Source organism: Deinococcus aerolatus, from assembly GCF_014647055.1.
In the GTDB taxonomy this organism is placed as follows: Bacteria; Deinococcota; Deinococci; order Deinococcales; family Deinococcaceae; genus Deinococcus; species Deinococcus aerolatus.
Genome location: NZ_BMOL01000004.1, coordinates 57,672 through 167,197, shown reverse-complemented (window position 1 = coordinate 167,197; position 109,526 = coordinate 57,672). Strand labels below are relative to the sequence as shown.

At 68.2% G+C, this 109,526-nt stretch carries 112 protein-coding genes, 4 tRNA genes, 1 other RNA gene, 1 pseudogene and 1 riboswitch (2 of these 119 cut by a window edge); of the genes and pseudogenes, 46 read left to right on the top strand and 72 right to left on the bottom strand.

Going from position 1 to position 109,526, the window contains the following annotated elements:
* Positions 1–705 carry the 5' portion of an MFS transporter gene (locus tag IEY31_RS06445; protein WP_188970146.1) on the bottom strand. The gene continues 468 nt to the left of window position 1, outside the view, so only the first 705 of its 1,173 coding nucleotides appear in the window; it begins with the start codon at positions 703–705; its stop codon lies off the left edge, out of view.
* Between the two features lie 164 nt (positions 706–869).
* Between IEY31_RS06445 and IEY31_RS06440 the strand changes: the two genes are divergently transcribed.
* On the top strand, positions 870–1,439 hold the full coding sequence (locus tag IEY31_RS06440) for a hypothetical protein (RefSeq protein WP_188970144.1): 570 nt from the start codon (positions 870–872) through the stop codon (positions 1,437–1,439).
* A gap of 48 nt (positions 1,440–1,487) precedes the next feature.
* On the opposite strand, the gene IEY31_RS06435 is transcribed toward IEY31_RS06440, so the two are convergent.
* The 5 genes from IEY31_RS06435 to IEY31_RS06415 are packed head-to-tail and all read right to left on the bottom strand — an operon-like array spanning position 1,488 to position 5,554.
* The gene (locus IEY31_RS06435; protein ID WP_188970142.1) at positions 1,488–2,018 is read right to left on the bottom strand and encodes an isoprenylcysteine carboxyl methyltransferase family protein; all 531 of its coding nucleotides are present in this window, start codon (positions 2,016–2,018) and stop codon (positions 1,488–1,490) included.
* A gap of 10 nt (positions 2,019–2,028) precedes the next feature.
* On the bottom strand, positions 2,029–2,955 hold the full coding sequence (gene meaB / locus IEY31_RS06430) for a methylmalonyl Co-A mutase-associated GTPase MeaB (protein ID WP_188970140.1): 927 nt from the start codon (positions 2,953–2,955) through the stop codon (positions 2,029–2,031).
* Positions 2,952–3,692: a histidine phosphatase family protein gene (locus IEY31_RS06425; protein ID WP_188970138.1), complete on the bottom strand. Its 741-nt coding sequence runs from the start codon at positions 3,690–3,692 to the stop codon at positions 2,952–2,954. The genes meaB and IEY31_RS06425 overlap by 4 nt, the downstream gene beginning before the upstream one ends.
* Complete coding sequence (gene purM / locus IEY31_RS06420) at positions 3,689–4,753, bottom strand: phosphoribosylformylglycinamidine cyclo-ligase (RefSeq protein WP_188970136.1); 1,065 nt, start codon at positions 4,751–4,753, stop codon at positions 3,689–3,691. Before purM ends, IEY31_RS06425 begins: the two co-directional genes overlap by 4 nt.
* A 60-nt stretch (positions 4,754–4,813) precedes the next feature.
* On the bottom strand, positions 4,814–5,554 hold the full coding sequence (locus IEY31_RS06415) for a TVP38/TMEM64 family protein (RefSeq protein ID WP_188970134.1): 741 nt from the start codon (positions 5,552–5,554) through the stop codon (positions 4,814–4,816).
* A gap of 129 nt (positions 5,555–5,683) precedes the next feature.
* A riboswitch (ZMP/ZTP riboswitch) is annotated at positions 5,684–5,769 on the top strand.
* A 59-nt stretch (positions 5,770–5,828) separates the two neighbouring features.
* Between IEY31_RS06415 and purH the strand changes: the two genes are divergently transcribed.
* Complete coding sequence (gene purH, locus IEY31_RS06410; protein WP_188970132.1) at positions 5,829–7,361, top strand: bifunctional phosphoribosylaminoimidazolecarboxamide formyltransferase/IMP cyclohydrolase; 1,533 nt, start codon at positions 5,829–5,831, stop codon at positions 7,359–7,361.
* Between the two features lie 4 nt (positions 7,362–7,365).
* Positions 7,366–8,235, top strand: coding sequence for a bifunctional 5,10-methylenetetrahydrofolate dehydrogenase/5,10-methenyltetrahydrofolate cyclohydrolase (locus IEY31_RS06405; RefSeq protein ID WP_188970129.1), 870 nt, complete (start codon positions 7,366–7,368; stop codon positions 8,233–8,235).
* Between the two features lie 114 nt (positions 8,236–8,349).
* Here the strand turns inward: IEY31_RS06405 and IEY31_RS06400 are convergent, their stop codons facing one another.
* On the bottom strand, positions 8,350–9,681 hold the full coding sequence (locus IEY31_RS06400; protein ID WP_229723365.1) for a glycosyltransferase: 1,332 nt from the start codon (positions 9,679–9,681) through the stop codon (positions 8,350–8,352).
* Between the two features lie 177 nt (positions 9,682–9,858).
* Here IEY31_RS06400 and IEY31_RS06395 point away from each other — a divergent pair.
* Positions 9,859–9,948 (top strand) — tRNA-Ser (locus IEY31_RS06395).
* Between the two features lie 134 nt (positions 9,949–10,082).
* On the opposite strand, the gene IEY31_RS06390 is transcribed toward IEY31_RS06395, so the two are convergent.
* Both IEY31_RS06390 and IEY31_RS06385 read right to left on the bottom strand, forming a co-directional pair.
* Positions 10,083–10,322, bottom strand: a complete 240-nt coding sequence (locus tag IEY31_RS06390) for a hypothetical protein (protein WP_188970127.1) — start codon at positions 10,320–10,322, stop codon at positions 10,083–10,085.
* A 174-nt stretch (positions 10,323–10,496) separates the two neighbouring features.
* A complete protein-coding gene (locus IEY31_RS06385) occupies positions 10,497–10,967 on the bottom strand; it encodes a hypothetical protein (protein WP_188970125.1) in 471 nt (156 codons plus the stop codon).
* A 63-nt stretch (positions 10,968–11,030) separates the two neighbouring features.
* Between IEY31_RS06385 and IEY31_RS06380 the strand changes: the two genes are divergently transcribed.
* The 3 genes from IEY31_RS06380 (at position 11,031) to IEY31_RS06370 (ending at position 14,973) form a co-directional block, all read left to right on the top strand.
* Positions 11,031–11,936 (top strand): aminoglycoside phosphotransferase family protein, encoded by a 906-nt coding sequence (locus IEY31_RS06380; protein ID WP_188970124.1) that lies wholly within the window; start codon positions 11,031–11,033, stop codon positions 11,934–11,936.
* A gap of 272 nt (positions 11,937–12,208) precedes the next feature.
* Positions 12,209–13,927: a GTPase HflX gene (gene hflX, locus IEY31_RS06375; RefSeq protein WP_188970301.1), complete on the top strand. Its 1,719-nt coding sequence runs from the start codon at positions 12,209–12,211 to the stop codon at positions 13,925–13,927.
* A 107-nt stretch (positions 13,928–14,034) separates the two neighbouring features.
* Positions 14,035–14,973, top strand: a complete 939-nt coding sequence (locus IEY31_RS06370; RefSeq protein WP_188970122.1) for an endonuclease/exonuclease/phosphatase family protein — start codon at positions 14,035–14,037, stop codon at positions 14,971–14,973.
* Positions 14,974–15,011: 38 nt separating this feature from the next.
* Here the strand turns inward: IEY31_RS06370 and IEY31_RS06365 are convergent, their stop codons facing one another.
* Complete coding sequence (locus IEY31_RS06365) at positions 15,012–16,136, bottom strand: PQQ-dependent sugar dehydrogenase (protein WP_188970120.1); 1,125 nt, start codon at positions 16,134–16,136, stop codon at positions 15,012–15,014.
* A gap of 137 nt (positions 16,137–16,273) precedes the next feature.
* Here IEY31_RS06365 and IEY31_RS06360 point away from each other — a divergent pair, with 137 nt between their 5' ends.
* On the top strand, positions 16,274–16,492 hold the full coding sequence (locus IEY31_RS06360; protein ID WP_188970118.1) for a hypothetical protein: 219 nt from the start codon (positions 16,274–16,276) through the stop codon (positions 16,490–16,492).
* A 64-nt stretch (positions 16,493–16,556) separates the two neighbouring features.
* On the opposite strand, the gene IEY31_RS06355 is transcribed toward IEY31_RS06360, so the two are convergent.
* From IEY31_RS06355 to IEY31_RS06310, 10 genes are all read right to left on the bottom strand, one after another.
* Positions 16,557–17,390 (bottom strand): alpha/beta fold hydrolase, encoded by an 834-nt coding sequence (locus tag IEY31_RS06355; protein ID WP_188970116.1) that lies wholly within the window; start codon positions 17,388–17,390, stop codon positions 16,557–16,559.
* A gap of 94 nt (positions 17,391–17,484) precedes the next feature.
* Complete coding sequence (locus IEY31_RS06350; protein WP_188970114.1) at positions 17,485–18,162, bottom strand: M48 family metallopeptidase; 678 nt, start codon at positions 18,160–18,162, stop codon at positions 17,485–17,487.
* A 123-nt stretch (positions 18,163–18,285) separates the two neighbouring features.
* Positions 18,286–19,167 carry a KPN_02809 family neutral zinc metallopeptidase gene (gene ypfJ, locus IEY31_RS06345; RefSeq protein ID WP_188970112.1) on the bottom strand — a complete coding sequence of 294 codons (882 nt, stop codon included), beginning with the start codon at positions 19,165–19,167 and terminating at the stop codon, positions 18,286–18,288.
* 148 nt (positions 19,168–19,315) lie between these two features.
* A complete protein-coding gene (locus IEY31_RS06340; RefSeq protein WP_188970299.1) occupies positions 19,316–20,410 on the bottom strand; it encodes an ABC transporter ATP-binding protein in 1,095 nt (364 codons plus the stop codon).
* 19 nt (positions 20,411–20,429) lie between these two features.
* On the bottom strand, positions 20,430–21,980 hold the full coding sequence (locus IEY31_RS06335) for an ABC transporter permease (protein WP_188970110.1): 1,551 nt from the start codon (positions 21,978–21,980) through the stop codon (positions 20,430–20,432).
* A 93-nt stretch (positions 21,981–22,073) separates the two neighbouring features.
* The gene (locus IEY31_RS06330) at positions 22,074–22,553 is read right to left on the bottom strand and encodes a hypothetical protein (protein ID WP_188970108.1); all 480 of its coding nucleotides are present in this window, start codon (positions 22,551–22,553) and stop codon (positions 22,074–22,076) included.
* A 70-nt stretch (positions 22,554–22,623) separates the two neighbouring features.
* Positions 22,624–23,622, bottom strand: a complete 999-nt coding sequence (locus IEY31_RS06325; RefSeq protein WP_188970106.1) for an iron ABC transporter substrate-binding protein — start codon at positions 23,620–23,622, stop codon at positions 22,624–22,626.
* A gap of 169 nt (positions 23,623–23,791) precedes the next feature.
* Complete coding sequence (locus IEY31_RS06320; protein WP_188970104.1) at positions 23,792–24,577, bottom strand: LysM peptidoglycan-binding domain-containing protein; 786 nt, start codon at positions 24,575–24,577, stop codon at positions 23,792–23,794.
* A gap of 127 nt (positions 24,578–24,704) precedes the next feature.
* Complete coding sequence (locus IEY31_RS06315) at positions 24,705–26,177, bottom strand: class-III pyridoxal-phosphate-dependent aminotransferase (RefSeq protein ID WP_188970102.1); 1,473 nt, start codon at positions 26,175–26,177, stop codon at positions 24,705–24,707.
* A 68-nt stretch (positions 26,178–26,245) separates the two neighbouring features.
* A complete protein-coding gene (locus tag IEY31_RS06310; protein ID WP_188970100.1) occupies positions 26,246–26,527 on the bottom strand; it encodes a rhodanese-like domain-containing protein in 282 nt (93 codons plus the stop codon).
* A 71-nt stretch (positions 26,528–26,598) separates the two neighbouring features.
* Here IEY31_RS06310 and IEY31_RS06305 point away from each other — a divergent pair, with 71 nt between their 5' ends.
* Both IEY31_RS06305 and IEY31_RS06300 read left to right on the top strand, forming a co-directional pair.
* Positions 26,599–26,928: a rhodanese-like domain-containing protein gene (locus tag IEY31_RS06305; protein ID WP_188970098.1), complete on the top strand. Its 330-nt coding sequence runs from the start codon at positions 26,599–26,601 to the stop codon at positions 26,926–26,928.
* Positions 26,928–27,290: a metal-sulfur cluster assembly factor gene (locus tag IEY31_RS06300; RefSeq protein ID WP_188970096.1), complete on the top strand. Its 363-nt coding sequence runs from the start codon at positions 26,928–26,930 to the stop codon at positions 27,288–27,290. The genes IEY31_RS06305 and IEY31_RS06300 overlap by 1 nt, the downstream gene beginning before the upstream one ends.
* Positions 27,291–27,371: 81 nt before the next feature.
* Here IEY31_RS06300 and IEY31_RS06295 read toward each other — a convergent pair whose 3' ends face one another.
* Together IEY31_RS06295 and IEY31_RS06290 are read right to left on the bottom strand one after the other, a co-directional pair.
* The gene (locus tag IEY31_RS06295) at positions 27,372–28,052 is read right to left on the bottom strand and encodes a zinc metallopeptidase (RefSeq protein WP_188970094.1); all 681 of its coding nucleotides are present in this window, start codon (positions 28,050–28,052) and stop codon (positions 27,372–27,374) included.
* A 194-nt stretch (positions 28,053–28,246) separates the two neighbouring features.
* Positions 28,247–28,522: a stage V sporulation protein S gene (locus tag IEY31_RS06290; RefSeq protein ID WP_188970092.1), complete on the bottom strand. Its 276-nt coding sequence runs from the start codon at positions 28,520–28,522 to the stop codon at positions 28,247–28,249.
* A gap of 176 nt (positions 28,523–28,698) precedes the next feature.
* Between IEY31_RS06290 and IEY31_RS06285 the strand changes: the two genes are divergently transcribed.
* On the top strand, positions 28,699–29,223 hold the full coding sequence (locus IEY31_RS06285) for a hypothetical protein (RefSeq protein ID WP_188970090.1): 525 nt from the start codon (positions 28,699–28,701) through the stop codon (positions 29,221–29,223).
* Positions 29,224–29,225: 2 nt separating this feature from the next.
* Here IEY31_RS06285 and IEY31_RS06280 read toward each other — a convergent pair whose 3' ends face one another.
* Together IEY31_RS06280 and map are read right to left on the bottom strand one after the other, a co-directional pair.
* Positions 29,226–29,894: a pentapeptide repeat-containing protein gene (locus IEY31_RS06280; RefSeq protein WP_188970088.1), complete on the bottom strand. Its 669-nt coding sequence runs from the start codon at positions 29,892–29,894 to the stop codon at positions 29,226–29,228.
* Complete coding sequence (gene map / locus IEY31_RS06275; protein WP_188970086.1) at positions 29,891–30,652, bottom strand: type I methionyl aminopeptidase; 762 nt, start codon at positions 30,650–30,652, stop codon at positions 29,891–29,893. Before map ends, IEY31_RS06280 begins: the two co-directional genes overlap by 4 nt.
* Positions 30,653–30,819: 167 nt before the next feature.
* Between map and IEY31_RS06270 the strand changes: the two genes are divergently transcribed.
* On the top strand, positions 30,820–31,671 hold the full coding sequence (locus tag IEY31_RS06270; protein ID WP_188970084.1) for a M55 family metallopeptidase: 852 nt from the start codon (positions 30,820–30,822) through the stop codon (positions 31,669–31,671).
* A 100-nt stretch (positions 31,672–31,771) separates the two neighbouring features.
* A complete protein-coding gene (locus IEY31_RS06265) occupies positions 31,772–32,191 on the top strand; it encodes a hypothetical protein (protein ID WP_229723363.1) in 420 nt (139 codons plus the stop codon).
* 14 nt (positions 32,192–32,205) lie between these two features.
* Here the strand turns inward: IEY31_RS06265 and IEY31_RS06260 are convergent, their stop codons facing one another.
* The gene (locus tag IEY31_RS06260; protein ID WP_229723362.1) at positions 32,206–33,162 is read right to left on the bottom strand and encodes a histone deacetylase family protein; all 957 of its coding nucleotides are present in this window, start codon (positions 33,160–33,162) and stop codon (positions 32,206–32,208) included.
* 25 nt (positions 33,163–33,187) lie between these two features.
* Between IEY31_RS06260 and IEY31_RS06255 the strand changes: the two genes are divergently transcribed.
* Positions 33,188–34,201, top strand: a complete 1,014-nt coding sequence (locus IEY31_RS06255; RefSeq protein WP_188970083.1) for an NAD(P)H-dependent flavin oxidoreductase — start codon at positions 33,188–33,190, stop codon at positions 34,199–34,201.
* Positions 34,202–34,382: 181 nt separating this feature from the next.
* Complete coding sequence (locus IEY31_RS18625) at positions 34,383–34,703, top strand: GNAT family N-acetyltransferase (RefSeq protein WP_229723361.1); 321 nt, start codon at positions 34,383–34,385, stop codon at positions 34,701–34,703.
* Here the strand turns inward: IEY31_RS18625 and IEY31_RS06245 are convergent.
* The 5 genes from IEY31_RS06245 to recX all read right to left on the bottom strand — a co-directional run bounded on the left by IEY31_RS06245 (position 34,693) and on the right by recX (position 37,987).
* Positions 34,693–35,073: an ACT domain-containing protein gene (locus IEY31_RS06245; RefSeq protein ID WP_188970081.1), complete on the bottom strand. Its 381-nt coding sequence runs from the start codon at positions 35,071–35,073 to the stop codon at positions 34,693–34,695. The two genes, IEY31_RS18625 and IEY31_RS06245, sit on opposite strands and share 11 nt — an antisense overlap.
* Before the next feature lie 129 nt (positions 35,074–35,202).
* On the bottom strand, positions 35,203–36,249 hold the full coding sequence (locus IEY31_RS06240) for an aldo/keto reductase (protein WP_188970079.1): 1,047 nt from the start codon (positions 36,247–36,249) through the stop codon (positions 35,203–35,205).
* Positions 36,250–36,454: 205 nt separating this feature from the next.
* Positions 36,455–37,174, bottom strand: coding sequence for a metallophosphoesterase (locus IEY31_RS06235; protein ID WP_188970077.1), 720 nt, complete (start codon positions 37,172–37,174; stop codon positions 36,455–36,457).
* A gap of 78 nt (positions 37,175–37,252) precedes the next feature.
* Positions 37,253–37,329, bottom strand: a tRNA-Pro gene (locus IEY31_RS06230).
* 100 nt (positions 37,330–37,429) lie between these two features.
* Positions 37,430–37,987 carry a regulatory protein RecX gene (gene recX, locus IEY31_RS06225; RefSeq protein ID WP_188970075.1) on the bottom strand — a complete coding sequence of 186 codons (558 nt, stop codon included), beginning with the start codon at positions 37,985–37,987 and terminating at the stop codon, positions 37,430–37,432.
* 197 nt (positions 37,988–38,184) lie between these two features.
* Here recX and rpsT point away from each other — a divergent pair, with 197 nt between their 5' ends.
* Positions 38,185–38,472: a 30S ribosomal protein S20 gene (gene rpsT, locus IEY31_RS06220; protein ID WP_188970073.1), complete on the top strand. Its 288-nt coding sequence runs from the start codon at positions 38,185–38,187 to the stop codon at positions 38,470–38,472.
* A gap of 93 nt (positions 38,473–38,565) precedes the next feature.
* Here the strand turns inward: rpsT and IEY31_RS06215 are convergent, their stop codons facing one another.
* The 3 genes from IEY31_RS06215 to IEY31_RS06205 form a co-directional block, all read right to left on the bottom strand.
* Positions 38,566–38,931 carry a hypothetical protein gene (locus tag IEY31_RS06215; protein WP_188970071.1) on the bottom strand — a complete coding sequence of 122 codons (366 nt, stop codon included), beginning with the start codon at positions 38,929–38,931 and terminating at the stop codon, positions 38,566–38,568.
* A gap of 62 nt (positions 38,932–38,993) precedes the next feature.
* Positions 38,994–40,478 carry a MocR-like pyridoxine biosynthesis transcription factor PdxR gene (pdxR, locus tag IEY31_RS06210; protein WP_188970293.1) on the bottom strand — a complete coding sequence of 495 codons (1,485 nt, stop codon included), beginning with the start codon at positions 40,476–40,478 and terminating at the stop codon, positions 38,994–38,996.
* Positions 40,451–40,762, bottom strand: coding sequence for a hypothetical protein (locus IEY31_RS06205; protein ID WP_188970069.1), 312 nt, complete (start codon positions 40,760–40,762; stop codon positions 40,451–40,453). The genes pdxR and IEY31_RS06205 overlap by 28 nt, the downstream gene beginning before the upstream one ends.
* Positions 40,763–40,912: 150 nt before the next feature.
* On the opposite strand from IEY31_RS06205, the gene IEY31_RS06200 reads away from it, so the two are divergent.
* The 5 genes from IEY31_RS06200 to IEY31_RS06180 all read left to right on the top strand — a co-directional run bounded on the left by IEY31_RS06200 (position 40,913) and on the right by IEY31_RS06180 (position 44,807).
* Positions 40,913–42,097 carry a class I SAM-dependent rRNA methyltransferase gene (locus tag IEY31_RS06200; RefSeq protein WP_188970067.1) on the top strand — a complete coding sequence of 395 codons (1,185 nt, stop codon included), beginning with the start codon at positions 40,913–40,915 and terminating at the stop codon, positions 42,095–42,097.
* Between the two features lie 30 nt (positions 42,098–42,127).
* Positions 42,128–42,832 carry a TrmB family transcriptional regulator gene (locus IEY31_RS06195; protein ID WP_188970065.1) on the top strand — a complete coding sequence of 235 codons (705 nt, stop codon included), beginning with the start codon at positions 42,128–42,130 and terminating at the stop codon, positions 42,830–42,832.
* A gap of 58 nt (positions 42,833–42,890) precedes the next feature.
* A tRNA-Ala gene (locus IEY31_RS06190) sits at positions 42,891–42,966 on the top strand.
* Positions 42,967–43,028: 62 nt separating this feature from the next.
* Positions 43,029–43,105: transfer RNA gene (locus IEY31_RS06185), tRNA-Met, on the top strand.
* A 169-nt stretch (positions 43,106–43,274) separates the two neighbouring features.
* Entirely contained in the window at positions 43,275–44,807 is a 1,533-nt protein-coding gene (locus IEY31_RS06180) for a sensor domain-containing diguanylate cyclase (RefSeq protein ID WP_188970063.1), read from the top strand.
* Positions 44,808–45,185: 378 nt separating this feature from the next.
* Here IEY31_RS06180 and IEY31_RS06175 read toward each other — a convergent pair whose 3' ends face one another.
* From IEY31_RS06175 to IEY31_RS06160, 4 genes are all read right to left on the bottom strand, one after another.
* Positions 45,186–48,071, bottom strand: a complete 2,886-nt coding sequence (locus tag IEY31_RS06175) for a transglutaminaseTgpA domain-containing protein (protein WP_229723360.1) — start codon at positions 48,069–48,071, stop codon at positions 45,186–45,188.
* A 117-nt stretch (positions 48,072–48,188) separates the two neighbouring features.
* Positions 48,189–49,136, bottom strand: coding sequence for an AAA family ATPase (locus tag IEY31_RS06170; protein ID WP_373289124.1), 948 nt, complete (start codon positions 49,134–49,136; stop codon positions 48,189–48,191).
* Positions 49,137–49,261: 125 nt separating this feature from the next.
* Positions 49,262–49,648: a VanZ family protein gene (locus IEY31_RS06165; RefSeq protein ID WP_229723359.1), complete on the bottom strand. Its 387-nt coding sequence runs from the start codon at positions 49,646–49,648 to the stop codon at positions 49,262–49,264.
* Positions 49,645–50,082, bottom strand: a complete 438-nt coding sequence (locus IEY31_RS06160) for a VOC family protein (protein WP_188970055.1) — start codon at positions 50,080–50,082, stop codon at positions 49,645–49,647. Before IEY31_RS06160 ends, IEY31_RS06165 begins: the two co-directional genes overlap by 4 nt.
* Positions 50,083–50,237: 155 nt before the next feature.
* Here IEY31_RS06160 and IEY31_RS06155 point away from each other — a divergent pair, with 155 nt between their 5' ends.
* Both IEY31_RS06155 and IEY31_RS06150 read left to right on the top strand, forming a co-directional pair.
* Complete coding sequence (locus IEY31_RS06155) at positions 50,238–51,122, top strand: fructosamine kinase family protein (RefSeq protein WP_188970053.1); 885 nt, start codon at positions 50,238–50,240, stop codon at positions 51,120–51,122.
* 37 nt (positions 51,123–51,159) lie between these two features.
* A complete protein-coding gene (locus IEY31_RS06150; RefSeq protein WP_188970051.1) occupies positions 51,160–52,029 on the top strand; it encodes a hypothetical protein in 870 nt (289 codons plus the stop codon).
* A gap of 69 nt (positions 52,030–52,098) precedes the next feature.
* Here the strand turns inward: IEY31_RS06150 and lepA are convergent, their stop codons facing one another.
* The gene (lepA, locus tag IEY31_RS06145) at positions 52,099–53,922 is read right to left on the bottom strand and encodes a translation elongation factor 4 (RefSeq protein WP_188970049.1); all 1,824 of its coding nucleotides are present in this window, start codon (positions 53,920–53,922) and stop codon (positions 52,099–52,101) included.
* A 358-nt stretch (positions 53,923–54,280) separates the two neighbouring features.
* Here lepA and IEY31_RS06140 point away from each other — a divergent pair, with 358 nt between their 5' ends.
* From IEY31_RS06140 to IEY31_RS06125, 4 genes are all read left to right on the top strand, one after another.
* The gene (locus tag IEY31_RS06140; protein WP_188970047.1) at positions 54,281–55,000 is read left to right on the top strand and encodes a multidrug transporter; all 720 of its coding nucleotides are present in this window, start codon (positions 54,281–54,283) and stop codon (positions 54,998–55,000) included.
* 233 nt (positions 55,001–55,233) lie between these two features.
* The gene (locus tag IEY31_RS06135; protein WP_188970045.1) at positions 55,234–55,569 is read left to right on the top strand and encodes a winged helix-turn-helix domain-containing protein; all 336 of its coding nucleotides are present in this window, start codon (positions 55,234–55,236) and stop codon (positions 55,567–55,569) included.
* 53 nt (positions 55,570–55,622) lie between these two features.
* Positions 55,623–55,862: a hypothetical protein gene (locus IEY31_RS06130; RefSeq protein WP_188970043.1), complete on the top strand. Its 240-nt coding sequence runs from the start codon at positions 55,623–55,625 to the stop codon at positions 55,860–55,862.
* Between the two features lie 66 nt (positions 55,863–55,928).
* Positions 55,929–56,126 (top strand): hypothetical protein, encoded by a 198-nt coding sequence (locus IEY31_RS06125; protein WP_188970041.1) that lies wholly within the window; start codon positions 55,929–55,931, stop codon positions 56,124–56,126.
* 675 nt (positions 56,127–56,801) lie between these two features.
* Here the strand turns inward: IEY31_RS06125 and IEY31_RS06120 are convergent.
* Positions 56,802–56,963, bottom strand: a complete 162-nt coding sequence (locus IEY31_RS06120; protein ID WP_188970039.1) for a hypothetical protein — start codon at positions 56,961–56,963, stop codon at positions 56,802–56,804.
* A gap of 28 nt (positions 56,964–56,991) precedes the next feature.
* Positions 56,992–57,210, bottom strand: a complete 219-nt coding sequence (locus IEY31_RS06115) for a hypothetical protein (RefSeq protein ID WP_188970037.1) — start codon at positions 57,208–57,210, stop codon at positions 56,992–56,994.
* 281 nt (positions 57,211–57,491) lie between these two features.
* Here IEY31_RS06115 and secA point away from each other — a divergent pair, with 281 nt between their 5' ends.
* Positions 57,492–60,101 (top strand): preprotein translocase subunit SecA, encoded by a 2,610-nt coding sequence (secA, locus tag IEY31_RS06110; RefSeq protein ID WP_188970035.1) that lies wholly within the window; start codon positions 57,492–57,494, stop codon positions 60,099–60,101.
* A gap of 87 nt (positions 60,102–60,188) precedes the next feature.
* On the opposite strand, the gene pdxH is transcribed toward secA, so the two are convergent.
* The 3 genes from pdxH to IEY31_RS06095 form a co-directional block, all read right to left on the bottom strand.
* Positions 60,189–60,833: a pyridoxamine 5'-phosphate oxidase gene (pdxH, locus tag IEY31_RS06105; protein ID WP_188970033.1), complete on the bottom strand. Its 645-nt coding sequence runs from the start codon at positions 60,831–60,833 to the stop codon at positions 60,189–60,191.
* A 99-nt stretch (positions 60,834–60,932) separates the two neighbouring features.
* Complete coding sequence (locus IEY31_RS06100; RefSeq protein WP_188970031.1) at positions 60,933–61,799, bottom strand: DNA-formamidopyrimidine glycosylase; 867 nt, start codon at positions 61,797–61,799, stop codon at positions 60,933–60,935.
* Between the two features lie 133 nt (positions 61,800–61,932).
* Positions 61,933–62,235, bottom strand: coding sequence for a putative quinol monooxygenase (locus tag IEY31_RS06095; RefSeq protein ID WP_188970029.1), 303 nt, complete (start codon positions 62,233–62,235; stop codon positions 61,933–61,935).
* 44 nt (positions 62,236–62,279) lie between these two features.
* Here IEY31_RS06095 and IEY31_RS06090 point away from each other — a divergent pair, with 44 nt between their 5' ends.
* On the top strand, positions 62,280–62,921 hold the full coding sequence (locus tag IEY31_RS06090; RefSeq protein ID WP_188970027.1) for a pyroglutamyl-peptidase I: 642 nt from the start codon (positions 62,280–62,282) through the stop codon (positions 62,919–62,921).
* On the opposite strand, the gene trpS is transcribed toward IEY31_RS06090, so the two are convergent.
* Positions 62,918–63,928, bottom strand: coding sequence for a tryptophan--tRNA ligase (trpS, locus tag IEY31_RS06085; protein WP_188970025.1), 1,011 nt, complete (start codon positions 63,926–63,928; stop codon positions 62,918–62,920). The genes IEY31_RS06090 and trpS overlap by 4 nt on opposite strands.
* Positions 63,929–64,168: 240 nt before the next feature.
* Entirely contained in the window at positions 64,169–65,200 is a 1,032-nt protein-coding gene (tdh, locus tag IEY31_RS06080) for an L-threonine 3-dehydrogenase (RefSeq protein ID WP_188970291.1), read from the bottom strand.
* Positions 65,201–65,390: 190 nt separating this feature from the next.
* Here tdh and IEY31_RS06075 point away from each other — a divergent pair, with 190 nt between their 5' ends.
* Both IEY31_RS06075 and IEY31_RS06070 read left to right on the top strand, forming a co-directional pair.
* The gene (locus tag IEY31_RS06075) at positions 65,391–65,534 is read left to right on the top strand and encodes a hypothetical protein (RefSeq protein ID WP_188970023.1); all 144 of its coding nucleotides are present in this window, start codon (positions 65,391–65,393) and stop codon (positions 65,532–65,534) included.
* A 60-nt stretch (positions 65,535–65,594) separates the two neighbouring features.
* Entirely contained in the window at positions 65,595–66,026 is a 432-nt protein-coding gene (locus tag IEY31_RS06070; protein ID WP_188970021.1) for a uracil-DNA glycosylase, read from the top strand.
* An 8-nt stretch (positions 66,027–66,034) separates the two neighbouring features.
* Here the strand turns inward: IEY31_RS06070 and mqnB are convergent, their stop codons facing one another.
* Entirely contained in the window at positions 66,035–66,679 is a 645-nt protein-coding gene (gene mqnB / locus IEY31_RS06065; RefSeq protein ID WP_188970019.1) for a futalosine hydrolase, read from the bottom strand.
* Positions 66,680–66,793: 114 nt separating this feature from the next.
* On the opposite strand from mqnB, the gene IEY31_RS06060 reads away from it, so the two are divergent.
* The 5 genes from IEY31_RS06060 (at position 66,794) to IEY31_RS06040 (ending at position 70,525) form a co-directional block, all read left to right on the top strand.
* Positions 66,794–67,522, top strand: coding sequence for an SDR family oxidoreductase (locus tag IEY31_RS06060; protein ID WP_188970017.1), 729 nt, complete (start codon positions 66,794–66,796; stop codon positions 67,520–67,522).
* 196 nt (positions 67,523–67,718) lie between these two features.
* Positions 67,719–67,970: a twin-arginine translocase TatA/TatE family subunit gene (gene tatA, locus IEY31_RS06055; protein WP_188970015.1), complete on the top strand. Its 252-nt coding sequence runs from the start codon at positions 67,719–67,721 to the stop codon at positions 67,968–67,970.
* 15 nt (positions 67,971–67,985) lie between these two features.
* Complete coding sequence (tatC, locus tag IEY31_RS06050) at positions 67,986–68,774, top strand: twin-arginine translocase subunit TatC (protein ID WP_188970013.1); 789 nt, start codon at positions 67,986–67,988, stop codon at positions 68,772–68,774.
* Between the two features lie 137 nt (positions 68,775–68,911).
* The gene (gene lgt / locus IEY31_RS06045) at positions 68,912–69,859 is read left to right on the top strand and encodes a prolipoprotein diacylglyceryl transferase (RefSeq protein ID WP_188970011.1); all 948 of its coding nucleotides are present in this window, start codon (positions 68,912–68,914) and stop codon (positions 69,857–69,859) included.
* Between the two features lie 81 nt (positions 69,860–69,940).
* Positions 69,941–70,525, top strand: coding sequence for a Uma2 family endonuclease (locus IEY31_RS06040; RefSeq protein WP_188970009.1), 585 nt, complete (start codon positions 69,941–69,943; stop codon positions 70,523–70,525).
* Positions 70,526–70,620: 95 nt separating this feature from the next.
* On the opposite strand, the gene acnA is transcribed toward IEY31_RS06040, so the two are convergent.
* Positions 70,621–73,344, bottom strand: coding sequence for an aconitate hydratase AcnA (gene acnA / locus IEY31_RS06035; RefSeq protein WP_188970007.1), 2,724 nt, complete (start codon positions 73,342–73,344; stop codon positions 70,621–70,623).
* Positions 73,345–73,502: 158 nt separating this feature from the next.
* Between acnA and IEY31_RS06030 the strand changes: the two genes are divergently transcribed.
* Both IEY31_RS06030 and ggt read left to right on the top strand, forming a co-directional pair.
* Positions 73,503–74,336, top strand: coding sequence for a hypothetical protein (locus IEY31_RS06030; RefSeq protein ID WP_188970005.1), 834 nt, complete (start codon positions 73,503–73,505; stop codon positions 74,334–74,336).
* Between the two features lie 138 nt (positions 74,337–74,474).
* Entirely contained in the window at positions 74,475–76,244 is a 1,770-nt protein-coding gene (gene ggt, locus IEY31_RS06025; protein ID WP_188970003.1) for a gamma-glutamyltransferase, read from the top strand.
* A 145-nt stretch (positions 76,245–76,389) separates the two neighbouring features.
* Here the strand turns inward: ggt and IEY31_RS06020 are convergent, their stop codons facing one another.
* The 6 genes from IEY31_RS06020 to mraZ all read right to left on the bottom strand — a co-directional run bounded on the left by IEY31_RS06020 (position 76,390) and on the right by mraZ (position 82,018).
* Positions 76,390–77,595: an ABC transporter permease gene (locus tag IEY31_RS06020; RefSeq protein ID WP_188970001.1), complete on the bottom strand. Its 1,206-nt coding sequence runs from the start codon at positions 77,593–77,595 to the stop codon at positions 76,390–76,392.
* 113 nt (positions 77,596–77,708) lie between these two features.
* Positions 77,709–78,302: an RlpA-like double-psi beta-barrel domain-containing protein gene (locus IEY31_RS06015; protein WP_188969999.1), complete on the bottom strand. Its 594-nt coding sequence runs from the start codon at positions 78,300–78,302 to the stop codon at positions 77,709–77,711.
* Positions 78,303–78,811: 509 nt separating this feature from the next.
* Positions 78,812–80,164 (bottom strand): peptidoglycan D,D-transpeptidase FtsI family protein, encoded by a 1,353-nt coding sequence (locus IEY31_RS06010; RefSeq protein ID WP_188969997.1) that lies wholly within the window; start codon positions 80,162–80,164, stop codon positions 78,812–78,814.
* Positions 80,155–80,661: a hypothetical protein gene (locus IEY31_RS06005; protein ID WP_188969995.1), complete on the bottom strand. Its 507-nt coding sequence runs from the start codon at positions 80,659–80,661 to the stop codon at positions 80,155–80,157. Before IEY31_RS06005 ends, IEY31_RS06010 begins: the two co-directional genes overlap by 10 nt.
* Positions 80,658–81,584, bottom strand: a complete 927-nt coding sequence (gene rsmH, locus IEY31_RS06000) for a 16S rRNA (cytosine(1402)-N(4))-methyltransferase RsmH (protein ID WP_188969993.1) — start codon at positions 81,582–81,584, stop codon at positions 80,658–80,660. The genes IEY31_RS06005 and rsmH overlap by 4 nt, the downstream gene beginning before the upstream one ends.
* A 5-nt stretch (positions 81,585–81,589) precedes the next feature.
* Positions 81,590–82,018 (bottom strand): division/cell wall cluster transcriptional repressor MraZ, encoded by a 429-nt coding sequence (gene mraZ, locus IEY31_RS05995; protein WP_184127719.1) that lies wholly within the window; start codon positions 82,016–82,018, stop codon positions 81,590–81,592.
* 389 nt (positions 82,019–82,407) lie between these two features.
* On the opposite strand from mraZ, the gene IEY31_RS05990 reads away from it, so the two are divergent.
* Positions 82,408–82,791 (top strand): DUF423 domain-containing protein, encoded by a 384-nt coding sequence (locus IEY31_RS05990; RefSeq protein WP_188969991.1) that lies wholly within the window; start codon positions 82,408–82,410, stop codon positions 82,789–82,791.
* Between the two features lie 7 nt (positions 82,792–82,798).
* Here IEY31_RS05990 and IEY31_RS05985 read toward each other — a convergent pair whose 3' ends face one another.
* Positions 82,799–83,398, bottom strand: a complete 600-nt coding sequence (locus IEY31_RS05985; RefSeq protein WP_188969989.1) for a TetR/AcrR family transcriptional regulator — start codon at positions 83,396–83,398, stop codon at positions 82,799–82,801.
* A 100-nt stretch (positions 83,399–83,498) separates the two neighbouring features.
* Between IEY31_RS05985 and IEY31_RS05980 the strand changes: the two genes are divergently transcribed.
* The gene (locus IEY31_RS05980; RefSeq protein WP_188969987.1) at positions 83,499–83,813 is read left to right on the top strand and encodes a DMT family transporter; all 315 of its coding nucleotides are present in this window, start codon (positions 83,499–83,501) and stop codon (positions 83,811–83,813) included.
* Positions 83,810–84,097: pseudogene (locus IEY31_RS05975) on the top strand (DMT family transporter); the annotation flags it as partial. The gene IEY31_RS05980 and the pseudogene IEY31_RS05975, both read left to right, overlap by 4 nt.
* 98 nt (positions 84,098–84,195) lie before the next feature.
* Here the strand turns inward: IEY31_RS05975 and rnpB are convergent.
* The 6 genes from rnpB to IEY31_RS05945 all read right to left on the bottom strand — a co-directional run bounded on the left by rnpB (position 84,196) and on the right by IEY31_RS05945 (position 91,438).
* Positions 84,196–84,639: RNase P RNA component class A (gene rnpB, locus IEY31_RS05970), an RNA gene on the bottom strand.
* Between the two features lie 62 nt (positions 84,640–84,701).
* Positions 84,702–85,379: an SCO family protein gene (locus IEY31_RS05965; RefSeq protein WP_188969985.1), complete on the bottom strand. Its 678-nt coding sequence runs from the start codon at positions 85,377–85,379 to the stop codon at positions 84,702–84,704.
* Between the two features lie 143 nt (positions 85,380–85,522).
* Entirely contained in the window at positions 85,523–87,988 is a 2,466-nt protein-coding gene (locus IEY31_RS05960) for a cbb3-type cytochrome c oxidase subunit I (protein ID WP_188969983.1), read from the bottom strand.
* Complete coding sequence (gene coxB / locus IEY31_RS05955; protein ID WP_229723357.1) at positions 87,985–89,202, bottom strand: cytochrome c oxidase subunit II; 1,218 nt, start codon at positions 89,200–89,202, stop codon at positions 87,985–87,987. The genes IEY31_RS05960 and coxB overlap by 4 nt, the downstream gene beginning before the upstream one ends.
* Before the next feature lie 335 nt (positions 89,203–89,537).
* Complete coding sequence (locus IEY31_RS05950) at positions 89,538–90,461, bottom strand: heme o synthase (RefSeq protein WP_188969981.1); 924 nt, start codon at positions 90,459–90,461, stop codon at positions 89,538–89,540.
* Positions 90,458–91,438, bottom strand: coding sequence for a COX15/CtaA family protein (locus IEY31_RS05945; RefSeq protein ID WP_188969979.1), 981 nt, complete (start codon positions 91,436–91,438; stop codon positions 90,458–90,460). The genes IEY31_RS05950 and IEY31_RS05945 overlap by 4 nt, the downstream gene beginning before the upstream one ends.
* A 274-nt stretch (positions 91,439–91,712) precedes the next feature.
* On the opposite strand from IEY31_RS05945, the gene IEY31_RS05940 reads away from it, so the two are divergent.
* Positions 91,713–92,192: a DUF420 domain-containing protein gene (locus IEY31_RS05940; protein WP_188969977.1), complete on the top strand. Its 480-nt coding sequence runs from the start codon at positions 91,713–91,715 to the stop codon at positions 92,190–92,192.
* Positions 92,193–92,289: 97 nt separating this feature from the next.
* On the opposite strand, the gene IEY31_RS05935 is transcribed toward IEY31_RS05940, so the two are convergent.
* Positions 92,290–92,547, bottom strand: coding sequence for a hypothetical protein (locus IEY31_RS05935; RefSeq protein WP_039684969.1), 258 nt, complete (start codon positions 92,545–92,547; stop codon positions 92,290–92,292).
* 165 nt (positions 92,548–92,712) lie between these two features.
* Between IEY31_RS05935 and IEY31_RS05930 the strand changes: the two genes are divergently transcribed.
* Positions 92,713–94,035, top strand: coding sequence for an MFS transporter (locus IEY31_RS05930; RefSeq protein WP_229723356.1), 1,323 nt, complete (start codon positions 92,713–92,715; stop codon positions 94,033–94,035).
* A 59-nt stretch (positions 94,036–94,094) separates the two neighbouring features.
* Here IEY31_RS05930 and cysS read toward each other — a convergent pair whose 3' ends face one another.
* On the bottom strand, positions 94,095–95,561 hold the full coding sequence (gene cysS / locus IEY31_RS05925; protein ID WP_373289118.1) for a cysteine--tRNA ligase: 1,467 nt from the start codon (positions 95,559–95,561) through the stop codon (positions 94,095–94,097).
* Between the two features lie 227 nt (positions 95,562–95,788).
* Entirely contained in the window at positions 95,789–96,994 is a 1,206-nt protein-coding gene (locus IEY31_RS05920; protein WP_188969975.1) for a 23S rRNA (cytosine(2499)-C(5))-methyltransferase, read from the bottom strand.
* Positions 96,995–97,069: 75 nt separating this feature from the next.
* On the opposite strand from IEY31_RS05920, the gene IEY31_RS05915 reads away from it, so the two are divergent.
* Complete coding sequence (locus IEY31_RS05915) at positions 97,070–97,765, top strand: amino acid ABC transporter permease (protein ID WP_188969973.1); 696 nt, start codon at positions 97,070–97,072, stop codon at positions 97,763–97,765.
* Positions 97,766–97,784: 19 nt separating this feature from the next.
* Here IEY31_RS05915 and IEY31_RS05910 read toward each other — a convergent pair whose 3' ends face one another.
* The 8 genes from IEY31_RS05910 to IEY31_RS05875 all read right to left on the bottom strand — a co-directional run bounded on the left by IEY31_RS05910 (position 97,785) and on the right by IEY31_RS05875 (position 106,348).
* Positions 97,785–98,591, bottom strand: a complete 807-nt coding sequence (locus tag IEY31_RS05910) for a MerR family transcriptional regulator (RefSeq protein ID WP_188969972.1) — start codon at positions 98,589–98,591, stop codon at positions 97,785–97,787.
* A gap of 78 nt (positions 98,592–98,669) precedes the next feature.
* Positions 98,670–100,118 (bottom strand): alpha-amylase family glycosyl hydrolase, encoded by a 1,449-nt coding sequence (locus tag IEY31_RS05905; RefSeq protein WP_188969970.1) that lies wholly within the window; start codon positions 100,116–100,118, stop codon positions 98,670–98,672.
* 130 nt (positions 100,119–100,248) lie between these two features.
* Entirely contained in the window at positions 100,249–101,769 is a 1,521-nt protein-coding gene (locus IEY31_RS05900; protein ID WP_188969968.1) for an aldehyde dehydrogenase (NADP(+)), read from the bottom strand.
* On the bottom strand, positions 101,766–102,677 hold the full coding sequence (locus tag IEY31_RS05895; RefSeq protein ID WP_188969966.1) for a dihydrodipicolinate synthase family protein: 912 nt from the start codon (positions 102,675–102,677) through the stop codon (positions 101,766–101,768). The genes IEY31_RS05900 and IEY31_RS05895 overlap by 4 nt, the downstream gene beginning before the upstream one ends.
* A 70-nt stretch (positions 102,678–102,747) precedes the next feature.
* A complete protein-coding gene (locus IEY31_RS05890) occupies positions 102,748–104,031 on the bottom strand; it encodes an FAD-dependent oxidoreductase (protein WP_229723355.1) in 1,284 nt (427 codons plus the stop codon).
* A complete protein-coding gene (locus tag IEY31_RS05885; protein WP_188969964.1) occupies positions 104,021–104,275 on the bottom strand; it encodes a (2Fe-2S)-binding protein in 255 nt (84 codons plus the stop codon). Before IEY31_RS05885 ends, IEY31_RS05890 begins: the two co-directional genes overlap by 11 nt.
* Positions 104,268–105,386 carry an NAD(P)/FAD-dependent oxidoreductase gene (locus IEY31_RS05880; protein WP_188969962.1) on the bottom strand — a complete coding sequence of 373 codons (1,119 nt, stop codon included), beginning with the start codon at positions 105,384–105,386 and terminating at the stop codon, positions 104,268–104,270. Before IEY31_RS05880 ends, IEY31_RS05885 begins: the two co-directional genes overlap by 8 nt.
* Complete coding sequence (locus IEY31_RS05875; RefSeq protein WP_188969960.1) at positions 105,383–106,348, bottom strand: proline racemase family protein; 966 nt, start codon at positions 106,346–106,348, stop codon at positions 105,383–105,385. Before IEY31_RS05875 ends, IEY31_RS05880 begins: the two co-directional genes overlap by 4 nt.
* Positions 106,349–106,427: 79 nt before the next feature.
* On the opposite strand from IEY31_RS05875, the gene IEY31_RS05870 reads away from it, so the two are divergent.
* Positions 106,428–107,204 carry an AraC family transcriptional regulator gene (locus IEY31_RS05870; RefSeq protein WP_188969958.1) on the top strand — a complete coding sequence of 259 codons (777 nt, stop codon included), beginning with the start codon at positions 106,428–106,430 and terminating at the stop codon, positions 107,202–107,204.
* A gap of 14 nt (positions 107,205–107,218) precedes the next feature.
* On the opposite strand, the gene IEY31_RS05865 is transcribed toward IEY31_RS05870, so the two are convergent.
* Positions 107,219–108,040 (bottom strand): pyruvate, water dikinase regulatory protein, encoded by an 822-nt coding sequence (locus tag IEY31_RS05865; RefSeq protein ID WP_188969957.1) that lies wholly within the window; start codon positions 108,038–108,040, stop codon positions 107,219–107,221.
* Positions 108,041–108,189: 149 nt separating this feature from the next.
* On the opposite strand from IEY31_RS05865, the gene ppsA reads away from it, so the two are divergent.
* A protein-coding gene (gene ppsA, locus IEY31_RS05860) for a phosphoenolpyruvate synthase (RefSeq protein WP_188969956.1) crosses the window boundary here: on the top strand, positions 108,190–109,526 show its 5' portion. It continues 1,036 nt past the right edge of the window; 1,337 of the gene's 2,373 nt are visible here — the first part of the coding sequence; its start codon is at positions 108,190–108,192; the stop codon falls past the right edge of the window.

Here is a 109,526-nt window from a genome sequence, read left to right as displayed (position 1 = left end):
GTACAGCATGAACGGCAGCATGGTGTTGTAGCCCATGCTGGCCAGCGAACGCAGGACTGCCATGCCCCACAGCCACTGCATCGGCCCCCGGAAGATCTGAACGTACACGCGCAGCTTGATCTTCCGGGCCTTCTGCGTGCCTGACGGCGTGACCGCAAACGTGATGGCCGCGAACACCACGCCGATCAATGCGAACCACGGCAGGTTATTCAGGCCCACCCCGGCGAAGACCGGTCCCAGCGCCATGCCCGCCGTGCCGCCCGCGCTGAAGATGCTGGCCCACAAGCCGCGCTTGTTGGGCGGGCTGTTCTGCGCCACATACGCCGCCCCTGCCGGGTGAAAGAAGCCGCTGCCGAAGCCGGCCACCGCCACCAGCAGGATCAGCGCCCCGAACCACGGCACAAAGCCCATCAGGGTCAGGCCCAGCCCCGTCATCAGTGGCCCCAGCGCGGCAGAATAACGACGGTCCAGCCGCTCGCCCAGGATACCCAGCAGGGGCTGCATCACGCTGCTGGTCAGGCTGTAGACGCTGGACAGCAGCGTGACGGCGGCGATGCTCACGCCGTACTTGCTCTGCAGCGCGGGCATCAGGGGCGTGAGCATCGCGCCGTAGGCGTCATTGATGAAGTGGCCCGCCGTCACGGCCAGGGCGACGGCCGTGCCGTGCTGAATCACGGGGGTCGGGGTGCTGACACGGACCTGCATATGCCAGAAGAGTATCCCGCGCTGCTGCCTCCGGGCGGCAGGCCGTCCGGTCAGGCGGATCGGCTGCGGGGCAGACGGCCTCTGCCCCCAGAGGTGCGCGTCCAGCGGGGGTGCAGGGGCCACCACACATATGAAATCTCCCCGGAAACCGTTAGGCTACGGGCATGGCCAAGACCCTTCTCGCTGCAATTGCCAAGGTGTTGCCCAGCGAGACCCAGTTTGAAGACCGTCTGCGCGACCTGAGTCTGCGTGAGCGCGATGCTGTCCTGGACCACTTCAATCTGACCCTGCCGGATTTTGACGTGATCATCGCCCTGCCCAACGCCGAGAAGATGGCCCGCGCCCTGGCCCGCCTGCGCGGCACCCCGGTGGTGCTGGCGCAGCCGGATGCCACGGCCCTGGCCGGGCTGGACCCTGCAGCGTCGGCCGAGAGGGGTTCAGACGAACACGCCAACCACTGGTCGCTGCCCACACCGGCCCCCTTACCCGAGGACCTTCAAACGGCCGTGGTGGTGACGCGCCACCTTCAGTGCGGCCTGCCCGAACTGCTGATCGCCCTGCTGGCCGCCAAACGCGGCTGGACCGTCCGCGCGGTGGCCGCCGTGGTGGAGCGCAGCAATTTTCAGGGGCGCACGCGCCTGGAATTGCAGGGCATGGCAGTCCACGCCGCGCTGCAGATCGCCGACACGCCCCGGGGGCTGGAACTCGAACGGCGTTTTCCCACAGCGGAATAGCCCGCCGCGCAATAGCCCCCACCCGCACCGCCAGTGCGGAACCCCCCGTCAGCTGCGGTACGGACGGGCCGCAGCGTAATTCGCTAGCGCCCGTTCCTCGGCCGGAATGCGGATCAGGACCAGCAGCCCGGCGTTCAATAGCGTGAACACCAGTGCCGTGCGCCACGCGCCCACGGCCAGCGGCGCGCTGAGCAGTTCCAGCGCCACCACCGCGTAGTTGGGGTGCCTGAGCAGACGAAAGGGACCGCCTGTCACCCGCTGCCCGCCCGGCACGATCAGGATGCGGGTGTTCCAGTACCGGCCCAGCGTGCGGATCACCCAGTAGCGCAGCGGCTGGGCCAGCACGAACAGGGCCAGCGCGGGCCCGTTCACCCGCCGCCCGGACGCCCGGCCTTCCAGCAGGGTACAGACCATCCACGCCGGATGCAGCACGAAGAACAGCGGGTAATGTTCCTGCCCGTATTCCACCGCGCCGTGTTCGCGCGCCCAGCGCTCATTGGCACGGGCCAGCCGCAGCTCCAGCAGGCGCTGAACGCCGAGAAAGGCGAGCAGCAGGGGGGCGAGGGTCCGGGCCTTCACTGCCCCGTGCTCACGAATCGCCCAGCAGTTCGTCCGCCGCCGCCTCGGCGTCCAGTTCGCCGCGGGCCACGCGGGCGTAGAGGTCCCCCACCTCGCGGGCGCGGCGCAGCAGGCGCTCCTGCACCAGCGAGCGCACCTCGAACTCGGCCCGCAGGCGGCGGCGTTCCTGCAGCCCCGCCTCGCCCAGGTGGGCGCGGTGTTTCAGCACCGCCTCGATCACGCTGTCCACGCCCTCACCCTTCGAGGCAATCGTCTTGCGGACCGGGGCCAGCCAGGTGTGCTCGTCGTGCCAGCCCAGCGCCTGCGCCGAGGTCAGCTCGCGCACCGTGCGGGACGCGCCGGGCAGGTCCGACTTGTTCACGGCGATCACGTCCGCGATTTCCATGATGCCGGCCTTGAACGCCTGCACGCCGTCGCCCCCGGCGGGCGTGACCACCAGCAGGGTGTGGTCACACGCGGCGGCCACGTCCACCTCCGACTGCCCCACGCCCACAGTCTCCAGGATGATCCAGTCGAAGCCCCCGCCCTCCAGCAGCGCCAGCACCGCCATCGTCCGGGCCGACAACCCGCCCAGCGCCCCCCGGCTGGCCAGGGAACGCACGAACACCCCCGCATCGGCGTGGTGCCGCAGCATGCGGATGCGGTCCCCCAGAATCGCCCCGCCGGAATACGGGCTGCTGGGATCCACCGCCAGCACCGCCACCCGCTGCCCCCGTCCCCGCAGCGCAGCAATCAGGGCGTCGGTCAGCGTGCTCTTGCCGCTGCCGGGGCTGCCGGTAATACCCAGAACCACCGAACGGATGCCGCCCGCCCGCGCGAGCTTGAGCAGTGGGCGGGCAGCGGGCAGCCCCGCCTCGGCCAGCGTGACCGCGCGGGCCAGGGCACGCAGGTCGCCCGACTGGTAGCGGGCGGCGAGGTCCGGGGCCGGGGCGGTCACTGCGGCTGTCCCAGCACGTCATCGGCCTCGGTGGCCTCGATCAGGTCTTCCAGATGCGCGTCGTCGTTGAACCCCAGCAGGGTGCCGCTGTTCTCGCCCAGCAACACGCGGGTGATGCTGGTGTTGGTCACGCTCAATCTTGCCCAGGCGTTGGCAGGCACGCCGCCCAGGGCCAGCCCCACCGCCACGCGCACCACGCCGCCGTGCGTGAAGACCAGCACCCGCTGACCCGGATGGCGGGCACGCAGGGTCTCAAACGCCGCGCCGCTGCGGGTGTACAGGTCCTCCATGCTCTCGCCGCCGGGCCGCCGGGTGGCCCAGGGATCGGTCTTCAGCGCCTGCAGGTAGTCGGGATGGCGCTCGCGGATGTCTGCGATGACCAGCCCCGACAGCTCGCCCACGTCGATCTCGCGCAGGCCGGGGTCAGGCTGCACGGCGGGCGGCCCTTCCAGACGCTCGGCCACCGCTTCTGCAGTCTGGGAGGCGCGCCGCAGGTCACTGGTGTACACCGCGTCGAAGTGCTGCCCGGTCAGGCGCTCGGCCAGACTGGCAGCCTGGAGAATGCCGACGTGGCTCAGCGGCACGTCCGCCTGCCCCTGGTAGCGGCCCTCGGTGTTCCAGGTGCTCTCGCCGTGGCGCACCACCCAGAACTCGGCGGCGCTGCGGCGGTCCGGCGGCGTGAACCCGAAGGGGGCCAGCCGTCCCTTGGACGCCCTGGCCTTGGAAGACGAGGTCAAGGCCTCACCCCGTCAAACGTCACGCCGTCTCCGGCCACCATCTGCCCGATCACCCACGGCTGCTCGCCCGCGCCGCGCAGGGCCGACAGGGCCGCGTCCGCCTCGGCGGCAGGCACGATGAACAGGAAGCCCACGCCCATGTTCAGGGCGCGGAAGGCCTCGGCACGGGCCACCTGCGCCTCCTTCACGATCAGCCGGAACAGCGGCGGCACGGTCCAGGACGCGGTGTCGATGTTCATGCCGACGCCCGGCGGAAACACGCGCGGCGGGTTGTCGATCAGGCCGCCGCCGGTGATGTGGGCCATGCCGCGCACGTCGACCCCGGCATTTTTCAGGGCGTCATGGCCCGACACGTAGGCGCGGTGCGGCACCGGCAGCAGCGCGGCCAGAGTCTGTCCGTCCAGATCGGCGCGGGCTTCGTGCCAGTCCAGTCCGTCTAGTGCCAGCCGCGCCAGCGAGAACCCGTTGGTGTGCAGCCCGGCGCTGGGCAGCGCGATCACGGCGTCCCCGGCCCCGATGCGCGAGCCGTCCACCAGCGCGGCGCGGTCCACCACCCCGACAATCGTGCCCACAATGTCCAGTTCGCCGTCCACGTACACGCCGGGCATCTCGGCGGTCTCACCGCCCAGCAGGGCCACGCCCAGCGCCTCACAGGCCTGCGCCGCGCCGGTTACCACCGCCGCCACGCCCTCGGGGTCCAGGCGGCCCATCGCCACGTAGTCCAGAAAAAACAGGGGCCGTGCGCCCTGCACCAGAATGTCGTTGACGCAGTGGTTGACGATATCCGCGCCCAGGCCACCGGGCTGTCCCAGCCGCACGGCCACCTTGGTCTTGGTGCCCACCCCGTCGGTGGAGGCCACCAGCACCGGGTCCGCCAGACCCGTAAAGGCCGAGGCACTGAACAGGCCGCCGAAGCCGCCGATGCCGCCCAGCACGGCGGGGGTGTGGGTGCGGGCCACGGCGTCTTTCATCAGGGCCACGGCGCGGTGTCCGGCGTCGATACTGACACCTGCGCGTTCGTAGGCGGACGCGGTTGGGGCGTCCTTATCGGTCTGAGTCATGGTCCTCCTGCCCCGCACGGTCCCGGCGGGCATGAGGCGCAGTTTACCCGAGCCGGAGCGTCAGGTCTTCGGCTGGGCGTCCTGGGTGGGGGCCGCCTCGGCCCCGGCGGGCGTGGTGCCACGCCGCCGCGCCAGCCCCCAGCGCACCAGGACCACGCCCCCCACCACCAGCGACATGATGGCCAGCCCCCACAGCAGCCGACTGGCCGATTCCGACAGCCACACCACCAGCAGCGTGACCGGCAGCACGCCCACCGCCGTCGCCAGCATGAACGGGCGGAACCCCATGCGGGCCGCCCCCGCCACCAGACTCAGCACCTCGGCAGGCAGCACCGGCATCAGGCGCACCAGCAGCACGCCCTGCGGCCCGTGCCGGTTCATGAACGCCTGCGCCTGCGCCCGCGGCTTCTCGCCGGCCAGCGCCCGGACCATCGGTTCGCCCAGCGCCCGGCCCAGGCCGTAGCCCGCTGCCGCGCCCAGCAGCGCCCCGGCAAACACGATCACGAAGCCCACCACCACCCCGTAGGCCCGCACCGTTACTGCCGTCAGCACCAGCGAGGGCAGCAGCGGAATCACCGCCTGAATCACGTAGGCCACCAGAATCGCCACCGGCCCGGCCCAGCCCAGCGAGCGCACGAAGGCGTGCGTCACTTCCGGGTCGTGCGAACTCAGCGCCGCGTATCCGCGCCCCAGGAACCCGCGCACCTCAGGCAGCAGCAGCAGGCTGAGAAAAAATGCCGCCAGTCCCGTCATCAGGATCAGATGCAGGTGAATCCGGGGGGAGCGGCGGACGGCAGTCATCCTTTTCAGTGTAGGGGGCAGGGATGTGTGCCGCGCCCGACCATTGGATGAGTCTCAAGGCGGCGGAGCCGGAGCGTGTACGGCCATCTGCACCCTGGCCTGGGTCCTCCGCTGCGCTATGCTGTGCCCACAGCGGGCGGCAACTGGCGCTGAACGTGGGCCAACCACGGGGAAGCCGTCCTTACAGCACCTGATCGCGCGCCTGGGTCGGACGTTCGCCGCACACACGGCGCGTCCGGAGTCTTTTCTCAGATCTTTCCCGGAGGCGGTACACATGGGCAAACAGGCTCTGATTTCGGTCAGCGACAAGACAGGCGTGGTGGAGTTCGGGCGGTCCCTGGTGGAGCGCGGCTGGACCCTGCTGAGCACCGGCGGCACCTTCGCGGCCCTGCAGGCGGCAGGCGTGCCGGTGACGGCGGTCAGCGACGTGACCGGATTCCCCGAGATGCTGGACGGGCGCGTCAAGACGCTGCACCCCGCCGTCCACGGCGGCATTCTGGCCCGGCGCGAGGCCGGGCACCTGGCGGAACTGGCCGCGCAGGGTTACGGCACCATCGATCTGGTGTGCGTCAACCTGTACCCCTTCCGCGAGACGGTGGCGCGGGGCGCACCCGACACCGATGTCATCGAGAACATCGATATCGGCGGCCCGGCCATGCTGCGTTCGGCGGCCAAGAACCACGCGGGCGTGCTGGTGCTGGTGGACCCGGCGGATTACGGCGTGGCACTTCAGGGCGAGGTCACGCCGGCCGAGCGCCGCCGTCTGGCCGCCAAGGCCTACCGCCACACGTCCGAGTACGACGCGGCCATCACCGCGTACCTGGAGGGCGACTCGGACGTGCTGCCCACCAGACTTCCCCCCGAACTGACCCTGAACCTGTCGAAGGTGGCTGAGGTGCGCTACGGCGAGAACCCCCACCAGCCCGGCGCGATCTACCGCTGGGGCGCGGCGCATGGCCCGGTGATCGACGCCCGCGTGGTGGCCGGAAAACCCATGAGCTTCAACAACTACGCCGACGCCGACGCAGCCTGGGCGCTGTGTCAGGAGCTTGAGCAGCAGGAGCAGGGCATGGTCTGCGTGGCCGTCAAGCACGGCAACCCCTGCGGCGTGGCGCGCGCCGACGACGTGCGGGCCGCCTGGGAACTGGCGCGGGACGCCGATACCCTCAGCGTGTTTGGGGGCGTGGTGGCGGTCAGCGGCACGGTTGACCTACATGCGGCGCAGGCCATGCGCGGCACCTTTCTGGAAGTGCTGATCGCGCCGGACGTGACCCCCGACGCGGTGGAGTGGTTCGCCGCCAAGAAACCCGATCTGCGCGTGTTGATCGCCGGGAAGGCTGAGGCGGTCAGCGTGCTGGACCTGCGTCCGCTGGCCGGAGGCTTCGCCGTGCAGGAGCGCGACGCCCGGCCGTGGGATGACCTGTGCCCCGAGGTGGTCACCACGCGGCAGCCACGGGACGAGGAATGGAACGACCTGCGCTTCGCATGGGCGACGGTCAAGCACGCCCGCAGCAACGCGGTGGTGCTGGCGCGCGGCGGCGTGAGCGTGGGCCTGGGCGCAGGGGCGGTCAGCCGCATCTGGGCCGCCGAACGCGCCGTGGCCAACGCGGGCGAGCGGGCGCACGGGGCGTCCCTGGCCTCCGAGGCGTTCTTTCCCTTCGATGATGTCGTGCGGCTGGCAGCGGGTGCCGGGGTCACGGCAATCCTGCAACCCGGCGGCGCCAAGCGGGACCCGGAGGTGATCGCCGCCGCCAACGAACTGGGCCTGAGCATGGTCTTCACGGGTTCGCGCCATTTCCGGCACTAGGGACATGGCAGACAGCGAACACGCGTCGTCTCCCCTGCTGGGCAAGCCCCTGGCCGACGGGGTCATCCGTGACGTCCGGGAGGACCTGAAGCGCTGGGAGTTTCGCCCGCACCTGGTCAGCGTGCTGGCCTCTGACGACGAGGCCTCGCGGGTGTACGTGGACAGCAAGGCCAGACGCGCCGGGCGGCTGGGCGTGGACTTCAGCGTGCGCGAGCTGGGGGCCGGGGCGTCTCAGCCCGAGCTGGAAGCGGCGCTGCGTGAACTCTCGGCAGATGAGGCGGTCCACGGCGCCGTGCTGGAATTGCCGCTGGCGGCGGGCCTGGACGCAGACGCCGCTCTGCTGCACATCGCGCCGCGCAAGGACGTGGAGGGCCTGACGCCCGCTAACCTCGCCCTGATTGCGGCGGGGCGGGAGGCCGAGGCGCTGCTGCCACCCACACCGCGCAGCGTGCGCTTCCTGCTGCGGCGTGTGCTGGGTGACGACCTGCGCGGCCTGCGTGTGGCCGTGATCGGGCCGGGACGCACGGTGGGCCGCCCACTGACCTTCATGCTCAACAACCGGGGCGTGACCGTGACGCTGTGCAACGAACACACCCGCGACCTGGGGGCCGTCCTGGCCCCGCTGGACGCCGTGGTGGTGGCGGTGGGCCGCGCCGGACTGCTGCGCCCGGAACACGTTCAGCCGCACCACGTCGTGATTGACGCCGGAATCAATGTTCAGGGCGGTGGCGAGATGGTGGGCGACGCCGAGCCTGACCTGCCCGTGCGCGCGCAGACCCCGGTGCCCGGCGGCGTCGGCCCGCTGACCAGCGCCCTGATGTACCAGAATCTGGTGCGCGCCGTGAAGTTGCAGCGCGGCGAGGCGGTAGAATAGGGCAGCGAATCGCCAGCGCCACAGCCCACTGTCGATCAAGAGCCGTCCCCGTTTCGAGAAGGGGACGGTCTCTGCTGTGCGGAAGCCACACGGCTCGGCCGTGCTTGATGGTGCCTAGTCGCTGCCCACCGTCAGCAGTTCGGCGGGCTGTCCGCTCCTCTCGCCCGGCTCGGCGTGGCGCTGGCTCTTGTCCCAGGTGAGGCGACCCGTGAAGTAGTGCTTGTAAGCCATGGGCAGGCTCAGGAACAGCGCGAAACCGTAGACCGGCAGGCTGGCCAATGTAAACGCCGTGCGGCCCAGCGACAGGCTGTTCTCGCGCCGGTAGCGGGCCACCCACTGCAACTGGATCATCACGTTGATGACGGTGATGACGGCGCTGACCTGCGCGTCCAGCACCAGCCCCTGCGTCCCCAGTGCCCAGCGCAGGGGCTGGGTCAGGAACGACAGCACAATGATGCCGCTCAGCCACGGACTGAGAATGAAGTAGCTCAGATCCAGGCGGGCCAGGATGGGCACGGGCCTGCTCCACAACTGCGCCAGATAGGGCAAGCATTGCATGGTGCCCTGCGTCCAGCGGGCGCGCTGGCGCGAGAAGCGCCGCAGGTCAGGCAGACCCTGCTGGGTGACCGCCTCTTCCAGAAAGACCAGCCGGTGCCGGGGACTGACCAGCCGGGCTTCCACCGCGCTGCCGAAGTCTTCCAGCAACACGTCGGGCCACGGCGTCTGCCCGGCACCGAACATGGACGCCACGTAGCTGGCACGCATGAACTGCCCGTTGCCGCACAGGGCAGCGCTGTGCCACCACGAGCGCATCAGCTGGATGTGGCGGGTGATGAAGAATTCCATGTCCTGCTGCTGCTCCAGCATCCGGCCCACGGCGGTCTTCAGGCTCAGCTGGCCGGGCGACTGCCGGATCCGCACGCGCGCCTGCGCGGCCACCACGTCCCCGTGCGCCATGACGCGCCGCGCTTCGGGCAGCAGACCTGGCGTCACGCGCCCGTCGGCGTCGATCACCACGAAGACTTCTTTTTCCAGGTTCGCACCCGCCGCCCGCAGGTTACGCAGCACCTGCGACACGGCCCAGTTCATGGCGCGCCCCTTGCCCTGGCGGGCCTCCGGGAAGTGGCGGCGCAACAGGGTCACCCGCGCGTCGCCCGCTGCCAGCCGCTCCACGATCTGGGCAGTGCGGTCGTCGCTGCCGTCGTCGATCACCGCGATCCGGGCGTCCGGGGCCACCTCACGCAGGTTGCGGACGGTGGCCTCGATCACCGCTTCCTCGTTCAGGGCCGGCACGACGAAGGTGAAGTTCAGCGCCTCGTCCGGCGCGTGCAGACGCCGGGGCCGGGGCAGCGTGGCCGCCAGCAGCATCTGCAGAAAATAAAGGCCCAGCATCAGCAGGCCCAGCAAGTCAAGAATGGTGAGCAGTCCGTGCAGCGCGTCCGTCAAAATGTCCCCCGGTGTGGCATCGGGCGCTTGGCCCAATTCCTCTCAATATGCACTGGAAAAGCTGGCGATGGAAAGGGGTAAATGAGAATCGCGCTGTCCGCCCGGCACCCCGCAGGCCCCTTTCCCCTTGCGAAGAGGCGTGCTACACTCCCGCTTGCCCATCGTTTGAACCGGCGCGGAGAGGTGCCAGAGTGGTTGAATGGGTCAGTCTCGAAAACTGAAGTACGGGCAACTGTACCGTGGGTTCGAATCCCACCCTCTTCGCCAGACCAGGACGCAGCGCCCCCAGCCCACCCGGCGGGGGCGTTCGCCTTATTTCAGCAAGTTTTCGTTTCACCGGGGAAGAGGCGCGGGCATGGCAAACGCTAGGATCACCCTCACCGCTGCGCTTGGCGTCAGCGTCACCCCGAACAGGGCAGACAGGGCCAGAAGTACATGGCGGGTCTCCTCTGGCGGTCCCACCACACCAGTCCCACGGTCAGCACCACGCCCGCCAGCGTCGCCAGCGCGGCCACCAGCAGCGTCCAGCCCGGCGCACGGCGTCTGTTCAGGGTGGCGAGCCGGACCATCGCGGCGGTGGCCGCAATCCCGGCCACCGCCGCCAGGAAAATCCGCAGCAGCTGCCGGGAGAGGCTGATCATGCCTCAGCGCACCGGGCGAAAGACAAACGCCACCGGCAAAACTGTCCCCGCCCCCGCCCGCACGGGGTGAACGCTGGAAATTTCAATCCTCTCCGTCCAGACCACAGCACCCGCGGGTAGGGACACCGCGAGAAGCTGACCCGCGCTGGAAACAGGCGGCCGCCGTGCCTGCTTTCAAGGCGGCCCCGCCGTCAGGCTCGCCAGATGGAAGCGCAGTGCTCCGGTGTGATAGGCGGCGTGCGTGACAGCCCCGAAGGCGATGCGCAGCCCTTCCGGCGAGAGGGGCAGGTACAGCGCGTCGTACAGGTTCTGGCCTGCGCGGGCCAGCGCGACGAGTTCCAGACGCCACGCCTGCGGAGTGGCCGGACGCACGCTCCAGGCGTCGGCCTCGTCCGGCAACAGGGCGTAGGGGTCCGCGAGCTGGGCGGCGGCCAGGTCCAGCGACTGCCGCAGGTGCACGGTAACTTGCGCGGGCGTGGGGCGGCCCGGGGCAGCGGGCGCACTGGCCTGCGCGGGCGTCAGGGCGTGAACGGTTCGCAGCAGCCCCGCCTCGCCCACGCTGAACAGGCCCACGGCCAGCGGGCCGCCGTCCGGGCCGTACAGCACCTCGCGCAACATCTCGCGCAGCAGTTCGGGGGTGGACATGGGAGTCAGTGTAAGCCGTTCAGTGTATGTCCGGCGGCGGCGGGCGGCGGTAGGCTCGGGCCAATGTCGCTTGATCTCAAGATGCACCCCGACGAGATTCACACCGACGTCTCGTTGGTGCGTCGGCTGCTGGCCACGCAATTTTCCGACTGGGCTGCCTTGCCCGTGCGCCGCGTCCAATCGTTTGGCACCGATAACGCCCTGTACCGGCTGGGCGATGGTCTGATGGCCCGGTTGCCCCGCATCGGCTGGGCGGTGGGGCAGGTGGAAAAGGAACTGGAGTGGCTGCCCCGGCTGGCCCCGCAGCTGCCGTTGCGCGTGCCCCAGCCGCTGGCGCTGGGCCAGCCGGGTGAGGGTTACCCGTACACCTGGGGCGTGTACCGCTGGTTGCCGGGGGCGATGCTCCCGTTGTCAGAAATGGCGGCGCGTCCTGAACTGGCCGGGCAACTGGCCGAGTTCGTGCTGGCGCTGCGGGCCTGCGACACCACCGGGGCGCCGCATGCCGGGAGTCCCGCCACCGATCTGCACACGCTTGACCCGCACGTCCGCGCCAGCCTGGACACCTCGGCGGCGTGGCTGGACGCCACAACCCGCAGAAACATCACCGCCGTCTGGGACGAGGCAATGCAGCTTCCGGGGTGGGTGGACCCCCCCGTATGGGTTCACGGTGACCTGCACAGCAGCAACCTGCTGTGGGACGGCCAGCGCCTGAGCGCCGTGCTGGATTTCTCGGCCCTGGAACTGCATGACCCGGCCGTGGACCTGATGCCCGCCTGGAATGCCCTGACTGCCGGGAGCCGCCGCATTTACCGCGAAAGGTTGCAACCCGACGAAGCCACCTGGGAGCGCGGCCGGGCCAGGGCACTGGCCAAGGCCCTGTTCGCGCTGCCGTACTACCGGGACACCAATCCCGAAATCGTGGCGCGCAGTTGGCACACGGTGCGGGAAGTGCTGGCGGACGTCCGCTAGGCCACCTTGCCGATGCGCCGCCCGTCGCCTCTGCGGTACCCTGAACCCACGATGATCAAGATCTGAGACCTGCCCCGGTTCTGCTGCCTGCGAATCCATAGCCGCCTGAAGGCATTGCACACCTTTGTAACTGCGCCAGGGCGGTATTCTGAGGCCAATGACGGAACCCTGCAGCCACCCGCCGCGCGAACCTTGTTCGGGCCTGGCGAGGCCGGGCTGTTCCCCCAATCCAGACTTCACCCTCTGTACCCTTAGAAAGGATGTGAATCCACATAGATAAAGTTCTTGGAAATACTTCTGGCCTGCGCCCCGCACAACTGAAATCACTGGGCAACCTGTACCGCCGCCGCGTTGAGCCGGGGCGGGTGGGTTCCCCCGAACTGGCCCGCACGCTGGCAGACCTGTCGCGCGAGATCCGGCGCGAGGTCAGCGTCCTGATTGACCGTCGCGGGCGCATCCTGAGCGTGTCGGTGGCCGACGCCAAGGCGGCGGAACTGCCGGCCATCCGCGCGGGCGAGAACCGGCTGGCGGGCTACCACCTGCTGCACGCTCACCCCAAGGGCGGCCCACTGAGCAAGGGCGACCTCTCCGCGCTGTTCCTGAACCGGCTGGACGCGGTCTCGGCCATCGACGCGAAGGATGAGGGACGGCCCGGACCCGTCTACACCGCGCACCTGACCCCGCCCGGCACGGTGGGCGAGGAGGAAGACTGGCGCATCCTGCCGCCGGTGCCCATTTTCCAGATCGACGACTTTGACCTGGGCGCCCAGGTGTCGGCGCTGGAGGAGGAAATTGCCCGCGCCGCCCGCACCCGCGAGTCCAAGAAGGACCGTGAACGTGCGCTGCTGGTGCAGGTGGACCAGGGCGAATTCGACGCCGAGGAGCGCCTGGAAGAGCTGGGCGAACTGGCCCGCACCGCCGGGGCCGAGGTGGTCTACAAGGAGCTGATCTTCCGCCGCAACCTCAAGGCCGGAACGCTGGTGGGCGCGGGCAAGCTGGAAGAACTGACCAGCCGGGCCTACCACCTGGACGCCGATCTGCTGATCTTCGGGCAGGAGTTGGGAGCGGCGCAGGCCCGCGAGATCGAGGCGGCGACCGGCCTGAAGATCATTGACCGCACGCAGCTGATTCTGGACATCTTCGCGCTGCACGCGCAGGGGGTGGAGTCGCGCCTGCAGGTCGAACTGGCGCAGCTGCGCTACATGAAGCCCCGGCTGCTGGGTGCGGGCGCGCAGCTCTCGCGCATCGGCGGGGGCGGGGGCAGCGCGGCGGGGGGCGCGATCGGCACACGCGGCCCCGGTGAAACCAAGCTGGAGCTGGACCGCCGCCGCATCAACGACCGCCTCAGCTTTCTGGAAAAGCAGCTGGAAAGCGGCTCGCTGCGCCGCGAGGAGCGCCGCAAGAGCCGGGAACGCAACGACATTCCGGTGGTGTCTATCGTGGGCTACACCAACGCGGGCAAGTCCACGCTGCTCAACGCCTTCACGCACGCTGCCGAGGCCCCCCGACGCGTTCTGGCCGCCAACAAGCTGTTCGCCACGCTGCGGCCCACCAGCCGCCAGGGCTTTATCGAGGGCATCGGCCCGGTGATCTTTACCGACACGGTGGGCTTCATCCGCGACCTGCCCAAGGACCTGACCCGCGCATTCAAGGCCACGCTGGAGGAAATCGGCGACGCCGACGTGCTGCTGCATGTGGTGGACGCCGCCAGCCCCGGCGCGGACACCCGCCTGAACGCCGTGAACCGCATTCTCGAAGATCTGGGCTTCGTGGAGATGCCCACGGTGGTGGCCCTCAACAAGGCCGACGCCGCCGCGCCAGAGACGCTGGAACGCGAGATCGAGCGCACCGAGGGCGTGCCGGTCAGCGCCCTGAAGAACATCGGCCTGATCGAGCTTAAGGAGGCCCTGGCCGACGCCATTGGTCAGGTGCAGCGCCAGGAAATGGCCCAGCGGGAAGAGGCGCGGGAAGTGGCGGCCCAGTACCGCTGACCCACCCGTCAGGGGGGGGCGAGGGCTTTTGCTCCCGTCCCTCTTCTAGACCGATATGACTTTGTGTTGACGCCGCCTCTCACCGGGGTGTGACAGGCTCGGTCCCGATGTTCCGCTCGCGCCTCGCCTGGGTCTACTTGCTGTTCGCCGTGCTGGTCTGGGGGCTGGGCGAAGTCCTGGGCGAGAAGACGCTGCCCACGTTGCTGCTGGCCTATACGCCTGCCGTGCTGTGGCTGGTGCCTGCGCCAGTGGTGCTGCTGTGGACCGCCCTCCAGCGACGGGGGATTGCGGTGGCGCTGGCCGGAACTCTGCTGGCCGCCTGGGGCGCGGGTCTGTTGCACTGGACGCCGCAACACAGCGGACAGCTGCGGGTGCTGAACTACAACGTCAACAGCGGGTACCGGTCCACGCCGGATCGGCTGGCCGCCGTCCTGAAGGGGGCCGATGCGGACGTCATCCTGTTGCAGGAATCCAACTTTCAGCCGCCGGGCTACACCGAGGCGCTGACCGCCGCCCTGCCCGGTTACACCCTGCGCTCGGCAGCGGAGGTCATGACGCTGACCCGGCTGCCCGTTCTGGCCTCGGAAAAGGTGGCCCTGCCCGGCAACCGGCGTGAGGTGCTGCTGACACGCTTGCAGTGGCGCGGGCAAGCGCTGACTGTGGTGAACGCGCATCTGGGAACGGTGCAGGTCACCGCCGCGCTGACCGGAAATTTCACCTATCTGGAACGAACCCGCAACAACCGCGCGGCGCAGGCGCAGGTGCTGCGGCAGATTGCCGGGCGGACCCCGGGCCGGGCGCTGCTGGGCGGTGACCTGAACACCCCGCCGCGTGGCGTGATCTACCAGAGCCTGCAGCAGGCATTCGGCCCAGACGCCTTCATGCAGGCTGGGCGTGGCCCCGGCTGGACCTTCCCTGGCCTGCATGTGCGCATCGACCACCAGATGGCGCGCGGCTTGACCCCGACACGCGCCACCGTTCTCACGGCCCAGGAAAGCGATCACCGGCCGCTGGTGGTGGACTACCAGCGGGAAGACGCGCAGTAGTCGCCGCATCTCCCCTGTGGTACAAATACCCCGCCGCGCTACTTCTGCGCCAGCTTCAGGATCCGGCCGCTGCCGTACTCGGCCACGTAGACCTCGCCCGCCTCATCCTCGCCGAAGGTGCTGGGGTTGGCCACCTTGCCCAGCGTCTTCTTCTCCCAGGTGTTGCCCTGGGCCGGCGCGGCCCACACGGTTCCGGTGGCGAAGTCGGCGAAGACGTATTGCCCCTTCAGCGCAGGAATGGCCTTGCCCCGGTAGACGTAGCCGCCAGTGATGCTCTGGCCTTCCGTGCGACCGTATACCAGCACCGGCTCCACGAAGCCCTTGTCGGTGCAGCCCTTCTCGAAACACTCGCGGCCCTCGCGCACGCGCCAGCCATAGTTCTCGCCGCCTTTGCTGGCGCGGGGCTGGAAGTCCACCTCCTCGAAGCTGTTCTGGCCCACGTCCGCGATCACCAGTCCGCCGCCCTCGCGGTCAAAGCTGAAGCGCCAGGGGTTGCGCAGGCCGTAGGCCCAGATGTTGGGGTTGGCTCCCGCACGGTTCACGAAGGGGTTGCCTGCGGCGGGTTTGGCCGCGTCCCCGGACACGTCGAAGCGCAGCAGCTTGCCCAGCGGCGAACCCAGGTCCTGCCCGTTGTTCTTGGGATCGCCGCCCGAACCGCCGTCTCCCAGCCCCAGGTACAGGAAACCGTCGGGGCCGAAGGCAAGTTGTCCGCCGTTGTGGTTGCTGTACGGCTGCTTGGCGGTAAACAGGGTTTTGGCGCTGGCCGCCTCGGCGCGGCTGAAGTCGGGGGTGGCGGTGTAACGGGCCAGCACCGTGTCGCCGTTCAGGTCGGTGTAGTGCACGTACAGGCGGCGGTTGGTCTTGTACTCCGGATCGAAGGCCAGCCCGATCAGGCCGCGTTCCCCGTCCGCACGGGTCAGCTTCTGGGCGTCCAGAAACAGGCTGTTTCTGATCTCGCCGTTCTCGATCATGCGGACGCGCCCGTCCTGCTGCGCGACGTACAGACGGTTGGAACCGTCGCCCGCGTGCGCGATGGCCGTGACCTGTTTCAGTCCGCTGACGAACGGCTCGAAGGTGACGGCAGGTGCAGTCTGCGCCGAGGCGCCGGCCAGCAGCGCCGCAACACCCCAGGCCAGCATGGAACGGGAATTAAATTTAGCCATGGTCCAGTGTGACCCGGCTGCGGCGGACCGGACTGTGAGCGCTGCCGCGAAGGCGTGAAGACCTCTTTAGATCTTTCTTCCCTGCTGGACGGCCGAAACGGGCAGCATCAACCCCATCTTGACCCTGGAGGTACACCATGACCGGACCCTATGACCGTCCACCCGCCCCAGCAACCGAACCCACCGATACCCCCTCGCCCATGCCCGAGCGGATGCCCGGCGAGGACGGCACTGGCCCCATGAGTGACCCACCCGTCAATCCCGACCTGCCGGGCATGCCGATGCCCGACCCCACCGAGAACCCGGACACGCCGGGGCTGCCCAGCCCCGGCCCGACACCGATGCCTGCGATGTAGAGCCGATAGCAGCGGAAGGGGCCAGTTCGAAACATGGGGCTGGCCCCTCGTACTTCGCCGCTGCCTACTTGTTCAGGAACGCCAGCAGGGCGGAGTTCACCTCGTCGGCGAACGTCCACAGGATGTTGTGCGGCCCCCCTTCGATCACCACAGACTCGCTGCCCTTGATCAGCTCCGGCAGGCGCGCGCCCGTGGCCTCGATCGGCAGCACGCGGTCCGCGTCCCCATGCATGATCAGGGTGGGCACCGCTATCTTCGCCACATCTGGCCGGAAATCTTCCAGCCACGTCCCCACACACGCCAGCGTCGCGGTGGCCGAGGCACGGGCCGCCACATTCCAGCTGGCCCGCACCGCCTCGTCACTGATGCGGCTGCCGCCCAGCACGTCGGTGTTGTAGAAATTCTTGAAGAAGTCAGTCAGGTACGCGAAGCGGTCCTCGCGGATGGCGTCCTCGATGCCCGTGAACACGTTGCGGTCCACACCCTGCGGATTGTCGTCGGTCTTGAGCAGGAACGGCGGGATGGAACCGATCAGGACCGCTTTTGCCACGCGGGCCGAGCCGTAGGTGCCCAGGTAACGGGCGACCTCGCCCGTGCCCATCGAGAAGCCCACCAGCACCACATCCTGAAGGTCCAGGTGGCCTATCAGCGCGTTCAGATCGGCGGCGAAGGTGTCGTAGTCGTAGCCGCCGGACGGCTGGCTGGACTGGCCGAAGCCGCGGCGGTCATAGGCGATGACGCGGTAGCCGGCCGCCAGCAGGGCCGCCTCCTGCCGCTCCCAGGAGCGGCCGTTGAGGGGGTAGCCGTGAATCAGCACGACGGGCTGACCCGCGCCGTGGTCCTCGAAATAGAGGTCGATGGCGTGGTTGTTTTCCTGGCCGACAGTCACATAGGGCATAGCGCTCTCCTTGGATAATGCCCAGCGTAAGGAGGTGGGCGTGGCGTGGGTGAACGGCGCATCTATGCGTCTTACGGTTTCACGCCGGCCCGGCTCACCCCAGCGTCTGGCCGTGCTCCCTCAGCCAGCGGCGCTGGGTCTGCCACCCCGGCATGACCCGCGCGACATGCGCCCAGTAACGCGGCGAGTGGTTCAGTTCCAGCAGGTGCGCGGCCTCATGTAGGGCGACGTAGTGCAGCGCGTCCAGCGGGGCGCGCGACAGTTTCCAGTGCAGGCGGATGTCGCCCCGGCTACTGCAACTGCCCCAGCGCGTGGCCGTGTCGCTGACCCGCACGTTCCCCAGCCGGTCCGCCGCGCCCAGCCGTGCGGCGTAATCGGTGACCAGCGCGGTGTAGGGGTCCAGGCACCCCGCCCGCGTCCACGCGACCAGCGCCCGCTCAGCATTATCTGCAGGCAGGTGCAGGTCATTGCCCACCCGCGTCCCCTTCTCTTGTAGGGGCCGCAGCCGCAGCGTCAGCGTCTCGCCCAGGAAGGGCAACTCCGAGCCGTCCGTGTGCGCCTGCGCCGTCACCGGACGGGCCGCGTACTGGGCCAGATGGTGCGCCACCCAGTCATGGCGCCGGCTCAGGATGTCCTGAAGCTGAGCCAGCGGCACGCGCTGGGGGGCGTACAGCGTCACCGCGCCGGGCCTGACCTGCACGGCCACCGTGCGCCGCCGGGCGCTGCGCTTGACGGTCACGGGAACGCCGGAAATGAACCACTGCGCTGACATTGGCCCCAGCAAAGCGCATCCGGGTGGACGGCGGAGCGAGTCAGTTCACTTTCCCGCAACAGGTTGCGAAAGAAGGGGGTGGGGCGAGCACCGTCGTCTCGCCCCACCCCTTCCGTCCCGCGCTTACAACTGGTTGTAGTTCTGGTTAAAGGTGTCGCACTTGTTGGGATCGCCGGTCTTGAAGCCGGTGGTGAACCACTTCGCTCGTTGCTGACTGCTGCCGTGTGTGAAGGAGTCGGGAACGACCCGGCCCGCCTGCTGGCGCTGCAGGTTGTCGTCACCAATGGCCTGCGCGGTGCTGACGGCCTCCTGAATATCGGCCTGCGTGATGCTGGCCTGCTCCTCAACGCGGTTGCCCCACACGCCCGCAAAGCAGTCGGCCTGCAGTTCCAGACGCACGCTGTAGCTGTTGGCCTCGGCCTCGGTGCGGGCGCTGCGCTGCTTGCGCTCGACCTGATCGGCAATGCCCAGTTCGTTCTGAACGTGGTGCCCCACCTCATGGGCGATGACGTAGGAATACGCGAAGTCGCCGCCGCCGCCCAGTTGCCGGTCCATCATGGCAAAGAAATTGGTGTCGATGTAGACCTTGTTGTCCAGCGGGCAGTAGAACGGCCCCGAGGCGCTGCTGGCCACGCCGCAGCCGCCCTGCGTGCCGCGGGTGTACAGCACCAGCCGCGCCGGGGTGTAGGTGCGCCCGGCCTGCTGAAACACATTGCCCCACACCTGATTGGTGCTGGTCAGCAGGCGGTCCATGAACTGATAGTCCTCGTCGGTCGCCGCGCCCTCCTGCCCCTGGGCCTGCGGCTGGCTCTGGCTGGGCGGCTGGGTCTGGGCGCCGTCTCCACCGCCCAGAATCGCGCCGGGATCGATCCCGAAGAACATGGCGATCAGCGCGATGATCAGCCCGCCGACGCCGCCCACGGCAATGCCGCCGCCAGGCACACCGCCCCCACCCCGCCGGTCCTCGATGCCGCCGCCGCCGCCGGGAAGATTTTTCCAGTCCATAGTCGTATCTCCTTGAGAGCCAGGCCGCTGCTGTCTCGGCCCGTCATGCTGTCATTCGTGCCGCATTGTAGGCCGCCCCCACCGCGCGGAGGCTGACCAGTTCTTTAGGCAGAGGGTGGGGCACAGGAACGCAGCGCTGGTGCGGCCTCTAGCGAACGGCCCGCCCGGCCCGCGTGGCGCGCACCCACACCCGCTCGCCCTCGGCGCGCAGCGGCTGGCCGGTGTCATGCAGCTGCACCTCCTGCTGGCCCAGCGCCAGCGTGTAGGTCACGGCGTGACCCTTGAATTCGCGGGCCAGCACCACCGCCTCGGTGCCCGCGCCAGCCTCCGCAAAGGCCAGCTGCTCGGGGCGCACGCTGACCATCACCGGGCCGTCCGGCACCGCCGCGCCCTCCAGTTCAATATTCCCCAACACGGTGCGGGCCACTCCCGCATGAGCGGTGCCGGACAGCAGGTTGCTGCGGCCCAGGAAGGAGGCCACGAACGCCGTGCGCGGATGGGCGTACACCTCCTGCGGGGTGCCGATCTGCTCGATCTGCCCGGCGCGCATCAGGGCGATGCGGTCGCTGAACGCCAGGGCTTCCTCCTGGTCATGGGTCACCAGAATGGCCGCCACGCCGCTGCGGCGCAGAATGGCGCGGACCTCCTGGCGGGTGGCGTGGCGCAGCTGCGCGTCCAGGTTGGAAAACGGCTCGTCCAGCAGCAGCAGGCGGGGGCGCGGGGCCAGCGCGCGGGCCAGGGCGACGCGCTGCTGCTGCCCACCGGAGAGCTGGTGCGGCATGCGCGACTCGAAGACGGTCAGGCCCACCAGCGACAGCGTCTCGCGGGCGCGGGGCAGGCGCTCGGCGCGGGGCAGGCGGCTCAACCCGAACAGCACGTTGCCCAGCACGCTCAGGTGGGGAAACAGCGCGTAGTCCTGAAACACCAGCCCCACGCCCCGGCGCTCGGGCGGCTGCGGCGGATTCGTCATGTCGCGCCCGTCTATCCACACCGCGCCGCCATCGGGCTCCTCCAGCCCGGCGATCAGGCGCAGGGTGGTGGTCTTGCCGCAGCCGGACGGGCCCAGCAGCGTCAGCAGCTCGCCCGGCGCCACCTGCAGGCCGAGGCCGTTCACCGCCGGAGGCATGTTCGTGGCGGGGCGCCCGTGTGGGTGAAAGTACTTGACCAGCCCCCGCAGTTCCAGCGCGGGCGGGGCCGTCAGGGCTTGATCCACCGGGCCCGCCCCTGGCGCCTGCCTGTCCATGACCGTCATTCCGTCCTCCTCATTCCCGTTCCCGCCGCAGGATCAGCAGCGTCAGCACGGCCCCGGCGGCGGCCAGCGCCAGCGCGTAGGGGGCGGCGCTGGCGTACTGCGCTTCCTCGGTGTAGGTCCAGACGTTGCGGGCCAGCGTCTCGAAGCCGATGGGTGCGAGCAGCAGCGTCAGCGGCAGCTCCTTGAGGACGCTCAGGAACACGAAGGCCGCGCTGACCAGCAGCCCCGGCCCCAGCAGCGGCAGCGTGACCCGCCGCAGCGCCCCCGCCCGCGTGACGCCCAGCACGCGGGCCGCCTCCTCCAACCGGGGCGTGGCCCCCACCAGCCCGCTGCGAATCGGGCCAATCGCCTCGGCGACAAAGTGCAGGGTGTAGGCGATGATCAGCAGCGGCAGCGTCTGGTACAGCGGCGGCGCGGCCCGCAGCACGAAGAAGATCAGCGCCAGCGCAAAGGCCAGCGGCGGCGTGGCGTAGCCCAGGTACGCGGCCCGCTCGATGATGCGCGGCCAGCGCCCGGTAAAGCGGCTGCCGATCAGGGCCAGCGGCAGCGCCAGCGCGGTGGTGGTCAGGGCGGCCAGCGCCGCCGCCCCCAGCGCGGACCGAAGGGCGGCCAGCAATCCCTCCCAGGCGAATGGATTGTTCTCCAACCCCAGCCAGTACAGCACCGTGCCCAGCGGCAGCACCAGCGACACGAAGGCCAGCGCCGCCACGAACAGCCACGCCAGCGGGCGCAGCCGGCCCAGCCGGACGGTGCTGGGTTTTCTCGCCGCCGCCGGCGACACCCGCGACAGGAAGACGCCGCGCATAAACCGGGCTTCGAGCCACAGCACCGCCCCGGTCAGCACCAGCAGCAGCAGCGCCAGCCACGCCGAGTACACCCGGTCATAGGCCGCGGTGTACTGCTGGTAGATTGCCGCGCTGAAGGTGGGGTAGCGCATCAGGCTGACCACGCTGAAGTCGCCCAGGGTGTGCAGGCCGATCAACAGGCCGCCAGACAGCCACGCCGGGCGCAGGTGCGGCACCGTCACCTGCCAGAAGGTCTGCCAGCGGGTGCGGCCCAGCAGCCGGGCGGCGTCCTCCAGCGCAGGGTCCTGGGTGCGCAGCGCCGCGTGCAGGTTGAGAAACAGGTATGGAAAGGTAAACAGCGTCAGCACCAGCAGCGCCCCCCAGAAGCCGCCCGGGGCCGGCACGCGCAGCCCGGTCAGGGTGTCGATGGCGCCGCCCGCACCGCCCGCCGCGATAAACGCGTAGGCCCCCACGTACCCCGGAATCGCCAGCGGCAGCACGCCCAGCAGCGTCAGCAGACCGCGTGGACGCAGGTCCGTGCGGGCGGCCAGAAAGGCCAGTGGCAGCGCCACCAGCGTGGTGGTCAGCAGCACCGAGCCGCCCAGCAGCAGCGTGCTGCCGGCCAGCGCCAGGTTGCGCGGGCGAAACACGATCTCGCGCAGCTCACCCGGCTCGGCCCCCAGCGCACGCAGCACCAGATAGGACAGCGGCACCAACACCCCCAGCACGGTCAACACGGCGGGCAGCAACAGGGAGGGGGGCAGTCTTCGGGTCATAGGCGAGGTGGCTCCGGGCCAACGGACAGACTTTAACAGATCGGAATACTCGGAATTGTCCCGCGTCACGGTGGGCAGTCGGGATCCGGCGCTCTAGCCTGCCCGCCCGCGCCACGCCAGCCACGACAGCACCATCAGCACCACCGGGGAGGCAAGCAGGACGCCGCTGCTCAGGCCCTGCGAGATCTGGGCCTTGACCGACGCGCCCGTCTGGGGGTCCGGCGCGGGCAGCAGCGCCCCCAGCAGCGTATCCACCGCCACGCTGACGGCGATCAGCAGCAGCGTGGCCGCCGCCCCCAGCCCCAGGCTGACCCACACCGGTTCCTGGCCTGCGTAGCGCAGCAACCGGGGCAGGGCCAGCACCACCCCGGCCAGCACGCCCATCATCAGGTAAATCGCCCCGAAACTGCGCTCCAGGCTGCCGCCCGTCAGCAGGATGCTGCCCAGCACGCCCAGCAGCACCACGCCGGCCAGCACCGCCACGGCACGCGCCCAGGCCAGCGGCAGCGCCATGACCCCCAGCAACACGCCCACCGACACGCCCGCGCCCAGCAGCAATCCCAGGATTCCCATGGGGTAGTGAACCATGAAAAAGCCCGCACCGGCAGAAGCCGGGACGGGACCAGGGAGGGGCGCGTGGGAATTACAGCAGGCCGACGTCGCGCAGCAGTTTCTGGGCCTTCTCGATGTTCTTGGGCAGGGCTGTGGGATCGATCTTCGGGCCGCGCTTGCTGATATCGCTGAAGGGGAGCATGGTGGTGGGCTGCAGGATGTTGCCGATCACCGGGTACTCGAAGTTGACGCTCAGGAAAAAGGTCTGCGCGTCCTTGCCCACCAGACTGCCGAGGAAGCGCGAGGCGGCGGCGGTGTTCTTGCTGGTCTTGAGGATGGCCGCGCCCGTCGCGTTCCCCAGGTTGCCGATGTCGCCGTTCTTGAAGAAGTAGGTGTCGATGGGGTAGCTCAGGCGATTGACGCGCTGGATGTAGTAGTGGTTGGTCAGGCCCACGTCGATTTCACCCGAGCGCATGGCTTCGAGCATGCCCACGTTGCTGGTCTTGTAGTCCCTGGGCTGCAGCGCCTTCATGCCTTCGAGCCACTGTTTGGTGGTGGCCTCGCCGTGCTGGGCGATCATGCCCGCCAGGAAGTCCTGGAAGCTGGGGTACGACACTGTCCAGCCGATACGGCCCTTCAGGGCGGTCATCTTGGGCAGGTCCAGCACGCTGGCCGGCAGCTGCTCAGGCTTGATCTTCTCGGTGTTGTAGGCCAGCGTGCGGAAGCGGACGGTGGTGGGCAGCCAGCTGCGATCGGCAGGCAGGTAGTCCGGCGACACGTTGCGCGTCAGCGAGGTCCCCAGCTTGACAAACCGGCCCTCGCTGGCCAGTTCGCCCAGCGCACCCACCGAGTTGCCCCAGAACACGTCGGCGGGGCTACGGCTGCCCTCCTCGCGCAGGGCGGCCACCAGCTGCGCGTCGCTGCCGTAGCGCACGTTGACCTTGATGCCGGTCTGCTTCTCGAACTGCTGTACCACCGGCTCCACGAAGGTCTTGGCGCGGCCCGAGTACAGCGTGATGGACTGGTTGGCCTGCGCCAGCGTCGTGCCGGTGAGCAGCAGAGCGAGGGTGGTGAGGGTTGCTTTCTTCATGTCCCAATCCTAAGTAAATCACTCGGATTAGTGAGGTATAAATGTCCCGGTGCAGAAGAGTGCGCGGGTGGGACGGTCCTGGAGCGCCGGATCGCGCCCACAGGTTTCGATCCCCAGGCACAGAAAAAGGGCCGCCCCATCCCGGAGGCGGCCTTGAGGGCACAGGTGTTCAGCCGGGGATGCGGATCTGCTGGCCCACCTTGATCAGGTCCGGGTTGCTGATGTTGTTGTAGTGGGCGAGCTTCTTATATTCGGTCACGTCTCCGTAGTACTTCTGGGCAATCGCGCCCAGGGTGTCGCCCGCCTTGACGGTGTACACGGTGTCGCCGGTCTGGGTATCCTTTTCCTTGCTCAGCTCCTTGGCCCCGGTGGCCACGCGCAGGCCGCTGATGTCCACGCCCGACACGCCCTCGACCTCGCGGGCCAGCTTCTCGGCCAGACGCTGCTCGTGGTCATTGTCCACCACGCCGCGCAGGATCACGCTGTTGCCGCTCTGCAGCACGTCAATGGGATCATCCTTCAACTCGCCGTTGTTGCGAATGGCCTTGTGCACGGCCTTGGCGATCTTGCTGCGCTCCTCCATCTCCTTGACTTCCGCCTCAATACTGGGCGCGGCGGGCGCGGGCCTGGCCCCGGCGCTGGCTGGAATCTCGGTGCCGCCACTGACCGGGCCGGACGTGAAGGAGTTGTCCGAGGCGCTGGGTCCCGCGTCCTGAGGCGCGGCCTGCTGGGGCGCTTCCTGGGCGATCAGGCCGCTGGTGTCGACGCTCTTGACGCCGTTGATGCCCTCGGCCACCACCTTGACCAGGTTGCCGTAACGGTCATTGGGCACCATGCCGGTCACGGTAACGTTGCCGCCCTTCTCCTGCACCTGCAGTCCCAGGTCCTTCAACCGGGGCTGCCCGTTGAGGGCTTCTTTGACTCGGTCCGCTGTATTTTTCCCAAAAGGCCACATGGCTGGAGCGTAACCCATCTATAGGGCGAACTGTGAGAAAACACACGTCCGTAAAGAAATGGTCAGGACGCACTTTCAGGTGCATCTTTACGAATGGACAGAGCAGTTCCCCTGCGCCCCAAGCACCTCAGCCGTCACTGGGAGTGCGCTTCTTGGGCTTGCTGGCGGCAAATTTCGCCAGCCGGGCAGTCAGGACAGGCGGCGTTCCTGTCAGCAGGTCACGCGAGACCGGGCGCCGCCCCGCAAAGCTGTCCACCCGGTCGAGCATGGTGTCAAACACGTCATGGGGCATGTCCAGGGCGGGGGTCAGTCGCACGGTGCGCTTGCTGCTCAGGCTCAGGTTGGCCATCACACCGGACTGATGCAACTCGCGCAGGGCCAGCAGGGCGGTGGCCTCGAACACCAGTTCCTTGAGCACGCCGGGCAGCGGCACGCCCAGCATCGGCTGAAACTGCATCGCCAGCAGCAGGCCCTGGCCGCGCACCTCTTGCAGCAGGCGCGGGTGGTTCTGCTGGGTGGCCCGCAACCGCTGCAGGCCCACCCGCCCCAGTTCCAGGCTGCGGGCCGGCAGATCGTTCTCGATCAGGTATTCCAGCGACTTTAAGCCCACTGCCATTGCCAGCGCGCCGCCGCCAAAGGTGTTGCTGTGGCGCTTGCTGCTCAGGCCGCCCAGCATCTTCTTGTAAATGTCGTGGCGGGCAATCGTGGCGCCCACCGCCGTCATCCCGCCGCCCAGCGGTTTGGCCAGGGTGATGATGTCGGGGTCCAGCCCCTGCGCCGCCGACTCGAACCAGTGGCCAGTGCGCCCCAGGCCGGTCTGGATCTCGTCTGCGATCACCACGATGCCGTGCCTCCGGCAGTACTCGCCCAGCCCACTCAGGAAGCCCGGCGGGGGGATGTTCACGCCGCCCTCGCCCTGGATGGGTTCAACGATCACGCAGGTGATCTTGTCGGGGCCGACGCGCCGGATCAGCGCTTTCAGGGCGTCCAGATCGCCGTAGGGCGAGGTCAGCGCCCCCGGCACCAGCGGGCGGAAGATGTCCTGGTACTCGGGGTTGGGGGTCAGGCTCAGGCTGCCCAGCGTCTTGCCGTGGTAGCCGCTGTCGAAGGAGATCTGGAATTTAGATGCGGGGCGAAACGCCTTGGCGAACTTCAGCGCGCCTTCCACGGCCTCGGTGCCGCTGGAGCAGAAGAACACCTGCGAGTCGGCGTGACTGGGCAGTTCACGGGCCAGCAGGCGGACCAGGTTGGCCTCCAGCGCCGCGCGCCACGGGGCACTGGACTGCTGCGGCAGGCCCATTGAGCGGTTCTTGTCGAGAAATCCATGCAGAAAGTCGGTCAGCACGGGCGGCATCTCGCCAAACGGCGTGGCCGCGTACCCGCTGGCGTTGATGCGGCGCACGCCGTTCTCGTCTTCCAGTTCCCAGGGATTCACGCGTGCAAATGGCCCGGCCACGCCCAGCAGGTCCAGCCCGTACAGCAGCTCGGCGTTGCCGTAGTGCAGTTCCAGGCGGCGGACTTCCGGAGCGCTCAGGCGGTCATGCAGGACATCGTCGGCGGAAATGAAACCGGGGGGCAGGGCAGGAACGGGCGCAGACATGGGGTCAGTGTAGGGGAATGACGTAGGTCCGCAAAAAAGCTGTGGCCTGCGCTTCTGCCCTGGCCCCGCTAGATCTGCTCTCTCAGCAGGGCCGGAACCCCGCCCGGATAGGCTGTGGCGTCCAGCCCGTCGGCCCGCAGGTACCGGGCCGCCAGTCCGGAGCGCACGCCGCGTTCGCACACCACCAGCAGCGGCCCCTGACTGGGGCTCAGGCCGTGCGCGCCGTCCTCGATCTGGTCCAGGGAAACGGCCAGAATGGGCCGGGCCGTCAGCAGCGGTTCCAGCGGCTGGGCGAAACGCAGTTCGGCGGGACGCAGATCAACGACGGTGACGCCTTCGGGCAGGGGCATGGGCGCAGCATAGGCCAGCGCCTGCGGGCAAGGGGCACATTCCGCCGGGAGGACTCGGCTATGCTGCTGGTATGGAAGACATCACCCCGCAGGAAGGACAGGACCGCGTCAAGCAGGGCGCCATGCTGGTGGACGTCCGCGAGCAGAGCGAGTACGACGAGGTTCACGCGCAGGGGGCCACGCTGCTGCCCCTGAGCGAACTGGAAAGCCGCTTCACGGAACTGCCCAGGGACCGCGAACTGGTGATGATCTGCCGCAGCGGCGCCCGCAGCGCCCGTGCAGGCGAGTACCTGATGCAGAACGGCTACGACCGCGTGGTCAACCTGGGCGGCGGCACGCTGGCCTGGGCCGAGGCCGGTCTGCCCACCGAGGGCGCTGCAGCTAAAGGAGAAGCGAACTGATGGACACTGAACAGAATGTACAGGCCTCCCCCGCCCCGGCGGGCGACCTGCCCAGCGAGGCGCAGGTCCGCGAGGCCCTGAAGATCGTCAAGGACCCCGAGATCCCGGTGAACGTGGTGGACCTGGGCCTGATCTACGGCGTGGACGTGCAGGAAGGCGGCCTGGTGGACATCACCATGACCCTGACCAGCGTGGGCTGCCCGGTGCAGGACCTGATCCGCGCCGACGCCGAGATGGCCGTGAGCCGCCTGGACGGCGTGACCGACGTGAACGTGGAATTCGTGTGGACCCCGCCGTGGGGACCGGACAAGATGACCGAGGACGGCAAGCGCCAGATGCGGATGTTCGGCTTCAACGTCTAGAGACCTGAGCACAACGACCTGAGCCCATGAAGAGGCGGCCCCCAGGTGGGGCCGCCTCTTGCCCGTGTCTACGTCTGAACGTCAGTTGTTGCTGCGGGCAATGCCCAGGATGTTCAGAAACTGCACCAGGGCCATGGCAAACCCGGCCACGTAGGTCAGGGCGGCGGCGGTCAGCACGTTCCTCGCGCCGTTCTGGCCTTCCACCGTGCCGTTGAGGCCCCGGCTGTCCAGGTACACCAGCGCCCGGCGGCTGGCGTCGAACTCCACCGGCAGCGTCACCACGTGGAACAGCAGCGCCGCGCCGAACAGGACCACACCCAGCCACAGCAGGCCCGACAGTCGCAACAAGATGCCCGCCAGCAGCAGCCACGGGGCCAGGTTCATGCCCAGGCTCAGCGGCACGGCCATCTTGCCGCGCAGCACCAGCGCGGGCATGCGGACCCTGTCCTGCAGGGCGTGCCCGACCTCGTGGGCGGCCACCGCCATCGCGCCAACGCTGGCGACACTGTGGACGCTCTGGCTCAGGTTGACGGTCTTCTTGCCGGGATCGTAATGGTCAGTCAGGTTGCCGGGAACGGCAATGATCTTCACGTCGTGCAACCCGTTGTCGTCCAGCATCATGCGGGCCACGTCCGCACCGGTCAGACCCCGGGCATTGCGAACCTGCCCCCACTTCTTGTAGGTGCGGCTCAGGTAGCCCTGGATCAGCATGGACGCCACGAACACGATGATGATGGGAATGGTGTAGGGGCCAAGAAACATAGGGAACTTCCTCCGGGAAGTGAGGCGCGGCCCTGAAACGGGTCCGGCCAGTGGTCAGGGGATACAACGGGCGTCCACCCGCCCAGGGCAGGGGTCTCGCCTCCTATATCTTAGCGTACCGCACTCAGATTTCATGAGAGAAGGGAGATGATGCATTGAGCTGTGCAGGCCGAAGGGGGCGCCGCTGGACTGGGCTAGGCGGAACCCAGAGGCCGAGCCAGCACGTGGAAATTCAGCGCGGTGCGCTCCTCGTTCTGGACGTCCAGCTTGACAAAGGCCGGCTGGGCGCACAGGTCCAGCCCGTCATTCACCAGGTAGCCGCGCGCAATTGCCAGCGCCTTGACCGTCTGGTTGACGGCGGCGGGGCCGATGGCCTGAATGTCCACGCTGCCCTGGGACCGCAGCAGGGCAGCAATGGCCCCGGCGATGGCGTTGGGACGGGATGTGGCAGAGACGCGCAGGGTTTCCAAGACTGGGGTTCCTCCAGGAACTGAATCGCCCAGAGTCTAGGTGACGGCGGTCCAGTGGGCAATTCCCCCAGTGGACGCCCCCTGTGGTGGCCTGCGTGCGTGCCTCCGCCTTTGGAGGGACGTCCGCCACCGTGGAGGCCAGTAGCGTGGGTCACAACCGACAGGAGGTTACATCCGTGGAAGAAGTCCTGGTTCCCATCTTTTTCTTGGGCAGTGTCCTCGCCTTTCCTCTGCTGCGCCGCCAGATGATCCACCGCCACCGGCTGGAAGTGTTACGTCTGGCAGGTCTGCGGCAGCCGGAGGCCAGCGCACCCGCCATCCAGGGCGACAGCGCCGCCGAACTGGCCCTGGGCCTGCCCGAACCGCACCGCCTGTATGCCCTGGCGCTGCTGTGCCGCCTACACGACGCGCTGGAGGGCGGGCCGCTGGACGCCCACAGCAGCTATCTGATCCGGCAGGCCCGCGCCGAGTACCTGCCAGCCACCCTGCGGGCCTACCTGAACCTGACCCCCGCCGCCCGCGCCCGCCTGAACGAGCGGGGCCAGAGCGCCGAGACCCTGCTGGGCGAACAGCTGGAACTGATCAACGCTGGCGTGGCGGGGGCGCTGGGCCAGAACCACGCCTCCGCCGACCAGCTGCTGACGCAGGGGCGCTTCCTGGGCGAACGCTTCGAGACGGTGGGCGGGCGGGTACGGGCCTAGGCTCAGGCCTTCTCCGGCAACTCCTGCACCCGCACGCCCAGCAGGTGGGCCAGCTCCAGCAGCTGAACAGGTTCGACCGTCACGCCCGCCAGCTCCCGCAGGCCCAGGCGGACGCCCTGAAGGTCCGAACCGCGCAGATCGGCTCCCTCCAGGGCCGCGCCGTGAAACTCGGTCTTGCCCAGCGCGCAGCCCCGGACCACCGCGCCGGGCAGGCTCGCGTCCATGAACACGGCCTCGGTCAGGTCGCAGTCCTCCAGCCACAGGTGTTTCGCGTCCACTGTCGGCCACAGCGACAGCGGGGCCAGCGCACGGGTCAGGCGGACGTGGCGCAACACCGCGCCCGGCAATTGCAGACCGGTCAGGCGGCAGTCGGTGAACTGCACACGCTCCAGCGCCGCCTCGGTCCAGCGTGCGCCGCTCAGGTCACAGCCCTCGAGGCGCACGTCCTTCAGACGGATCAGGTGCCACGCCACGCCGCTCAGGTTGACCTCGCGGAACACGCAGCCCTCGAAGGACACGGTCTGCAGCGTGCCCGCGTCCAGCGAGCCGCCCTCCATGACGCCGCCCCGGAAGACCGATTCGTCCTCCAGCTCCGCCGGCACCAGGGTTCGCAGGCCACCGCGTGGAAATTTTGGCGGGCTGGGGGGCCTCGTTTTCGGGGGCAGCGTCACAGGGTCAGGATTTCATGGCCCCTGGGCGTGACCACCAGCGTGTGCTCGAACTGGGCGCTGGGCTGCTGGTCCGCCGTGATCACGGTCCAGCCGTCGTCCAGCAGGCGGGTTTCGGGACGGCCCAGGTTGATCATCGGCTCGATGGTAAAGACCATGCCGGGCTGCAGTTTCAGGCCGGTGTAGCGCGCCCCGTGGTGGTAGATGGTGGGTTCCTCGTGCAGACGCTTGCCGATGCCGTGGCCGGTGTATTCACGCACCACGCCGTAGCCCCGGCCCTCGGCCAGCGTCTGGATGGCGTGGCCGATGTCGCCGGTGCGGGCATTGGGACGCACCACCTCCAGCCCGGCGGCCAGCGCCTCGCGGGTGGTGTCCACCAGCGCCTGGACTTCAGGGGTGACAGTGCCCACCGTGTAGGTGTAACAGGCGTCGCCGTAGACCCCGTCCATCAGCACGCCGATGTCCACGCCGATGATGTCGCCCTCTTGCAGCACGCGCCCGTCGGGGATGCCGTGGCAGATCACCTCGTTGACGCTGGCGCAGATGGTGGCGGGAAAGGGATTGGTGCGCGGGCCGTAGCCCAGGTACGCGGGGGTGGCCCCGGCCTTGCGGATGTGTTCCTCGGCGATGCGGTCCAGTTCGGCCAGGGTCACGCCAGGCTTGACGAAGGGGTCCAGGACCCGGAAGGTTTCGGCGACCAGCGCCCCCGCACGGCGCATGGCCTCGATTTCGCGGGCGGATTTCAGGGAAACGCGGCTCATAGAGGGTGAGGCTAGCATGCCCTTTTTAAGGGTTCGGGGGCCGGGTTCACGGTGGGTCGGGCAACCCGGCTGGGCCGGGGGCCGGCCAGCAAGGTTCCTGGCCCTGTGGCGCGCGCAGTTCACCTGCCCGCCTTCACCCGCCTGCGTCCACCCCCTACACTGCGCCCATGAAAGTGGTCATCAGCGTGGATATGGAGGGCGTGTGCGGGGTGGCGTCGTGGGTGCAGGTCAGTCCGCCGGAATTCGGGGGCCTGGTCAACGGCACCGAGTACCAGCTGGCCCGCGAGCGCATGACGCTGGAAGCCGCCGCCGCCGCCGAGGGCGCCCTGATGGGCGGTGCGACGGACGTGCTGATCAACGACAGCCACGACACCATGCGCAACCTCCTGCCCGAACTGCTGCCCCAGCAGGTGCGCTTTACCAGCGGCAACGACAAACCGCTGAGCATGGTGCAGGGCGTGCAGGAAGAAGGCGTGGGGGCGCTGCTGTTCGTGGGCTACCACGCCCGCGCCGGCAGCCCACGCGGCCCGCTGGCGCACACCTGGAACGGCTTTATCCGCAACGTGCGGGTGGGCGGCATCGACACCGGCGAGTATGGCCTGAACGCGCTGCTGGCCGGGCATTACGAGGTCCCGGTGGTTTTTGCCTGCGGCGACGACGTGGCGATGGCCGAGATCCGCGCCGAGCTGGGCGAGGGGGTGGTGACGGTGGCGGTCAAGGAAGGGCTGAGCACCTACGCCGCCGTTCACCTGCACCCCGCCGAGGCGCAGCGGCGCATCCGCGAGGGGGCCGAGCAGGCCGTGCGCGCCGCGAAGAACGCGCAGCCCTACACCACCCGCTGGCCCGCGCCGTGTCAGCTGTCGTTTGACCATCAGGCCCGAGCCGACGCCTGCGCCCGCGTGCCGGGCGTGACGCGGGTGGATGCCGTGACGGTGGGCTGGAGCAGCGAGAACGCCTACCACCTGTTCCAGACCTTCCGCATGCTGGCGACGGTGGCGGGCGTGCGGCTGAACGGGTAGCGGGTCAGCCCGAGACGGAACGGGCAGGGAGCCACGGTGGGCGCGACACGGTGAGAGCGCCGCGGCCACCACGCTCATTCCCACCGGTTACCCTGGAGCCATGAACCCACGCTTCCTGCTGATGGCCGCCGTCCTCGCCCTGCCGTGCAGCGCCTCGGCGGCCACCGCCTGGGCTGGGGTGGACGCCACGACGAAGGGCTACGGCGTCCACGCGGGCGGTTCGGTATTCCGGGTGCCGGTTCTGGGCACGCTGGGCCTCGAGGGGGCGGCGGAAAAGGCCTGGCGCAGGACCAGCAGCAACCGGTTTGCGGTGGGCGCCACCCTGCGCGACATCAACCTGCCGATCACGCGGGTGGACGCCTTCGCTGCGGCGGGCGCGGAGTACACGGACCGCTTTGGCGTGTACGCCGAGGGCGGCGTGCGCGGGCCGCTGCTGGGGCCGGCCGGATGGCGGGCTTTCGTGCGCAGCGGCACCGCCTCGGGCCTCGGCGCGGGCGTGGGGGTGGAGCTGCGGTTCTGAGGGACTGGGCACGTTCAAGTGGGCCACCGTTCGGCTGCCGGCCGCGTCCATCCCGTTGAAAAGGCTTCCAGCGCGGCCTCTACCGTCCCCACCCTCGCGGCGATCAGCTGCTGCGGGTCGCGGTTGTAGCCTCCGGCCATCACCGTGACCAGGGGAATGTGGGCACGGGCAGCCCACGCGAACACGCGCGCGTCGCGCTGGCGCACGCCGTCCAGGCTCAGCGCCAGCTTGCCCAGCTGATCGCCCGCCAGCACGTCCGCCCCTGCCAGATAGAAGACGAAATCCGGGCGGAAAGCGGCCACGGCGGGGGCCACCTGCCCATCCATTGCCGCCAGGTACGCCGCGTTCCCGGTGCCGTCGGGCAGGCCGATGTTCAGACCCGCCGTTTCCTTGGTAAAGGGGTAGTTGTTCGCGCCGTGCAGGCTGACGGTCAGCGCCCGCGCCTCCTGCGCCAGCAGGGCCGCCGTGCCGTTGCCCTGATGCACGTCCAGATCGAGAATCAGGATGCGGCGGGCGTGACCGCTGTCCAGCAGCCAGCGGGCGCTGATCACCACGTCGTTCAGGAAGGAAAAGCCCTCGGCGTGATCGGCGTAGGCGTGGTGGGTGCCGCCGCCAAAGTTCAGGCCCAGCCCCACCCGTAGCGCGTCGCGGGTGGCGGCCAGGGTGGCCCCGCTGCTGCCCAGGCCGCGCTGCACCACCGCCGGCGTCCAGGCGAAGCCCAGGGCCCGTTCCTCGGCGCGGGTCACGTCGCCGCCGCGCCAGCGGGCCAGGTACGCCGGGTCATGCACCCGCTCGGCCAGCGCCCAGGGCAGGTCCGGGGCGTCCTCCAGCGGGAGCAGTTCGCCCACCCGCTCCAGCATTTCCAGCATGAATTCACGGGCCATGAACTGCCGCCGGGGCGCGGGCTGCGCGGCGTAGGCGGCGCGGCGGTACGCGGTCAGGGCGCGGAACGGGTGAGGGGGAGCAGCCACGGTTCGGGCAGGCTACAGTCTTGGCATGCCTGTCATCCTGCAGCGGCTGAACCTGCGCGTGCCCATCGTCCTGGCCCCGATGGCCGGCGGGCCGGGCACGCCGGAACTGGCCGCCGCCGTTTCGCAGGCGGGCGGACTGGGCAGCCTGGGCGTGGCGTACCTGACGCCCGCGCAGATCCGGGAGACGGGCGCGGCGGTGCGTCGGCTGACGCCGGGGCCCTTCGCCCTGAACCTGTTCGCGCCGCAGCCCGCCGCGCGTCCAACACAGCTGGAAGTGGCGCGGGCCACCGCCGAACTCGCCCCCTTTCACGCCAGGCTGGGGTTGGCGCCGCCCGTGCTGACAGCCCAGGCGGAGCAGGACTTTGAATCCCAGCTGGAGGCCGTGTTGGACGTCTGCCCGGCTGTCCTCTCCTTCACCTTTGGACGGCTGGACGCCCGGCACCTGGAGGCGTTGAGGGCACGCGGCGTCCTGACAATGGGCACCGCGACAGGGCTGGACGAGGCGCGGCAGCTGGAAGCCGATGGGGTGGACGCTGTCGTGTTGCAGGGGGGCGCGGCAGGCGGGCACCGGGGCGGCTGGCTTACGGATGAACGGGCCGACACGCTGGCACTGGTTCAGGCGGCAGCACAGGGTGTCCGCGTGCCGCTGATTGCGGCGGGCGGCCTGATGACACGGGAAGACGTGCGCGCCGTGCTGGACGCCGGAGCCAGGCTCGCGCAGTGTGGCACGGCGTTCCTGCGGGCGGCAGAGGCCGGGACCTCCGCGCCGTACCGTTCGGCGCTGGCGGCGGCGCGGCCCGGCGACACTGTGCTCACCCGTGCCTTCAGCGGACGCACGGCACGGGGGCTGAGAAATGCCGTGACGGAGGGGGTGGCGCACCCACTTCCCTATCCATTTCAGAACGCCCTCACGCGGCAGCTGCGGGCGGCGGGGGCAGAGGCGGGCCGCGCGGACGTGCTGAGCCTGTGGGCTGGAGAGGGCGTGGGGCAGGGGCGGGAGGGTTCGGCGGCCCAGATTCTGGCCGGGCTGTGGCCGTGAGCGAGCTGCGTCTGCGCCCGCTGCGCCCCGGCGACGAGGAATGTGCCGTGCGCTGGGGCGCGGACGAGGAATTCTGTCTGGCCATCGCGTGGTCCGTGGGGTTGCCCGCCGAACACATCCGCCAGCACTGGCAGGGGCTGCTCACGCTGACGCCGCCGGAGTTGCTGCGCCACGGCATTGGGTGGACGGCGTGCTGGTGGGCTACACCGATCTGGCGGGGTTCACGGTCCGCAGCGCCGAGTTTGGCATCGCCATCGGGGAGCCGGGCCTGTGGGGCCAGGGACTGGGGTTGCAGGCCGGGCGGCTGACGCTGGCGCACGCCTTCCATGATCTGGGCCTTCAGACTGTGACTGCCGAGGTTCATGCGCCCAACGTGCGTTCGCGGGCGCTGATGCGGCGGCTGGGCTTCTCCGAAAACGGGCAGGGCAGATCAGAGGAATACCGGGGCGAGATGGTACCGGTGATCCGCTACATGCTGGAGCGTGCAGACTTCAAAGATTGACGGTATGCCCCGCCGCCATTAGGGCGGCCACCGCCTCCGCCAGCCGCGCCTGCGCCACCAGCACGTAATCGGTGTCAAAGGTGGACAGGGCAAAGATGCCCACGCCCGCGTCCCGCAGCGGATTCAGCACGCCCGCCAGAATGCCGGTCAGCGTGAATTCGAAGGGGCCGTGCAGCCGCAGGGCGGCCCAGCCTCTCTGCGCCCGTACGTCCTCCGGCACGCGTGCCGCCGCACACACCACCGACAGCTCACCGGGCGCGCGGGTCACGCTCCAGAACTCACCCGCAAAGGCCCACGCGGGCGGCACGGCGTCTTCGGGAAGCTGGCACACAGCATATTCGCCGCTCAGGACAGAGAGGGTCAGGGACATGGGACAGATGCTAGCGGACCCCCGGCTCCGTCAGAATGGGAATGGGCGCGGCATCATCCTGTCACCGTCATGCACAGCGAGGGCACGGCAGGCTTGTTGCAGCACGAGAGTCTCTGCTGCGCATCCCGGCTACCGCTGCGCCGCCTGAATCTGCCCATACCGCGCCCCCGTCGCCACGCCCGGCGGAAAGGTGGCGTCGATGCGGGCCAGATCGTCGGGGTTCAGCGTCACATCCAGCGCACCCAGGTTTTCCTCCAGGTACTTGACCCGCTTGGTGCCGGGGATGGGGACGATGTGTTTGCCCTGCGCCAGCACCCACGCCAGCGCCAGCTGCGCCCCTGTGCAGCCCTTGTCACGCGCCATCTGCTGCACCTCGGCCACCAGATCCAGGTTCTTCTGGAAGTTCTCGCCCTGAAAGCGCGGGCTGGTGCGGCGGAAATCGTCGGGGCCGAAGTCGTCGGGGGACTTGAGCTGCCCGGTCAGGAAACCGCGTCCCAGCGGGCTGTACGGCACCAGCCCCACGCCCAGGTCACGGCAGGCGGCCAGCACGCTCTCGCCGGGCTGTTCGTCACCGGAGCCCTGGTCATCTGTGGGGTGCTGGACGTGTTCCGGATCACGGGTCCACAGGGAGTACTCGCTTTGCAGGGCGGTGATCGGATGGGTGGCGTCGGCGCGGCGCAGCGTTGCGGCGTCCACCTCCGACAGGCCCAGGTAACGCACCATGCCGCGCTCCACCAGTTCGCCCATCGCGCCCACGGTGTCCTCAATGGGCGTCTGCGGATCGAGGCGGTGCAGGTAGTACAGATCGATGTGATCGGTCTTCAGGCGCTTGAGGCTGGCCTCGATGGACTTCCGCACGTACTCGGGCCGCCCCGACAGGCTGCGCTGCATCGGGTAGCCCGGCTCGCGCACGATGCCGAATTTGGTGGCCAGCACCACGCGGTCACGCTTGCCCCTGAGCCAGCGGCCCAGCAGTTCCTCGTTGGTGTGGGGGCCGTAGATGTCGGCGGTGTCGAAGAACGTGACGCCCAGGTCCAGCGCACGGTCCAGCGTGCGGACGCTCTCGGCCTCTTCGGCGTCGCCGTAGAACTCGCTCATGCCCATGCAGCCCAAGCCCAGGGCGGACACGGTCAGATCGCGAAGTGTGCGGGCAGGAAGATCGGTGGATGGGGTCATGGATGCTCCTTGTGCAGAGAGACAGAGTGAACCGAACAGGCTCAACTCTACCCCCACCCTGCGGATGCTGCGGCCGGGCGGCTGGCGGTTTTTAACGGTATCCACAGCGGTCCCACCGTACAGGGGTCAGCGTTGGGTGGAGTGGACGCCCACGTCCTGGAGGCGCTGGTCTGCCTGGATGACGTGTCCACGGGTGGGTGCCCGGCTAATCCCCGGTATCCAGCAGCAGCTTCGGCGTGAATTTCAGGCCATCCGCCGCCACCAGATGCGCGGGAATCCCGTTCACATGCCGCATGGACTTTTCAACCGGAACGCCGTGCAGGTGGCCATAGGCGATCAGCTCGGGCCGCGCCGCCTCGATCACGGTGGTCAGCGGATTGGGGGGGTAGGGGGCCGAGGCGGGCGGGTAGTGCAGCATCATCAGAACGTGATCGCCCGGCTGCCGCAGCCGCGCCGCCGCCTCCACGCTGAGGGTCAGGCGCTGGGCCTCGCGGTTCAGAAGCCTCTGGTCCTCCTCATTCAAGGGGACATAGCCCGGCGTGTTCCAGCCGCGGGTGCCGCAGACCACCACACCCCGGCCCCCTGAATCCTCAACCCGCACGGCGTCGTTGTGGACGGCCAGCATGCCGGGAGGCAAGGCCGCGCGCAGCCTGGACGGCGTGGGCCACCAGTAGTCGTGGTTGCCGCGCAACAGAACCTTGGTGCCGGGCAGCTGGGCCACCCGCGCCAGATCGGTCATGGCGTCGGGCAGGCGCATGGCCCACGACAGGTCACCGGGCAGCAGCACCAGATCGCCGGGGCGCACCACCTCGCGCCAGCGCTCATAGATGGCCTCCGGGTGCCCGGCCCACTGCGGCCCGAAGACCGTCATGGGTTTGGGGGTCACGTAGGCCAGATGCAGATCGGCGATGGCAAAGACGCGCATGGGACTCCGGCAGGCAGGGGGGCGGGGGGCAGCGGGCAAAAAGAAGACCTCCCGCGTCGGGGAGGTCAGTTCTGTGCGTGGTCGGGGCGAAAGGATTCGAACCTTCGACCCCGTCGTCCCGAACGACGTGCGCTACCAGGCTGCGCTACGCCCCGCCACGGCTCCTGTCGCGCTGGGGGTCACGGGGGACCGCGCAGCGTTTCAAGTGCGTCCGGCAGTTTATCCGCCGCCCTGTGGGGTGTCAAGGCAGACGCGTTACTCCCCGTCGCCCTCAGATTCCTCGTCGTCCTCTGCGGGCGGCAGGCGCTCGCTCAGTTCGCGGATGGCGGGCCAGATGGCGTCGCCGCCGTAGCCCCGGCGAGCCAGAAAGGCGTAGGCGCTGGCCCTCGGGTCCTTCTTGCGGGCCAGCGCCGGCCAGCGCCGCTCCAGCACTTCCAGCGCCCCGGCACGCTCCTCGTCAGGATCCCGGGCCTCCAGGGTGTCCTGAATCAGGTTCTCGGGCACGCCCCGGCGCTTGAGGGTCTGGCGCACCCGGAAGGTCCCCACGCCACGCCGGGTGCCCTCGATGCGGGCCACCTGTTCGTCATCTTGGTAGCCCAGTTCCTGCACGCGCTTCAGGACTTCCTCGACCAGCTCCGGGGTGTCGCTGCGGCGCTCCAGCTTGCCGCGCAGCTCGGTCTCGGTCAGCGCTCGGCCGCCCAGCGCACGGAAGGCGTAGGCCAGCAGGGCGTCGCGCTGCTCCTGCGGGGTCCTGGGCCGGACCTCGCGCGGGGGCGCATCACCCTCGGGCGGATGGGGACGGCGACTTCGCATGGCCCCAGTCTAAGGCTTGTCCGGCACCGCCAAAGCGCGTATAGTTACGAGGTTGTCTCTTCTCAGAGGCGGCCCGGCGCGGGTGGTCCAGCGCGACCTTCGCCCCGGCGCGTGCAGCAGCTTCAGATCTGCTGAACGCCACGAGTTCCCCACCACGGGGAACCGCCCCGCGACGCGGGAGAACAAGGAGTAAGAACATGGCTTTACGTCACAAGTCCGCCCAGAAGCGCCACCGCCAGAGCCTCAAGCGCCGCATGCTCAACCGCAGCCGCAAGAGCACCATCAAGACCTTCACCAAGAAGGCGCTGGCCGCCGTGACCAACGGTGAGGACCTGGCCGCAGCCCAGAGCAAGGCCGAGAGCCTGATCGACAAGGCCGCCAAGGGCAGCACCATGCACAAGAACACCGCCGCCCGCAAGAAGAGCCGCCTGGCCAAGGCCCTCAACAAGGCCAAGGCTGCCCAGGAAGGCACGCAGCAGGGCTAACCCGCCAACCACAGGCGCCCACAATAAAGACCGGCAGGCCCATCAAGCGGCCTGCCGGTCTTTATTGTGGCTTTTGCGGGCGACCCGGCGGCGTTACTTGCGGGCCTCCTCAATGTCGATCATGCCGGTGAAGTGCTCCAGTTCAATGGTCAGCCGGTAACGCCCGGCGTCTCCCGTGCCCAGGACGTTGAGCCCCCACTTGCCCTGGGGACACACCTGACCGGCGATCTGGGTGCCGCCCGGAGAGACCAGGCGAAAGGTGGCCTTGCCGCTGCGGACCGTGCAGGAACCGCGCACGCCGACCTGCTGGTTCTCGTCGTAGACGCCGAAGGTGTACCTGTTCTCGCCCGTGGCGTTCCACAGGTAGGTGGGCGTCAGGGTCATGTAGCCCAGCCGCAGACCGAAGGTCAGGTACAGCGCGGTCAGGGCCAGCAGCAGGACCACGAGAAGCAGACGCATCGGCACAGCTTAACGCGAAATGCCACGACTCTGAAAGAGAAATTACACTGTGGCGGGGGGGGTCAGGGGGCGAGCGACAGCCGCCGGACCCCCTGCCGGATGGTCTCGGGGGTCAGGTGGGCGAAGGCCAGCAGCACGGCGGCCCGCCCCCCAGCGGCCGAGAGGGGTGCAACAGGCGACAGGGCCACGCCCCGCCGCGCCGCCCCGGCCACGGCCTGCGCCTCGCTCAGACCGGGGGGCAGCCGCACGTACACATGCAGCCCGGAAGCCGCGCCGTGCGCCTCCCAGGTGGGCTGCCACTCGCCCAGGGCCGCCAGCAGCACGTCCTGCCGGTGGGCCAGCACCAGCCGCGCCCGGCGCAGATGCCGCCCGTACGCCCCTGAACTGAGCACGTCGGCCAGGGCCAGGGCGTCCAGCGTGCCGGGTGCCCGGTCCGTCAGCGGGCGGGTGCGGGCCAGCACCCGCAGCACCGGAGGTGGAGCCACCAGAAAGCCGCTGCGGGTGGCCGGGGCCAGGCTCTTGCTGAAACTGCCCAGCAAAATCACCCGGTCCGGGGCCAGTCCCTGCATCACCGGCAGGGGGCGGCCCGTGTGGTGCAAGTCGGCGGCGTAGTCGTCTTCCAGCACAAAGGCGTTGCCGCGCCGCGCCCAGGCCACCAGTGCGGCGCGGCGGGCGGCCCCCAGGGTCACGCCGGTGGGGTACTGGCAACCGGGGGTCAGGTACAGCAGCGTGGCGTGCGGGGGCAGGGCTCCGGGGCGCAGGCCGCTCCCGTCCACCGGCACCGGCACCACCGCCGCCCCGGTGGCCGACAGTGCTGCCCGCGCGCCGGGGTAGGTGGGGTCCTCCACCGCCGCCATGCGCCCCGGCTCCAGAAACACGCGGGCCAGCGCGTCCAGTGCCGACTGCGTGCCGCCGGTAAGCATCACCATCTCAGGCGTGACCCGCGCGCCGCGCACGGCGTTCAGGTAGGCTGACAGGGCGCGGCGGGTTTCCAATGGCCCCAGCGGATCCGAGGCGGGGCCACCCTGCGTTCTGCGGCCCAGTCGCCCCGCCTGACGGGCCAGGGCCGCCGTCCAGGCCGCTTCCGGGTACAGCTCAGGCACCGGCTGACCCACGCGGAAATCCACCGAGTAGTGGCCCTCGGCGGCGTCCTCGCCGCCCGACAGGGCGCGGGTGGCCCAGGCGCTGAGGGGCAATTCATCCACGGTCGCCGTGAACGGGGCGCCTGCCTCAGCGGCGGGTACGCAGACCACCGTTCCGCTGCGGCCCTGCACACGCAGGTAACCCTCGGCCTCCAGGCCCGCCAGGGCGTCCACCAGGGTATTGCGCGAGACGCCCAGCACCCCGGCCAGACGGCGGTGGCCGGGCAGGCGCGTGCCTTCGGACAGCAGGCCGCCGGTCACGGCGCCGCGCAGGGTGCGGGCCACGCGGGCGTGCAGCGCCTCGCCCGGCAGCGGCTCGGCCAGGGCCAGCTCTCCCCAGTCCCCGGACGCGCCGCGCCCGCCCAGCGCCCTTGTATTCAGCGCCCGAACTCCCGCTCCAGCCAGCGCCGGTCGCCGCCCTCGGCCTCCAGCGCCTGCCCGGCCAGTTCCAGGAAGCGGTCCCGCGCAGCCTGGGCCTCTTTCAGCGTGATGCCGTGGGCCGCCGGATCGGCCAGCAACCCGCGAATCAGCGGGTAGACCGGCTGTTCGGGGTAGGGCTTTCCGTTCACCGTCATCTCAGCAGGCCATTTCAGCAGATAGTCCAGTGCGTAGGGACCGGGTTCCAGCACGCAGCCGCCCGGATAGGGAATGCGCCGGGGTGCGGGAAAGGTCACGGCGGGGTCAGGCATAGGCCACAGGATGCGCCGAAGGGGGGCCGGGTTCAAGCCGGGTGGGAGACGGGAACGCCCAGGGCAAGATGTCGTGCCCTGTCTTCGCGGCCTTCCCCCCAACCTCCCGTCCCCATCAAGCCCTCTCCCCCATCCGCTAGCCTGTCGTTCATGAAGAAGTCCGCCGCCGTCACCCTCCAGCCCGCCGCCGTCCGGCGCACCCTGGGCCGCTATCCCTACGGGCATTCGGGCGACATCGCCGACGCCGACGCGGGCATCGCGCCCGGCGAGGTCGTGGACGTGAAAGCTCCCGGCGGCAAGGTGATCGCGCGCGGGTACTTCAACCCAGACGGCGCGACGCCGCTGCGCCTGCTCACCTGGGAGCGGGAAGACATTGACCTGAAGTTCTACCGCGCCCGCGTAAAGGCCGCCCTCAAGCGCCGCGAGGGCCGCATCCTGAACACCGACGCCGTGCGGGCCGTCTACGCCGAGGCCGATGGGCTGCCGGGCGTGGTGGCCGATCAGTTCGGGGACGTGCTGGCCGTGCAGCTTCGCAACGCCGGGACTGAGCGGCACCGGGACCTGATCCTGAAAGCGCTGCGCGAGGTGACCGGGGCCGCCAGCGCCTACGAGCGCAGCGATACCGGTGAGCGCCGCCGCGAGGGGCTGGGCATGGTGGCCGGGCCGCTGTGGGGCGAGGTGCCGGAGCGCGTCGAGTTCCATGAGGACGACCTGAGCCTGCACTTTGCGCCGATGGACGCCCAGAAGACCGGCTTCTTTCTGGACCAGCGCGACAACCGCCGCCTGATGCGCTCGCTGGTGCAGCCCGGCCAGGGCTTTCTGGACGTGTACTCGTACACCGGTGGCTTCAGCCTGCACGCGGCCAAGGCAGGTGCAAAAAGCGTGGGGGTGGACAAGGACCAGGTGGCCCTGGCCGCGCTGGAAGGGGCCGCGCGGGGCAACGGCGTGAACAGCAACGTGGGCGTGCGCTGGGGCGACGCGCTGGAGGTGCTGGCCGCGCTGGAGCGCGAGAAGCGCAGCTTCGGGGCCGCCGTGCTGGATCCGCCCACCCTGGCCAAGCGCCGCGACGACGTGCCGCGGGCCAAGCGCATCTTCACCGACGGCGCGGCCCACACGCTGCGGATGCTGGTCAGCGGCGGCCACCTGATGATCAGCACCTGTGCCCACTACATTCGGGTGGACGATCTGCTGGACGCCGCCCGCGTGGCCGCCGCCGAGGCCGACTGCGACGCCGAGGTGGTGGCCGTGACGTACCAGCCCGCCGACCACCCGCACCTGCTGAGCGTGCCCGAAAGTCTGTATCTCAAGAGCATTCTGCTGCGCAAACATGCGTGAAGGCCGCTTTTCCCGTATGCTGACCGGCAGATGAGCGCCGTGATTCACCTGCAAGCGCTGGGCCTCACCGAGTACGAGGCCCGCGCGTATACCGCCCTGCTGGCGCTGGGCCGCGCCGTGCCGGCCCGCGTGGCGCGGCAGGCCGGGATTCCCCGTCCCAAGATCTACGAGACCCTGGAGCGTCTGGAGGGCCGGGGGCTGGCCGCCAAGGTGGGTCAGAATCCGCTGGAATACGCCCCGCTCAGCGCCCGCGAGTACCTGGCGCGAGCGCGGCGCAGCTTCGACGACCGGCTGGGCGCGCTGGACCGCGACCTCTCGCGTCTGGCCCCCGACCCAGCGCCGGAAGCGGTGTACCACCTGTACGGCGAGGCCGCCATCCGCAGCCTGTGCGAGGACCTGACCCTGAACGCCCGGCGCAGCCTGTTCATGGCCGGAGAACCCAGCTTTGCGGCGGACCTGGAACGTCTGGCCCCGCGCGGCGTGGAGCTGCACCGCACCCATCTGGCGGGCCTGCCCAGCATTGCGGCGGTGGGCCAGCACGCCTTCCTGCTGACCCGCGACGGCGAGGCGGCACTGATCGCCCACTTCATCGCTGAGGACGGCGTGGGGCAGGCGCACGGGGTCCATACCCACAACCCGGTGATCATCCATCTGATTGAGGGCTACGTGAATCTCGCGGCGCATCAGGTGACGTCGGCCCACCCTGCCGGGCACCTGGAAGACCAGACCCGTTGACAACCTGGGAAAGCGCTGTTAATCTGGCTGAGCCTTGAAAGAGGCAAGCAACAAAAGAGGGGCTGTGGCGCAGTTGGGAGCGCGTCTGAATGGCATTCAGAAGGTCAGCGGTTCGAACCCGCTCAGCTCCACCATCAAAAAGCCCCCGCCACCGTGCGGGGCTGCTTTTTTCTTCAGGTTGTCCTGATCATCTCCAGGCGATGTAGCTCAGCTGGTTAGAGCGAACGACTCATAATCGTTAGGTCCGCGGTTCAAGTCCGCGCATCGCCACCAACGATAGAAAACCCCGTCCCGTACGGGGCTTTTTTGTTTTGTGCCGGAGACATAAGTGAGCTAAGAATCGACAGATCGTGTGTTGCAGCGCCAAGCAGCCTGCCCCACTGTCCCTCATGAGTGGGGCCTGTCAGAGCTTCGCAAGAGCAGTGCTGACAGGCTGCGCCCTATGACCGGCGCTCCTCTTCCGTCCGACGAGTACGCCCGCCTGCTGACCCTGGCGCAGTACGAGATTATCGACACGCCTGCCGAGGCTGCCTTTGACCGCATCACCCGGCTGGCCGCCCGCCTGCTGGGCACTCCGGTGGCCAGCATCAACCTCGTGGACCAGTCCCGGCAGTGGACCAAATCCACCCACGGTCCGGGGGGCATCACCACGCCGCGCCACGCCTCCATCTGTGCCTGGACCATCCTGCAGGCGGAGCCGCTGGTCGTGGAGGACGCGCATGCCGATCCACGCTTCGCCCAGTACCCGGGGGTCGTGGGTGAACCACACATCCATATGTATGCGGGGGCATCCCTGGTCTCCCCGGCAGGGCACCGCATCGGGACGCTGTGCGTCACGGACCACCAGCCCCGCCCGCTGACCCAGGAGAACCTGCAGGACCTGCAGGCCCTGGCCGCGCTGGTGGTGGACGAACTGGAACTGCGCGCCCACACCTGCGCCCTGCACCGCGGCCACGACGCCCAGCAGCGCCGCAGCGCCGAGCTGCAACGTGGACTGGACCAGACCTGGGTGCTGGAGGGCATCACGAGGCTGATGGACCAGGACCTGTCCCCGGAGGACATGACCCTGGGGGCCTGGGACCTGCTGGGCGACGTTCTGAACGCCGACTCGATTGCGCTGCTGGTCTGCGAGGGCGAGGAGTTGCGGGTGGAGGCGGCGTGCGAGTCCGCACGGGTGCCCCCGGCCGCGCAGCCCCTGTCCGGTCATCTGCCCGACTGCTCCAACTCGGTCACGACCACCCTGAACGACCTGACCCGGCCCCTGTACCTCGACGACTACCCGGGCTTTCCCGGCGCGCTGGGCGCGGTGGTGGCCGCCGGGGTCCAGCAGACCGCCTGGGTGCCCCTGGGCACGCGCAGCGGGGCGACCTCGGTGCTGATGGCCATGCGGCTGAACGACAACCCGGTGATGCGCTGGCGGGGCAGTGATCAGGCGCTGCTGGAGGCGACGGGCCGCAGCCTGCGCAGCGCCCTGGACCGGCGGCTGGAAGCCGAGCTGGCCCACCAGGAGGCCCGCACAGACGCGCTGACCGGCATTCTGAACCGCCGCGCCGTGTACCAGGACCTGATCCAGCGCCATCTGGACGGCCGTCCCTATCTTCTGGCGCTGCTGGATCTGGACGGCCTGAAAGCACTGAACGATCAGGAGGGCCCGGCCCAGGGCGACAAGCTGCTGCAGGTGTTCGCCCGCACCCTGAAGGTGGAGCTGGGCCAGTCCGGCGAGGTCTACCGGCTGGGCGGCGACAGGTTCGTGGTGATGGAGGACATGGACGAGGAGTCGGTACATGACGCAGTGGACACGGCGGTGCTGGCCGCCCGTCAGGTGGCGCCGCTGCAGGGCGTCAGCGTGGGCATCACTCACAGCAGCGAGGGCGTGGGCGAGGCGCTGCTGAGGCTGGCCCACGAACGCATGGTGGCGGTCAAGCGCCGGCGGCGGGCGGTGCGGCAGCAGGGTGCCGGGCTGCATCTGCATTGAGCCGCTGATCTGCATTGGGCCGCTGCGAAAAGACGGGGCGGCGCTCGATCTGGATGTAGCTGGATGCCCAGCCCAACTTCCCCTGACTGCCCGCCCGGTTCCGGGGCTCAGCGCACTCCGGCGAATTGCGGTTGAAGAGCCAACGTCAACCCGACTAAGCGATGGGGCAACGTTCGGTGTTTTTCTGCATGTTGCGTAATTAGCTGCCCGGCGTATCAGGCCAGAGTCCAGCCACGCCGGGCCAACATTCCGGCCACGGGGATCACAGTGCCTCCCAGCCGGGCGCACGCTTCCTGCCGTGGCCCTCTGCATCTGCCATGCCAGCTGCCCCCAGCACAGGCGTTCCTGTGATGGACCGGGTGGGTTGGTGAGGTGCCGTTAGCGCCGGACTTCGCGCAGCGCTGCGGCCAGCGCTTTGAGCGCTTCCGTGGACTCGCCGGGTGCGTAGCGGGCGGCGTGGTAGGCCCGCACCACCTCGTCCAGTGCGGGAGTCAGGTGGGGGTGGGCCTGGGCGGCGCGGGCGGCGTAAGCGCTGGGCGTCTCGCCCGGCTCGCGCGGCAGCCGCAGGCGCACGGTCAGGCTATGCAGGGCGCGGGCGGCGGGGTCGCGTGGGCGGGCCTGCCGCCGCAGCCACCACAGCGCGGGCAGCAGTGCCAGCACGGCGAGCAGCGCCCCCACCACCAGATACGGGGCTGAGCCGACGCTGCCCAGCCCCATGCGGGCCAGCAGGGCCTGCTGCCGGTCCCCGTCGTAGCCCACCACCAGATCGTTCCAGCGGTTTTGCAGCGCGTCCAGGCGCAGGCCAAAGCGGCCCAGCCCGGTGGGGCTGGCGGCAACGGCGGCCTGCGGCTGCGTCAAGGCGGTGGACAGCCCGGCATTCACGCGGGCGGGGGCCACCACGGCGGTGGGGTCCACGCGCTGCCACCCCTGCCCCTGCACCCAGACCTCGGCCCAGGCATGGGCGTCCTGCTGGCGCACAATCAGGTAGCCGCCATCGGGGTTCTGCTCGCCGCCCAGGTAGCCGCCGACGATGCGGGCAGGCAGTCCGGCGGCGCGCATCAGGAACACAAAGGACTGCGCGTAGTGTTCGCAAAAGCCCTGCCGGGTGCCAAAGAGAAAGGCGTCCACCCGGTCCTGCGCGGGCAGCAGCGGCGGCGAGAGGGTGTAGGCAAAGCCGCCCCGGCGCAGATAGTCCAGGCCTGCTTCAATCCGTCCCTGGGGCGGAAGCTGGCTCCAGCCCGCACCCAGCGCAGCGGCCCGCGGACTCTGCCCAGCGGGAAGCGACAGGTTAAATTGCAACCGGTCCGGGTTCTCGCTGACGCCCAGGCGCGCCGGGCGGCTTTCCAGGGTCACCCGGCGGCGGGCACTGACGGGGCGAAAGGTCACGGCCTGGAACGCGGTGGTCAGCACGGTGCGCTGGGGGAGCGTCAATGGGGTGTCCAGCGCCAGCAGCCAGGGATTCCCGGACGCCTCTAGGGTCAGGGTGTAATTCCAGGCCGGGGCACTGGCCAGCGGTTCGATGCTGGGCGACCTGCCGCCGATCCGCACCTGTTTCCAGGCCTGGCCGTCGTAGGCCTCGTAGACCGGACCGCGCCAGTAGCGCTGATCCGGGGCAGGCAGCGGACCCGTGAAATCGGCGCGAAAGGCCACGGCGCGGTTCTGGGCCAGATTGCTGTACTCTCCGGCGCGAATCTCATCCGACAATCCCGTACTTGCCCCGCCCTGGACCGGCACCTGCCACAGCGGGCTCTCCGGGCGCGGGAACAGCACGAACAGCGTCAGCGCCAGCGGCGCGGCCAGGGCCAGAAGGCGCCCGCTGCGGATCAGGGCAGCGGGCAGGTCCGCCTCTGCTTCCTGGTCCGGGCGCACCGGCCCAGTTCTGGTTGGGGCGGTCCAGCGTGAGGCGGCGGCCAGCAGCAGCGCGGCGCTGAGAATGGTGTGCAGGGCCGTCAGCGGTCCCTGACCATGAAAGAAGTGGGTGCTGGCAACGAACAGTCCCAGCAACACCAGTAGCTGACCGTCGCGCCGCCCGTGGCTTTCGGCCGTCTTGAGGGCCACCAGCAGCGCCAGCAGCGCCGTCCCTGCGTCGCGGCCCAGCAGCGTGCCGTAGGTGGCGTTCAGGCCCACCGCCGCCAGCCCGGCCATCCCGCCCAGCACCCAGGTGGGAACTGCGGGCAGCGGCCGGCGCGTGCGAACGGCACCGTACGCCAGCAGCCCCGCCACCAGCGCCGAGGCCCACAGCGGCTGCCACAGCACCCCCGGCGCGAGGGTAAAGGCCAGCGCCAGCAACGTGGCCCGCAGCGCGTTCGCGTCGGTGGTGGCCCGCATCCTGCTCCGGGACGGGGGTGAACCCGGCGGGAGGGGCGTCACCCCCGCCAGCAGGGCCAGGGCGGCCAGCCGCTGGCCCTCACCGCTGCCTGCGGCCAGCGCCGCGCCGGGCAGCTTCAGCGCGAAGGCCAGGCCCAGGCGGTCCAGTTCCCGCACCCAGGCCGCCAGCCGGGACAGCCGGGCCTCCGTATCGCCCGGCGGTGTGGCGGAGGTGTCCCCCCACTCCAGCACGCGCACCCGGCCCTGCGCGGCGTCGGTTTCGCGGGTCAGCAACTCTCCGGTGCGGGCCACATGCCGCCAGGAAATCTGCCGGGGCGAGTCGCCAGGAGTGTAGGGGCGCAAACCGGCGAATTCCTCGTCGCCACGCGTGCGGGTCTGGCCGTCGCCCGCTCCCGGCAGGGTCCGCAGGGGCACGGGCGGCGCTCCGGTTTCGGGGGCCGGGGCCACGTTCACCGTGACTGGGGCGGGCGGGGTCAGGCCGGCGGCCCACAGACCCAGGACATCCAGCGCGGCGGCCCCGCGCGGCGTCAGCGTCAGCGGGCCGCGCGTCCGGGCAGGAACCGGCACGGTCAGCGTGCGGACCTCGCCCGCCGCCACGCGCAGGGTCACGGTGCGGGTGTCGCCCGCGCTGCTGTTCAAACGCAGCGTCACCGCCCCGGCCACCGTCGCCGTGACCGACAGCGTGAACAGCGCCTCGCCCCCGGCCGTGGCCCCGGCGGGCGCCGTCAGAACAAGCCGCACCTGCCGCGCCGCGCGGCCCACCCCGGTGGAGGCCATGACCCACACGCCGCCCAGCAGGAAGGTCAGGCCGTAGCCCAGGCTCAGGCCGTAGTTGATGCAGCCCACCAGGGTCAGCGTGACCAGCAGCAGAAAGGCGAGGCCGAAGCGGGTGGGGGTCAGGCGGGGTGCGGGCGGTGGGCGGTGGGTGGTGGGCACAGATAGGACGGTTGAACGGTCAGGTTTCCGGGCAGTTCTGGGGGTCATGGCCGGGACATGGCAAAGAGCGGGATCACCTGGGCTGTTTCCACCCACCTCCGACAACCCACACCCCCCTCACGGAATCGGCGTGTCGGCCAGCAGCCGGGCCAGCAGGTCAGACATGCCCACGCCCGGAGCGCGCGGCGGCAGGCGATGGGTGGCCAGGGCCGGAAAGACGGCCTGCACGTCCTCGGGCAGCACCATCGGGCGCCCTGCCAGATACGCCCAGGCCCGCGCCGCGCCCAGCAGCGCCAGCAGGGCGCGGGGGCTCAGGCCCACCGACAGCCCCGGATGCTCGCGGGTGGCGTGGGCCAGCAGTTGCAGGTAATCCAGCAGCGGGCCTGCGGCGTGAATGCCGTCCACCTCGCGCTGCATCTGCACCAGTGTGGCGGCGTCCAGCACCGCCCCCAGGCCACGCACGCTCAGGCTGCGGCCGCCGGTTTCCAGCAGGGTGCGCTCGGCGCGCGGGTCCGGGTAGCCCAGCGTGATGGTCATCAGGAAGCGGTCCAGCTGCGCTTCCGGCAGCGGCGAGGTGCCCACGAAGGCCGCCGGGTTCTGCGTGGCGATCACGAAAAAGGGGTCCGGCAGGGGGCGGGTCACGCCGCCCTCGCTGACCTGCCGCTCCTCCATCGCCTCCAGCAGGGCGCCCTGGGTGCGGGGGGTGGCGCGGTTGATCTCATCGGCCAGCAACACCTCGCTGAACACCGGCCCCGGCAGAAAGCTGAAGGCGGAGTTGGGGGCGTCCCACACGCTCACGCCGGTCAGATCGGCAGGCAGCAGGTCAGCGGTGAACTGCACGCGCCGGAAATCCAGCCCGAAGGTGCGGGCCAGCGCCCCGGCCAGCGTCGTCTTGCCCACGCCCGGCTGGTCCTCGATCAGCAGGTGGCCGCGGGCCAGCAGGCAGGCCACCGCCAGCCGCGTCTGTCCCGGCTTGCCCAGAATCACGCCGTCGAGCTGCGCCAGCGCGGCTTTCAGGGTGTCCGCGTGGCGGCAGGCAGCTGGGGCAGGGGTCACGGCGCGCATCATCTCCCCTCCAGCGTAACGGGCCGGGTCTGACAGAACTGCGACAGGGCAGACGGGGATGCGAACGGCGGTGCCGGCGCTGTGCCGTGGGAGGGCGAGGACCTCGTCCGCATCCTTTTCCAGCGTCAGGGCGGTCCGGCCTCCTCTTCCCCACCCCGTCCTGTGCCGCTGCGCCGTGCGGCCCGCCGGGACCCCAGCCATGCCCCCGCCAAGTCGAACAGCCAGTCGACAATGCCTGCGTCGCGGCCCGGCACGAAAGCCTGATGCACCTCGTCCAGTGCGCCCCACCACACGGCGATGAGCAGCGCCACGTCGCGCCGCCCGGTGGCGCGGCCCAGCGCGTAGGCCAGCGCGAAATACGCGGTGAAATGGGCCATCCAGTCCAGCGGGTGTACCAGCGGGGGCCCCGGCGTGTCCGGGGCACTGCTCAGCCACCAGATCGTGCCCAGGATGCCCAGCGAGATCAGCCACCACACCGCCCGGAAGCGGCCAGAGGGAACCGGTGGGGTCAACCGCCCGCCCCCCCGGACGCGGCCCCACCGTGGGGATGCTCCACCAGTTCGATCAGGGTGCCGGCTCCCCATCTGGGATGCAGGAAGGCCACGCGCGTCCCGGCCCGGCCCGGCGTGGGCGCGTCGCTCAGGAACCGTGCGCCCTCGGCGCGAAGGCGGGCCATCTCGGCGTCCAGATCGGCCACACGGTAGGCGGTGTGGTGCAGGCCCGGCCCGCGCTTTTCCAGATACGCAGCAATCGGGCTGTCGGAGCGGGTGGGCATCAGCAATTCGATTAGAGTCTCGCCCACCTCAAAGGCACGCACCCGCACGCCCTGGGTCTGCACGTCCTCGTCCGGACCCTCGGGGTGCAGCCCCAGCGCCAGATACGGGGCGCTTCCGGTGTCCAGATCAGGGGTGGCGATGGCGACATGGTCCAGCTGCATCACAGGCATTTCCTCAGCCTACGTCAGCGGCTCCGGCAGCGGGAGGGGCGGCGCATTCACACGGCCCGCATCCGGCCAGCCGGCAGGTTCCAGGGGCGTTTGCCTTCAGGATACGCAGGGCAGGTCCAGTCCCGCTGCCCCGGCACCCGTGGCACACTGCGGGCATGTCCCGCTCCATTGCGCCCACGCTGCTGCCGCTGCTGGAACAACATCTGGGTGGGCAGATTCTGGAGGCTACCCCCCTGGGCGGGGGCGACATCAACGACGTATACCGGCTGCAGACCGGGCGGGGGGACTTCGTCCTGAAGGCCAGCCGCCGCACCCTGCCGCACCTGTTCTCCGCGGAGGCGCAGGGGCTGGGGCTGCTGCGCAGGGCCGCGTCACAGCGCCCGGCGGGCCTGCTGCTGCCGGAGGTGCTGGCGCACGGCGACGCGCCGGGCGGCTGGCAGTACCTGCTGCAGCGTTACCTGCCGCCGGTGGCCGCGACGCCGCAGGGCCAGGAGGCGCTGGGCCGGGGACTGGCCGCGCTGCACAGCGTGACGGTACCCGGCTTCGGGGACACGGCGGACAACTACTTCGGGACGATGCCGCAGTTCAATCCACCTGCCCGCAGCGCCGCCGACTTCTTCTGGGAAGCCCGCTTGCAGCCCCAGTTGCGGCTGGCGCAAGAACACCTGTCGGGCGCGGACGTAGACCAGTTCGGGACCCTGCACCAGCGTCTGCCCAAACTGATTCCCGTGGAGGTGCCCAGCGTGGTCCACGGCGACCTGTGGCACGGCAACCTGCTGTACACGGCGGCGGGGCCGGCGCTGATCGATCCGGCCGCAGCCCACAGCCACCGCGAGGTCGATCTGGCCGCCATGACGCTGTCCGGCGGGGTGGAGCAGCGGGTCTTCGATGCCTACGCCGAGGCCCGCCCGCCCGCACCCGGCTGGCAGGACCGCGCGGCCCTGTGGAACCTGTACCCCCTGCTGGCGCACGTGAATATGTTCGGCAGCGGCTACCTGGGCCGCACCCGCGCCGCACTGAACGCAGCGTTGCAGCTCTGAACCGCCCGCGCCCACCGCCAGAGGGGTACGCTGGAGCATGACGCGTCCTTTTTTACAGGCCCTGCTGCTGGGCGGCGCTCTGATGGCCACCGGCGCGGGAGGCCAGACCCCTGTGCCCGGCGGCTTCTTCCCGGTGCTGGTCCACGCGCCGGGCGACGACCGGCCACAACTGCTGGGCGCGGCAGCGGGCGGGCGCTGGCTGACGGCGGCCGGGACTGTGCCGCGCCTGAAAGGTCAGGAGCGCTATCTGCGCCGCAGTCTGGGCGGCCCGCCCGTGGCCGTGACGGGCGACACACCCGAATCCTTCGGCGAGCCGTGCCCGGACGCCTACGCCGTCGCCGTCAGGCCCGCGGGTCTACCGGACCAGTTTCAGGTCTTCACTGCCGCAGGGCTGAACGCCCGGCCCCGGCCCGTCACCGCGCTGCCGGTCGGCAACGAGACCTACCGCCAGATCGTCCGCACGGAGCTGCTGCGGCGCGGGCTGAACAATCCTAAGGTGCGCCTTGTGGGCCTGACCCGCAGCGACCTGGACGGCGACGGCACGCTGGAAGTGCTGATCGAGGCCACCTCTTACGGCGAGCGGAGCGGCATTCACCCCCCGCCCGTCGGCCAGCCGGGTGACTACAGCCTGGTGCTGCTGCGCCACGTGGTGCGCGGACAGGTGCTGACCGTCACGCTGGGCGCGGACATTGCGCCGCAGACGCCCGTAAACGCCGACGCCCCCCTCCCAACGCGCCCGCTGGCCACCCTTTCCCGCCTCGCAGGCATCGCTGACCTGAACGGCGACGGGCGGATGGAACTGGTGCTGTACGGTGCGTATTACGAGGGCTCGTCCTACACCGTCAACGAGTGGACGCCCGCCAGAGGCCTGACAGATACTCCGCTGCAGACCGGTTGCGGCGTGTAGGGCCTTCCGGTACGGCAGACGCCAGACCCCTGGACAGGTCTGGCGTCTGCCGTGTTCAGCGGTTCAGCGCTATTCGTCGGTACTCAGCACGGCCAGGAAGGCCTCCTGCGGGACCTCCACCGTGCCGATCTGCTTCATGCGGGCGCGGCCCTTCTTCTGCTTGTTCAGCAGCTTCTTCTTGCGGGAGATGTCGCCGCCGTAACACTTGGCCAGCACGTCCTTGCGGTACGCCTTGACGGTGGCGCGGGCGATGATCTTCGCGCCAATGGTGGCCTGCACCGGCACCGGGAACATCTGGCGCGGAATGACTTCGGCCATCTTGTCCACGATCTTGCGGCCCAGCGCGTAGGCCTTGGTCTCATGGACGATCACGGCCAGCGCGTCGATGATCTCGTTGTTGACCAGGATGTCCACCTTGCGCAGGTCGCCGTCGCGGTAGCCGAGCTGCTCGTAGTCCATGCTGGCGTAGCCGCGCGAGATGCTCTTGAGACGGTCGTGGAAGTCGTACAGGATTTCGGCGAAGGGCACCTCGTACACCAGTTCCACGCGTTTGCCCAGGTAGTTCATGGTGACCATCGAGCCGCGCCGCTCCTGCAGCAGGCCCATCACCGGCCCCACGTAGTCCTCGGGCAGCATCACCGACAGCTTGATGTACGGCTCCTCGACGCTGGTCATACGGTCGCGGGTGGGAAATTCCGCCGGGTTCTGGGTCTCGAACACATCGCCGTTGGTCAGCGTGACGCGGTAGACCACGGCAGGCGCGGTGGCGATCAGGTCCAGATCGTACTCGCGTTCCAGGCGTTCCTGAATGATCTCAGCGTGCAGCAGGCCCAGGAACCCGCAGCGGAACCCGAAGCCCAGCGCCTCGGAGGTCTCGGGATCGAAGGAAAAGGCCGCGTCGTTGAGCTTGAGCTTCTCCAGCGCGTCACGCAATTTGCGGTAGTCCTCGGTATCGGTGGGGTACAGGCCCGAGAACACCACCGGCTGCGCGGGCTTGAAACCGGGGAACGCCTCGGGGGTCTTGCGCTCCCGGCCCGTCAGGGTGTCGCCCACCTGCGCGTCGGCAATGTCCTTGATGCCTGCCGCCACCCAGCCCACGGCTCCGGCCTGCAACTGCTCGCCCACCACCAGTCCCGGCGTGAACGTCCCCACCTTGTCCACCTCGAAGGACCGGTCCGCGTTCATCAGCGTGATCTGGTCCTTGGCGCTGACCGTGCCCTCCAGCACGCGCACGAACAGGATCACCCCCTGGTAGGCGTCGTAGAACGAGTCGAAGATCAGCGCCTTGAGGGGAGCTTCCGGATCGCCGGATGGTGGCGGAATGCGCGCCACCACCGCTTCCAGAATCTCGTCGATACCGATGCCCGCCTTGGCCGAGGCAAACACGGCGTCTTCTGCCGGAATGCCGATGACATCCTCCAACTCTTTTGCCGCACCCTCCGGATCGGCGGCCGGCAGGTCGATCTTGTTGATCACCGGCACGATTTCCAGGTTGTTGTCGATGGCGAGGTAGGCATTGACGATGGTCTGCGCCTCCACCCCCTGCGAGGCGTCCACCAGCAGCAGCACGCCCTCGCAGGCCGCCAGCGAACGGGACACCTCGTAATTGAAGTCCACGTGACCCGGCGTGTCGATCAGGTTCAGCACGTAGGTCTCTCCGCCCGTGCCGTCCTCGAACAGGGGACGGGTGTACTCCAGCCGGATCGGGGTGGACTTGATGGTGATGCCGCGCTCGCGCTCCAGCTCCAGCGTGTCCAGGGTCTGATCGCGCTTGTCGCGCTCGCCCATGGCGCCCAGCCGCTCCAGAATGCGGTCGGCCAGCGTGGATTTGCCGTGGTCCACATGGGCAATGATCGAAAAATTACGGGTTGCTGCGGGGGGCCTGGCACTCATCACCGCGCAGTGTAGCCGGGCGCAGCCTTCATCACAGCGGTGACGGGCACAGGACGTACACCGACTGCGGGAAATCACCGCCCGTACAGGCCCATAAAGAAAGGATAATTTGGATCACGACACTATCCTACGGTAAGTGGTACGATGTCGAGTATCTTACAAGAGATCAGGTTTTTCTCACGTTCAGGCGCCGTTACTCATCACTGAACACGTCGATCTGAACTTCATGCTAAGCCAGATGCTCTGTCGCATCTGAAACAAGGGGCGCTTCATGTTTGAGAATTCGTCTGTAGTTGAGGCCCCTACCGGGGCCAGAGCCGCCCTCGCCGGAGGAAGTGCCGCCACCCCACTCAACCTAATGGTAGGGGAACGCCGGGTGGTGGCAACGCTACTGAGCGTCGCTGCCTTCCTCTTGCTGGCGGGTTTCCTAAGCCTAGTTGCCAAGCTGTACCTGACTGACTTTTTCGGACGTGACCTGTTCATCGGCCTGTTCGACCTGAACAATGAAAGCAATATGCCTGCCAATTTCTCGGCCCTAATCCTGCTGCTGTCGGCCGTGACCCTGGGCGTGATCGCCTGGTCCAGACGGCAGAACGCCAGCGCAGATGCTTTTTCCTGGAGAGCCCTGACTTTTATTTTCGGCTTCCTGGCGCTCGACGAGGCCGCCATGTTGCACGAGCGCACCGCCGATATCACTCGCAGCGTAGTCAAGGCCGACGGCATCTTGCACTACGCCTGGGTCTTGCCCTACGGTATCTTGGCGCTGATTGTCGGCCTCGCCTTCGTGCGGTTCCTGATTCAGCTGCCGGGCGGAATTCGTAGCCGCGTGATTGTGGCTGGAGCAGTTTACGTCATGGGCGCCCTGGGCTTCGAGTTGCTGGAAGGCCTAGTGGTCAGCACCGAAGGAACGCAGAACCTACTCAACCAGTCGCTTATCGTGGTTGAAGAGGGCATGGAGATGCTCGGCGTAATTCTGTTCATTGGGGCGCTACTGAGTTACATCCGCCTATATCTCCCCGGACTGCAACTGCACTTGCGTGTCGCTGCCCCGGCTGCCCCTGACGCGGCGGACCGCTGACCGATCACTGCTGAACCCATCCGGCGCAGTCCAGGCCGGGTCTATCTAATACGGACTCCGATTAAAAAGTGTAGAATCTGAGCATCAAATACTTCTCCTCTTCCGTCAAACTTCAGCATTCTGCTGCGGCGTTTTGGAGCATCTTCCGGGCCAGCACCTGCGCCGCCTAACGGCGCAGAGCACAGTTTTTTGCGCTGCATGCCGAAGGCAAACGTGAACACGAGCTGTTGGCGTTGACTCAATATTCGATCTCGGGTGCGCGCAAGGTCTTGCGTCGGTATCACACCCTGGGACTGGACGGTCTGAGAGATGGACGGGCCGACAACCGGGGCGCACCCACGGTCTTGACCCAGGCGGAGCAGCAACAGTTCGCCGCCCGTCTGCGCGAGGATTTTGACCAGGGCATCGTCTGGAGCGGCAAAATGGTTCAGGCGCACTTTGGCAAAACGGTGTACCTGAGCCGCACGTATGAGTTCATGCGACTGGCCGGGTTCTCGCCCCAGCGTCCCCGCCCCCGACATGTCGGGGGCGACATAACTGCTCAGGACGAGTTCAAATCAAAATCTTAGTGGAGCGGCTTCGCGCAGCGGAGCGGCTCCACCCTCACGTCTCGTTGTGGGCCATGGATGAACATCGCCTTGGCCTCCAACCCATCACGCGGCCCGTCTGGACGCCCACGGGTCACCCGGCAACCCGCCCTGTCCAGCCACGTTACGACTGGCTGTACCTGTATGCCTTCGTATGTCCTGAAAGCGGAGCCAGCCAGTTCTGGCTGGTCCCCGAGGTCACCAAACGCGCCTATCAACTCGTCGTGGCCGCGTTCGCGGCCAGTCTCGGAGCGGGGCCAGACCATCATATTTAGCTCGTTGAAAGTGGCGCGGGATTCCATGTCCCTCCGGTGGAGGGACATCCCCCTGGGCTGGAGACGGTGACACTGCCCCCCTATTCGCCAGAATTGCAGCCGGTGGAACGCGCCTGGAACCTGACGGATGAGCCGCTGGCCAACCGCTGCTTCGTCGCTGAACTTCAAAACGCGCTTGGAGAACGTTGCGCCTGGCTGGAAACTCAACCCAATCTCATCACCCAGCACACCCTGTTCCATTGGTGGCCCCTCTATACAAATTAATCGGAGCCCGTATAACACGGTGAAGCGTCAACGGAAACCTACCTGCCCCGGACTGCCCACATAGATTCGCTATTTACCAGCGCCAACGCCGCCTACCAGCCCAGCTGGAAATGGGCGCTAATCGTGCTACTGGTGGCAGGCAGCAACGGGCCGTGACGTGGTCACGCAACCCTGCTAACCGGACGCGACTGCCGGAACTGATGCGGACTACATAGTATAGATGATATGGAGCGGTGCCGGAGACACCGGGGTATCCGGGCAGGGCGGGAGGGAGAAAACAGGTTTCGCAGAACACTACGTAAGCGCTCCGGTAGATGTGCCACGCAGGAAGGCGCGGTGGTCATGCACTCGAATGACCTGACGTTGGTCCGCTCCCCCAGTAGCCCGACCTTCTGATGGGGCAATTTTCTGCTGATGACGCGCCCGCCCGCATCCGGCGATCTGGGCAGGTGGCTTGCGGCCTTTGAGGCCGGGTTGCCCGGCGTCGCGCACCGTGCCTTCCAGCGACCACTGCCTCCGCGCCGAGGTACAGCTCAGTGCCGCGAGGAAGGGCGAGAACGTCCAGACCCCGCGTCAGCACGTTCTCGCCCAGTTCGCCAGGTTCAACAGTGACCCCGTGCCCGCAAGTTCATCCAGCAGTTCGGCGTAAATCAGGTGAATCTGCCGCAGATTGGACTAGTCCGAGTTCCGCCGCACCCGTAACAGATGCTGCACAGTCACGCCCGCGTAGGCCTCGCCCTCAACGCTGAGGCCCACCAGCAGACGAATCTGGGGCTGGCGGGCGCTGCTGAAAGCGTGCTGTGGGCTGGTGCTGACGCTGTGAACCGTAACGGTCATCTGGGGAAGGGAATCCCATCCGGCAGATTCACTCGTTGTCTTCCACCAGTGCGGCCTCATTGTATTTGTTGGCCAGAATAAAGAACGTCGGGGCCCACAGGCCCACGAAGATGCCAAAACGTTCGCCGTGCGACTTTTCCTCATGGGTCTTATCGGTGCCGCCCTGGGTGGCCCAGATGGCGATGGACGCCAGAATGGATGACAGGCCCGCGATGGTCAGAATGTTGGAGATGCTGCGGTTGGACATGAATGTTCCCTCCTGGGCGGACAATAAGGCCTCTTGGCCAGAAACCGGGCGCTGGCCCCGCGCCTGTCACCTACTGTGACCGGGTTCACCAGACAGCTTTGCACGCTGGCCAACAGAGGCGGGAAGCGCTGCCTTTAGAGGAGGTTTACCCGGTCCCCAGGGGCCAATGACCCCCGAAGAGCGGGCCCGCCACCGTGAGTCTGCCCCGCTCAGGTTGCCTACGCGCGCCACTGTGAACCTGTGAGGTCACGGTCAGCCTCAGAGCGGTATACTTGCTCGTCATGTTCCGTGTCCTCAATAAACTATTCGATAACAACCAACGCGACGTGCAGCAGATCGTGAAAACCATCGTGCAGCCGGTCAACGCGCTGGAAGAAGAGATGATGGGGGTGGAAGACCTCGCCGCCGCCTTCGCCGAGCTGCGCGTGCGCGTTCAGGAGGGCGGCGAGTCCCTGGACGACGTGGTGATCCCCGCCTTTGCCCTGATTCGCGAGGCCGGGCGGCGCTCCATTGGCAAGCGGCACTACGACGTGCAGCTGATCGGCGGTTACGCCCTGCACAAGGGCCGCATCGCCGAGATGCGCACGGGCGAGGGCAAGACGCTGGTGGCGACGCTGGCGCTGGCGCTGAACGCGTTGCAGGGACGCGGCTGCCATCTGGTGACCGTGAACGATTACCTGGCGCGCGTGGGGGCCGATGAGATGGGCCTGCTGTACCGCACCCTGGGCCTGACGGTGGGGCTGGCCAGCCGCGAGTTGCAGCCCGCACAGAAGCAGGCCGCCTACGCCTGCGACATCACCTACGTCACCAACTCGGAGCTGGGCTTCGACTACCTGCGCGACAACATGGCCCAGAGCCGCGAGGCGCTGTCCCTGCGCGCCGAGCATCCCCTGAACTTCGCCATCGTGGACGAGGTGGACAGCATCCTGATCGACGAGGCCCGCACGCCGCTGATCATCTCGGGCGCGGCAGAAAAGGCCACGGACCTGTACTACGTCTACGCCAAGCTGATCCGGCGGCTGCAGAAGGGTGAGCCCGCTGTTCCCGGCGAGCGCACCGAGGCCACAGGCGACTACACCATTGAGGAAAAGACCAAACAGGTCCACATGAACGAGAGCGGCATTGCCAAGATCGAGCGGCTGCTGAGCATTCCCGACCTGTACAGCCCCGAGAACATGGACAAGGCACACATGATCACCCAGGCGGTGCGCGCTCACGAGTTGTACCACCGCGAGAAGGACTACATCGTCAACGCCGAGGGCGAGGTCATCATCATTGACGAGTTCACCGGGCGCAGCATGCCGGGCCGCCGCTACGGCGAGGGGCTGCATCAGGCGATCGAGGCCAAGGAAGGCGTCAAGATCGAGAACGAGAACCAGACGCTGGCCACTATCACCTACCAGAACTTCTTCCGCCTGTACAACAAGTTTTCCGGTATGACCGGCACCGCCAAGACCGAGGAAAAGGAATTCCTGGACATCTACGGCTCCGACGTGCTGGTGATTCCCACCAACCGCGACGTGATCCGCAAGGACGCCGAGGATCTGGTGTACCGCAGCAAGCTGGGCAAGTACAACGCGGTGGTGGAAGAGGTCAAGGAGATGCACGCCACGGGCCGCCCGGTGCTGATCGGCACCGCCAGCATCGTGACCAGCGAGCAGCTGAGCGAACTGCTGACCGCCGCCGGGGTCAAGCACAGCGTCCTGAACGCCAAATTCGAGGCCCAGGAAGCCAGCATCATCGCGCAGGCCGGGCGCAGCGGGACCGTGACCATCGCCACCAACATGGCCGGGCGCGGCACCGACATCAAGCTGGGCGGCGACGCCGAGTCCATCATCGGGGCCAGCATCGAACAGAGCCTGGGCCTCAACCGTTACGTGCCGGAAGTCGAGACCTTTATCACGGCGCTGAGCCGCCAGGACCCCCGGACGGTGGAGATCGGCCTGCGGATTCCCGGCATGACCGAGGACTTTATCCGGCAGGCCCAGCAGCTGCACTCCGAAACGGTGGCCGACCACGAGCGCGTGCAGCAGGCAGGCGGCCTGCACATCATCGGCACCGAGCGGCACGAGTCGCGCCGCATTGACAACCAGCTGCGCGGCCGCGCCGGGCGCCAGGGTGATCCCGGCAGCAGCCGCTTCTACGTGTCGTTCGAGGACGATCTGATGCGCCTGTTCGCCAACGAGCGCGTGGTGGCCATGATGGACCGACTGGGGATGGACGACACCCAGCCGATCGAGGCCAAGATGGTCACCGGGGCCATCGAGAAGGCGCAGGCCCGCGTGGAAGACCGCAACTTCAGCACGCGCAAGCAACTGCTGGAGTTCGACAACGTGATGAGCAAGCAGCGTGACACCGTGTACGCCCAGCGCCGCGAGGTGCTGCTGGGGCCGGACGAGGCCGTCGAGGAATCCACCGAGGGCATGATTGCCGACTTTGTGGACATGCAGCTGGCCACGTACCTGCCCATGGAAGCCAACCAGGACGCCTGGGACATCGAAGGGCTGCAGGCCGCCGTGCTGGACGCCGTGCCGCAGCTGGAGGGCTTCGACTTCGCCCACCTGCGCGACCTGTCGCCCGCCGAGGCGCAGGACGCCCTTCTGAAGGCGGTGGCCGACGCCTTTGACGCCCGCAAGGAAGAGCTGAGCCCCACCATGCTCAACAGCCTGTCGCGCTACGTGCTGCTGCAGACGGTGGATCAGCACTGGAAGGAGCATCTGCACGGCATGGACGTGCTGAGGCAGGGCATCGGCCTGCGCGGCTACGGTCAGCGCGATCCCTTCACCGAGTACAAGTTCGAGGCCACCAACATGTTCAACGACATGATCGACAACCTCAAGAGCGATGTGACCAAGTTCGTGTTCCGGATGCAATTCGGGCAGACGGGCTAAGGAGCACGGAACGGGCCGCGCGGGCAACAGCTCTTAGACTGTTGCCCGCGCGGCTTTTGGCAGGCGTCGCGTGGCAGGCAGGCTGATTTACGGCATCAGCCGCTCAGTCACCCAGCCCGCGTCCTGCCGCGTATACCGGAAGCGGTCATGCATGCGGTTGGGGCGGCCCTGCCAGAACTCCCACTCCTGCACGGCCACGCGGTAGCCGCCCCAGAAGTCGGGACGGGGCACAGGCTCGCCTTCGGGAAAACGTTCGTGCAGGGCAGCAAACTTGGCCTCCAAAGCTCCACGGTTTTCAATGGGCGCACTTTGCGGATCGCTGGCGTGGGCAGCCAGTTGGCTCTCGCGCGGGCGGACGTGAAAATAGTCGTCGGCCTGGGCCTCCGGTACGCGGGCAATTGAGCCGTAAGCCCGCACCTGCCGCTCCAGTTCGGCCCAGTAGAACAGCAGCTCGGCCTGCGGGTTGGCGGCCAGATCACGGCCCTTGTGCGACCCGAAGTTGGTGTAGAAGGTCAGCCCGCGCTCGTCCGCGCCGCGCAGCAGCACTGTGCGCACGCTGGGCCGCCCCGAGGCGTCTGCCGTCGCCAGCGACAGGGCGTAGGGCTCAGGCAGTTCGGCCTGCTGGGCCTCGGCAAACCAGCCCTGGAACTGGATCAGCGGCTCGCTGTGCAGGGCTGTCCGCCGCAGGCTGTCACGGGTGTACGAAATGCGCAGGGAAGCGAGATCGGTCATGAAAGCTCCTGTGCGCCTGTGGGCGCGTCCAACCAGCGAAACTCTAAACGTCGCACTGCCGAGAATCTGGCAGAGCATGGGCTTTCGGCGGTGGGCCCGTCAGGCAGTCTGACCTTTAGACCGCTCCTTGAGCATCTGACACCTGGGGCAGAAGTGCGTTCCCCGCTGTGCCAGCACGGTTTTCACAATGTCGGTACCGCAGCGGGGGCAGGGCTGGCCCGCCTGCCCATAGACGTGGTGCTCCAGCTGAAACAGCCCAGAAACACCGTCGTGCTGGCGGTAGTTGCCCACGCCACTGCCCAGACTGCTGCCGCCCGCCTCCACCGCCCTGGCCATGACCTCACGGATGGCTGCGTAGAGGCGGTTGCCCTCGGCCGGGGTCAGGCGGGTCTGGGCGGGGTGAATCTGGGCCTGCCACAGGCTCTCGTCGGCGTAGATGTTGCCCACGCCGCTGACCGGCTTCTGCGACAGCAGCCACGGCTTGACCGCACCCGCCCCGCGCGCCAGCCGCACGAAATCGGCCTCGGTAAAGTCATCCGACAGGGGCTCCGGACCCATCGCGGCCAGCGTGGGCATGCCCGCGTAGTCGCCAGGGCGCACCACCGCCATCTTGCCAAAGCGGCGCGGGTCATTGAAGAACAGTTGCTGGCCCTCGCCGGTGTCGTCCGGCTCTAAGGTCAGGGTGACGCGGGTGTGCTGTCCCGGCTCCAGGCGAAATCCCCCGGTCATGCCCAGATGGACGATGAATTCCAGATCGTGGGGGTCAGCCGCCGCCGCGTCCGCCGGCGCCAGTTGCAGCATCAGGTACTTGCCGCGCCGGGACAGCCCCGCGACCCGCCGCCCCACCGACAGATGGGTGTCGCGGTACCTGTGCGGCGCGTCGTGTTCGACATTGGCGATGACGCGCCCGCGCAGCAGCGGCTCGATCTTGCGGCGCGTGGTCTCGACTTCCGGCAACTCAGGCATAGGGGCCAAGCATAGCGGCGGGGCTGCCGGGCAAAGGTAGCGAAGGCTCCGGGAGGGGCGGGGTTCCGTTTGTTTCGTGCCTACTCTGTTCAGATTTCCAGGTGTTTTCAACACCTTTCGATCGGAGTTCCTGTCAGGCCACGTCCACCTCTTCCAGCACGGTCACCACCGGGGCCGCCTGAAACCAGTCCCCGGCTTTGGCCCGGTAGGCTTTGTAGTGTGCCGAGTCCCGGTGCGCCTGCACGGCGTCCATGTCGCGGTAGCGCTCCTGCACATGCAGGCGCACGGTACCGCCGTCGTCCTGGCGCAGCAGGTCATAGCGCAGGCAGCCGGGTTCCTGACGGCTGCTTTCCACCATGCCCCGCATCTCAGACAGCACAACGTCAACATGTTCAGGCTTGGGGGTGATCACGGCGTGGACGGCAATGGCAGGCATAGGCCATTGTCGCTCAAAGACGGCAGGGGGCTATCATTTCAGCCATGCCCACCCTGCTGCTGACCGGATTCGAGCCGTTCCACACGCATCCCGACAACCCCAGCGCGCGGGCCGCAACGGCGCTGGACGGGCTGGACGTCGGAGGAATGCACATCGTTTCAGCGCTGCTGCCGGTGGAGCCGCACTCGGCGGGCGAGGCGCTGGAGGCGCTGCTGGAGCGGCACGGCCCCGGCGCGGTGCTGCTGACCGGACTGGCGGCGGGCCGCCCACAGGTCACGCTGGAGCGCGTGGCGCTGAACGTCATGGACTTCAACATTCCCGACAATGCCGGGAACACCTACCGCGACGCGCCCGCCCATCCGCACGCGGACGCGCCTCCGGCGTACCTGTCCACGCTCCCGCTGCGCCCGATTCTCAGCGCATGGCAGATCGCAGGGATTCCCGGCCACATCAGCAACACGGCGGGCCTGTACGTCTGCAACTTCGTGATGTACCGCGCCCGCCACTGGCTGATGGAACGGGGCCGGGGCGACGTGCCCTGCGGCTTCCTGCATCTGCCGGCCAATGCAGCGGTGGCCCTGGCCGTCCCGGAAGACCGCCCGGCTCTCCCCTACCTGCCGCAGGACGAGATCACTCGGGCGGTGCAGGTGGCAGCGGAGGTGATGGCGCAGGGTTCCCGCGCCTAAAAGTAATCCAGGCCCATCGCCCCGCGCACGGCTTGCATCGTTTCAGCCGCCACCTCACGTCCGCGCCCGGTTCCCAGGCGCACCACCTCACGCACCTGCGGCATGTCGCGGGCAAAGTCGGCACGGCGCTCGCGGATGGGGGCCAGCGTCGCCTCCAGCACGTCCAGCAGGTGGCGCTTGACCTTCACGTCGCCCAGGCCGCCCCGGCGGTAGTGGTCTTTCATGGCCTCCAGGCCCGCGTGATCGGGATCGAAGGCGTCCAGATAGGCGAACACCGGGTTGCCCTCTGTCCGTCCGGGGTCTTCCGCCCGCAGATGAGTGGGATCGGTGTACATGCCGCGCACCTTGCGGGCCACCGTGTCGGCGCTGTCGGACAGGAAGATGGCGTTGTCCAGCGACTTGCTCATCTTGCCGCCGCCGTCCAGCCCGGGCAGGCGGGCGGCCTGCCCCACCAGCGCCTGCGGCTCGGTCAACACCGGGGCGTACAGGTGGTTAAAGCGCCGCACGATCTCGCGGGTCTGCTCGATCATGGGCAGCTGGTCCTCACCCACCGGCACCAGATGGGCGCCGAACGCCGTGATGTCGGCGGCCTGCGACACCGGGTAGACGAAGAACCCGGCGGGCACCGACTCGCCGTAGCCCTTCTGGGTAATCTCGGCCTTGACGGTGGGGTTCTGGCGCAGGTGCGACACGGTGACCAGATTCAGGTAGAAGACCGTCAGTTCGGCGATCTCGGGCAGCTGCGACTGGATCACGAAGGTGCAGATGTCCGGGTCCAGGCCCACGGCCAGATAGTCCAGCGCCACCTCCAGCACGTTGTCGCGCACCTTCTGCGGGTTCTCAAAGTTGTCGGTCAGGGCCTGCACGTCGGCCAGCAGCACGTAGGTCTCGTACTCGTGTTGCAGCGCCACCCGGTTACGGAGTGACCCGGCCAGATGGCCGATGTGCAGCGGCCCGGTGGGGCGGTCCCCGGTCAGGATACGTTTTCTGGGGGTGGGTGGGGTCATGGCTCAATCCTCCAAAGTAAAAGGGGGAATCAAAAAAAGCCGCGCCGGGAGCTTCTCCGGGCGCGGCCTGTCGGTTCGACGGCACAAAGGGAAAGGTCACCCGGTCAGCTGCCGGGCCACCATGCCTGAGTCTGTGCCTGCTGGAAAGTCATGGGGGCAGGATAGCGCGTGGCGTGGGGTAGCACCGTCACCCCCGGCTGGCCAGCGACAGGGTCAGCCGCACTCCTCCCACCATCCAACTCAGACGCCCCAGTCCAGAATGACCTTGCCGCTCTGGCCGCCCAGCATCGCGTCGAAGCCCTGCTGAAAGTCGGCGATGCCGAAGTGGTGGGTGATCACCGGGGTCAGGTCCAGGCCCGACTGGATCAGGGCCACCATCTTGTACCAGGTCTCGAACATCTCGCGGCCGTAGATGCCCTGGATGGTCAGCATCTTGAAGATCACACTGGCCCAGTCGATGTCCACGCGCCCAGCAGGGATGCCCAGCAGGGCGATCTTGCCGCCGTGGTTCATGGTCTGCACCATCTGCGCGAAGGCCACGCCCGAGCCGCTCATCTCCAGGCCGACGTCAAAGCCCTCGGTCATGCCCAGTTCCCCTTGCGCCACCGCCCACAGGTCTTCTCTGGCCACATTCACGGCGCGGGTCACGCCCATTTCACGCGCCAGATCCAGGCGGTACTCGTTGACGTCGGTGATCACCACGTGGCGGGCGCCGACATGCCGGGCGACGGCGGCGGCCATCACGCCGATCGGCCCCGCGCCGGTGATCAGCACGTCCTCGCCCACCAGATCGAACTTCAGGGCAGTGTGGACCGCGTTGCCGAAGGGATCGAAGATGGAGGCCAGATCGTCGGAGATGTCGTCGGGCAGTTTGAAGGCGTTGAAGGCCGGCAGCACCAGATACTCAGCAAAGGAACCGGGGCGCTGCACGCCCACGCCCTGGGTATTGCGGCACAGGTGGCGGCGGCCCGCACGGCAGTTGCGGCAGTGCCCGCAGGTGATGTGCCCCTCGCCGCTGACCCGGTCACCGATCTGAAAGCCGCTGACCTCGGAGCCCATGCCGGCCACCACGCCCACGTACTCGTGGCCCACCACCATCGGCGTGGGCACCGTTCGGCTGGCCCAGTCGTCCCACTTGTAGATGTGAACGTCGGTGCCGCAGATGCTGCTCTTTTTCACGCGGATCAACAGGTCGTTGGGACCGGGGACCGGCACGTCGGTCTCGGTCATCCAGAGCCCGGTTTCGGGCCTCAGCTTGCTCAGGGCGCGCATGGTGGCAGACGGTGCTGCGGCAGGAGATGGGGAAGTCACGGCGTCCGTTCTACTCCCCGCAGCCGCCCCGCGCCGTGACCGCGTTCACCCCAGCCGGACGCCCGCGCCGGAGGGCCGCAGGACGCCACCTCAACACTCCCTAAGCCCGCCCCGCTGTCGCCCGCCCCGCCGCGTGTCGTACCCTGACCGCATGATCAGATACCGCAAGCAAAATCCCCTGGAACCCGAAAAGGACGCCGAGGTCACCCTGAACGTCACGCCGCTGCTGTTTTTCGTGGTGGGCTATCTGGCGGTGCGGGCACTGATGCACACGGTCCGCAGCTACGCCGACTGACCGGCAGAGATAAACACGGGTCTGGCCCCGTGTGGGCAGTCAATCCGCTAGGCTAGGCACATGACCGACGCCACCTCTCAACAGTTCAAGAGCGCCGCCAGCAACCGTTTTGTCGTCCCCGGCTGGACCAATCTGGTCGAGGGCCTGCCCGACAGTGTGGAAGTCCAGCTGGATCTGGACCAGGCCGATATTGGGCGCGAACACGCCAGCCTGCTGGTCGAGTACTGGGCCACCAACGCCGACATGACTCTGCAGAGCATCCTGCCGGTGCGGGCCTTTATGACCACCCCCGAAGGCTGGTGTGTGTTTGTTCCGGCGCAGGGCCGGGTGCTGGTGCGCGCTGTGGACCCGCAGCCCACACCCCCGGTGCTGGTCAGCCACTGGATCAACATCGATCCCGCCACGCCTGCCGGGACCACCGTGAATGTGAAGGTCAACTTTCCCGGCGATCAGGCCAACTCCACCAGCGGCAAACTCTCGCTGAACAGCTGAGCCAGGGCCTACCCCCCCAGCTCTTCCCAGAGGTCCAGCGCCGCCGCCACGCCCCTGCGGGTGGCGGCCAGCGCCTGTGGGATCTGCCATGCGGCGCGGTCACGGGGACCGACCGGGTTGCTCACGCCGCGAACCTCCAGCACCGGCACTCCAGCCAGAAGGGCGGCGTGGGCCACCCCCGCACCCTCCATGCCCTCGGTGAGTGCGCTGGGGAAGCGGCGTTCCAGCGCGGCAGCGGCCCTGACAGTGCCGGTCACGCTGCTCAGGGTCAGCGTCGGCCCCAGGCCAGCGTCGGTGCGCCGCGCGACTTCCGGCGCGTGGGGCCAGCAGACAAAGTGCCCCGTGTGGGGCGAGTCTGGCAGCACCGACAGGCCCAGCCCCGCGAAGTCCAGAAACTGATCGCCGTCCCAGGCCCCCAGGTCCGCCTGAATGATCCAGGATGAGACGGCGAGGCCACCGGGGTGCAGGCCAGAGGCCGGGTACGCCCCGCCGATGCCCGCGCTGAGCACCAGCCCCGCCTCCTGTGCTTCCAGCGCCCGTGCTGTGGCCAGGGCCGCAGCCACAGCGCCCACCCCGGAAACGACCACGCGGGCCTTGAGGTCCAGCAGGCGTTCGGCCTCGGCGGGGGTGGCAACGACGATCAGGGGCAGCATGCAGGACAGGGTAAGGGTTGACGCGGCCCGCGGCGCCCTGTGTCCTGCGCCGCCCTATGTCCTGCAGAGCCCTGCCCCCCACGAAGCAGCCCCCGCACAGGTGTAACCTGCCCCATGACGTTATTCAGGCTGGACGGCAGACGCGCCCTCGTCACGGGCGGCAGCAGGGGCATCGGGCTGGCGGCGGCGCACGACCTGGTCCGGCTGGGGGCGCGGGTCACTCTTGCCGCGCGGCACGAAAACACCCTGAAAACAGCCGCCGACGCCCTGGGTGCCCGCTGGGTGGTGGCGGATGTCAGCACGCCGGAAGGTGTCTCGGCGGCCCTGCATGCGGCGGGCGAGATCGACATTCTGGTCAGCAACGCGGGCGGCCCCCCACCGGGGAAACCCAGCGAGGTCAGCGAGGCCGCGTGGCAGGCCGGGTACGACACCACCTTTCTCAGCACTGTGCGGCTGGCGAACGGCGTGTTGACAGGCATGCGCGAGCGCCGCTGGGGCCGCATCATCGCCGTCACCAGCCTGACGGTGGGGCGGCCCGCACCCACGCTGCCTGTCAGCAACGCCATGCGGGCCGCCGTGACCAATTACCTGCGGACGCTGGCGCTGGAGGTAGCCGCCGACGGCGTGACCTGCAACACGGTGGCGCCCGGCTACACCGCCACGGACCGCCTCAAGGCTCTCAACAGCAGCCCGGCCGACGCCGAGCGGCTGACCGCCCGCATTCCTGCCCGCCGCTTCGGGCAACCCAGCGAGGTGGGGGCGGCCATCGCCTTTCTGGCGACGAACGAGGCCGCCTACATCACCGGGCAGGAGGTGCTGGTGGACGGCGGCTGGAGCATCTGAAGGAACAGCGCAACCCCCAGATTGCGCGACAAGCGTGACTTGACGGCGCGCCATTAAGGTTTAATGGGTAATCCGTCCGGCGCTGAACCGCATATCTACTGGACAGAGCGAGACCATACCGCCGCGCCCTCCCACACCTTCCCTCACCGCAAGTCACGCCTGGGCCAAGCCGCCCGGCACGCAAAGGAGTTTTCACATGGGTCCACTGGAAATTATTCTGATTATCGTCGTGATCGCCCTGGTCTTCGGGGCCAGCAAACTGCCGCAACTGGGCAAGGGCCTGGGCCAGGGCATCAAGGAGTTCAAGCGTGAGACGGGCAAGACCGACACCGATGACGTGGTGGCCGCGCCCATCACCGACGTGTCCGCCCGCCAGATCGATCCTGTGACCGGCGCGCCGCTGCCCACTGAACGCGAACGCGAGACCGCCGGCAACCGCCGCGCATAAGGGAGGGGTCACGTCATGTCCCGCCCCACTGCCCCCAGCACGGACCTGAAAAGCGCCCCGCTGTTCGATCACCTCGACGAGCTACGCAAGCGTCTGGTCATCAGCGTGATTTTCCTGGTCATCGGGATGTCGGTGGCCTTCGTCTACCGCATTCAACTGATTGACTGGGTCAAGGGACCGCTGCAGTATTCGGAGCTGTACACCGCCGGCAAGGTTCAGGTCGTCACCTACACCCTGACCGAGCCGCTGCTGCTGAGCCTGAACCTGTCGCTCTGGGCGGGGCTGGGGCTGGCGCTGCCCTTTATTCTGGGTCAGGTCTGGGGCTTCATCTCGCCGGGGCTGTACGCCAGCGAGCGGCGCTGGGCCATTCCCTTCATCGTCGGGGCCGGGCTGTCTTTCCTGGGCGGCGCGGTGTTCGGGTACAAGCTGGTGCTGCCCACGATGGTGCCGTTTCTGGTGGAGTTCCTGGCCGGGGCAGTCACCCCGATTCTGGGGCTGGGCCAGTACATCGGGACCGTCACGACGTTCCTGGTGGCCTTCGGGCTGGCCTTTGAGATGCCCATCCTGTCCATCATCCTGACGCGCATCGGCATCGTGAACCACGTCATGCTGCGCAAGGGCTGGCGCATCGCGCTGGTGGCGATCATGGTGGCCGCCGCCGTCATCACGCCCACGCCGGACCCCACCAACATGATGCTGGTGGCCGTGCCGCTGTACGTGCTATACGAACTGAGCGTGCTGCTCTCGCGGGCCTTCCGCCTGCCGCCGCCCGAGACCGAAGAAACGCCCGCGATGGGCCTGTGACGTCCCCACACCCGACCCCGCCCCAACTGGGGTGGGGCTTTTTGCTGCCGCCGCAACCCAGTTGCCGGCCTGGTGAAGGGACTGCGCAGCGCGTGGGCCATGTCCACCCCGCAAAAGGCTTAAACTAGCGCCGTCTTATGAATCCTGTCTTCCTTCAAATCGGTACCTTCACGATTGCCTGGTACGGCGTGCTGATCACGCTGGGCATCGTGATCGGCGCGTGGCTCGGCACACGCATGGCCCGCCAGCGCGGCCTGAACGTCAACCTGTTCAGCGACATGATCCTGTGGATGATCGTGTGGGGGCTGGTCGGCGCCCGGCTGGTCTTCGTGGTCACGTCCTGGGGGCAGTTCGCCGACACGCCGTTTCCGCGGGTGCTGCTGGACATCGTCAACCTGCGCTCGGGCGGTATCTCCATCCACGGCGGCCTGATCGGCGGCATCCTGGTGCTGATCTACTACACCCGGCGCTACAGGCTCAATTTTTACCAGTACGCGGACCTGTGCGTGCCGGGAGTGGCCTTCGGCGTGATCGGCGGGCGCATCGGCAACATCATGAACGGCACCGACACGGTGGGCCGCGTGACGAACTGGGCGGTCGGCTACCGCTGGCCAGACAGTGCGCGGGCCTTCCACAACGGCATGTGCCAGCCCAACCCCAACCCCAACATGGACCTGTCGCAGTACTGCCAGGACATCGGCGGGCAACTGGTCATGACTGCGCCAGTGCATTTCACCCAGCTGTACGGCGTCTTTATTGGCATTATCCTGGCCGTCGCCTCGTACTTCTGGCTGCGCTCACTCAAGCCAGGCTGGACGTTCTGGCAGTTCTGGCTGTGGTACAGCGTCCTGCGCGCCGGCTGGGAAGAAACCTTCCGCCTTAACCCGCTGCTGCCGAACGTGTACCTGAGTCAGGGCCTCGACAAGCCGGGCATCGGCCTGTTCACCGAAACCCATGTGATCAGCATTGTGCTGATTATCGTGAGCATCATCATGCTGGCCCGCATTCGCAGGCAGCCGGATATGCCGCTGCCGGTGGGCGTCCAGGCGGACTCTCCTGCAGGCGGGCAGACGCAGACGCGTTAGACCAAAGAACACAGTACAGCGGGCGGCCCACCATCAGCGGGCCGCCCTTTTGTTGATTCGGAAGCAAAGTACACTGGTCCCATGACCAGTTCGGCCCTGCAGAAAATGAGCGAGGCAGAATACCTCCGCACGGAGGAACTCAGCCCCTTCAAGCGGGAGTTCGTGGACGGATTCGTGTACGCCCTCCACGGCGAGGACACACCCAACGCTCAGGCGGGAGCAGTGAGCAGACATGGCCTGATTGCAACGAACGTGCTGGCCGCCCTGCACCGTCCCGCACTTCGTCAGGGCTGCAAAGTGTACGCCAGCGACATGCGGGTGCGGATCCAAACCGGGGGCACGCGTTATTACTATCCCGACGTCGTGCTGACCTGCGAAGACATGGCCGATGGGGCCCGATACGCCAGCAGTCCGTGTCTCATTGTCGAGGTGCTGAGCCAGACCACCCAGGTCTTAGACCGGGGCCAGAAACTATCGGACTACACGGCGTTGCCCAGCCTGCGGGGATACCTGATGGTGGACACAGCCACCCGCGCCGCACGCCTATACACCCGCCAGGGCGAGGGTTGGGGCGAACAGTATGTCGAGGACACTGGAGTGCTGCGGCTGCCGTGCGTGGATGTGGCGTTGACACTAGACGACGTGTACGAGGGGACGAGTCTCTAATCCGGCAAACACTCTCAAAACACGGGCTGACTACGCGATAAATTGGCCCCGCCCAGTCTCCCAGGCGGGGCCATCACTTCTCAGCGCTCAGCGGATCAGGCCTTAACTTCGTCCTTGCTCCGCTCCAGAATGCTCCTCAACACGGTCTGCAGAATGCCGCCGTTCTTGTAGTAGTCGATCTCCACGGGAGTGTCGATGCGACACTGCACGGTGATCTCGCGGGTCACGCCGTCCTTGCCCACGCGCAGGGTCACGTCCTGGCGCGGCTTCAGGTCGGCGGGCAGGATCACGTCGATCAGCTCGTCGCCCATGATGCCCAGGCTCTCGGCGGTCTCGCCGTTCTTGTACTGCAGCGGCAGCACGCCCATGCCCACCAGATTGCTGCGGTGAATGCGCTCAAAGCTTTCGGCCAGCACGGCCTTGACGCCCAGCAGCATGGTGCCCTTGGCGGCCCAGTCGCGGCTGCTGCCCATGCCGTAGTCCTTGCCCGCCAGCACGAACAGCGGAATGTTGCTGGCCTTGTAGTTCTGCGCGGCGTCGTAGATGCTTGTGACCTCGCCGGTGGTGAAGTCGGTGGTAAAGCCGCCCTCGGTGCCGGGGGCCAGCTGGTTCTTCAGCCGGATGTTGGCGAAGGTGCCACGCGTCATGATGCGGTCGTTGCCCCGGCGGCTGCCGTAGCTGTTGAAGTCCACCGGACGAATGCCCCGGTCAGTCAGGTACTTGCCAGCGGGGGTATCGGCCTTGAAGCTGCCGGCGGGCGAGATGTGATCGGTGGTGACGCTGTCGCCCACCTTGACCAGCACATGCGCGCCCTCAATGGACACGATCTCGCTGGGGCCGTTCGCCAGGGTTTCGAAGAAGGGCGGGTTCTGAATGTAGGTGCTGTCGGCGTTCCAGTCGTACAGCGCACCCTCGGAAACGGGAATGGCATTCCAGTCAGCATTGCTCTTCTCGATGCCGTCGTAGACCTTCTTGAACATCTCGGCGTTGATGGCCTGGTCCATGATGGTCTGGATCTCGGCGTTGCTGGGCCACACGTCGCGCAGGTACACCGGCTGGCCGTCCTTGCCGGTGCCGATGGGATCGTTGACGATGTCGTTGACCACGGTGCCGGCCAGCGCGTAGGCCACCACCAGGGGCGGCGAGGCCAGGTAGTTGGCCTTGATGTGGGGGTTGATGCGGCCCTCGAAGTTGCGGTTACCGCTCAGGACGCTGGCCGCCACCAGATCGCCGCCGTTGATGGCCTCGATGATGGGCTCGGGCAGCGGGCCGCTGTTGCCGATGCAGGTCATGCAGCCGTAGCCGACAGTGTTGAAGCCAATCTGATCCAGGTAGCTCTGCAGGCCCGCGTTTTCCAGGTAGTCGGTCACCACGCGGCTGCCGGGGGCCAGCGAGGTCTTGACCCAGGGCTTGACGATCAGGCCCAGCTCCACGGCCTTCTTCGCCACCAGCCCGGCAGCGATCAGCACGCTGGGGTTGCTGGTGTTGGTGCAGGAGGTGATGGACGCCAGCGTGACCGCGCCGTGGCCGATCTTCATGTCGGTGCCGGTGATCTGGCCCTGCGCGTCCAACTTGTCGGCGGGCAGCTCGAAGCCACGCGCATTGATGGGAGCGGTCAGCGCCTCGGCGAACACGGTGTGCATGTCGTTCAGGTTCACGCGGTCCTGCGGGCGCTTGGGGCCGGCCAGGCTGGGAACGATGCTGCCCAGGTCCAGCTCGATGGTGTCGGTGAACACGGGGTCTGGCGTCTCGTCGGTGCGGAACATGTTCTGCGCCTTGTAGTACGCCTCGACCAGCTCGATCTCGTCTTCCAGGCGGCCGGTGCGGCGCAGGTAGCGCAGCGCCTCATCGTCCACCGGGAAAAAGCCCATGGTTGCGCCGTACTCGGGGGCCATGTTGGCAATCGTGGCCCGGTCCGGCAGGGTCATGTTGCTCAGGCCTGCGCCGTAGAACTCCACAAACTTGCCGACCACGCCCTTCTCGCGCAGCATCTGGGTCACGCGCAGCGCGAGGTCGGTGGCGGTGGCGCCTTCCGGCATGCGGCCCGTGATCTTGAAGCCCACCACTTCCGGCATCAGCATGTAGATCGGCTGGCCCAGCATGACCGCCTCGGCCTCGATACCGCCGACACCCCAGCCCACGATGCCCAGGCCGTTGATCATGGTGGTGTGGGAGTCCGTGCCCACCAGGCTGTCGGGATACACCACGACGCCGTCGCCTTCGGGGCGGCTCTGCACGCCCTTGGCCAGGTACTCCAGGTTGACCTGGTGCACGATGCCGGAGGCCGGCGGCACCACGCCGAAGTTGTCGAAGGCCTGCTGGCCCCAGCGCAGGAACTCATAGCGCTCGCGGTTGCGCTCGAACTCGATGGCCATGTTGTTGGCCAGCGCGAACTCGGTGCCGAACTCGTCCACCTGCACCGAGTGGTCAATCACCAGATCGACGGGAATCAGGGGGTTGATCTTGTTGGGATCGCCGCCCATCGCCACCATCGCGCTGCGCATGGCCGCCAGATCGACGACGGCAGGCACGCCCGTGAAGTCCTGCAGAATCACGCGGGCGGGCTTGAAGGGGATTTCCACCTCGTCGTTCGTGGGGCTCCAGCCGGCCACCGTCAGCACGTCCTCGCGGCGCACGTCGTAGTCGTTGGCCTCGCGCAACACGCTTTCCAGCAGCACCTTGATGCTCACCGGCATTCTGGAGATGTCGTGGCCCTGCTCCTCAAACTTGTTCAGGTTGTAGAAGTAGAGTTTCTGTCCGCTCTGGGTGGTCAGGGTGTCGCGCGCGTCAAACAGGTTCATCGCCGTTTTCGAAGTCATGCTGAGTTCCTCCTTGCCCCAGTGGGGCGATGCCCCCATCATATGTCGGACAGCCCTGAACCCGGGCGTCACCCGCACAGTCACGATGCCCATCTCATGTCACCACGGCAGGAACAACAACGCGTAACATTTACCGCAGATTCCCTGGAGGTTTTGCCATGCCCGAACAACTCGAACCCCACCAGAAGGCCCGCCTGAGCGCCCTGGAAACCACCGTGCGCGACGGCCTGCGCGATTTCCGCCGCACCGGACAGGCCCTGAGCGAGATCCGCGACAATGAATTCTTCCGCGTGGGCCACGACTCCTTCGAGGCGTACCTGCAAGACCGCTGGGGCTTCACGCCGCCGCAGGCTGGGCGACTGATGGAGGCGGCGGACGTGGCGAAGGTGCTGGACCCGCTGGGCATCCAGCCGAAGAACGAGGCCCAGGCCCGGACCTTCAGGGCCGCCGCGAAACTGGTCACTGAGCTGGAGCCGGAACAGCAGCGCGTGGTGGCCCGGCTGGTGGAAGGCGTGATGCCTCCCCAGCGCGAAGGCGAGGAGGACGCCGACGCCCCGCCCTGGGACCTGCCCGCCGCCGAGGTGCGGATCATGGCCAGCGTGGTGAAGAAACTGGACGCCGACGCCACCGTGTACCACCCGGACAGCGGCGCGGAGGTGGCGATGGGCACCCTGAGCGCTCCCGAACGCTACGAGATCATCCGCACGCACGTGGACCAGAAGACCCAGGCCTACCGCGAGAAGCAGGAAGCCAGGGCCAGCGCCCCAAAGCCCGAGAACGTCAACTGGGGCGACTGGGTCCTGAACTACGCCGCGCAGAACCTGGGGCCGGGTCAGCGGCTGGAACTGGTGGTGGAACCGGACGGCAGCGGGGCCAGTCGCGCGGTGGCCCGGGTGGTGGACGGCCACACCGGCGAGATTCTGGCGTCGGGCCAGGGGGCCGTGACCCTGAAGAAGGCGGCGCTGAATCTGGCGGCAGAGGTCCGGGGCTAGCGGTCAGCCTGTTCGCAACTTCTGGGTTCGGTACATCTGGGTTCGGTGGAGGGTGGCGGTTGGACCTGCCCCGCAGCCGTATGGCATGCTGAAAGCTCCACACGTCACAGTTCGCTTCATTCACCCGGGGAGGGAAAGATGAAACACAGCTTGAAACGGGGAGTCCTGTTGCTGGGCGCGGCGCTGCTGCTGGGCCAGGGCGGGCCGGGCGGGGCACAGGTGGGGGCAGGCGGGGCCAAGGTGCCCTCGGCCACCGGCACGGGCGGCGCGGTGGCCACCGTGGACCACGACGCCAGCGTGGCAGCCATGAAGATTCTGGAGGCGGGCGGCAACGCCGTGGACGCGGCCGTCGCCGCCGCGGCCACCCTGGGTCTGACCGAGCCGTTTTCGTGCGGGGTGGGCGGCGGCGGCTTCATGGTCGTGTATCTGGCCAAGGAAGGCCGGGTCATCACCATCGACCACCGTGAGATGGCCCCCGCGTCGTTCACGCCCACCGTGTTTCTGGAGGGCGGCAAGCCGATTGCCTTTGGCGAGCGCGTGACCAGCGGTCTGTCGGCGGGCATTCCCGGCACCGTCATGGGCTGGCAGGAGGCGCTGCGGCGCTACGGCACCAAATCCTTTGCCGAGGTGCTGGCCCCCGCCATCGCCCTGGCAAAAAGCGGCTACGTGGTGGACGACTACTTCCAGAGCCAGATCAAGGACAACCTGGACCGCTTCAAGACGTTTACCAGTTCCGCCGCGCTGTACCTGCCGGGCGGCACTCTCCCCGCCGTGGGCAGCCGGATCAACAACCCGGACCTGGCCCGCACCTACGAGGCCATCGCAGCCGGCGGCGCACAGGCGTTCTACACCGGCTCCATCGCACAGGCGATGGTCGACACGGTCAACACCCCGCCCGTTGCCCCTGGCAGCACCGCCAACGTCCGCAAGGGCAACTGGGCGCTGGCCGACGTGGCGAACTACGAGGCCCGGATTCGCCAGCCCACCGTCAACACCTACCGGGGGTACACGGTCTACGGGATGCAGCCCCCCTCCAGCGGCGGCCTGACCATCGGCGAGACACTCAACATTCTGGAAGGCTACGACATTGCCAAGCTCAGCGAGGCCGACGCCTACCACCGTTACATCGAGGCCTCGCGGCTGGCGTTCGCAGACCGGGGCGCGTACATGGCAGACCCCGAATACACCGACGTGCCGCAGACGGGCCTGCTGAGCAAGGAGTTCGCGGCGCAGCGGCGTGCCCTGATCGGCGACAGGGCGGCGGCCGGGGCAGTCGCGGCGGGCAACCCCTTCAAGTTCCAGACCGATCCCAGCATCCCGCTGCTGCCCGCTCCCGCCAGTCTGGAGGGTCAGAGCACCACCCACCTGACCGTCAGCGACGCCCAGGGCAACGTCGTGGCCTACACTTTCACCATCGAATCGATTGGCGGCAACGGCATGGTGGTGCCCGGCCACGGCTTCCTGCTGAACAACGAGCTGACCGATTTCGACGCGGTGGCCCCCCATCCCAACATTCCCGAAGCGGGCAAGCGGCCTCGCTCGTCGATGAGTCCCACCATCGTCCTCAAGGACGGCAAGCCGGTGCTGGCGCTGGGCAGTCCGGGCGGCTCCACCATCATCACCACGGTGGGCCAGGCCATCATGAACATTCTGGACCGGGGCATGCCTGCCCAGGCGGCCGTGGACGCGCCGCGCTACTCCCAGCGCAACGGGGCCACCACCACCGTGGACCAGGGCGGCGAGACCACCCCGCTGGCCAGGGCGCTGGAGGCCATGGGACACAAGTGGGCCACCACCGACGCCAACGGCAAACTGGCGCTGATCCAGTTCGGCGAAGGCGGCAAGGTCACGGCGGCCACTGAATCCAGACGCGGCGGCGGCGGCAGCGCGCTGGTGCAAAAGCCCTGAGCCACGGGTTTCTTTCTGGCCGCCTCACGCCCGCTGCTGGGCGTGAGGCGGCCTTTCATAACAGGCAGGCACTCCACCTTGCCTGCAAAGCGTTGCCCGCACAGTTCAGCACCCAGGCTGGCGTGCCCGTGGCTCCCCTCCCGCGTCAGCGGATAATGCGTGCCGGTTCGATGCTCGCGGCGCGGCGCGCGGGAATCAGGGCGGCCAGCAGGGTGGTGACCAGCCCCACGGCGTTGACACCCAGCAGGTCCGTCCAGCGCACTTCCACCGGCAACGAGGTGATGAAGTACAGGTCACCGGGAATCTGAAAGGGGCGCACCGTGAAGTACGCGCTGATGCCCAGGCCCAGCAGGTTGCCCACCAGCAGCCCGCCCAGCCCCAGCACCAGCCCTTCGAGCAAGAAGATGCGCGTGATCAGCCCGCGCGTGGCCCCGATGGCGCGCAGAATGGCGATTTCCTGGGTCTTCTCGAACACGGCCAGCGTCAGCACGTTGGCGATGCCGAAGGCCGCGACGATCACAATCAGGAACACCACGAACCCGATGACTTTCTTTTGCAGGGCCAGCTGATCCAGCAGCGTGCCGTAGATGCTCTGCCACGGCAGCGGGCTGTAGGCACGGGTGCGGGTCAGGTCAAGGCCAACCGCCGGCGCCAGACCGGGATCGTTCAGGCGCAACTGGTAGCCCGTGATGTTGGCGGTGGCCTGCAACTTCTGCAGGGTGTCCAGACTGGTAAAGGCGTAGGCGCTGTCGATCAGGTAGTTGCCGGTGGTAAACAGGCCCTTGACCGTGAAACTGCCCCGGCGCTGGGTGCTGTTGAGCAGCCGGACCTCGTCGCCGGTGAAGCCGCCAATGCTGCGCGCCAGCGCCGAGCCCAGCAGAATCTCGCCGGGGCCCAGCGTGGACAGCAGTTCGTTCTGACCGGGCGGCAGTTGCAGCACCTGCGCGGCCTGGGGCGTCACCCCGAACAGGGTGGCGAAGTCCACGCCGGCGCGGTTGCCCAGCCCTGCCGGGCGGGTCAGCAGCCCCTTATCGGCCACAAAGGGCGTGAAGGCCGCCACACGCGAATCTGCCCGGATGGCCCGTTCCATCTCGGGGTCACGCCCGGCGGGGCTGAACGCGTTGAGGCTCAGGTGCGGGCTGGCGCGCAGCGTCGCGTCCACCAGGGCGCGGGTAAACCCGTTGGTCAGGCTCAGCGCGGCAATCAGCGCCATGACCCCCACAGCGATGCCCAGAATGGTCAGCACGTTCTGGGTGCGCCGCCGCGACAGGTGAGCGCGGGCCAGCGACCACGCCAGACTGCCGGAACCGGCGCGGGCCGGGCGGGCAGAGGACGTGCGGGCGCGGGACATGCGAAGCGGAGGATAGCAGACGTGCCCTGCAAGGCGCCGCATCCAGCCGCCTGCACGAAGACAAAGAAAAAACCGCCCCGAGAGGCGGTCTGAATCCTTTAATGGACAGAGGCTCAGCGAATCGCCGTGATCCGCACCTGCCGCGCGCCGAAGTTGAGGGCGTCGCGGCGGCTGCCCATCCAGATGTCCAGGCTGCCGGTCTTGCGGGCGGCCATGGTGTCCTCGACGATAAACACGCGGCCCTTCAGCAGGTTGTTGTATCGGCCACTAAGGTCCTCGATGGTGATGCGGGTGCCGTAGGGAAAGGAGCGGAGCATGTCGCGGCTCAGGGCCACCACGCCGGGGCGGGTGCGGGTGCCGGTGGCCGTGATAAACGGCGTGCTGTCGGTCTGCGCGGCCAGGCTGTTGTAGGCGGTGGCGCGCACGACGGCCGAACGGCCACGCGCGGTGATGGCGGCCACCGGAGCCACCTGGGCCTGGGCCACGGCGGCGGCGCGGTTCTGCGCGGCCTGGGTCTGCTGGGGCGCCGCAGGCTGCCGGACCGTTACGGCCCGGGGGGCCTCGACGGGTGCGGGCGGCGTGACCACCATGGCCTGACGGACGGCGTCGCTGGCCAGCGTGCTGGCAGGCAGGGCAGGGGTGGCGCTGGCCAGACCAGCGAGGCTGAACAGGGCCCCGAAGGCCCAGCGGTTGAGTGTTGAAACCATGTGTTCTCCTTGGGACGTGGGCGGCGGAACAACCCCCGTCTGGAGCGCCACCGACAGGCGGACGGCGCTGCATAGAAATGAATCGTGGTTAAGCCTGAGGGCAGCAGTCAAGATACCCCCGACCTCAGCGCTGAGCCTACGGGGTCAACATCACCAGCATATGAGCCCAGCCTGTCTGCGGTCTCACAAAAAGAGGCCATAATTTTAGCCACGGTCTAAAGAAGTCAAAAAACTACGTCTCTGACTGACATAGAAAAATGAGAGCCGGTGCAAGAGAGCTTGCCCGTCCTCATGTTCAAACGCATATTTTTATGGCTGCCGTGCATACAGGCGGCCCTAACGGGTGCATTTCGGCCTGGATCAGGCAGCGTGTCACAATTGCCAGTTCACCCGCTGACCGGGCCTGTAGCATCCCCCCCAATCCACCAGGAACAGGGAGGGAATGCACTCAGCCGGCACTCAGAGAGAAGCGCGCTCGGGCTCGTTATGGCCCTCCTGCGACGAGGCTATTATTTCTCGGTGGTTCTGGGGGCCTCGATCCTGGGCACCGCGCCCCAGTGGGACAGCACCTCGGCCGAGATCTCACGGAAAATGGGCGCGGCCAGCATGGAGCCGTGGTGGCCAATCTTCGCGCCGTGAACCATGACCACCACCGTCATGCGGGGGGCGTCAACCGGGAAGAACCCGGTAAACACGCTGTTGTAGATGGTGGACGAGTAGCGTCCGTCGACCACGACCTGGGCCGTGCCGGTCTTGCCGCCCAGCGCGTAGCCCTTGATCCCGGCCTGGTGCGGAATTCCCTCCTCGATCACGGCCTGCAGCATGTTGCGGGTGGTCCGGGCCACGTCAGGGCGCAGAATCTCCCGTCGCTCCCCGTTGCCCGCCACACCCTCAACCAGTTGCGGGGGCAGGAACAGGCCGTCGTTGGCCAGGGCGTTGTAGGCGGAGGCCAGTTGCAGGGTGGTGGTGCTCATGCCCTGACCGAACGAGCTGGTCACGCGCACCAGATCGTCCCATTTGCGCAGCGGCTGCAGCTGGCCGGTGGCGGCAGGCACCACCGGCATGTCGGGGTAGGTGCCGAAGCCAAAACTCGTCAGGTAGTTCCGCAGCTTCTCGGGTTTGAACGGCTCGACAATGTGGCTCATGCCGACGTTGCTGCTGTAGCGCAGCACCTGCTGGGTGGTCAGGGTGGGAGGATGCTGCACCGAGTCATTGATAACGCTGCCCCAGCGCCCGCCCACATGACGGCGCATGGGGGTGTCGAAGGTGGTCTTTGGCGTGATCATGCCCTCGTTGATCGCGGCGGCCACCACCAGGCCCTTGATCACGGACCCCGGCTCGTACACGTCCAGGAAGGGGCGGTTGCGCCGGGCGTCCAGGGGAAAGTCGCGCCAGGTGTTGGGATCGAAGGGGGGGTAGCTGGCCGCAGCCAGTACGCGTCCCGTCCGGGTTTCCATGACCACCACCGAGCCGTACTCCGCCTGGTGCTCGGGCACGGCCTTGCTCAGCGCGGACTCGGCCGCCGCCTGCACACTGGTGTTGATGGTCAGGCGCAGGTCCTGCCCCGAGGCCAGATTGCGGTCATAGGCATATTCCAGCCCTTCCAGTCCGTTGGTGGTGCCCATCATGCCCAGCACCTGCCCGGCCAGACGCCCCTGGGGGTAGACCCGCTTGCCGTCCATGCTCTGGGCCAGCACCTTGCCGTCGCTGGAGGTAATGGTCCCGCGCGACTGCACCAGACTGCGCTGCGCCCCCTGCGGCACGTTCCATTCCAGCTGGGCGTAGGCCCACACCAGGCTCAGGCACAGCACCGTCGCCAGAAGCTGCATCAAACGGGACCGGTTGCGAATCTTTACCTCCACTGCGTTCTCACCTCCACGGTGCGGTCGGGCTGGTCCGGGCGACTGTACGGACGCTGGGGCGGGGCTGTCTGGGCGGGCGGCGGTGGGCTGGGTTGGGCTGCACTGGATTGCTCTGGGCTGGATTGCTCAGTGCTGGGCTTCTCTGGGCTGGACGGGGCCGGGCGAACCACAGATGGGGGGGGCAGCGGCAGGATGGCCTGAGTTTCCTTGGGGGCCTCGGCAAACCGGATCATGCCGTTGGCAAAGGCCCAGTCACGGATCCGCTGGGGGTTTTCCAGAATCTGGACCTGCACCGCCAGATCGTTGCGCTGGATCAGCAGGTCGGCCTCGCGTTCCTGGGCCGCCCGCAACACCGGACGGATCTCCTGGGTGAAGTAGCGTGCCCCGATCAGGGCCAGGGCCAGGGCCAGGTAGATGACCACGTAGCGCAGCGCCCGCCCGCGCCAGGTGGTCTCGCTCAGATCGGGGCTGCCCAGGCGCAACCGCGGCGAGGTCATGCGCCTACCTCCGGGTCAAGCTTCTCGGCGCCGCGCAGTTTGGCGCTGCGGGCGCGCGGATTGGTGGCCAGCTCGTCCTCTGCGGCGATCACCGGCCGCTTGGTCAGTGGGCGCAGGGCGGCGCTGCCCAGCAGAAAGCGCTTGACGATGCGGTCTTCCAGCGAGTGAAAGCTGATCACGGCCAGCCGTCCGCCGGGCCGCAGCAGGGCCTGGGCAGCTTCCAGACCGTCACGCAGCGCCCCCAGCTCATCGTTGACGTGAATCCGCAGGGCCTGAAAGGTGCGCCGCGCCGGGTGGATGCCCTTGCTGAAGCCGGGGTAGGCGCGCTTGACGATCTCGGCCAGCTGCACGGTGGTCTCGATGGGCGCTTTCTCGCGGGCGTACACGATGCCGCGCGCGATCCGGCGCGACAGGCGGTCCTCGCCGTATTCGTAGATGATCGAGGCCAGCTCGGCTTCGGGGTAGGTGTTGACCACCTCGGCAGCGCTCTCGCCGGACTGGCTCATGCGCATGTCCAGCGGGGCCTCGCTGTGGTACGAGAAGCCGCGGTCCGTGTCGTCCAGCTGAAATGAGCTGACGCCGATGTCGAGCAGCACGCCGTCCACCTCGGTCACGCCCGCCCCGGCGAGCAGGGCCGCCATGTCGCGGTAATTGCCCTCCAGCATGCTCAGGCCGTCGAGCCCCGCCTCGCGGGCGCGGGCCAGGGCAAAGGGATCCTGATCGATGCCGTACACGGCGGCGCCCGCCGCGAGCAGCAGCCGGGTGTGGCCCGCGCCGCCCAGCGTGCCGTCCACGAAGACCTTGCCGGGGGCGGGGTTCAGGGCGGCCAGCACCTCGGCGGACAGTACGGGCACATGGGTCAGGGCCGGGGCAACAGGGGTGGGCGGGGAGTCGCTGGAGGGGTCAGGAGCATTGTTGTTCATGCGAGTCACGCCACAAAATTGATAAGGAGATCGGGTTTGGGGGGATTGTCCTGAACGGCGCTGATGGCGGCGTCCCACCGCTGGGGACTCCATAGTTCCAGGCGGCCGGGGGCGCCGGCCACCACGACGTCACCGTCAAGTGCCGCGAAGGTCCGCAGCGGCTGGGGCACGGAGACGCGGCTCTGGTTGTCCAGCCGCGCCTTGCTGGCGCCGGAGTAGAAGAACCGCACAAACGACCGCGACTCGGCGTCGGTCAGGGGCAGGCCTTCCAGCTGTTCTTCCACGCGCCGCCAGCTGGCCAGCGGAAACACGTACAGGCAGCCTTCCATGCCGCGGGTCAGGATCATGCCGTCCTCGACGAATTCCCGAAAGGCTGGTGGCATGACCACGCGTCCCTTATCGTCGATGGTGTAGGGGTACTCTCCGAACGGCAAATCCTCTTCCACTCCTTTTTCAGCTGTTCCCACCCGGTCCCACATGGGGGACATGGCGGTGGGGCCTGCCTTTCAACCTGAAAGGCGCATAAAGAAGAGCTTCAGGTTGTATGCAGGAGTGTAACAAGCCCTCCCACGAATTACCACCAGTTCCCACGTTTTCCCCTGAATTGCCCTCGTTTCTTCCCCATTCTCCCACCCATCTCCCCCGAGGCTGGTCTGAAGTTCAGAAATTCAGAGGCTGGGCCGGGCCGCAGGAGCCCGCTCTGAACAGCAAATTAGCACTCCTGAGCGGGAAATGGGGGCTGGGCCGGTGACACTGCTCCCCTCCCCCACGGTGGCCCACCCGCAGGGACAAATCCCCACCCCATTCTCCCTAGGCTGGGGGAATGCATCCGTCGCGTTCCACCGCCCCCGCCGCCCCGTTGCCCGCGTTTCAGACCGGGGCCGTGCTGGCGGCGCTGGGCGTGGCGCTGGGGGCCTTCGCCGCCCACGCGCTGAAGGCCAGCCTGACGCCGGAACTGCTGGCCACTTTCGAGACCGGCGTGCGCTACCAGATGTACGCCGCGCTGGCCCTGCTGGTGCTGGGCACGCGCCCGGAGCAGCGTCGCGCGCCCGCGCTGCTGCTGGGCGGGGCCGTGGTTTTCAGCGGCACGCTGTACATTCTTGCCCTCACCGGCATGACGTGGCTGGGCGCCATCACCCCGGTTGGCGGCGTGCTGCTGATCGCCGGATTCGTGTTGGCCGCCGTGGACGCACGTCAGACAAACTGAGCGGCGCTCAGGGTGAGGCCGCCGGACCAACCACCATGCGCGAGACGGCGGCCCTCAGGGTTACCCTGGCCTGTTCCCGCGTGATCTGGTGCAGCAGCAGATGAACGCTCAGGCCGTCCAGCAGGGCATGGATCTCGGTGGCCGCTGCCCCGGGCGTGTGCGCGGGCAGCCAGCCGCGCCGGTCAAACTGCCCCAGTGCCTCCACAAAAACCGCGTTCAAGTCGCGGTACAGCACGCCCTCGGCGTCGGCAAAGTCCTGATCGCTGACTGCCGCGCCCACGAAGACCAGCCATACCTCCAGCCACACCCGGCCCTCTCCGTCCAGCGGCAACGTCACTTCCAGGCAGTTCAGAAAGTCCTGAACCTGATCACCCGTGACGGGCACAGCGTGAATCCGCTGCCTCGCCCGCTCGCCGATCTGTCCGGCGGCAAAGGCCAGGATGGCCTCACGGTTGGGCAGGTAGTGGCGAATGGCCCCGCTGGACCACCCGCTGCGCTGCGACAGGTTCCGGATCGTCACCCCAGCCAGCCCCTGCTCACGGATCAGGCTCCACACCGCTTCCGTCAGCTCGGCGCGGCGCTGGTCATGGTCAACGATGCGGGGCATAGAGGGTTGTTTTAGCACACTCTTGCCAGAACCGCCCGGCTGTGGTATTCCTGGGACATGCATTTAGCACACCGTTGCTAAATCCGCAAAGGAGATTCACGTGGGATGGACTGCCCTGCTGCTGGCCGGCCTGTGCGAGATCGGCTTCACCACCTGCCTGCAACTCAGCGACGGTTTTAGGAAAACCTGGCCCACCCTGTTCTTCGTGGTGTTCACCATCGCGAGCTTCCTGATGATGAGTCGGGCACTGGAGACCATTCCGCTGGGCACGGTCTACGCCGTGTGGACCGGCATCGGGGCGGTGGGCACGGCGCTGGTGGGCATCGTCTTCTTCCGCGAGTCGGCCACGCCGCTGCGGCTGGGGCTGCTGACCGCCGTGGTGGGGCTGATTATCGGCCTGCGGCTGGTTCCGTGAGGGGGCTGACCCTCCGGGGCTGGACCGGCTGGCACTGGCTGATCCTGGCAGGTGTTCTGGAAATCGGTTTTGCCACCGCGCTGAAGCTGGAGCAGACGCGCCCGCAGTTCATCTACGTCTTTCTGGTGTGTGCCTATTTCAGCTTCAACTTCCTGTCGCGGGCCATCAAGACCATTCCGCTGGGCACCGCCTACGCCATCTGGACGGGCATCGGGGCGGTGGGCGCGGTGTTCATGGGCACGGCGCTGTTCGGCGAGAGCCTCAGCCCGGCGCGGCTGGTGCTGATCGCGCTGCTGATCGCCGCGCTGATTGGCCTGAAACTGGTGGGCGGCCCCAGACCGCCACAGGAGACCGCCCCTCCCGGAACAGGAGAGGCGGCGGGTGGTGCGGGGGAACTGTAAGCCGGGTTCTGTCCATCACTTGAAAGTGACTGTTCGGCCATCTCTCTGGGGCGGGCGTCGCCGCCGCGCCTCGTTGCGACCATCCTGGCGGTCACTGGAACGGGCCGTTCCTCGCGCACTGTCGGGTCTTGCACCGGATGGGGTTTACCAGACGCCGCGAGGTCTCCCTGCGGCCTGGTGCGCTCTTACCGCACCGTTTCACCCTGACCAGCCCCGGCCCACGCCCGGCCTTGAATGGAAGCTGGCGGTCTAAGTTTCTGTGGCACTGTCCTTCGGCTTCGCCGCCACCCACGCGCAGGCGCGCGACGTGGGCACTTGACTCGCCGACCAGCCGTTAGCTGGCATCCTGCCCTGCGGTGCCCGGACTTTCCTCACCCCCCCAGTCCACAGGGGGCTGAAGGTGGCGCGGCCGAACGTTCCCCCGCACCCGGCAGGATAGCAGAGGTTGGCAGTGGACCGCCTAGACGGTGGACGCTATGCCCTGCCTTCACGGCCCGTACAACCGGATCAGGCCCGGCAGATCCTGCTGCAACGCGCCGCTGATCACGTCAGAGTTGCTGTAGACGCGCACGAACTGGCCCTGCGCGTCCACCACGCTCACCTGATCGCCGTGAATGCGGGCGGCCTCTGCAGCCCCGGCCCCGGCGGCCTGCGCGTTGCTGGCCCCCGACCCTGCCGGTGCCATGCCGTGGACGCTGTGGTCTATGACCGGCTGGGGCTTGACGTTTGCCACGAACATGACCCTGGCCGCCTCGTCGATGGTGTCGGCGTCTCCCGTCAGGCCGGTGAAGGACGAATCGAAGCGGTCCAGGTAATTGCGCACCACCTGCGGCGTGTCGAAGGTGGGATCCACCGTGATGAACTGCACCTGCACTTTGTCCTGCTGCCCCGGCGTCAGCCGTTCAAGGCTGTTCTTCAGGCTCGCCAGGGTGGCCGGGCACACGTCCGGACAGCGCACGAAGCCGTAAAACACCAGCCGCATGCGCCCGTCGCCCTGGGCCAGCGTGGCCACCCTGCCCCGGTCATCCACCAGGTTCAGGGCAGGCAGGGCCAGCGGGTGGTCCAGCGCCGTGCCCGCCGTCACGCTGGGACTGGTCTGCCGCACCACCAGCAGACCACCCAGAATCAGCGCTATGCCCAACAAGATGCCCGTCAGCCACTTCATGCCCCCAGGCTAGGACGCGGCGGGCGGGCAGGGTGTCCCCTGAAAGCAGCACGCGGCAGCGGGCCACCAGGGTCTACAGAAAAAGAGTGGAGACGCATCGCTGCGGTCTCCACTCCTACCCTTCCAGGCCTTGCAGTTTCCAGCTACCAGGCGTAGAAGATTGCCACGATCAGCAGCCACACCACGTCCACCAGGTGCCAGTACATGCTGGCGGGCGTGATCGAGCCGTGGTTGTACTTGTCCATCTTGCCGGTCATGGCCTGGTAGTACGGCAGGGCCACGCCCACACCGCCGATCAGAATGTGCAGCCCGTGCAGGCCGACGATGATGAAGAAGCACGCCTGCCACAGGTTCTGTTTCCAGTCGCTCTCGGCGCCGAACAGCGAGAACTCGTAGACCTGGAACAGCATGAAGGCCGCGCCCAGCAGCAGCGTCACGAACAGGCCCAGGCGGAAGCGGGTCAGCTTGCCGTGGTGGTTGTCCTGCTCGGCGCGGTGCAGCACGAACGAGGACGACACCAGAATCAGGGTGTTCAGCGCGGCCAGCCACACGTTGGGGCGCAGGGCAGGCGGATCGGCCAGACCGCTGATGCGCAGGTACACATACCCGGCGATCAGCACGCCGAACAGGCCAATTTCGGAGATGATGAACCACGCCATGCCCATGAACCCGTTGTCGTACTTGGTCAGGTGGTGGTGGGCCACCGGCACTGCGTATTCGCGCGTTCCGGCCCACTTGAACAGGCCCCAGAAGAACACCGGGAAGCTCAGGTACAGCACCACGCTGGCGAAGACGTGCCCCGCAGACGCTTCAAAGAAGGGCTGCAGGCCGCCGGCCGGGGTGTAGTTGCTGAACCAGCCGAAGCTCAGGCCATAGCCCATCAGCAGCAGGCCGACAGCGGTCACGAAGGGCCAGATGCTGTCCTGCGGCAGATGGATGGTCTTGGGGTCCACCGGGGTCAGGGTGTCGCCGTTCTTCTCCCAGTCGTACAGGGGGCGCTCGGTGGGGAAGGTGGTGGGGAATTCGTGAGCAAAGTTGTACGCGGCGGGTGGACTGGCCGCCGTCCATTCCAGCGTGTAGCCGCCCCAGGGGTTGTTGGACGCCGTGGCGGGCTTCTTGGCGGTGATGTACATGTTCCAGAACCACACCACGCCGCCAGCCAGCAGCGTCAGCGCGCCCAGCGTGGAGATGAAGTTCAGCTCGGTCCAGGCGAAGTTGCCGGCGGGGTAGGTGTAATAGCGGCGGGGCATGCCCAGCAGGCCCAGAATGTACTGCGGCAGGAAGGTCATCCACGAGCCCACCATGAACAGCCAGAAGTGCCACATGCCCAGCTTCTCGTCCATGAAGCGCCCGGTCATCTTGGGCCACCAGTAGTACAGGCCCGCCATCGCCAGGAACGCCGTGCCGAACATCATCACGTTGTGGAAGTGCGCCACCACGAAGTACGACATGGTGACCTGATAGTCAAAGGGAATCATACCCAGCGCCACGCCGGTGATGCCGCCGATCAGGAAGTTGAAGATGAAGCCGACCAGCCAGTACGTGGGCGTCTTCATGATGATGCGTCCGCCGTACAGGGTGCCGATCAGGTTAAAGATCTTGACCCCGGTAGGAACTGCCACAATCAGGGTGGCGATCATGAAGGCGATCTGCCAGGACTCGGGCAGACCCACGGCGAACATGTGGTGGGCCCACACCAGCAGCGAGACCAGCACAATGCCCAGCAGCGAGTACACCATCACGCGGTAGCCGAACAGCGGCTTGCGGGCCATGGTGGAGGCCACCTCCGCGCCGATGCCCAGGTAGGGCAGCAGCATCACGTACACGGCAGGGTGCGAGTAGAACCAGAAGAACTGCTGGAACATCACCGGCACACCGCCGATGCCGGGGTTGAACATGCTCAGGCCCAACTTGAGTTCCAGGAACGTGACCAGCGCCGCCGCCGTCAGGCCGCCCAGCGAGATCAGCTGCAGGATCGAGGTGGAAAAGATCGCCCACACGAAGATGGGCATCTTCCACAGGCTCATGCCGGGGGCGCGCATGTTGACAATGGTGGCGGCAAAGTTGGCGCTACCCAGCAGCGAGGCGATGCCGTTGAGGGTCAGGGCCACCATCAGCACGGACACGCCGGTCTGGTTGGCGTCCACGCTCAGGGGGTAATAGAAGGTCCAGCCGACGCTGGGCGCGCCGCCGTTGGCAAGGCCCACAATCACCAGAATCAGCGAAAAGATGAACAGCCACACAGCAAACGTATTGACGCGTGGCAGGGCCACGTCCCGCACGCCGAGCTGCAGCGGCAGGAACCAGTTCCCGAAGCCGAACAGGCCAATCGGAATCAGGAAGAAGAAGATCATCAGCGCGGCGTGCAGCGTCAGCACCTGGTTGTAGGTGGTGCCGATCAGGAAGGTGTTGTCCGGCACGGCCAGCTGAATCCGGATGGCGACGGCCAGGAATCCGGCGATGGCAAAGCCGATGATGCTGGTCAGGATGTACAGCGTCCCGATCTTTTTATGATCGGTGGTCATCATGTAGTCCTTGAGGACTTCCCAGGCACTGGGCCGGGCCGAGGGTGCGTGACTGGGAACCTGCTGTGGAGCCTGAATGGTCACTGCTTACCTCCCGGTGTGGCGCTAGAAGTCGTGGCCGTTGGGGCCGGATTCTCAGCTGCGTCTGCCGAACCGTAGACGGGCGTGTCGTTCCAGTAGTTGGCCTCTTCAGGCAGCTTCAGGGTCCGCAGGTACGCGGCCACGTCGTCGATCTCCTCGTCGGTCAGGACACCGCCCTTGACCTTCTTGCCGTTGGCCAGATACTCGCTGCCGTCGTAGCTGGGCATCAGACTGCCGGGCTTGACCAGCGGGCTGTGCTTGATCCACTCGTGCAGCGCTTCTGCGGCCTGGGGGGCTTCCCAGTGCTGGGGCGTCATGGCTTCCCACATGCCCGCGCCCAGGGTGCGGCGGGTGCCGAAGAAGCTCAGGTCCGGGCCAGCCGCGCCCGCGGCGGGCGTGCCCTGCACGCGGTGGCAGGCGGCGCAGGCCAGCGCGCCGGTGGCGGGCTTGCCCTGCATGAAGATCGCGTAGCCGCGTGCCGCGGCGCTGTCGGCGACAGGCTCGGGGGCGCGGTACGCCTTGGCCGCAGCCAGGAAGGTGTTGTACCGCTCCTGATCCAGCGCCACCACCTTGTAGCGCATGTTGGCGTGGCTGCCGCCGCACAGCTGCGAGCAGTTGCCCTGGTACACGCCCGCACGGTCCGTGTCGACGTTCCAGGTCTTGAGTGTGGCCGGCATGGCCGCGCGCTGTCCGCCGACGTTGGGGGCCCAGAATCCGTGGATCACGTCGCCGCTGGTGATGGTCAGCGCCACCTTCTGCTTGGTGGGCATGATCATCTCGTTGCCGTTAGCCACGTTCCCGCCCGCATCCGCCGTGGTCTCGGGGTACGAGAAGTTCCACCAGAACTGCCGGCCCAGCACGTCGATCTTGGTGGCCTGGGCGGGCACGGGATTGAGGATCGCCATGCTGCGAACCGTCAGCACCGCCAAGAACATCACAATGATCACCGGCACAACCACCAGAATGATTTCCAGGCGGTTGTTGCCGTGAAACTGCGCCGGAGCGTCGGTGTGCTTGTCCTCGCGGAACTTGTTGACGGTGTAGAACAGCGCATATGACACGCCCACGAAGATGATGACCGACAGGGCGATGGCGAAGGCGCTCATGAAGGCAACCTCGCGGTTGTAGCCCGAAGACAGGTCGCCAATCGAGATCAGCTGCTCCGAGCCGCATCCGCTGAGCAGCGTCGCGCCCAGGCCAGCAACGAGGGTCAGCACAAGGTTGCGCCGCAGGCGTCCCCCAGTCGGCGTCTCCTGCGTCCCGTGAGGCGGGTGCTCCCCCTGAGGCTGGTCGCTGTGACGGTGTATGGTATTCAACTTCCGCTCCTTATCCTGTGCCCTGAATCCTGTGTTCCGGCTCTGGCCCTGTGAGTGTGCTTGCCCATGCTTCTTGTGTAAATCCCCGGCAGTTTAACGCCTCACGCGGCAGATTGGGCATTTCCTGCCGCGCGCCCGTCCAGTGAAATGGGCGGGGCTTACCGAACGGTCAAGCGCCTGCCCCATCTAAGCAGAGCCGGGGGCGGGCAAGTGTCCTTTGGGTGCGGCGCAAAGCCTCAGCCCAGCTGGGCAAAGACGATGCGGTCCACCGCGCCCATCACGAACAGAATCGCCAGATACAGCATCGAGTACAGGTACAGCGGCACGGCCACCTTGCGCTCGATCTTGTGGCCCGCAAAGACATGTTTGTACAGCCGCCACGAGAGGACGAGCAGCCAGACGCCCAGCGCCGCCGCACTGAAGAAATAGATCGCGCCGACCTCGCGCAGCAGCACCGGCATCAACGACAGCACCACCGTGTAGATGGCATACAGACCGATCTGCGCCACGGTCAGCTTGTCGCCGTGAACCACCGGTAGCATGGGAATGCCCACCTCGCGGTACTCGTCCTTGATCATCAGCGCCAGCGCCCAGAAATGCACCGGCGTCCAGAAGAAGATGATGGCGAACAGAAACCACGCGAACAGGTTGAGGTCACCCGTGACGGCGGCCCAGCCCACCAACGGCGGGAAGCACCCGGCGGCCCCGCCCAGCACGATGTTGTGCCAGGTGTGCCGCTTGAGCAGCATGGTGTAGATGACCACGTAGGTCACGAAGCCGGCCAGGCTGAGCCATGCGGCCAGCGGCGAGCCCCAGATCCACAGCATGGCGAACGACAACCCCTGCAGGGCAGTGCCGAAGATGGCAGCCTCGCGGATGCTGATCAGGCCGCTGCTGGTGGGCCGTTTGGCGGTGCGGGCCATCTTGAGATCGATGTCGCGGTCGATAATCATGTTGAACACGCCCGCCGACCCGGCCGACATGAACCCGGCCACGCTGACCACGACGAGCAGCCACAGCCCCGGCCAGCCGCGCGCCGCCATGAACATGGCCGTCACGGTGGTCCACAGCAACAGCGAGATCACCTTGGGTTTGGTCAGGGCCAGGTAGTCGCGCCACGTGGCCCGCACCGCCGTCCCCCTCAGTCCGGTGGTGGTCATGCGGCCACCCCCACCGGGGCCGGACGGGCGGTCCGCAGCGCCGTCATGGCGCAGTAACCCAGCATCACGGCCGCCAGCCACAGCGCGCAGGCCAGCAGCAGATGCGTGAGCTGCATCCACGCCGGGGCCTTGAGCGCCACGGTGGCAAAACCTGCCACCAGTTGCAGGCCCAGCACGCCCCACAGGTATGCGCTCCAGCGGTTCACCTCCGGCGAGGGCCGCTCACGGCGCAGAAACAGACCCAGCCACACCAGAAAGGCCGCCGTCAGCACCGCCAGCATGGGGTGGACGACGCGCAGGTTCTCGATCAGGCCAGCGGTAGCGGAAAAGTCGCTCCGCACGGTGTTGAGCGGCGAGCCGTCGGCCGGCAGGAACAGCAGGTCGCCCAGCGCCGTTACCGCTCCCGCCATGCCCAGCACCAGAATCAGCCCCAGGCCGGTCAGACTCCACAGCCCGGCCAGACCCTGGCCGCGCAGCCTCAACGCGGGCCGGCCAGAGGCCCACAGCGCCGTGAGCAGCAGCGCGCCCAGCAGCAGGAAGGTGTTGGCCAGATGAATGCCCTGTACCAGACCGCGCGCCGGATCGGTGCTCTGGGCCGTCAGGCCCAGCAGCACCTGCACGCCGCCCACCAGCCCTTCCAACATGATCAGACCCAGGCTGAGCAGCGCGCCGAGGCGGGCCGGGTGGCCGGGGCGCGTGACCATAAACGCCAGTCCCACCAGCGCGAGGGCCAGCAGGCCGCTCGCGCCGCTGGTCAGGCGGTGGCTGAATTCGATCACCGTGTGCAGCGTGGGGCTCTGCGGTACCACCACGCCGTTGCACAGCGGCCAGTGGTCCCCGCACCCGGCGCCGGCGCCGGTCAGGCGCACCACCGCGCCCCACAGGATCACCAGCACGTTGTAGGCCAGCGCCCCCCAGGCCAGCCGGGGCAACCACACCCCCGGCAGCGTGCGCGGGGCAGTTAGCGTTCTGCTCAACTTCTCACCTTCCCTTGTCGCCCGGTTCCTGCCATGCAGAAGGCTGCCAGAAACCGGGCGGCGAATGACACGCGCATTCTACCCGCCTGTCGCGGCGGATTGTCCCCCGCTGGGAACCGGCCAGCAGGGGTGGGAGGGGAAAATCCGGACCCGGCGAAATGCCAGCAGGCCGGCTGGGCAGGACTCGCCTGCCCTGTCCCCTGCCCTGGCGCCGTGAAGTTCACCTGGTCCGGGCCATATCGCCCCCGGCCCCGGCCCTAGACTGCCCGGCGATATGGCACCAATCATCAACCAGTGGGCGGTCATCATGATCGTTCTGAGCGGGATCGCCCTGTGCACGGGCGTGTACTTCATTCGCACGGGCAAGCGCGTGTGGCACATGCGCGCCATGCTCACGGCCAGCGCACTGGCCACCATCTTTCTGGTGCTGTACCTGACCCGCCTGGCCCTGGGCTATGAGAAGGTCTTTACCGGGCCAGCGGCGTGGAAACCCGCGTATTACACGCTGCTGATCAGCCACATTATCCTGGCCGCCGCCAACCTGCCGCTGGCACTGGTGGCCCTGTGGAACGCCTGGGGCGGCCTGAAGCGGGCCGGCAACCTGAACAACATCGACGCCCCCGCTGCCCTTCCCTACTTCAACCGTCACCGCGCCTGGGTGCGCTGGACTGTACCGGTGTGGCTGTACGTGGCCGTGACCGGCTGGATCATCTATCTGGTGCTGGGCCGCTGGGGCGAGCTGGTCACCGGGTAGGTGCTCGGGGCCCACGCTCAGGGTCCACGGCAGCAAGCAGCGCCGCTTCATCCCCGGAAAACGGGACATGAAGCGGCGCTGTTCACAGCCGGGCGGTTCAGGCCTTGGGCGGGAACGCCAGATGGCCCTCGAAGTGCCAGCCGCTGAACTTGTAGGGCTTCTTCTCAATCAGGGTGCCGCGCATGATGCCGTGCTGGGTGTTGACCTGCACGTCGCAGCGGCCCTTGCCCTGACAGTTCTTCTGTAACGCCTCGATATCGCTTTCCAGCGTTCCAGCCGGCAGCGTCTTGCCCTCGGCGTAGATCGCCAGCTTTTTGTTCGGCTGCACCACATATTTCCCTTCCAGAATCAGCATCCCTTCAGAATACGTGACAACTCCAAAAAAGAATGTTCCCAGGCCGCACCGGGTCCGGTCATGGATCGTGGACCAGGCACCTGAAGGGCTGTGGAGGCACAGCCCCGGCTGTCACTGGTGCAGTTTCATTCAGACAGGTCAGGGACGCGCCCCTACACTGCGCGCGTGAGCCCCACGCCCCAAGCCCCGACCACGGTCAGCCACGACGTCCTGCGCCTGCCCGAGTTCCGCGCCATGCTGGTGGCCGCCGTGACCAGCACGCTGGCCAGCCGCGCCGTGGCCCTGACAGTGGCCTATCAGCTGTACCAGATCACCAAAGATCCGCTGACCCTGGGCATCCTGGGGCTGGTGGAGGCCATCCCGGCCCTCAGTCTGGCGCTGTTCGGCGGCGTGGTGGCGGACCGCAACGACCGCCGCCGTATCCTGCTGCTCACCATCAGCGTGGAGGCGATCTGTGCGCTGTTGTTCACGCTGTACGCGCCGCAGGCCACGGCCTACGGCATCTGGCCGATTCTGGCCCTGATCTTCACCCTGGGCATGGCGCGCGGCTTTTCCGATCCGGCGCTGCCCGCCTTCCAGGCCCAGGTGGTGCCGCGCGAGCTGCTGCTGCGGGCCTCGGCGTGGCGCTCCAGCGCGGGGCAGGCGGCGGCCATTGCGGGTCCGGCCCTGGGCGGGGTGCTGTACGCCTCGGTGGGTGCGGCGGGCGCGTACGGCGTGGCCACCGCGTTGCTGCTGGTGTCGCTGGGCTGCGTGGCCTACGTGAAACCCAAGCCGAAGCCGCGCTTCATTCCCGGCGAACCGGTCTGGCAGAGCATCAAGGAGGGGCTGGCCTTTGTGGTTCAGCGGCAGGTGCTGGTGGGCAGCATGGCGCTGGACCTGTTCAGCGTGCTGTTCGGCGGCGCGGTGGCGCTGCTGCCCATCTTTGCCGCCGACATCCTGCGGGTGGGACCCATCGGCCTGAGCATGCTGGTGGCCGCGCCCAGCGTAGGGGCGCTGCTGGTGATGCTGTACGCCACCCGTCACCCGCCAGGGCGCAACGCCGGCCGGACGCTGCTGGCGGCAGTGGCCGGCTTCGGCGTCAGCATCGTCGTTTTCGGGCTGTCCCAGAATTTCGTCCTCAGCGTGGCCGCGCTGGTGGCCGCCGGGCTGTTCGACGGCATCAGCATGGTGATCCGCAGCGCCACCATGCAGCTCAAGGCGCCGGACCACATGCGCGGGCGCGTGGGCGCGGTCAGCGGCATGTTCATCGGCGCCAGCAACGAGCTGGGCGCCTTCGAGAGCGGCGTGGCTGCCAAGTTGCTGGGCACGGCCCGCAGCGTGTGGCTGGGCGGCATCGTCACCCTGATCGTGGTGGGCGTGACCGCGTATCTGGCCCCCGAACTGCGGGCCATGAATCTGGAAGACGTGGCCGAGGACCTGCCCCATGACCCACCCGATGCGGGCGCGGCGGCCCTGCAACCGTCGCCAGGCGCCGCCCCGCGCACCTGAGCCAGACCCCCATCTGTTGGGGATTCAGGCTGCGCTGGTGTCAGCAGTCAGCCCCGAATTCAGCGCCGCCAGCGTGGGCCGTCCTTGGTGTCCTCCACGGTCACGCCTACCGCCGTCAGGGTGTCACGCAGTTCGTCGGATTCGGCGTACTGCTTGTTCAGGCGGTAGTTCTGGCGGGCCTTCAGGACCAAGGCCATCAGGGTGCCCAGCACCTGCGAGTCGTCCTCCTGGGCCGCGCTGCCTCCGGCAAAGAGGCCCAGCACACCGCCGCCCAGGTTGCGGAAAGCATCCCGCGCCCTCTCCAGCGTGGCCCGCCCGACGGTTCCAGCGGCCAGCGCGGAGTTCAGGTCACCGCTCAGCCCGAACAGGGCCGCCACCGCCTTGGGGGTGTTGAAATCGTCGCGCAGGGCGTCCTCAAAGGCCGTAACGTGCGCCTCGATCCGGCGGTCCAGCGCGGCGTCGCTGCCGTCCGGCGCGTCACTGAAGCGGCGCTCGATCTCATGCAGCGTCTCGCTGAGGCGGCGGTAGCCGTTCCTGGCCGCCTCGAAGGCCGCGTCACTGAATTCGGTGATCGAGCGGTAGTGGCTGCTGACCAGCAGGAAGCGCACCACCATCGCGTCATGCCGCTTCAGGACGTCCTCAATGGTGGTGAAGTTGCCCTTGCTCTTGCTCATCTTCTCGCCGCCAATGGTCAGCATGTTGTTGTGCATCCAGTAGCGGGCAAAGGCGTGGCCCGCCGCCTCGGCCTGCGCGATCTCAGCCTCATGGTGCGGGAATTCCAGGTCCAGGCCGCCGCCGTGGATGTCGAAGCCTTCACCCAGATACTTGAGGCTCATGGCCGAGCATTCGATGTGCCAGCCTGGAAAGCCCTGGCCCCAGGGTGAGGGCCAGCGCATGATGTGACTGGGTTCAGCCCGCTTCCACAGCGCGAAGTCGCGGGCGTCGCGCTTGTCGCCGCGCACCGCCTCACGGGTCCCTTCCTCCTGATCGTCGATTCTGCGGCCCGACAGCTTGCCGTACTCGGGCCAGCTGCGCACGTCGAAGTACACGCTGCCATCGGATTCGTAGGCGTGGCCACGCGTGATCAGTTCCTCGATCAATGTGATCTGCTCGGTGATGTGCCCGGTGGCGCGCGGGTTGATGCTGGGCCGCAGGACGTTCAGCGCGGCCATGTCGTCCATGAAGGACCAGAAGTACTTGTCGGCCACCTCCATCGGTTCCAGACGCTCCAGCGCAGCGCGTTTGGCGATCTTGTCCTCGCCGTCGTCGCTGTCGTCTTGCAGGTGGCCCACGTCGGTGATGTTCGCCACGTAGCGCACCGCGTAGCCGAAATGCATGAAGGACCGGCGGATCACGTCGAAGGCCACCTCTTTCTTGGCGTGACCCAGATGCGCGCCGCTGTACACGGTGGGACCGCACAGGTACATGCCCACATGCCCCGGCGTGGTGGGCACGAAGGGGACCTTGCGGCGCTGCATGGTGTCGTACAGGACGATGTTGGAATCCGGCTGGGCGGTGGTGATCACGGGCGGCTCCTTGAAGTGCTCAGAGATTGGGAAGGCATTAAAAAGCCGCGCCTCAACAGCAGTCGGGGCGCGGATGGCAGACGGGGGCTGCTTTACCGCAAGGGGGAGCAACACACGGTCTTCATGTGGGGCAGCTTAGCAGATGCCGGGGCAGGAGACTGGGAAACGAGAGACGTTGGGGGCTGGAAACTGCCCTGCACCTCTTCCCCAGCCTGCGCGGCAGAACTTCACCCCAGCTCCAGATAAATCGCCTTCAGGTACTGCGCCTCGGCGAAAGAGGCGTGATGGTCCGGAGCGTGGCGGGTCGTGGCCAGTTCCTTCCACGGTCTGCCACTGGCCCCTGCGGCGGCGCGCACCGCGTCCCAGAATTCCTCGGCGCTGACGTGGGCGGAGCACGAGGCGCTGAGGAGAACGCCGCCCCGCGCCAGCCGGGCGATGCCGTCCGCCGCCAGTCGGCCGTAGGCTCGGATGGCCCCGGCCCGCTCGGTTTCACGGCGGGCCAGCGAGGGCGGATCGAGAATGACCAGATCAAAGGTGCGGCGGGTGGCCGACAGCCAGTCGAAGACATCGGCCTGAACCGTTTCGTGCGGGGTGGTCAGTTCTGGATTCAGCGCGAAGTTGCGCCCTGCCCCCATCAGCGCGTGCGGGCTGAGGTCCAGACTGACGACTTCGGTGGCGCCGCCCCGCGCCGCGTACAGCGAGAAGCCCCCCGAGAAGGAAAAGGCATTCAGCACCCGCCTTCCCTTTGCAAGCCCCTCCACCCGCCGCCGGTTCTCGCGCTGGTCCAGAAAGAAGCCGGTCTTCTGGCCGCGCAGCACGTCCGCCTCGAAGGCCAGACCGGACTCGTGGAAAACCACGGGATTCTCCGGCAACCCTCCGGACAGGACCTGACCGTCGGCCAGCCCGGCCTCCGCCGCGAAGGTCTGAATGTTGCGGCTGAGGCGCAGGACCATCGCAGAGCCGGGAAAGCGTCCGGCCAGCAGGTCCAGCATGCGCCCCAGGTGCGGAAACCACGCCGCCGTGTAGATCTTCAGGACCAGCACACCCGCGTAGCGGTCCACCACCAGGCCGCCGAAGCCGTCGGACTCGCCGTTCAGGATGCGGTAGCCGTCGGTGTCGGATGGGCTGAACAGCGCCTCACGCCGCGCCAGCGCCTTCTCCAGATGCGCGGCCCACCACACGTCGTCCAGCGTCACCGGCGGCCCGGCGTGGAGCACGCGCACCCGCAACGGCGAATGCGGGTCGTACAGGCCAATCGCCAGGAAGCGGTCTCGGCGGTCGTAGATCACCGCCAGTTCCCCGGCCTCGCCGGCCCTGTTCTGCTCGCGCACGCTGGATTCGTAGACCCAGGGATGCCCGGCGCGCACGTAGCCTTCGGCCGCTGCCGTGACGCGCAGGCGCAGGCGGGGGCGGGCAGGGAGAGACGCGGACATGGGCGGAGGCTAGCAGATGGGGCGTGGGGCTGTGGGCGGGACACGCCCGCCTACAGCCCCTAAACTGCGGAGCGCATGGCCGAACTTGCCGAAGGGTTCAGAACCATCCTCGCGGGCGACTATCCCCGCCTGCTGCTGTCGGGGCTGGGCCTGACGCTGGCGGTCAGCCTGTGCGCGCTGGGCGTATCGGTGGTGCTGGGCACGCTGCTGGGCGTGGTCCGGGTCTTTCAGGTGCCGCTGCTGGGGACGCTGGGCAACGCCTACGTCGAGGTGGTGCGCGGCATTCCGCTGATCGTGCTGCTGAGCGTGGTGTATTACGGCCTGCCCGCGCTGGGCGTCACGCTGGACAGCTTTCCGGCGGCGGTGCTGGCGCTGGGGCTGTACTCGGCGGCGTACACCTCCGAGATCGTACGCGGCGGGCTGAGCAGCGTGCCGGTTGGCCAGATCGAGGCGGGCCGCAGCCTGGGGTTGAGCCGCGCCCAGGCGCTGAGCTACGTGGTGCTGCCGCAGGCGTGGCGGGTGGCGCTGCCCGCATTGGGCAACGAATTGGTCAGCCTGATTCTGGGCAGCAGTCTGGCCAGCGCCGTGACCTTGCAGGAACTGTTCGCACAGGGCAAGTACATCACCGGGGTGACCTACCGCCAGTTCGAGGTCTACGCCGTGCTGGCGCTGGTGTACTTCCTGCTGACCTTTACCCTGACCCGGCTGGTGCGGACCCTGGAGAGGCGACTGGGCCGGGGACAGGCGGGGCTGGAGCGGCGGGTGCTCTAGGAGGGATCAGGCAGCGCTTTTACGGCTGAGCGTTCATCTTCTCGTCTGCCCACGCCAGCACCGCCGCGCTCTGGTACGCCGCCAGCCCCTCACCTGCACTGTCGATGTTGCGGGTGAAGCGCTCGTCGGCCACCCACATCTGCGCCAGTCCGCGCATCATCTCCGGCGAGGCGTCGTAATAGCGGGCAGAGATATGGGCGCGGTGATCGGCAGCCACCGCTCTGGCCTCGGCAGAACCGGGCGGTGTTCCGGCAGCCATCAGGGTCAGATAGCGGTTATAGATGACGTTCAGCTCGGCCCTGACCGCCTCCCAGTCAGCCTTGCCGTACCGGCTGGTGCGGCGGGCACTCTGCGTGTAGGCGTCGGTGTCGCCCCAGCGTTCCTGGGCCTCGGCCTCGTGCTCGGCAGGATCGAAGCCGTCAAAGATGCCTTTTACTTCTGCGTTCGTCATGGTTGGAACTCCTTCACCGCGTTCGGCGGCCCTCAGGTAGGTCAGGGCGGCGTCCAGGGTGGCCTGGGTCCGGCGCTGCTTTTCTCGCAGCAGGGCCACCTGCGTCCGCAGCGCGGCCACCTCGCCCCCCGGCGGAGCGTCCAGCAGCCGGGTGATCTCGGCCAGCGGGAAGCCCAGCTCGCGGTAGCTCAGCACGCGCCACAGCCGCGCCAGGTCAGCAGGCGTGTACAGCCGGTAGCCCGCCTCCGTCCGCGCGCCGGGCCGCAGCAGCCCAATCTCGTCGTAGTGGTGCAGCGTGCGGACGCTCAGGCGGGTCAGCAGCGCCACCTCGCCTACCGTCCAGGTCTGTTTTGCAGTCTCGCCCCTGGCCTCCATACCCAGCAGCGTAAGGGCTGACGCAGCGGGAGGGTCAAGGGGTCCGCGTGCGACGGGGCATACCCCTGCCGCCCGCCCTCAGTCCAATTTAAAGGCCGCCGCGTCCTCGGGCGGCAGACTGAGATGCAAGAAGCCGTTGCTGACGCGAATCTTGGCGTTCTGCCCGGCGAACAGCGTGGAAATCACTGCCCCTGGCCCGGCACCCAGGCCGATGCTGCCCAGCCGGACCGAGTAGTTGCGCCGTTCCTTACCGCCGTGCCATGCCACCAGCACCCTCCCCCCCGCCTCTCCACGGGTGAACAGCAGCAGGCGCTCGTCGAGGCTGGGCGGCGTTTTCAGCAGCGTGAGCGGCCCCCGGCTCAGGGCCGGGCTGGCTTTACGCACCGCGATGGCGTTCTGGGCCACGTCGAACACCGCTTTTTCCTGCGGGGTCCACTGGGCTTCAAAGCGCATGTCCCGGCGGTTGTCGGGGTCGGTGCCGCCGCGCATGGCGATCTCGGTGCCCTGCCAGATCACCGGCACGCCGCGCAGGGTCATCAGCGCACGCAGGCCGTACTTGGTGCGGGCCTGTCCCACGTCCTCGAACAGCGAGCCCTGCGCGAAACGCGGCACGTCGTGGTTGTCCAGGAATAGTGCCACCTCGCCGGGGCGCGGCAACTCGGCCTGCCGCGACAGCACGGCGGCCACGCGGTCCAGGCCCTGCCCGGCCATGATGCTGCCCTTCATGGCGGCCTGCAGGCTGAACAGAAACAGGCTGTCGAAGCCCCGGCGCTGCCATTCGCCCACCGTGCCGCTGTCGGCGTCGTACCACTCGCCCAGCGTCCAGATGCCCTCGGCCCGGTCCGTGGACAGCAGGTCCCCCAGGAACATGGGGTCCACGTGCTTGATCGCGTCGTAGCGGAAGGCCTGCACGCCCTGGTCCCGCCAGAAGCGGGCGTTGCCCAGCAAGAGCTCGCGCACCTGAAGGTTGCCCTGCTTCAGGTCCGGCAGGCCCGCCAGCGCACAGTCCACGTCCTTGTCGCGCGCGGCGTCACACTCGGCCTTGCCGTTGAACCACGCGGGCTGCTCCCTGACCGCCGGGGCCAGATACCCGTAGTGGTTGATGACCTGATCAAGCACCACCCGCATCCCGGCCTCCTGCGCCGCCTTGACGAAGGTGCCGAAATCGGCCAGGGTGCCGAAATGCGGGTCCACCTTGCGAAAGTCGGCGGGCCAGTAGCCGTGGTACGCCGCCGTGCCGAAGGAATTCTGGGCCTGCTGCTGGTACACCGGGGTCATCCACACTGCCGTCGCGCCCAGTTTCTGGATGTACGGCAGCTTCTGGGTCAGGCCCGGCAGATCGCCGCCGTGCCACGCCCGCAGGTCAGTCTTGTTGACGCCCGCGTTGTTGGCCGCGTTGCCGTCGAAGAACCGGTCCGGCATCACCTGGTAGATCACCTGCCCCTCGAAAGAGGACAGGGGGGCCGAGTTCTGGGCCGCAGCCCCGCCCGCCCCCAGCAGGGCGCCAAGAAGAATGGTCTGTCGCATGCGGCATGTTAGCCCCATGCGGGCGCCGTGTGAAATGGGGCCGCGGGGTGCGGCGCTGGGGGGGGTCTTCCCTCCCCCACGCCGCACCCCGCCCGGACTTCAGGGCAGCTTCAGGAAGGCCGGGCGGCCCTCAGCGCCTCCGCTCGCCGTCCACCAGCCGCCACAGGCCGTGCGGATTGGCGTCCTGAAGTTCGGGAGGCAGCGCGCGGTCCGGAAAGTCCTGATACGCGCGCAGGCGGCTAAAGCGCTCGATGGCGCGGCTGCCGACGCTGGTGCTGCCGCCGCCGTCGCTGGTGGCCGGGAAGGGGCCGCCGTGAACCATGGCGTGGCCCACCTCCACCCCCGTGGGAAAGCCGTTCAGGACCAGTCGCCCGGCCCGCGTGCCCATGACGTGCAGCAGGTCAGCCAGACCGTCGAGCTCATCGTCGGTGGCGTGCAGGGTGGCGGTCAGCTGGCCTTCGAGTCCGGCCAGCACAGGCGCGACCTCCTCCAGGTTTTCATAACGCACCGCCACGCTGAGGGGGCCGAAAACCTCATCGGCCAGTTCGGGGGTGAAAGCCGCGATGGGCACACCCAGCAGCTGAGGCTGCGCGCCCCGCTCCGGCTTCGCACCCTGGGTCAGAGGCAGCACGCCCACCGCCTTCAGATGTCCCGCCGCACCCTTCTGGAAGGCGCTGAGGATGCCGCCTGTGAGCAGCGTGCAGGCTGGAGTCGCGTCCAACTTGGAGGCGACGTCGTTCAAAAACGCATCCCCCGCCTCCCCCACCAGAACGAACAGCAGGCCCGGCTGGGTACACAGCTGACCACCCGAGCCGCTGATGCTGGCGGCCAGCCCGCCGGCCAGCCTGCCGCCGTTCGCCTCCAGCGCCGCTGCCGTGAAGACGCTGGGGTTGACGCTGCTCATCTCGGCGTACACGGGAATCGGCACCTCGCGGGCCTGGGCGGCGGCCACCAGCGCCAGCCCGCCCACACGCGAGCCAGTGAAACCGACAGCGTGAATATCGGGGTGCTGGACGAGTTGCACGCCCAGCTCATAGCCGTCCTCGTAGACAATCCCGAAAACACCTGCACTCAGGCCGCACTGTTCCGCCGCCTCTCGAATCGCCGCTGCCGCCAGCTCGGAGGTGGCCGGGTGCGCCGGATGCGCCTTGACCACCACCGGGCAGCCTGCCGCCAGCGCGGAGGCCGTGTCGCCGCCGGCCACGCTGAAGGCCAGCGGGAAATTGCTGGCCCCAAAGACCGCCACCGGGCCCAGCGGCACGCGCAGGCTGCGGACATCCGGTTTGGGCGGCTTGCGGGCCGGGTCGCCGTGGTCAATGCGGGCGTCCACCCACGAGCCGTCCGCCGCCACCCCCGCGAACAGGCGCAGCTGGTTGGCGGTGCGGGCCAACTCGCCGCGCAGCCGGGCTTCGGGCAGCCCCGACTCGCCCATTGCCGCCTCGACGAGGGCGTCGGCCCGCGCTTCAATGGCGGCCGCGGCAGCGTTCAGAAAATCGGCACGCTGTGTGGGCGTGGTGGCCGCGAAACTGCGTGCCGCACCCTTTGCCGCCGCCACCAGTGCCTTCATTTCCTGCGGCGTGGTGACCGGGAACGCCGGGGCCAGAGGCTGCCCCGTCGCCGGGTTCGTCGCCTGGAAGGTGCGGGCGGTCATGCGCCCACCCCCGCAGGCACACGCCGGGACGCGGCCTCGATGACAGCGCGGGCCTCGGCCTTCTCGGCGTCGATGAGTTCCAGCCGGGGAGCGCGGACGCGGGCGCTGCCGTGACCGGTTTCCTCCTGCACGAACTTGATCAGCTGGACGAACTTGTTCACCACGTCCAGGCGCAGCAGCGGCAGGAACCAACGGTACAGCTCCGCCGCCTCCTTCGCCCTGCCGTCACGGGCCAGCTCGAACAGGCGCACGCTCTCGGCGGGGTAGGCGTTGATCAGGCCAGCGACCCAGCCGGTCGCCCCCGCCGCCACGCCCTCCACGATGGCGTCGTCCAGCCCCACCAGAATGTCCACCGATTCCGGCAGCACGGCGCGCAGCGCGGTCACGCGGCGCACGTCGCCGCTGGACTCCTTGACGCCCAGCAGATTGGCGTGCTCTCCGGCCAGCTCGGCAATCTGCGGAGCCAGGAAGTCGGTGCGGTACGCGCCGGGGTTGTTATAGAGGATTACGGGCAGCTCGGTGGCCGCCACCAGCGCGGCCATGTGCGCCTTCATCTCGCGCCAGTCGCTGGTGTAGACATAGGGCGGCAGCGCCATCAGGCCGCCGCAGCCCACGTCACGCGCTGCCTGGGCCAGCCGCACCCCGCCTGCTGTGCTGAGGCTGGCAATGCCGGGAATCACGGGCTTGCCGTCCAGCGCGTCCACCAGGGTTTCCAGCACCGCCATCTTCTCGTCCAGTTCCAGCGTGTTGGTCTCGCCCAGCGACCCCAGCGGAATCATGCCGTCGCAGCCGGCGGCCATCATCCAGCGGGCGTGCTCGCGCAGGAAACCGTGATCGACGCTGCCGTCGGCGTTGAAGGGCGTGGTGATGGCGGGAAAAACGCCGCGGAAGGGGTGGGAGGTGGTCATGGTTGGGCTCCTTTGTTTGAGAGGGCTACGGTTGAGAAGGCGACGCATCTGGGGGGTCTCGGATCAGCATTCACGGTGGACTGAGGGTGGTGGGTTCATCCAACAACTGGGCCAGTGGGAGCGGCAGCAGCGGGGCGCGGACGCCCCCGAAATGCCAGCCGTACAGGGTCTCGGTGGCGGGGCCGCAGACCCGGCCCTGGCACGCGCCCATGCCGCAGCGGGTCTGGAGCTTGGCCGCCGTCCAGTCCGTGAAACCGCGCAACTCGCCGTGCCGCACGTCCTCGCAGCGGCAGACGATGGTCCGGGGGGATGGCGTGGGCAATTGGGCCGGGCGCAACGCAAACGAGCGTTCCAGCGTGGCCTGAAAGCGGCGCTGAAGCCCGGCGCGGCGCGGCGCATCGTGCAGCCGCTCGATCTGACCGCCCGCGGCGCACCCGGCCACGAAGCCTTCCAGCAGCGCCCCGTCCACGCCGCCGATGCCGCAGACCTCCCCGGCGGCATAGACGCCGGAAACGCCCGTCGCCTGCCAGGCATTGACGTGCACCGCGCCCGCGCCGTCCAGCGGGCAGCCCAGCAGCGCCGCCACGCGGGTGTCTGGCACCAGCCCGAAGCCGACGGCCAAGTAGTCGCAGTCCAGGGTGACCTCGCGCCGTCCGCGCCGCAGGGTCACGCTCTGGAGCCCATGCTGCCCGCTGGCACGGACCACGGCGCAGCCAGCCCAGTACGGCACGCCCAGCAGTCCGGCGGCGAGGGCCAGCGCCTCACGCGATTTGCCGGGCAGCCTCGCCGCCGCCACGCCGAAGGCGGCCACCGCCGGTAAACCCGCCTGTTCAGCCACCGCCAGCACCCGCGCTCCCTTGTGCCGCAGGCCCGCCGCTACCGCCAGCAGCAGCGGCCCCGATCCGGCCACCACCACCCGCCGGCCGCGCACGTCCAGCCCTCCCTTGCTCATGGCCTGCAGCCCGCCCGCGCCGACGACGCCGGGCAGCGTCCAGCCGTCGAAGGGCAGGAAGCGTTCGGTGGCCCCGGTGGCGAGAATGATTCGTGAAGCGTGAATCTGCCGCAGCCCCGCCGCAGAGGTGACGGTCAACGTGTGTGTCCGCCCACCTGCCTCCGCCGCGATGACCTCCGCGCCGCCCAGAACGGTGATGGCGGGATGGGTCGCTACCGCACGCAGCAGCTCGCCCGCAGCCCCCTTCTGACCCGCCGCCGCGCCGCGCCAGATCTGCCCGCCGGGACCCGGCTGGGCGTCCAGCAGCAGGACGCCCAGGCCACCCTGGGCCGTCGTGAGCGCTGACATCAGTCCGGCGGGCCCAGCGCCCACCACCACGGCGTCCCACAGGTCAGTCTTCACGGCTCACCTCCAGCAGGCGGCGCACGTCCTGACCGTCCCGCACGGGGGTCAGGCACGTTCGCACGGTCAGGCCGTCCACCACCGCGCGGCATTCGGCACAGCTGCCCATGCCACACAGCGCCCCGCGACTTTCGCCGCCGAGGCTGAAGCGCAGCGGCGAGAGGCCCGCGTTCTGAAGGGCGGCCAGCACGGTGGTTCCGGGCCGGGCGGTGACCCGCATCCCCTCCAGCGTCAGCTCAGGCATGGACGGCCTCCGGGACGCGCCCAAAGCGCATTGGAGTGAAGTCGTGGGCCAGCAATGCAGAGGGGGTTCCAAACAGGTGTGCCGACAGCAGCTCCGCCGTGCCCAGCGCGGTGGTGATGCCCAGCCCCTCGTGACCCGTGGCGAGAAACACGCCGCTGAGAAACGGATGCGGCCCAACCAGCGGCAGATGATCAGGTGTCGCGCAGCGCTGCCCCGTCCACACCCGCAGGGCGGAGGTCTGCGCCAGCGCAGGCAGAAACCCGGCGGCGCGGCGCAGCATCCGGCGCAGCAGCGGCCAGTCGATGCTGCGCTCCGGCTGCCCGAACTGACGGCTGGAGCCGACCAGCAGTTGCCCGGTGGGGCGCGGCTGCACGTTGAAGGCCACGCTGTCCCCGTCGCCGCCGTGGGCGCTTTTCAGGTAGCCCAGTTCGACCAGCTGGTGGTTGACCTGCGGGGCGCCGCGTTCGGTGATCAGCAGGTGGCCCTTGCGCTGGCGCAGGGGCAGCTCGGGCAGCAGTGCCGCCGCCCCGATGCCGTTCGCCACCACCACCACGTCGGCATGCAGGATTTCGCCGCCGTCTAACCGTACGCCCCCGTCGATCAATGCCGCGACCTTCTCGGGCCGCACGGTGGCCCCCGCGCGCGTCAGCAGGAACTGGGCGGCCACCGGGGCATACACCACGCTGTCCCCCGGCACGCGCAATGCTCCGGCCAGTCCAGGGCGCAGTCCGGGTTCGGCGCAGGCCAGTTCGGCGGCGTCAAGCAGCGTTGCCTCCCGACCTGCGGCCAGATATGCCTGCCGTTTGGGTTCCACTGCCGCCAGTTCCTCATCGTCACTCGCCACCCACAGCGTGCCACAGGCGCGGTGATCGGCCTGGGGGGGCAGGTCCCGCGCCAGCATCTCCCACAGTTCCAGGCTATGGGCGGTCAGGGCCAGTTGCGCGGGACTGTCGTCCATCACCACCAGGTGGCCCATGCCCGCCGCCGTCGCGCCGCCGCCCACCGGCCCCGGCTCCAGCACCGTCACCCGCGCGCCTTGCCGCGCCAGGGCGTCCGCGCAGGCTGCGCCCACCATGCCGCCCCCGATCACCACAGCGTGCAGGGCGCTCACCCCTCCCCTGGCCGGATGCCCCAGGCGAAGGGATCGCCCGGCTGAACAAGCAGTTCGCCCTGCATGGTGACGAAGGCCCGCCCGGTGATGACCGGATGCACCTGCCCAGCGTGCAGCGAATACTGCCCCTCGAACACGCTGCCGATCACGCTTTCCTGCCGCCAGATCTGTCCGGGTTCCAGCCTGCCATCTGCGGCCAGACACGCCAGCTTGGCGCTGGTGCCGGTGCCGCAGGGGCTGCGGTCATACGCGCCGCCCGGGCACATCACGAAATTGCGCTGGACCCCGCCCGCATGGCTGAACAGTTCGATGTGGTCGATCTCCGCGCCGTCCTTTCCGGTGATGCCTGCTGCTTGCAATGCCTGACGAATTCGCAGCGTCTCGTCGGTCAGGTCCGGGAGGTCACCCATGGTCAACGCCCGAGCACCCACGTCCACCAGATAGAACCAGTTGCCGCCCCAGGCCACGTCGCCGCGCACCTCGCCCAGTCCCTCCACGGTCACAGCCACGTCCTGCAGGTGCCGAAAGGCAGGCACGTTCGCCACGCTGACGCGGCCATCGCCGTGCAGGGTGGCGGTCACCACGCCCACCGGGGTCTCGATGCGGTGATCGCCAGGGCCGATGCGCCCCAGGTACGCCAGCGTCGCCACCACGCCCATCGTGCCGTGCCCGCACATGCCCAACGGCCCGGCGTTGTTGAAGTAGATGACCCCCGTCACGCAGTCCGGCTGTTTCGGCGGCAACAGCAGGGCACTGACCAGCACGTCGTTGCCGCGCGGCTCCAGGTTGACCAGCGTGCGCCAGCGGTCAAAGTCACCCGTCAGGGCCTCGCGTTGCTGCGCCAGGGTCTCGCCCGGCAACTCCGGAAAGCCGCCCAGCACCACGCGGGTCGGCTCGCCCGCCGAATGGGAATCCACGAAGGAGAGGCGGTGCGTGACCGTGGACAGGGCGGCGGGCGACATGCCTTACGTTACGCCCGTGGCCGGTCATCTGTCTTGGCGAACTTCACGGACCTATCTGCCGAATTCGGCACAATGGGGTATGCCCGTGTTCTCCCCTGCCGCCAGCAACGCGCAACGGCCCAGCACACTGCCAGAGGCGATCCGGCAGCTAGGTCTGGACGCGCTGCTGGACGTCCTGGACTATCTGCCCGACACCGTGACCTTCGTGAAAGATGCACAGGGCCGCTACCTGTATGCCAACCGCACGCTGCTGGATCGGCTGAGCCGTCCGGCCTCCGCCGTCCTTGGCCTGCGCGCCAGCGAGGTCTTTCCGGCGTCGCTAGGGAACGCCTACAGCCAGCAGGACACGGCGGTTCTGGCGGGCCGCACCCTGACCGAACACCTGGAACTGCACCTGTATCCCGGCGGCAAGGCGGGCTGGTGCCTGACCACCAAACGCACGCTGGGGGACCCCCGCGCCCCGGCGGGCCTGCTGGGGCTGTCGCGCGATCTGCACCTGCCACGCTCCCACGCCTCGGCCCGGGGGCTGGCCGCCGCCACCGCCCGGATAGAAACCGGATACGCCGCGCCGCTGACCGTGCCGGACCTGGCCCGCGCCGCCGGCCTGAGCGTCAGCACCTTCGAGCGCCAGGTCCGGCGGGTGTACGGCCTGACGCCCTCGCAACTGCTCACCCGCACCCGCATCGAGGCCGCCACGGCCCTGCTGGCCCGCACCGAGCTGTTGGTGGCGCAGATCGCCGTGGACTGCGGCTACTTTGACCACAGCGCCTTTGCCCGCGCGTTCAAGGGCGCGGTGGGCCTGACGCCCAGCGGGTTCCGGGCATTTGTCAGGGGCAGGGCTGCGGCGAAGGGGTGAAACCGCTGCCAGTTTTAGCGCCGCCGCAACGCGCTCAGGATGCCTGCCGCGATCTCCTCGACGCTGGTGCTGGTGGTGTCGCGCACCGGCAGGCCCACCCGCTGAAACAGCCGTTCGGCGCGGCGGACCTCGAACTCGCACTGCTCGGGACTGGCGTAGCGGCTGCCCGCCTTGCGCTGGGTGCGGATGGCGTGCAACCTTCGCGGATCGATGGTCAGGCCGTAAAGCTTGTCGCGGTGGGCCGCCAGCGGCTGAGGCAGGCTCTCGCGTTCAAAATCGTCCTCGGCCAGCGGGTAGTTGCTGGCGCGAATGCCGTGCTGCAAGGCCAGAAACAGGCTGGTGGGGGTCTTGCCCACCCGGCTGACGCCCACCAGAATCACGTCGGCCAGCCCGTACTGCCGGTCCCCCACGCCGTCGTCGGTGGCCAGGGCAAAATCCAGCGCCTCCATGCGGCCCAGGTATGCGCCGGTGTCGTGCATGTCGTGGTAGCCGCCCACTGTACGCGCCGCCGTCTGCCCCAGCTCGGCCTCCAGCTCATTGATGCCGGGGGTCAGCAGGTCGAACAGGCGGGCGGGGGCGGCCTGCAATTCGGCCAGCACCTCCGGCTGGGTCACGGTGGTAAAGAGAATCGGGCGCTGCCCGGCCTCGCTCATCGCCCTGACCTCCTGCGCCACGGCCCGCGCCGCCGCCACGTCCGCCGTGAAGGGCCGCGCGACGTAGCGCAGCGGCTGCCCCGGGAAGTGCGACAGAAGCGCGCGGGCAATGTTGTCGGCGGTCAGGCCAGTGTGGTCACTGACGATCAGCACCGGGCGGGTGGGCGGTGGTGGGGTGGGCATGGCCCCAGGGTGACACGTTCGTGGCCGGGTGTCTCCCTCAGCGGAACAGCCTGCGCCCAGGACTGGCCGACCCGCTAAACTGTGGGGGTTCCCCAACACTAATCCAGCCTTCCCCCGCACGTTCTTCCCCACACCAACGGAGAAAACCCATGCAAATGACCAGAGCGTTTCAGACACTAAGGATGACCGATGTGGAGGTGGTGGGCGGCAAGAACGCCTCCATCGGCGAGATGATTCACGGGCTGGCCGGGGCCGGCGTGCGGGTGCCGGGCGGCTTTGCCACCACCGCCGACGCCTTCCGCGCCTTTCTGACCGAGAACAAGATTGAGGAAAAGATCAACGCCCGCCTCTCGGCGCTGGACGTGAACGACGTGGTGGCCCTGGCGGCTGCGGGCAAGGAGATTCGCGGCTGGGTGGAGGCGGCGGCGCTGCCCAGGGCGCTGGAGGACGCCATTCGCGCCGACTACGAGGGCATGGCCCGCGAGTCCGGCGTACCCGACCCCGACGTGGCCGTGCGCTCCAGCGCCACTGCCGAGGACCTGCCGGAAGCCAGTTTCGCCGGGCAGCAGGAGACCTTTCTAAATGTGCGCGGCATCGACAGCGTGCTGCACCATGTCCGTCTGGTGTTCGCCAGCCTGTACAACGACCGCGCCATCAGCTACCGCGTTCACCACGACTTCGCGCACGCGGAAGTGGCGCTGTCCGCCGGGATTCAGCGCATGGTCCGCACCGATCTGGGCGTGTCGGGCGTGGCCTTTACCCTCGACACCGAGAGCGGCTACCGCGACGCGGTGCTGGTCACTGCGGCCTACGGCCTGGGTGAGCTGGTGGTACAGGGCGCGATTAATCCTGACGAGTTCTTCGTGTACAAACCCGCCTTGAAGGCGGGCAAGCAGGCCGTGCTGCGCCGCACCCTGGGCAGCAAGGCCCGCAAGATGATCTACGCCGCCTCTGACATACAGGGGGGCGGCGTGGACAGCGTGGACGTGTCCCCGGAAGACGCCCAGCGCTTCTGCCTGAGTGACGCCGACTTGACCGAGCTGGCGCGGCAGTGCGTCGCCATCGAGGAGCACTACGAACGCCCCATGGACATCGAGTGGGGCAAGGACGGGCGTGACGGCCAGATCTATATCCTCCAGGCCCGCCCGGAAACGGTGCAGAGCCGCAGCGGGCGCACGCTGGAGCGCTTCGAGATCAGCGGCGGCGGCACCGTGCTGGTGGAGGGCCGCGCCGTGGGCAACCGCGTGGGCAGCGGCGCCGTGCGCGTGGTGAGCGACATCTCGCAGATGGACAGCGTGCAGGACGGCGACGTGCTGGTGGCCGACATGACGGACCCCGACTGGGAACCGGTGATGAAACGCGCCAGCGCCATCGTGACCAACCGGGGCGGGCGCACCTGCCACGCCGCGATCATCGCCCGCGAGTTGGGCATTCCCGCCGTGGTGGGCAGCGGCAACGCCACCCGCGAGTTGAAAAGCGGCCAGAC

Excerpts from the sequence above, each read along its gene's own strand:
- IEY31_RS05965 (WP_188969985.1), bottom strand. The coding sequence starts at position 85,379 with ATGAAGTGGCTGACGGGCATCTTGTTGGGCATAGCGCTGATTCTGGGT.
- purM (WP_188970136.1), bottom strand. The coding sequence starts at position 4,753 with ATGACTCAGACCGATAAGGACGCCCCAACCGCGTCCGCCTACGAACGC.
- IEY31_RS06215 (WP_188970071.1), bottom strand. The coding sequence starts at position 38,931 with ATGCGTCTGCTTCTCGTGGTCCTGCTGCTGGCCCTGACCGCGCTGTAC.
- IEY31_RS06195 (WP_188970065.1), top strand. The coding sequence starts at position 42,128 with ATGAGCGCCGTGATTCACCTGCAAGCGCTGGGCCTCACCGAGTACGAG.
- IEY31_RS06100 (WP_188970031.1), bottom strand. The coding sequence starts at position 61,799 with ATGCCTGAGTTGCCGGAAGTCGAGACCACGCGCCGCAAGATCGAGCCG.
- IEY31_RS05910 (WP_188969972.1), bottom strand. The coding sequence starts at position 98,591 with ATGGAGGCCAGGGGCGAGACTGCAAAACAGACCTGGACGGTAGGCGAG.
- IEY31_RS05895 (WP_188969966.1), bottom strand. The coding sequence starts at position 102,677 with ATGACCACCTCCCACCCCTTCCGCGGCGTTTTTCCCGCCATCACCACG.
- IEY31_RS06325 (WP_188970106.1), bottom strand. The coding sequence starts at position 23,622 with ATGAAGAAAGCAACCCTCACCACCCTCGCTCTGCTGCTCACCGGCACG.
- IEY31_RS06355 (WP_188970116.1), bottom strand. The coding sequence starts at position 17,390 with ATGCCCTATGTGACTGTCGGCCAGGAAAACAACCACGCCATCGACCTC.
- IEY31_RS06090 (WP_188970027.1), top strand. The coding sequence starts at position 62,280 with ATGCCCACCCTGCTGCTGACCGGATTCGAGCCGTTCCACACGCATCCC.
- lgt (WP_188970011.1), top strand. The coding sequence starts at position 68,912 with ATGAATCCTGTCTTCCTTCAAATCGGTACCTTCACGATTGCCTGGTAC.
- IEY31_RS06315 (WP_188970102.1), bottom strand. The coding sequence starts at position 26,177 with ATGTCTGCGCCCGTTCCTGCCCTGCCCCCCGGTTTCATTTCCGCCGAC.
- IEY31_RS06235 (WP_188970077.1), bottom strand. The coding sequence starts at position 37,174 with ATGCGCGTCTTTGCCATCGCCGATCTGCATCTGGCCTACGTGACCCCC.
- IEY31_RS06350 (WP_188970114.1), bottom strand. The coding sequence starts at position 18,162 with ATGTCAGCGCAGTGGTTCATTTCCGGCGTTCCCGTGACCGTCAAGCGC.
- IEY31_RS06160 (WP_188970055.1), bottom strand. The coding sequence starts at position 50,082 with ATGCCTGTGATGCAGCTGGACCATGTCGCCATCGCCACCCCTGATCTG.
- IEY31_RS05950 (WP_188969981.1), bottom strand. The coding sequence starts at position 90,461 with ATGACCACCACCGGACTGAGGGGGACGGCGGTGCGGGCCACGTGGCGC.
- IEY31_RS06385 (WP_188970125.1), bottom strand. The coding sequence starts at position 10,967 with ATGTCCACCCCCGAACTGCTGCGCGAGATGTTGCGCGAGGTGCTGTAC.
- rpsT (WP_188970073.1), top strand. The coding sequence starts at position 38,185 with ATGGCTTTACGTCACAAGTCCGCCCAGAAGCGCCACCGCCAGAGCCTC.
- IEY31_RS05985 (WP_188969989.1), bottom strand. The coding sequence starts at position 83,398 with ATGCCCCGCATCGTTGACCATGACCAGCGCCGCGCCGAGCTGACGGAA.
- IEY31_RS06040 (WP_188970009.1), top strand. The coding sequence starts at position 69,941 with ATGACCAGTTCGGCCCTGCAGAAAATGAGCGAGGCAGAATACCTCCGC.
- lepA (WP_188970049.1), bottom strand. The coding sequence starts at position 53,922 with ATGAGTGCCAGGCCCCCCGCAGCAACCCGTAATTTTTCGATCATTGCC.
- IEY31_RS06060 (WP_188970017.1), top strand. The coding sequence starts at position 66,794 with ATGACGTTATTCAGGCTGGACGGCAGACGCGCCCTCGTCACGGGCGGC.
- secA (WP_188970035.1), top strand. The coding sequence starts at position 57,492 with ATGTTCCGTGTCCTCAATAAACTATTCGATAACAACCAACGCGACGTG.
- IEY31_RS06015 (WP_188969999.1), bottom strand. The coding sequence starts at position 78,302 with ATGGTTTCAACACTCAACCGCTGGGCCTTCGGGGCCCTGTTCAGCCTC.
- IEY31_RS06245 (WP_188970081.1), bottom strand. The coding sequence starts at position 35,073 with ATGTCCCTGACCCTCTCTGTCCTGAGCGGCGAATATGCTGTGTGCCAG.
- IEY31_RS05990 (WP_188969991.1), top strand. The coding sequence starts at position 82,408 with ATGCATCCGTCGCGTTCCACCGCCCCCGCCGCCCCGTTGCCCGCGTTT.
- IEY31_RS06360 (WP_188970118.1), top strand. The coding sequence starts at position 16,274 with ATGACCGGACCCTATGACCGTCCACCCGCCCCAGCAACCGAACCCACC.
- ypfJ (WP_188970112.1), bottom strand. The coding sequence starts at position 19,167 with ATGGACTGGAAAAATCTTCCCGGCGGCGGCGGCGGCATCGAGGACCGG.
- IEY31_RS05920 (WP_188969975.1), bottom strand. The coding sequence starts at position 96,994 with ATGTCCGCGTCTCTCCCTGCCCGCCCCCGCCTGCGCCTGCGCGTCACG.
- IEY31_RS06390 (WP_188970127.1), bottom strand. The coding sequence starts at position 10,322 with ATGATCAGCCTCTCCCGGCAGCTGCTGCGGATTTTCCTGGCGGCGGTG.
- IEY31_RS06180 (WP_188970063.1), top strand. The coding sequence starts at position 43,275 with ATGACCGGCGCTCCTCTTCCGTCCGACGAGTACGCCCGCCTGCTGACC.
- recX (WP_188970075.1), bottom strand. The coding sequence starts at position 37,987 with ATGCGAAGTCGCCGTCCCCATCCGCCCGAGGGTGATGCGCCCCCGCGC.
- IEY31_RS06270 (WP_188970084.1), top strand. The coding sequence starts at position 30,820 with ATGAAAGTGGTCATCAGCGTGGATATGGAGGGCGTGTGCGGGGTGGCG.
- IEY31_RS05885 (WP_188969964.1), bottom strand. The coding sequence starts at position 104,275 with ATGCCTGAGCTGACGCTGGAGGGGATGCGGGTCACCGCCCGGCCCGGA.
- IEY31_RS06265 (WP_229723363.1), top strand. The coding sequence starts at position 31,772 with ATGAACCCACGCTTCCTGCTGATGGCCGCCGTCCTCGCCCTGCCGTGC.
- IEY31_RS05870 (WP_188969958.1), top strand. The coding sequence starts at position 106,428 with ATGCCCGTGTTCTCCCCTGCCGCCAGCAACGCGCAACGGCCCAGCACA.
- trpS (WP_188970025.1), bottom strand. The coding sequence starts at position 63,928 with ATGACCCCACCCACCCCCAGAAAACGTATCCTGACCGGGGACCGCCCC.
- IEY31_RS06205 (WP_188970069.1), bottom strand. The coding sequence starts at position 40,762 with ATGCCTGACCCCGCCGTGACCTTTCCCGCACCCCGGCGCATTCCCTAT.
- tdh (WP_188970291.1), bottom strand. The coding sequence starts at position 65,200 with ATGCGCGCCCTGAGCAAGCTGAGGCCCGAAACCGGGCTCTGGATGACC.
- IEY31_RS05865 (WP_188969957.1), bottom strand. The coding sequence starts at position 108,040 with ATGCCCACCCCACCACCGCCCACCCGCCCGGTGCTGATCGTCAGTGAC.
- IEY31_RS06320 (WP_188970104.1), bottom strand. The coding sequence starts at position 24,577 with ATGTGGCCTTTTGGGAAAAATACAGCGGACCGAGTCAAAGAAGCCCTC.
- acnA (WP_188970007.1), bottom strand. The coding sequence starts at position 73,344 with ATGACTTCGAAAACGGCGATGAACCTGTTTGACGCGCGCGACACCCTG.
- IEY31_RS06405 (WP_188970129.1), top strand. The coding sequence starts at position 7,366 with ATGGCAGACAGCGAACACGCGTCGTCTCCCCTGCTGGGCAAGCCCCTG.
- IEY31_RS06155 (WP_188970053.1), top strand. The coding sequence starts at position 50,238 with ATGTCCCGCTCCATTGCGCCCACGCTGCTGCCGCTGCTGGAACAACAT.
- IEY31_RS05935 (WP_039684969.1), bottom strand. The coding sequence starts at position 92,547 with ATGCTGATTCTGGAAGGGAAATATGTGGTGCAGCCGAACAAAAAGCTG.
- IEY31_RS06130 (WP_188970043.1), top strand. The coding sequence starts at position 55,623 with ATGGATGAACATCGCCTTGGCCTCCAACCCATCACGCGGCCCGTCTGG.
- mqnB (WP_188970019.1), bottom strand. The coding sequence starts at position 66,679 with ATGCTGCCCCTGATCGTCGTTGCCACCCCCGCCGAGGCCGAACGCCTG.
- IEY31_RS05940 (WP_188969977.1), top strand. The coding sequence starts at position 91,713 with ATGGCACCAATCATCAACCAGTGGGCGGTCATCATGATCGTTCTGAGC.
- IEY31_RS06305 (WP_188970098.1), top strand. The coding sequence starts at position 26,599 with ATGGAAGACATCACCCCGCAGGAAGGACAGGACCGCGTCAAGCAGGGC.
- IEY31_RS06150 (WP_188970051.1), top strand. The coding sequence starts at position 51,160 with ATGACGCGTCCTTTTTTACAGGCCCTGCTGCTGGGCGGCGCTCTGATG.
- rsmH (WP_188969993.1), bottom strand. The coding sequence starts at position 81,584 with ATGAACAACAATGCTCCTGACCCCTCCAGCGACTCCCCGCCCACCCCT.
- IEY31_RS05915 (WP_188969973.1), top strand. The coding sequence starts at position 97,070 with ATGGCCGAACTTGCCGAAGGGTTCAGAACCATCCTCGCGGGCGACTAT.
- tatA (WP_188970015.1), top strand. The coding sequence starts at position 67,719 with ATGGGTCCACTGGAAATTATTCTGATTATCGTCGTGATCGCCCTGGTC.
- IEY31_RS06200 (WP_188970067.1), top strand. The coding sequence starts at position 40,913 with ATGAAGAAGTCCGCCGCCGTCACCCTCCAGCCCGCCGCCGTCCGGCGC.
- IEY31_RS06370 (WP_188970122.1), top strand. The coding sequence starts at position 14,035 with ATGTTCCGCTCGCGCCTCGCCTGGGTCTACTTGCTGTTCGCCGTGCTG.
- purH (WP_188970132.1), top strand. The coding sequence starts at position 5,829 with ATGGGCAAACAGGCTCTGATTTCGGTCAGCGACAAGACAGGCGTGGTG.
- IEY31_RS06440 (WP_188970144.1), top strand. The coding sequence starts at position 870 with ATGGCCAAGACCCTTCTCGCTGCAATTGCCAAGGTGTTGCCCAGCGAG.
- IEY31_RS06415 (WP_188970134.1), bottom strand. The coding sequence starts at position 5,554 with ATGACTGCCGTCCGCCGCTCCCCCCGGATTCACCTGCATCTGATCCTG.
- IEY31_RS06330 (WP_188970108.1), bottom strand. The coding sequence starts at position 22,553 with ATGGGAATCCTGGGATTGCTGCTGGGCGCGGGCGTGTCGGTGGGCGTG.
- ggt (WP_188970003.1), top strand. The coding sequence starts at position 74,475 with ATGAAACACAGCTTGAAACGGGGAGTCCTGTTGCTGGGCGCGGCGCTG.
- IEY31_RS06335 (WP_188970110.1), bottom strand. The coding sequence starts at position 21,980 with ATGACCCGAAGACTGCCCCCCTCCCTGTTGCTGCCCGCCGTGTTGACC.
- IEY31_RS06140 (WP_188970047.1), top strand. The coding sequence starts at position 54,281 with ATGGTAGGGGAACGCCGGGTGGTGGCAACGCTACTGAGCGTCGCTGCC.
- IEY31_RS06295 (WP_188970094.1), bottom strand. The coding sequence starts at position 28,052 with ATGTTTCTTGGCCCCTACACCATTCCCATCATCATCGTGTTCGTGGCG.
- IEY31_RS05875 (WP_188969960.1), bottom strand. The coding sequence starts at position 106,348 with ATGTCGCCCGCCGCCCTGTCCACGGTCACGCACCGCCTCTCCTTCGTG.
- IEY31_RS06020 (WP_188970001.1), bottom strand. The coding sequence starts at position 77,595 with ATGTCCCGCGCCCGCACGTCCTCTGCCCGCCCGGCCCGCGCCGGTTCC.
- IEY31_RS06095 (WP_188970029.1), bottom strand. The coding sequence starts at position 62,235 with ATGCCTGCCATTGCCGTCCACGCCGTGATCACCCCCAAGCCTGAACAT.
- IEY31_RS06070 (WP_188970021.1), top strand. The coding sequence starts at position 65,595 with ATGACCGACGCCACCTCTCAACAGTTCAAGAGCGCCGCCAGCAACCGT.
- IEY31_RS06365 (WP_188970120.1), bottom strand. The coding sequence starts at position 16,136 with ATGGCTAAATTTAATTCCCGTTCCATGCTGGCCTGGGGTGTTGCGGCG.
- IEY31_RS06340 (WP_188970299.1), bottom strand. The coding sequence starts at position 20,410 with ATGGACAGGCAGGCGCCAGGGGCGGGCCCGGTGGATCAAGCCCTGACG.
- IEY31_RS06170 (WP_373289124.1), bottom strand. The coding sequence starts at position 49,136 with ATGCGCGCCGTGACCCCTGCCCCAGCTGCCTGCCGCCACGCGGACACC.
- IEY31_RS06255 (WP_188970083.1), top strand. The coding sequence starts at position 33,188 with ATGCCTGTCATCCTGCAGCGGCTGAACCTGCGCGTGCCCATCGTCCTG.
- tatC (WP_188970013.1), top strand. The coding sequence starts at position 67,986 with ATGTCCCGCCCCACTGCCCCCAGCACGGACCTGAAAAGCGCCCCGCTG.
- IEY31_RS06120 (WP_188970039.1), bottom strand. The coding sequence starts at position 56,963 with ATGACCGTTACGGTTCACAGCGTCAGCACCAGCCCACAGCACGCTTTC.
- IEY31_RS06030 (WP_188970005.1), top strand. The coding sequence starts at position 73,503 with ATGCCCGAACAACTCGAACCCCACCAGAAGGCCCGCCTGAGCGCCCTG.
- IEY31_RS06310 (WP_188970100.1), bottom strand. The coding sequence starts at position 26,527 with ATGCCCCTGCCCGAAGGCGTCACCGTCGTTGATCTGCGTCCCGCCGAA.
- map (WP_188970086.1), bottom strand. The coding sequence starts at position 30,652 with ATGAGCCGCGTTTCCCTGAAATCCGCCCGCGAAATCGAGGCCATGCGC.
- pdxH (WP_188970033.1), bottom strand. The coding sequence starts at position 60,833 with ATGACCGATCTCGCTTCCCTGCGCATTTCGTACACCCGTGACAGCCTG.
- IEY31_RS06005 (WP_188969995.1), bottom strand. The coding sequence starts at position 80,661 with ATGACCTCGCCGCGGTTGCGCCTGGGCAGCCCCGATCTGAGCGAGACC.
- IEY31_RS06075 (WP_188970023.1), top strand. The coding sequence starts at position 65,391 with ATGATCAGATACCGCAAGCAAAATCCCCTGGAACCCGAAAAGGACGCC.
- IEY31_RS06380 (WP_188970124.1), top strand. The coding sequence starts at position 11,031 with ATGTCGCTTGATCTCAAGATGCACCCCGACGAGATTCACACCGACGTC.
- IEY31_RS06115 (WP_188970037.1), bottom strand. The coding sequence starts at position 57,210 with ATGTCCAACCGCAGCATCTCCAACATTCTGACCATCGCGGGCCTGTCA.
- IEY31_RS05900 (WP_188969968.1), bottom strand. The coding sequence starts at position 101,769 with ATGACCGCCCGCACCTTCCAGGCGACGAACCCGGCGACGGGGCAGCCT.
- IEY31_RS06240 (WP_188970079.1), bottom strand. The coding sequence starts at position 36,249 with ATGACCCCATCCACCGATCTTCCTGCCCGCACACTTCGCGATCTGACC.
- IEY31_RS06300 (WP_188970096.1), top strand. The coding sequence starts at position 26,928 with ATGGACACTGAACAGAATGTACAGGCCTCCCCCGCCCCGGCGGGCGAC.
- IEY31_RS05905 (WP_188969970.1), bottom strand. The coding sequence starts at position 100,118 with ATGCGACAGACCATTCTTCTTGGCGCCCTGCTGGGGGCGGGCGGGGCT.